The organism is Ruegeria sp. ANG10, assembly GCF_040705255.1.
Taxonomy (GTDB): Bacteria; Pseudomonadota; Alphaproteobacteria; order Rhodobacterales; family Rhodobacteraceae; genus Ruegeria.
The window spans coordinates 55717-166814 of sequence record NZ_JBFCVU010000005.1 but is presented as its reverse complement, the minus strand read 5'-3'; the positions used below and the strand labels follow the sequence as shown (position 1 = coordinate 166814).

Genomic DNA, 111098 nt, shown 5'->3' with positions numbered 1-111098 from the left:
GGGCCACAACGATCAAATCCGCCGAGCGCGACAGTTGTATATGCCCCATCTCGGCCTCGTCCGTCAGATCGAACAAGTCGCGATAGGCTTTCTCTCCGGCCAGAGCCGCCACGGACAGGGGTGTCACGAATTCCTCAGCCGCGCGCGTCAGCACCGGCGTCACTGCCGCGCCGCGTTCCTGTAGGCGCCGGATCAGGTCCAACGACTTATAGGCCGCGATCCCACCGCCGATAATCAGCAGAATGCGTTTCGATGCCAACATGTTGAACCCTTCCTGTCCCGGTCGGCCCCGACATTAGGCAAGGGGGCCTGACAGTTCCAGCGGTTAATTCTGCTTTTGAAACGCCAGACACGGGTCTTCGCGTTCAACGCTGGGGCTGTCGATCACCGCGTCGAAGGTGCCGTTTACCACGCCATCCTCGGATTGACCCAGCACAAAGACTTTCAGTCCCGGGCGCAGTCGGGACAAAAACGTGGGAATGCCCCGATCCTTACGGGCATGGCCATTCCCGGTGATCACCGCAACCGGGCCGCCAGTTTCATCGGTGGCGCGCAAGATGGCGCGCGTCAGCACAGCGTCGCGCAAGCGCTGAATGGCCACCAGTTGCGGCAAAGCACTTTCTGGGATCGCATCGCAATGGGCGGCCAGTTGATCGGCCTCGCGCGCGGCCTGTTCGTCGGCTGGCAAAGGCACGGTCAGCCCGTAACGCGCTGCATCTGCGCCCAAAGCGGTGGCCGCGCCTCGCTCCATCGCGGCTCGGGCAGCGGCCCGTGGAACCATGGCCCCATAAACCGGCGCATCCGAGGCCTGAAAGACCGGGTAATACATGCTGAGCGGCGGCCAGCCCGATTCAAGCCATTCCAGAATACGCGCAAGCTCTTCGGGGTTGGATACAGCCTTATCCGCCAGTCGTTGCGCACCTTCCTCGGTCACCATCTCCCACACAACAGCCGAGGGGTTGATGGCCTTCAATGCTTCGGCCTGAATGACATGGTGTTGCGGGTTGTCGTGAATCTCGCCCAAAATGACCACGTCCGCCGAGGTCATCGCGGCCAGAACTTCATCGGGAATCAGATCTTCGGCTTGACCGGGCGCGGCCATAACCATCACTGCACAAACAAGAATCGCAAGCTGTTTCATGCGATGAAGTGTTGCACCTCGCGCGACTGGGCTTCAAGGTTCTTACGCATTTTAACGAAAGCCGCAGCCTCAAGCTGACGCACGCGTTCCTTGGACAGGCCAAGCTCTTGCCCCAGGCTTTCCAACGTGCGGGCCGGATCGCGCAGCTTGCGTTCGCGCACGATAAAGCGTTCGCGGTCGTTCAACGCTTGCATCGCCGTCACCAACCATTCACGCAGCTGTTCGGTATCGTGGGTGTTTTCGACCGTCTCGGCAGCTTGCTCGCGTTCATCCTCTAGCGCGTCGATCCATTCCCGACCGTCTTCATCGGTCGATTGCACCGCGTTCAGTGAGAAATCCGAGCCCGAAAGGCGCCCTTCCATCATCTCAACATCACGCAAGGGCACGCCTATTTCAGCTGCAATCATCTGATGCAATTGATGACGGTCCAGATCCATCCCTTCGGTTGCGGCCTCGCGTTCCAAACGCGCCTGAACGCGGCGCATGTTGAAAAACAGCGATTTCTGCGATGAGGTCGACCCAGTGCGTACCATCGACCAGTTGCGCATCACGTAGTCCTGAATGCTCGCCTTGATCCACCAGACCGCGTAAGTCGAAAACCGCACGCCTCGGTCGGGATCAAATTTGTCGGCTGCTTTCATAAGGCCCAATCCGGCCTCTTGAATAAGGTCATTCATCGGCGCGCCGTATCGTTTGAACTTGGCCGCCATCGAAATCGCCAGCCGCATATAGGCCGTGATCAACCGATGCAGCGCTTGTTCGTCGCGATCGTCACGCCACGCATAGGCCAGCTTTAATTCAGTTTCTGCGTCCAGCAATTCGGCTTTCATCGCCTGCCGGGACATCGAAAAATCGGTTCCATTATCCAGTGCCATGGAAATCTCCCCTTTTCACAGGCGCGGGCCGGGCTTGCCTTACCGACCTAGGGTCGATACGCAGAACAAAACCGGGTGGATCACCAGAAAGGTAATAATAGTGTATCCGGATTTAACCTTTGTGTTGGGTGGCGCGGCCTCTGGTAAATCCGTTTTTGCCGAGCAACTTGTTGTTTCATCGGGAAAAAACCGCGTTTATCTCGCCACATCACAAGTGTTTGATGATGAGATGCGCGACAAGGTTCAGCGCCATATCGCCCAACGTGGCGCAGGATGGACAACTGTCGAGGCCCCCTTTGATCTTGGCCCGGCCCTGTCCGATTTGACCCCCGATCATATCTGTCTGATCGACTGCGCCACCATGTGGCTGACCAATCATCTGTTGGCTGAAAACGATCTGGAACAGGCCCAATCCGCACTGTTGCAGGCCCTGCAATCGTGCCACGCACCGGTTGTCATCGTCTCGAACGAGGTCGGCCATGGCATCGTCCCGGACAACGCTCTGTCCCGCCGGTTCCGCGAAACACAGGGACGGTTGAACATTGCGCTGGCGGCACAAGCCGATCTGGCCGTGCAGGTCACCGCAGGGCTTCCGCTGGTGATGAAAGGACAATTGCCGTGACCCGGCTGCATCTTGTCCGCCATGGGCCAACCCATGCAAAAACCATGGTCGGGTGGTCCGACCTGCCTGCCGACCTCAGCGATCGTGCCGCTATCGCGCGGTTGCACGACCACCTACCGGACAAGGCGCTGGTGGTATCATCCGACTTGATGCGGGCTGCCGATACGGCATCGGCCATTCAGGGCAAACGCCAGCGCCTGCCGCACCACAGCGACCTGCGCGAGATTCACTTCGGCGCATGGGAATTGCGCAACTTCAAAGAGATCGAGGCCGAAGACCCCGATCTCGCCTTTGCCTATTGGGACAATCCCGGCGACGTACGCCCGCCCAATGGTGAAAGCTGGAACGAGGTTCGTGCCCGCGTCGATGCCGTGATCGACCAGTTGATTGACGATCACTCGGGCCACGACCTGATCATCGTGGCCCATTTCGGCGTGATCCTGACACAGGTGCAGCGCGCCCTCGGCGTTGACGCACAAGAAGCGTTCAGCCATCGCATCGACAACCTCTCGGTCACCGACATCACCCGTCATGGCGATCGCTGGTCGGTTGGGCGGATCAATCACTGTCCGTGATCACACCCCGCACAAATCACTGATTTACTGAACGATCGCGGCGCGCCATCGTAGTCGTATGACCTATGATTTATTTATCGGAGACCGCCTGTTTTCCAGCTGGTCCATGCGCGGCTGGCTGATGCTGGAAAAGTTCGGCCTTCCCTACCGAAACCACATGATCGGTCTCTATTCCGGCACCATGGCCGAGGATATGAAACCGCTGGCCCCGGCGCGCCTCGTCCCTGCCCTGCGCCTGCCGGATGGGACCGTAGTGGGCGAAAGCTTTGCCATGGCCGAGACCTTGGCCGAACGTCATCCTGAGGCCGGAATGTGGCCCGAAGACCCTGCCGCCCGCGCAACCGCCCGGTGGCTGTGCGCCGAAATGACGGCCGGGTTCGCGGCTTTGCGCGGAGAATGCCCGATGCAGCTGTTGCATTGCTGGCAGGGATTTGACCCATCGCCTGAAACGCTGGTTGATCTGGACCGGATCGAAACCCTCTGGGCACATGCCCGCACTATATCCGGCACAGAATCCGGGCCGCTTTTCGGCAGCTATTCTATGGTGGATGTATTTTACACCCCCGTGGCTGCACGGATCATTGGCTATGGTTTGCCGGTATCTGAAGCCAACCGAAAGTATTGCCTGGAATTGCTGTCCGACCCCGCAGCACGGCAATGGCGCGCGATGGGGTTGACCGTGACCTATGATCCCTTCCCCTACGCATTGGACCTGCTGTCAGAGGCCTGGCCCATCGGTGCGCAAGCCGATGCCCGGTCGGTGGACAACGGACCATCGATCAACGACGCCTGCCCCTATTCCCGCAAAGCGGTCACCCATTTTCTGGAACTGGACGGGCAGCGCTGGGGATTCTGCAATCGGTTCTGCCGCGACAAAACGGTCGCGGACCCCGGTGCGTGGCCAAAATTCTTGGCGATGACCGGCTCCGTTAACCATTCGTAAACCGCGCCCATGGCAGCAACGACCTGTTAACCAAATAGGTCGTTCATGGTCGCCCGTTCTCATACCGTTGCTTTCCAAGGGGTCGATGCCCGCCCGGTCGAGGTGCAATGCGCCGTCTCGCCGGGCCTGCCCGCTTTTTCCATTGTCGGTCTGCCCGACAAGGCCGTGTCCGAGGCCCGCGACCGCATCCGCAGCGCGCTAAGTTCGATGGCTATCGCGCTACCGTCGAAACGGATCACCATCAACCTATCCCCCGCTGACCTGCCCAAAGAAGGCAGTCATTTCGACCTGCCCATCGCCGTCGCGCTGCTTTCGGCCTTGGAAATCATCCCGTCCGACGCCGCCGAAGGCGCGGTTTCGCTGGGCGAGCTGTCGCTAGACGGCTCGCTGGTTCCGGTCGTCGGCGCGCTGCCTGCCGCCATGACCGCCGCAGCCGAGGACCGTACGCTGCTGTGTCCCCGTGCCTCCAGCGCCGAGGCCGCTTGGGTGGATGCCACACAGGTTATTGGCGCGGGGTCACTCGGCGATGTCGTACGCCATTTTTCGGGCCAGTCGCCCTTGCCTGCGGCCCAACCCGGCGAAGTGAACCTGGCCCCCAGTGCCCGCGATCTGCGTGATGTGAAAGGGCAGGAACGGGCCAAACGCGCGCTCGAGATTGCCGCCGCAGGTCGCCACCACCTGATCATGATCGGCTCGCCTGGATCGGGCAAATCCATGCTCGCCGCACGCCTGCCCGGTATTCTGCCGCCTCTGACCCCAATCGAGGCATTGGAAACTTCGATGATCCAATCCCTGTGCGGCTTGCTGGACGAAGGCGGCATCAGCCGCAGCCGCCCGTTTCGCGAACCCCACCATACAGCCTCGATGGCGGCTATTGTTGGGGGTGGCAAGGGCGCCAAACCGGGCGAGATTTCCTTGGCCCATAACGGCGTACTGTTCATGGACGAATTCCCCGAATTCCCGCGCACCGTGCTGGAAACCCTGCGCCAACCCATTGAGACGGGCGAGGTCATGGTCGCGCGCGCAAATGCCCATGTGAAATACCCCTGCCGGTTCATGTTGGTGGCCGCAGCCAACCCCTGCAAATGTGGATATCTAACCGATCCCGCCCGCGCCTGTTCTCGCGCGCCTGTCTGCGGAGAGGACTATCTGGGCCGCATATCAGGCCCGCTGATGGATCGGTTTGATCTGCGGATCGAGGTGCCTCCGGTCGGGTTCACCGATCTGGACCTGCCGCCCTCAGGTGACAGTTCGGCGACTGTTGCGGCGCGCGTCGACCAGGCCCGCGCCATTCAGGCCGAGCGGTTCCGAGACACGCCCGCCACCCGACAGAATGCCGATGTTGAAGGTTCGATACTGGAAGAGATTGCCGCGCCGGATGCCGAAGGCAAAGAGTTGCTGTTGAAAGCCGCTGAACGGTTCGGCCTGTCGGCGCGCGCCTTTCACCGTATTTTGCGGGTGGCGCGCACAATTGCCGATCTGGACGGCGCGCCAGATGTTCGGCGTCCGCACGTGGCCGAGGCGCTGAGCTTTCGCATCAGCGCAAAGGTCGCGTCTTAAAGTTTGGCTTCAATCGCCTGCCAGATCTTCTCGGCGATGTTCACACCATCGAATCGCTCAAGCTCCTGAATGCCGGTGGGCGAGGTCACGTTGATTTCGGTCAGATAGTCTCCGATCACGTCGATCCCTACGAAAATCTGGCCTTTTTCTTTCAGCAACGGGCCAATCGCCGCGCAAATCTCCCGGTCACGCTCGGACAAGCCGATCTTTTCGGGCCGCCCCCCTACATGCATGTTTGACCGCGTCTCACCCTTCGCCGGAACACGATTGATCGCGCCCACGGCTTCGCCATCCACAAGGATCACGCGCTTGTCGCCGTTGCTGACATCGGGCAGGAATTTCTGCACGATCAGCGGCTCGCGCGAGAAGCCTGTAAACAGCTCGTGCAGAGAGGTCAGGTTGCGGTCATTCGCATCCAGCCGGAACACGCCCGCGCCACCGTTGCCATAGAGCGGCTTCAAAATGACATCGCCGTGCTTTTCCTTGAACGCCTTGATGGTTTGCAGATCGCGCGCAATCGTCGTCGGCGGGGTCAGGTCGGGGAAATCCAGAACCAGCAGCTTTTCGGGATAATTCCGCACCCAGAACGGGTCATTGACCACCAATACCTGCCCTTTCAGGCGATCCAGCAGGTGGGTCGATGTGATATAGTGCATATCAAACGGAGGGTCCTGACGCAGCCAGATCACGTCGAACTCCGCCAAATCCACCTCGCGTTCCGGACCCAGCTCGGCCGGGTTGCCTGCCACACGCTGCACTTTCATGTCCTGACCGCGTGCGGTGATCCGCCCCTCCTGATAGGCCAATTGATCCGGGCTGTAGAAAAACAGCGTATGCCCGCGCGCCTGTGCTTCCTCGGCCAGACGGAATGAGCTGTCTGCGTTGGTATCCACGGCCCCGATCGGGTCCATCTGAAAGGCGATTTTCATGGCGTGTCCCTCAGTTTCACGCCAGATACATGGCCCAGCGCGCCCGAGGGTTCAATGGGTGTCAGGCCTGACCAAACGCGTTTTCGATGATTTGAACAGCCCCCGAGGCATCCACCAGTGCTGCGTCAAACCGAACATTTGTCAGCTGCCCGCCCGGTTCCGTTTCCAGAAATTGCGCTGCCGAGGTGAAAATCCGGTCAATCTGCCGCTGGCTAATCCGCGCCGCGGCCATGTCGAAACTGGTGCTTTTCTTGACCTCGATGAACACAAGCCCGTCATTGCCCCGAGCAATCAGATCAATCTCACCGCCCGCACCGCGCCAGCGATGATGCGCGATTGTGAAACCTCGGCGTTCATAATCGGCTGCGACCTGCAACTCTGCCGCCTGTCCGGCATGGTAGGAAACCGAACTTCGGACAGATCGCGCGGTCATATCATCCCTTTCCCAGTTTCAACGCCTTTTGATAAATCGGGCGGCGCGGCAGTTTGTACATCTGCGACACCAAATCCGCCGCATCACGCACCGAATGGGTTTCCAGGGCGCGCGTCAAAGCCTCTTCTATGTCGGATTCGTTAACAGTTTCCGAATGACCCCGGTCCACCAACAGAACAACTTCACCTTTGACCGTCTGCCCCTGCAGGGCAGTGGCCAGTTCCCCCAGAGATCCGCGCCGGACCTCTTCGAACTTTTTCGTCAACTCACGGCACATCGCGGCCTGGCGATCTTCACCCAACACCTCGGCCAAATCCGACAAGCAAGCCGCCACACGCTTGGGCGACTCGTAAAACACCAGCGTGCCGGGAATGTCGCGCAACGCCTCGATCCGCGTCCGGCGCGCACCGGTTGCGTTGGGCAAAAAGCCTGCGAAAAAGAACGCGTCCGTCGGCAATCCTGCCAGCGTCAACGCCATTAAAGCCGCCGACGGCCCCGGCGCGCAGGTCACCATATGCCCGGCCTCGGCCGCCTGCCGCCCCAGATCATAACCCGGATCGGCAATCAGCGGCATTCCGGCCTCGGACGCGTAAGCAACCGATTTCCCTTCGGCCAGAGCGTCCAGAATGTTGCCGCGCGCCCCCGCGCCGCTATGGTCGTGATAGGCCAGAATGCGCCGCCCCTCGAGAGGAACGCCATGAATCTCCATCAACCGGCGCAGGCTGCGCGTGTCTTCGGCGGCAATCACATCGGCCGAGGCCAGCACGTCCAGCGCCCTGAGCGTGATATCGCGCGCTGTTCCAATCGGAGTGGCAACAAAATACAGGCCGGTGCCCAATCTGACTTTTTGGAAATTCAAAGCTGGACCCTCACAGCGTGACGTTTATTATCGCGACCCAATAGATTGGCGGCATCTCAAGCCGCCGGGACAGGGAGTTTTCATTCAGATGTTTACCGTTTGCAAGCCCGTTCGCAAACTGGCGCGCACCGCCGCCGTACTGGCAACTGCCGCATTTCTGGCCGCCTGCGACGTCAGCACCATCGGCGGAGGTCCGTCGATCAACACATCCGACCCCGTGCCTGTTGCCCTCTTGGTCCCTGCCGGATCGGGGCAGGCCGGTGATGCGGCGCTGGCACGCAGCTTGGAAAACGCAGCCCGGCTGGCCATGTCGGATCTGCAGAATGTTCAGATCGATCTGCGCGTTTATGACACGCGGGGCAGTTCGAATACGGCTGCGGCGGTTGCGCAGCAAGCGGTGGCAGACGGGGCGAAGATCATCCTAGGTCCGGTCTATGCGCAGGCTGCAAACTCTGCAGGCATTGCGGCGCTGAGCAGCAACGTCAACGTGTTGTCCTTCTCGAACAACACCAGCATTGCAGGCGGCAATGTGTTCGTGCTTGGACCAACTTTCGACAATACAGCCAACCGCCTTGTCAGTTTTGCTGGGTCGCAAGGCAAATCGAACATGGTCATCGTTCACAGCAACGATGCTGCGGGCCAGTTGGGTCAAACCGCCATTGCCAATGCGCTAGCTGGCAGCCGCGTTAACAATGCAGGATCGGTGGGGTATGACCGCTCGCAGCAGGGCGTCATCAATTCGGTTCCCTCGGTTAAAGCAACCGTAGATGCGTCTGGTGCGGATTCGCTGTTCTTGACGGCAACCACAGCCGGCGCGCTGCCGCTTTTCACTCAGCTGCTGCCCGAAGCGGGTGTTTCCACAACAAACACGCAATTTATCGGTCTGACACGCTGGGACATCCCACCGCAAACACTGGACTTGCCGGGTGTGCAAGGTGGCTGGTTTGCGCTGCCGGATCCATCGAAAGCGCAGGCATACCGGCAGCGGTATAACAATACCTATGGCGAGGCCCCGCACCCGATCAGCGGATTGGCCTATGACGGCATCGCCGCTATCGCCGCACTTGTCAGTCAGGGCAAATCCAACGCGCTGACCGCTTCGGCGCTGACGCAAAACGCCGGTTTCCAGGGCGTCGGTGGTATCTTCCGCCTGCGACCGAACGGCACGAATGAACGCGGTCTGGCTGTCGCCACGATCCAGAATAAACAGGTAGTAGTGATTGACCCTGCCCCACAAAGCTTCACAGGCGCCGGTTTCTGAGAAAACGGGTTTGACGCTCACCCCCAGGGGTGAGTTGATCTGCCCGGCGGATGAAATTTTCGACAGCGCCGCCGTCATGGCACAGCTGTCGGAGGCCTTTGACAAGACCTCGGACAATGCTGCGCGGCGCAATGAGACCGTGCGTATTCTGCGTGACGCCCAGAAAGCCGGGCGTCAGGCCATTGCCGATGCCTTCGCCGAACGCCCGTTTGATGCGCGGCCGCTGACCCATTCCTACACCTATCTGACTGACGGGCTGGTTTGCACCGCGATGAAGGTTTCAAGCGAGGATTTGCACCCCCTGGCCACGCCGACGCAGGGAGAACGGATCGCAGTGCTGGCGGTAGGCGGTTACGGGCGCGGAGAAATGGCACCGTCCTCTGATGTCGATCTACTGTTCCTGACCCCCTATAAGATCACCGCATGGGCCGAGAGCGTGATCGAATCCATGCTGTATATCCTGTGGGATTTGCGGCTGAAGGTTGGCCACGCATCCCGCACGATCAGGGATTGCCTGCGGCTTGGGGCCGAGGATTTCACCATCCGTACCTCGATGCTGGAACAACGCTATCTGGCGGGGGACAACAAGCTGGCCGCTGAGCTGGACAACCGCCTGAAGGCTGACTTGTTCAAAGGCAGCGAGCGAGAGTTCATCGAAGCCAAACTGCAAGAACGCGATGAGCGTCACCAAAAACAGGGTGAGCGCTATATGGTCGAGCCCAATGTCAAAGAAGGCAAAGGCGGGCTGCGCGATCTGCAATCGCTCTACTGGATCGCGAAATACATCTATGGAGTTCAGGATGTGGCCGAACTGGTGCCGCTGGGCCTGTTCACGCCCGAGGAATTCAAAACCTTCGTAAAAGCCGAGGATTTTCTGTGGGCGGTGCGTTCGCATCTGCACCTGATTACCAGACGCCCGACCGAGCAACTGACCTTTGACCTGCAGGTCGAGGTGGCCGACCGGATGGGTTATGAGGACCGAGCCGGGCGCCGCGCGGTCGAAGTGTTCATGCAGCGCTATTTCCGTGAGGCCACTTATGTGGGTGAACTGACGCGTATCTTTCTGACCAAGCTGGAAGCCTCGCATATGAAGGGTGAGGCCCTGCTGGAACGCATCTTCCGTCGCCGACCAAGGGTCAAGGCGGGCTACAAGATGGTACACGGCCGCCTGGACGTGGCCGACCCCGAGAATTTCCTGACCGACAAGCTGAATCTGCTGCGTCTGTTCGAAGAAGGCCTGCGCACCGGTATGCTGATTCACCCGGATGCAATGCGATTGGTGACAGCAAACCTGAACTTGATCGACGAAGATATGCGCGAGAACCGCGAGGCGCAGCGCATCTTTCTGGATCTGATGCTGAAACACGGCAACCCCGAACGCGCCCTGCGGCGGATGAACGAATTGGGGGTGCTGTCCGCCTTTCTGCCCGAGTTCGAGCACATCGTGGCGATGATGCAATTCAACATGTATCACAGCTACACCGTGGACGAACACACCATCCAATGTATCGTCAACCTTGCCCAGATCGAACGGGGCGAATTGATTGAACCGCTGCCGCTGGTGTCGTCCATTTTGAAGGGCGGTGTGAACCGGAAGGTGCTGTATGTCGCGTTGTTGCTGCATGACATCGCCAAAGGAAGACCCGAGGATCACTCGATCCTCGGCGCACAGATCGCGCGCAAGGTCGCACCCCGGCTGGGGTTGAACAAGGCGGATTCGGAAACCGTGGAATGGCTGGTGCGCTATCACCTGCTAATGTCGGACATGGCGCAAAAGCGCGACATCTCGGACCCGCGCACGGTGCGCGATTTCGCCAAGGCGGTGAAAACGGTCAAGCGACTGGATTTGCTGACGGTTCTGACGGTCTGCGACATTCGCGGGGTCGGGCCGAACACGTGGAACAACTGGAAAGCCACCCTTTTGCGCGCCCTGCACGCCGAAACCAAGCGCGCGCTTGAAACCGGGATGGAGGACCTCAACCGCGCCAATCGCGGGACCGAGGCCAAAAAGGCCCTGCGCAACGCGTTGTCGGATTGGTCCAAGGCGGACCTCAAGACCGAAACCGGGCGGCATTACCCGCCTTATTGGCAGGGTCTGAACCTGCCTACTCAAATAGAATTTGCCGAGATGCTGCGGGCGCTGGAACGTGGCGGCGACCCAGGTGAGATGGAAATTCGCTTGCATCCGGACGAAGACCGCGACGCCACCCGTGCCTGTTTCGCGATGGGCGACCATCCCGGCATCTTTGCACGGATCGCCGGTGCGCTAGCGCTGGTCGGGGCCAACGTGGTGGATGCGCGCAGCTACACCACCAAAGACGGGTTTGTGACCGATGCGTTCTGGATTCAGGACGCCGAAGGCCACCCGTTCGAGGCCAGCCGCCTGCCGCGTCTGAACCAGATGATCCAAAAAACGCTCAGAGGTGAGGTCGTAGCCCGCGACGCGCTGAAATCCCGCGACAAGATCAAGAAACGGGAACGGGCCTTCAACGTGCCGACCCATATCACCTTCGATAATGACGGGTCCGAGATTTACACGATCATCGAGGTCGATACCCGCGACCGTCCCGGTCTGCTGTATGACCTGACCCGAACGCTGGCCGCGGCGAATGTCTATATCGCCAACGCAGTGATCGCGACCTATGGCGAACAGGTGGTCGACACCTTTTACGTCAAGGACATGTTTGGCCTGAAATACCATGCGGAAGGCAAACAGCGCACGCTTGAAACCAAACTGCGCAAGGCCATCACCGAAGGCGCTGAGCGCGCGGCCTCATGAAGCAGATCCGGTTGTTTTCAGGCCTGTTCACGGTCGGGTTCTGGACGCTGGCCAGCCGGATTCTGGGCTTTTTGCGGGAAATCCTGCTGACGGCTTATATCGGCCCGGGTCCGGTGATGGATGCTTTTGTCGCGGCCTTCCGTCTGCCAAATATGTTCCGCCGTTTCTTTGCCGAGGGCGCGTTCAACGCGGCCTTTGTGCCGATGTTTTCCAAGCGGTTGGAAGGCGAAGAAAACGCCCAAGGCTTTGCGCAGGACGCTTTCAATTTGTTGGCCGTGGCGGTGCTGGCGCTGGTCGGGCTGGCAATGGTGTTCATGCCCGCGCTGGTCTGGATCACGGCCGAGGGCTTTTATGGCGACGAACGGTTCGATCTGGCCGTGGATTATGGCTATGTAGTGTTTCCCTACATCCTGTTCATGTCACTGGCGGCGCTGTTCTCGGGCGTTTTGAACGCCACGGGCCGTTTTGCCGCCGCCGCCGCCGCACCCGTATTGCTGAACATCTTCGCCTGCACGGCCCTGGTTGCCGCAGCCGCAGCCGGGGGCGAAGTGATCCGCTGGCTGATCACTGTCATCCCTTTGGCCGGGATCGCGCAACTGGCGCTGGTCTGGGTTGCGACCGAACGCGCGGGCATTCGCATCCGCCCCAGCCTGCCAAAACTCAGCCCCGAGATGCGCCGCATGGTGCGCATCGCCGTTCCGGCGGCACTGGCAATGGGCGTCACTCAGATCAATCTGGTGGTGGGGCAGTTGGTGGCCTCAAAAACCGAAAAGGCGATCAGCTGGCTGTTCGCAGCCGACCGGCTGTATCAACTGCCGCTGGGCGTGGTGGGCATCGCAGTCGGCATCGTGCTGTTGCCCGATCTGTCACGCCGCCTTCGCGCCGGAGACAAGGACGGCGCACGCAACGCATTTTCCCGCGCGGGTGAGTTCACGCTGTTGCTGACCATCCCGTCGACCGTGGCCTTTGTGATCCTTCCAAACCCGATGGTCTCGGTCCTGTTCGAACGGGGCCAATTCAGCGCCGAGGACACCGCCGCCACCGCGCTGGCAGTGGCAATATACGGCATCGGCCTGCCTGCCTTTATGCTGCAAAAGCTGCTGCAACCGCTGTATTTCGCGCGTGAGGATACGCGGTCCCCGTTCCGCTATGCCGTGGTTGCGATGATCGTGAATGCCGGGCTGGCCTTTGGCCTTTATCCGTTGGTGGGTTGGATCGCACCGGCGATTGCGGCGTCGGCTGCCGGTTGGGCCATGGTCGGTCTGCTGATCCTCGGCGCGCGACGCATGGGTGAAGAGGCGCGGTTCGACGACCGCTTCAAACACCGGGCATGGCGCATCGTGGCCGCGTCGCTGGGGATGGGGGTCGTTCTATACGCCGCCATTCACCTGTTCGGCTGGGCGTTCGAGCTGTCCGGCTGGCGTTACCTGGCGCTGATCATCCTGATCAAAGTTGCCGCGGCCACCTATTTCTTTCTGGGCCACCTGTTTGGCGCTTTCGAGGTTTCGGAGTTCCGCAAAGCCTTGCGTCGGTCGTGATCAGTCGCGGCGAATGCGCCGCACGATCCGCGCCCAACCACCCGGGACAAGCAGGAACGAAAGGCCGAAGCCCGTTGCGAACCCACCCAGATCGGCCACCCAATCAGACGTGCCGCCGAACAGCAGGCCAAACACCAGTTGAATCCCCATCAGGGCCGCGATCAAACCAAAGGCGCGGTGTTGGTTTTCCCCGACCAGTGACAGCTTGCGCCACAGCAGCCACGTGAACGCGCCGATCAGGCCATAGACAGGCGGGAACCCTCCGACCAGCGGATAGTTGGGGGCCAGCAGCAGCGCATAGGCCAGTGCCCCGCCCACGCCAGACAGCACGAAGATCACCAGCATCTGAAACCCACCAAAGACCTCGGCCACCATCTTGCCCATAGCCAGCAGGAAGACGCAGACAAATACGGCCTGCGTGAAGCTGCCCGACACGAATGGATAGGTCACGAAACGCATGACATGTTCGAACGGCCAGCGCCCGTTCTCGACCATCCAATCGAAGATATCGGGCGAAAACGAATAGCTTTGCAACGCATCCAGCCGCCAGCCCACCGCCGACGGACCGCCGATCAGCCCGCGTGTTCCCAGGGTAAAGGCCAGCTCTACCCCCATGATGAACAGCACCAAAGCCACCACAACGGGCGGCAAAGGGTTCACGGCGGGTGTATAATTCTCACTGCTCATTGGGCTGGCCTTTCGCGGCGGTTGACGTCCCTTGGCCTCATGGGTAAGCGACGGGGGCTGATTTTTCCAGACGGGAGTTCCCTTCGATGACCGAGACCCAGTTCACACCACGCGTGTTTTCCGGCATCCAGCCGTCGGGAAACCTGCATCTTGGCAACTATCTGGGTGCGCTCAAGCGGTTTGTGGATATGCAGCAGCCGGATATGGAGACCATCTATTGCATGGTCGATCTGCACGCGATAACCGTCTGGCAAGACCCCAAGGAACTGGCGCATTCGACACGTGAACTGTGTGCGGGCTTTATTGCTGCCGGTCTAGACCCGGATAAATCGATCCTGTTCAACCAAAGCCAAGTGCCTGAGCATGCGCAACTGGCGTGGATCTTCAACTGCGTCGCCCGCATGGGTTGGATGCAGCGGATGACCCAGTGGAAGGACAAGGCCGGTAAGAACCAGCAAAACGCCTCGTTGGGTCTGTTCGCCTATCCGTCGCTGATGGCAGCCGACATTCTGACCTATCACGCAACGCATGTGCCGGTTGGTGACGACCAAAAACAGCACCTGGAATTGACCCGCGATATCGCGATCAAGTTTAACCATGATTACGGCGTCGATTTCTTTCCGATCACCGAACCGGTGATCGAAGGGGCCGCAACCCGTGTCATGAGCCTGCGCGACGGGTCCAAAAAGATGTCCAAGTCCGACCCATCGGACATGAGCCGCATCAACATGACCGACGACGCCGACACGATTGCCAAAAAGATTCGCAAAGCCAAAACCGACCCGGATGCCTTGCCATCCGAAATTGACGGCCTTGAGGACCGCCCCGAAGCCCGCAATCTAGTGAACATCTATGCCGCGCTCAGCGATCAGACGGTCGAGCAGGTTTTGGCAGATGTTGGCGGCAAACAGTTCGGTGAATTCAAACCGATGCTGGCGGAACTGGCGGTGGAAAAACTGTCGCCTATCTCGTCCGAAATGGCCCGGCTGATGGGCGAAGAAGCCGAGATTGACCGGATACTGGGCAAAGGTGCGGAAAAGGCCCGAGCGATTGCCGCGCCGATCCTGCAGCAGACCTACGAAATTGTGGGCATGGTCAGCTCAAAACAAGGCTGATTGCGCTGGACGTTACCGCAGCGCCTTCCTAGGTTTGCGCAAAGCTTGGGAGGGCATCATGGCAGTCGGTAAGAACATCCGCACCTATTTCGAGGGTCAGTGGCATGACGGGGATGCCCCGATCATGCGTGCCGCCGATCACGGTGCTTGGCTGGGATCGTCAGTCTTCGACGGTGCCCGGTATTTCGACGGCATGGCCCCGGATCTTGAGGCACATTGTGCCCGCGTGAACCGCTCGGCCAAGGCACTGATGCTGACCCCGTTCGTCTCAACCCAGCAGATGGTAGAGATCATCCGCGAGGGATTGGCCTCTTACGGGCCAGACGCGGCCGTTTATATCCGCCCGATGTATTGGGGCATCGACGGCGACGCGACCGCGATTGTCCCACAGGAAAACAGCACCGGTTTTGCCATCTGCTTAGAAGAGATCCCGATGGCGCCCGAGACCGCCTCGGTCACGCTGGGCACCACAAAGTTCCGCCGCCCGGTTCTGGAATCGGCGGTGGTGAATGCCAAAGCCGGGTGCCTCTACCCCAACAATGCGCGCATGCTGCAAGAGGTTCGCGCCAAGGGGTTCTCGAATGCGCTGGTCGCGGACGCTCTGGGCCACGTGGCCGAGACCGCAACCGCCAACATCTTCATGGTCCGTGACGGAGAGGTGTTTACCCCAACCCCCAACGGCACCTTCCTGGCTGGCATCACCCGCGCGCGCCACATTGAAAACCTGCGCGCCGACGGAACGCTCGTTCACGAAGCCATCCTTGGCTTTGACGATTTCCACAGGGCGGATGAGGTCTTTATGACCGGCAACATGAACAAGATCACCCCGGTCACCGCGCTGGAGGATACGCAATATCAAATCGGCCCCATAGCCCGCCGTGCGCGCGAGCTGTATTGGGACTGGGCACTAAGCACCCGCTAACCAGCCGCTTATTGCCAGCACGCAAATGGTCGGGCATGATCGCCTGAAATATACGAGGACACTTCATGCGCAAATTCTTGGTCGTTCTGGATGACAGTCGCGAATGCCTGAACGCAATGCGTTTTGCCGCTATGCGCGCAGCCCACACTGGCGGCGGCGTTACAATCCTGTCGGTCATTCCGCCGGATGAGTTCAACCACTGGATCGGCGTGGCCGAGGTAATGCGCGAGGAAGCACGCGAGCGTATTCACGCCCATTACGAGGTGTTCGCCAAGTGGATGCGCGACAAGCAAAACATCGACCCCGAACTGGCCATCCGCGAAGGTGAACCGGTCGCCGAGATCATCGAACATGTGCAATCAGACCCCGAGATCGGGGTGCTGGTGCTGGGCGCGGGCGTCGAAAAGAAAGGCCCCGGGCCGCTGGTGACGCAATTGACCAAGAATTCGGGCAACCTGCCAATCCCGATCACCATCGTGCCCGGTGACCTGAGCAAGGAAAAGCTGGAAGAAATCACCTAAAAGGACCCCCATGCAGCGCAGCATCCAGTTCTGGTTCGAATTCGCATCCACATACTCTTACCTAAGCGCGATGCGAATCGAGGATCTGGCTGCGCAGAACGGGGTGTCAGTTGAATGGCATCCCTTTTTGCTTGGTCCGATTTTCGCCGCGCAGGGCTGGGACAATTCCCCGTTCAATATCTATCCCGCCAAAGGGCGCTATATGTGGCGCGATATGGAGAGGTTGTCGGCCCGACGGGGGTTGCGATTTGCCCGGCCTGACCCCTTCCCCCAAAATGGTCTGAAGGCCGCGCGGCTAGTGATGACGATTGAAGCCCACCCTCAACGGGCTGCCTTTGTTCGGGCTGTCTATGCCGCCGAATTCGTTGATGGCCTCAATATCTCGGACGACAAGGTGCTGATCGACTGCCTGTCCCAAGCCAGCCTGCCCCCAGAAACTCTGGCCCGCTGTCAAGACCCGGATATCAAGGCGGCCCTGATCCAACAGACTCAGACCGCACAGGACAATGGGATTTTCGGGGCGCCAAGCTTTCTAGTGGGGGATGAACTGTTCTGGGGCGATGACCGGCTGGATGAGGCGATGCAACTGGCGGCTGAAATTTAGAATGGTTCCAAATCTTGACTTCCCCGGCCCGGACCCGCATATCAGGTACAACTGAAACGGAGCCGTGACATGTTCATCCAGACCGAATCCACGCCGAACCCTGCAACGCTGAAATTCCTGCCCGGTCAGCCGGTGCTGGAAGCAGGCACTGCAGACTTCCCTTCGGCAGAAGCCGGGGAAAAATCGCCCTTGGCGAAACGGATTTTTGCAGTGGCTGGTGTCACCGGCGTGTTCTTTGGCAATGACTTCGTCACCGTGACCAAATCGGATGACGTTCAGTGGGATCACATCAAACCGGCCATTCTGGGCGCTGTGATGGAGCATTTTCAGTCCGGTCAGCCGGTATTGGGTGAAGATGCCGTTGATGGGTCAGGTCACGCAGAACATTTCGGCGAAGACGTCGAAGTGGTCAATCAAATCAAAGACCTGCTGGATACGCGTGTGCGCCCGGCGGTGGCGCAGGATGGTGGCGACATCACCTTTCACGGGTTCGACCGGGGCGTTGTTTACCTGCACATGCAGGGGGCCTGCGCGGGCTGCCCATCCTCAACCCTGACGCTGAAAATGGGGATCGAGAACCTGTTGCGCCATTATATCCCAGAAGTGACCGAGGTTCGCCCCGTTGCCGTCTGACCCGATCATTCTGGCATTTGACACATCGGCCGCGCATTGCGCGGCCGCTTTGCTACGTGGCGACACGATTGTCGCTTCACACGTTGAGCCCATGTCACGCGGGCAGGCAGAACGGTTGATGCCGCTGCTGGAAGAGATTCTGGCCAAGGCTGATTGCACGTGGCGCGATCTGACCGCCATTGGAGTCGGGATCGGGCCGGGGAATTTTACCGGCATCCGTATCTCGGTCTCGGCAGCGCGGGGATTGGCGTTGGGGCTTGGTATCCCGGCTGTTGGAGTTACCGGATTTGATGCCTTGTCTGAAATCGGGGACGGGATTCCCGCGATCCGCGCGCCCCGCGAGCAAGTCTATGTTGCGCTGCCCGGTCAGGACCCGGCACTGATGGCGCAGGAACAGGCAGAATCACTTGGAAATCTGATTCTGAATGATGACGCCGAGTTGCTGGTCAACGCGCTTGCCCGGCTTACAGCGCAAAGATGGTCCACCACGACCCAGCCCCCAGCCCCGTTATATGTGCGCCCGGCTGATGCGGCCCCGTCAAAGGACTCACCACCGGTTCTGCTGGACGGATGATCCCGCAAGAATTGGCTCATACCCATGCGGCAGCCTTCACGCAATCGCGCCCTTGGACGGAATCAGAATTTGCTGATATTCTGACCAATCGGTTCACGCATGTCATTGGTAACGCTGACTGTTTTGCCCTGTTTCAGGTCATCGCAGGTGAAGCTGAACTGCTGACAATCGCCACTCATCCCAACCAACAGCGCCAAGGTCTGGCCCTGCGCTGCATGCAGGACTGGCACGCAAAAGCCATAGCTTTGGGCGCAACCCGCGCCTTTCTAGACGTTGCGGCAGATAATCACCCGGCCATTGCGTTGTACCAGCGCTGTGGATACACAACCTGCGGCCTGCGCAAGGGTTACTATATGCGCGAAAAAGCTGAGAAAATCGACGCCGTTGTTATGACCTGCGCCCTGACCTGACCGACGCCTCCTAATTTTTTCGACCATTTGGTCAAGAATCAGTTGACCGACCCGGTTGCAAACGCCCTTAATTCCCGCCATCACAACAGTTATGCTCGCTCACAGTGGGTAATCGGGGCTATCTTGACCTCGACCAACAATAACAAACGGGAGTATGAAATGACCCTGATGAAATCCTTGATGAGCGCTGCCGCCGCCATCGCCTTGACTGCGGGTGCGGCCTTGGCCGAACCGGCCCTGATCTTCGATCTGGGCGGCAAGTTCGACAAATCGTTCAACGAAGCCGCGCATAACGGTGCGTCGCGTTGGGCCGAGGAAACCGGTGGCACCTACCGTGAGATCGAACTGCAATCCGAAGCGCAGCGCGAACAGGCCCTGCGCCGTTTCGCCGAAGCAGGCCTGAGCCCGATCATCACCATGGGCTTCGCGATGGCCGATCCGCTCAGCACGGTCGTTGCTGATTACCCCGACACGAAATTTGTCGTCGTTGATGTAAACTGGCTGGACGCCCCGAACTTGCGTCAGGTTGGCTTTGCCGAACATGAAGGCTCTTACCTGGTAGGCATGATGGCCGCCATGGCATCGGAATCGGGCACAATTGGCTTTATCGGCGGCATGGATGTCCCCTTGATCCGTCATTTTGGATGTGGTTACGCCCAAGGTGCCAAGGCTGTGAACCCGGATATCAACGTGGTCGCAAACATGACCGGCACCACCCCGGCCGCATGGAACGACCCGGTCAAAGGGTCCGAACTGACCAAGGCACAGATCAGCCAAGGCGCTGACGTGGTCTATGCTGCTGCAGGCGGCACCGGCGTTGGCGTTCTGCAAACCGCAGCCGACGAAGGCATCCTGTCGATCGGCGTGGACAGCAACCAGAACCACCTGCACCCCGGCAAGGTCCTGACCTCGATGCTGAAACGCGTGGATGTGGCCGTTTATGACGCCATGAGTGCAGGCAATGACATTGAGACCGGTGTATTCGCCATGGGTCTGGCCGAAGAAGGTGTTGGCGTTGCAATGGACGAAAACAACGCTGATCTGGTTTCGGATGAGATGAAAGCAGCCGTTGACAAAGCCCGTCAGGACATCATCGACGGTAATGTCACGGTCGTCAGCTATTACGAGAACGACAGCTGCCCGGCACTGCAGTTCTGATATCGCTTGGGGCGGGGGTTGATCCTCCGCCTCATCCCCACTTGGCCGCACTGTTCGCGGCCTTTTCGGCAATTGAGGACACGACATGACAGTCCCCGCCATTGAGCTCAAAGGGATTTCCAAAGCCTTTGGGCCGGTTCAGGCCAACAAGGACATTTCCATCAGCGTCGCCCCCGGCACGATCCACGGGATCATCGGTGAAAACGGTGCGGGCAAATCCACGCTGATGAGCATTCTTTACGGTTTCTACAAAGCCGACAAAGGTGAGATCTGGATCAACGGGACCAAGACCGACATCCCTGATAGCCAAGCGGCGATTGCGGCAGGCATCGGGATGGTGTTCCAGCATTTCAAGCTGGTTGAGAATTTCACGGTTCTGGAAAACATCGTTCTGGGTGCCGAAGATGGCGGGCTGTTGGCCCCGTCTTTGTCCAAGGCCCGAAAAGAACTGAAAGAGCTGGAAGAAGAATACGAGCTGTTTGTTGACCCCGACAAACGCATCGATGAGATCGGCGTGGGGATGCAGCAGCGGGTCGAAATCCTCAAAGCATTGTATCGCAAGGCCGAAATCCTGATCCTGGACGAACCCACCGGCGTTCTGACCCCGGCCGAGGCCGATCAGCTGTTCCGCATTCTCGACCGTCTGCGGGCCGAAGGAAAGACAATCATCGTGATCACCCACAAGCTGCGCGAGATCATGGAAAACACCGATACAGTCTCGGTGATGCGGCGTGGGCAGATGACGGCGACAGTCAAAACGGCCGAGACCAGCCCAGAAGAACTGGCCGAGCTGATGGTAGGCCGCAAAGTTCTGCTGCAGGTCGACAAGGTTCCTGCAAAACCCGGTAAACCCATTCTTGAGGTCGAAAACCTGCGCGTCTTCGATTCAGCCGGCGTTGAGCGGGTCAAGGGTATCGACTTGACGGTCCGCGCGGGTGAGATCGTCGGTATCGCCGGTGTTGCGGGTAATGGCCAGTCGGAACTGCTTGAGGTTTTGGGCGGGATGCGGCCTGGCAAAGGGTCGATCAAGCTGAATGGTGAACCGCTGGCGCTTAGTGGGCATGGGTCTGACGGTCAGGCGCGGCGTGCGCAGCACATCGCTCACGTCCCCGAGGATCGTCAGCGCGAGGGCCTGATCATGGATTTCCACGCGTGGGAAAACGTGGCGTTCGGCTATCACCGCGACCCCGCCTATAAGCGCGGTCTGTTCATGGACAATGCCGCCCTGCGCGCGGATACCGAGCGCAAGATTGAAAAGTTCGATGTGCGCCCGCCCAATGGCTGGCTGACCGCCAAAAGCTTTTCAGGCGGCAACCAACAGAAAATCGTCGTCGCGCGCGAGATCGAGCGGAACCCCGACCTGTTGCTGGTCGGCCAACCGACACGCGGTGTGGATATCGGCGCGATCGAATTCATTCACAAACAAATCGTCGCCCTGCGCGATCAGGGCAAGGCGATCCTGCTAGTCTCGGTCGAGCTGGAGGAGATCTTCTCGCTGTCTGACCGGATCGCGGTGATGTTCGACGGACATATCATGGGCGAACGCCTGCCCCATGAGACTGATGAAAAAGAACTGGGCCTGCTGATGGCCGGTGTTGCGGAAGAGGCCGCGTGAAGCATGGATAAAATGCCCAAATGGGCCGATGTCGTTCTGATCCCGCTGATCAGCCTGATACTGGCCGCTATCCTTTCCGCGCTGGTTATTCTAGCCATTGGTGAAAACCCGGTTGAAGCGGTGAATCTGATGGTCACCGGCGCGCTGGGGTCGACCTATGGCTGGGGCTATACGCTCTATTACGCGACCAATTTCATGTTTACCGGGTTGGCGGTGGCCGTGGCGTTCCACGCCCGGCTGTTCAACATCGGCGGCGAAGGACAGGCCATGCTGGGCGGGCTTGGCGTTGCCGTCGTGTGCCTTTACATTGATTGGCCACATTGGAGCATCGCCCTTTTGGCCGCTTGTGCGGCGTCGATGCTGTTCGGGGCGGCATGGGCTGCAATCCCGGCTTATCTGCAAGCCAAACGCGGCAGCCATATCGTGATCACCACGATCATGTTCAACTTTATCGCGGCGGCCTTCCTGAACTATATGCTGGTCAACGTGATGCGCCCACAGGGCTCGCAAGATCCGGCGACGGCGCGATTCCCCGAAGCGGTGCATCTGCCCACTTTCCAGTCGATGTTCTCGACCGCTGAAAACGCGGTGTTCAAAGGTGCACCGGCCAATATCTCGTTCTTTGTCGCAATACTGGCCTGTTTCGTGGTCTGGGCGCTGATCTGGCGGACGCGGCTAGGTTACGAAATCCGTGCCTATGGTCATTCCGAAACCGGTGCTGTCTATGCCGGTATCTCTCCCGTACGCATCACCATCGTTGCCATGCTGATCTCGGGCGCGCTGGCTGGGTTGATGGCCACCAACAACGTGATGGGTGAGGCTGAACGGCTAGTGCTCAACTCGACCGAGGGCGCGGGCTTCATCGGTATCGCCGTGGCGCTGATGGGCCGGTCGCACCCGTTCGGAGTGTTCGTGGCCGCCCTTCTGTTTGGGTTCCTATACCAGGGCGGCGCCGAACTGGCGCTGTGGACCTCGATCCCACGCGAGCTGATCGTGGTTATCCAGGCGCTGGTGATCCTGTTTACCGGGGCACTGGACAACATGGTGCGCATGCCGCTTGAAAAGCTGTTCCTGGGTCTGCGAAAGGGGGCCGAGTGATGGATATTTTCGTAACACTTATTCAGGTTCTAGATTCAACGATCCGCCTGGCAACACCGCTGTTGTTGGCCTGTCTGGCCGGGCTGTATTCGGAACGCGCGGGTATTTTCGACATCGGGCTGGAAGGTAAGATGCTGATGGCGGCCTTCTTTTCGGCCGCAGTTGCCGCAGTAACGGGCTCGGTCTGGCTAGGGTTGCTGGCCGGTATCGCATCCTCGCTGGTTTTATCCGGATTGCACGGGCTGGCCTCGATCACCTTCAGGGGCAATCAGCTGATTTCTGGTGTGGCGATCAATTTCCTTGCATCCGGCCTTACCGTGCTGATCGCGCAAAGCTGGTTCAAACAGGGCGGGCGCACGCCTTCTCTCTTTGGCGGTGGACGGTTCGAATCTGCAGAGTTTCCTTATGCAATCGGCCCTGAAGATGCTGAACTGGCGGGGAAACCGGTTTCTGAACTGATGTCTGACACCAATTCGTTTCACATGGTGTACTCCGAACTACTCTCGGGTCATTCGATACTGGTCTATGTGGCGTTTCTGATGGTGCCACTGACGTGGTGGATTCTGTACCGCACCCGGTTCGGCCTGCGTCTGCGCGCGGTGGGTGAAAACCCGGCTGCAGTAGATACCGCCGGTGTCTCGGTTGTCGGCCTGAGATTTGCAGCCGTTGCCATCTGCGGCGTGCTGTGTGGGATCGCCGGGGCCTATCTGGCCACGGCCCTACAGGCTGGGTTCGTCAAGGAAATGACCGCCGGTCGCGGGTTCATCGCTTTGGCTGCACTGATCTTTGCGAAATGGCGGCCTTGGCATGCGATGTGGGCTTGCCTGCTGTTCGGTCTGTTGCAGGCGATTGCACTGCGGTTCCAGAACATCGACCTGGGCGGGGTGGTTATCCCGGTACAGGCCATGGACGCCCTGCCCTATATCCTGACGGTGGTTATTCTGGCCGGGTTCGTGGGCAAAGCCATCCCGCCGCGCGCGGGTGGCGAACCCTATGTGAAAGAGCGCTGATAAGTCCAGTTTAAGACTCATTTCAGTCCTGTTCGCTGCAGAGCGGCATGCAGAGTTGATTTTGCATGCCGCAACCGCTCTAAGGGGGTATGTGTTTGTTTCCTGTGATAGCCGAGATCGGATTCGTTCCTGTCAGGGTGGCAAACGCACAAAAACGTCTCGGTTCCGGGGTCCGTTTTTCAATTCAGCCAGATCGGCTTGTCGGTCACGCAGCCCGCGCGATCGACAGGTTGGTATTCGCCATACGGCCGCATTGCGCGCGCAGTATTAAAGCCTCATCCCTGTGGTATGAGACGGGCCGGATCACTTTGTGTGACGCGTCTGACCTCATCCGGTAAATACACATGCAGATCTACCTTCCAATCGCCGAAGTCTCCGTCAACGCCTTTTTGCTGCTGGGGCTGGGTGGGATGGTTGGCATCCTGTCGGGCATGTTCGGTGTAGGCGGCGGGTTTCTGATGACGCCGCTGCTGTTCTTCATCGGCATCCCTCCCGCTGTCGCCGTCGCAACCGAAGCCAACCAGATCGTCGCCTCGTCCTTTTCCGGTGTGCTGGCGCACTTCCGACGAAAGACCGTAGATCTAAGGATGGGCACGGTCTTATTGATCGGGGGCTTAATGGGTGCGGCCCTTGGGGTGGTGGTGTTCAACTATCTCAAAAGCCTGGGCCAGGTCGATCTGCTTGTCACGCTATGCTACGTCGTCTTCCTTGGCGTCGTTGGTGGATTGATGTTCATCGAAAGCTTGCGGGCACTGCGCAAGGCCAAAAAGGGCGGCGGCGCACCAGCAAAACGGCGCCAGCGTGGCTGGGTTCATGCGATGCCGTTCAAAATGCGTTTTCGCACTTCGGGCCTGTATATCTCGGTCATTCCCCCAATTCTGGTCGGGCTTTGCGTTGGTGTGCTGGCGGCCATTATGGGTGTTGGCGGTGGCTTTATCATGGTGCCTGCGATGATCTATCTGCTGGGCATGCCCACCAAAGTGGTGGTTGGAACATCGCTGTTTCAGATCATCTTTGTGACCGGTTTTACCACCATGCTGCACGCAACCACGAACTATACGGTTGATGTTGTTCTGGCCGTTCTGCTGCTGGTCGGCGGTGTCGTGGGCGCGCAGATTGGCACGGTGATTGGCGCGAAAATGCCCGCCGAGCAGTTGCGCGTGCTGCTGGCAGCCCTGGTTCTGGTGGTCTGCGGCAAGCTGGCATTGGACCTGCTGATCGAACCGTCCGAGCTGTATTCGCTTGGCAGCAACGGGGGGCACTGATCATGCTGAAACGCCTGATTGCCCTGCTGGTTTTCTGCTGCTCGCCAGCCCTTGCGCAAGAAGAGCAGGTGGTGCTGGGTCTCAGCCAGGACCGGGTCGCCATTACCGCGACATTCGATGGTTCTGAAATCCTGATCTTCGGTGCCGTCAAACGAGAAGCACCGATCCCAGCCGGCCCACCGCTTGAAGTGATCGTGACCGTGGCCGGACCCTCTGGCCCGGTGACAGTCCGACGCAAGGAACGCAAACTGGGCATCTGGGTCAACACTGACAGCGTTCTGGTCGACCTTGCGCCAAGTTTCTACGCCGTCGCCACAAGCGGGCCGCTGGATAATATCCTTTTGGACACCGAGGACTTGCGATACCGGATTTCAATCGAACGCGCCATTCGATCGGTCGGGGCGGCCATGCATATCCGAGGCGCGCAGAATTTTGCAGATGCCGTGGTGCGCATTCGCGAGGATGAGGGGCTATATTCCATCCGCGAAAACACAGTGGCCGTGGATGAGCAAACCCTGTTCCGCACCTCAATTGCAATGCCCGCCGACCTGACCGAGGGTGCCTATGCCGCCCGGATTTTCCTGACTCGCGGCAAAGAGGTGATCTCGGAATTCGAGACAACCATCGACGTGCGCAAAGTGGGGCTGGAGCGGTTTTTGTACAACATGTCCCGACAGCAACCTGTGTGGTACGGGCTGATGTCACTGGTCATTGCGATTGCAGCGGGCTGGGGGGCGTCGACTGCGTTCCGATTGCTGCGCGAGAACTGACCCTTAGCCGCGCCCGATATAAGGCATCGTTGTTGCCATCACGGTCATGAACTGCACATTCGCCTCGGGCGGCAGGGTCGCCATATGCAGCACTGAACGTGCTGCATCTTCAACCGCCATGGTCGGGTCGGGCGTCTGACCGGCCTCAACCGCTGCATCCACCAGCCCCTGTACCATCTGCGTGCGCGCGTTGCCGATGTCGATCTGACCGCAAGCAATTCCGAGGTCCCGTCCGTCCAGCGACAGACTGCGGGTCAGGCCGGTGATGGCATGTTTCGTGGTCGTGTAATGCACCGAGTTCGGACGCGGCACATATGCGGCAATCGAGCCGTTATTGATGATGCGCCCACCCTGCGGCGATTGATGTCGCATGATCCGAAATGCCTCGCGCGCGCATAGGAACATGCCGTTCAGATTGACGTTGACGGTTTGATACCAATCCTCAAGTGCGATCTCGTCGATGGTTCCGCCGGGCGCAAAGATGCCCGCATTGTTGAACAGCACATCCAACCGGCCAGCCTTTTCCTGGAAAGTGTCGAAGGCTGTGTTAACCGCATCCGCACTTGTCACGTCCGCAACCAGCGGAATAGCGTTTGATCGGCCTGTGGCCATCTCGTGCAACGTGTCGGCGCTGCGGGCCAACAAGCCCACCGTCCAGCCTTCGTTCAGAAACAGTTCCGCCGTGGCACGTCCAATGCCCGAGCTTGCGCCGGTTACGATGATGGATGTCATGTCTCTTCAGCCTCCAATGTCAGTGACGCTGCCGGAACCGCGCGCAGGTCGTCCACGCGCAGCGGATGGGTGGGTTTGGCCAGGCGGTTTCGGACCACCCAGATCAACCTCTGTTGTGCTCGGGTAATGGCAACATAGGCCAGCCGTTTCCACAGCGGTTGGCCGGCCTCAGTCCGGCCCATACGGGCGGCAGCGTAAATGTCCGGCGCAAAGACTTGCACCGTGTCCCATTGTGAACCCTGCGCCTTGTGAATGGTCACCGCCGCGCCATGTAGAAAGGTCGCACCCATGCGGGCGGCATATGGGATAAATGGCTCTTCCTCATCCGGTTTTTCGATTTTGACGATTGAGGCCGCACTGACCTGCGGGTCTTCGGCACCCATCACATGCAGGCGTGAGAATCCCGGCTTGCGCCCCGGCCCCAGATAGATGACCTGAGCGCCCTTGATCAGCCCGCGCGCCTCAAGATCCAACCGTTTCTTTCGGTGTTTCAATGGCAGTTCGATACCGTCACAAATCAGAGGTTCACCTTCCAACAGTTCTGCATCCGGCGCGCCATGGACATTCCGGAACGCTTGGATCAACCGAATGCGCGTGGCGTTACGCCAGACCAGAACCGGACTGCGGGCCATCAGATCAACCTCGACCCGCTGACCCCAGACCACACGGTCATCCTGACGCGCGGTTTGTTCTATAAGACGTTCGAAATCCTCGAACCCCATTTGAGGGTCGGCCAGCGCATGGGCCAGATCCAGAATAGGGTTGTCTGCCTCTTGCCGGTGGACCCGGTGCAGGATTTGTTTTCGTGGTTCCGGCAAAGCCTCAAACACCATGCTGCCCGATTGGTTGACGGGGGCGAGCTGCGCAGGGTCACCAAATAGCAGCAGGGTCGGAAAAATCTCTTGCAGGTCCTCGAATTGCCGGTCGTCCAGCATCGAGGCCTCATCGACGAACCCGATGTCCAATGGCTCGTCCCGACGTTTCCAACCGGTGATGAAATCGGACCCGCGCAATCCGGCGGCGGCCAAGGCACCGGGGATCGATTTATTGTTTGCATAAAACGCCGCTGCTCGGTCCAACGCCTCGTCCGTCAGACCTTCGATCTCAGGGCGTTCGTCATTGCCGGCCAGCCATTCGGCGATGCGTTCATATTCCGGGTCATAGACGGGGGTATAGAGAATGCGGTGAATGGTCGTTGCAGGCACCCCGCGCAGACGCAACACGCTGGCGGCCTTGTTGGTGGGGGCCAGTATCGCAAGGCTTCGTTTATCCCGCGCCTTACGGCTTTCGAAATCACCCGACACGATCTGAACGCCAGTGTCGGCCAAGGCCTTGTACAGCTCGGCCAGCAACAGGGTCTTGCCTGAACCGGCTTTGCCGATCACCGCCATCACACCGGATTTGCCATTGCCCGGTAATTTCAGCAGGGCGTCGTCATCCAGGTCAACACCGGCTGATCGCAGCATTTCTGAGATGCTGTCATAGGCGGCGGCCTGGTCGTCAGAGAAGGTCACGGGGGGCAAAGACATGGCGCGACCCTACAGGGCCGCGCCAGCTATCACCAGAGAGGGATTGGGCTTTTCACCCGGTCAGGCCGACAGTGAAAAGCGGTGTTGCCGTCCGATCCCGAATGCCGTCTTGAACCACAGCCGAGACAGCTCTCGCGGGATGCCCGCGCGTTCTGCCACGCGGTTGCAATCATCGGCTGAATAGGGCCACAGCCCAACCGAAATCTGATCACGCCCATGTCCTTCAGTCCCCAGAACCATCGGGGAAGATCCGATCAGGCGGTAAATCCGAATCATGCGGGCATCGAAGACCCCAGCGATATGGGTCAGGCCGAACCCTTCCATCATCTCGCCCCCGCTCAGCATGATGGCGCCTGCCGTGTGCGGGCTGGCCGTGCGCGACAGGCAGAACCTTGTGACCTCCCAAATCAGCGGGCTGCAGACTGGTTGGTCGCCGGTCAGATGACCAAACACCTCGTTCACCATGACCGGGCCGGTGGTCGGCAACACGCGCATCGAGCCACCATGACTGCCGTCTTCTTCTTCCCAGATGACATAGAGCGGATTCAGATCGTCATACCGATCCCGCTCTTCCCCTTTTTCGTTGACGTGTACATCCCAACCCAACCGGGTTTTGAACTGATCCGCGCGATCCCGGAACATCCCTTCGGCCAGATCCGGAAACTTGTGCAGCTCATCCGCATACAAATAGCGCAACATGACTTTTTTCCCCTTGTCGTCCTGTGCAGGAACGAAGGGGGTACAAAGTCATAGTTAATTTCCCGTTCTGAGGGCGCGCGCCTCTTAAACCACTATTAATCCTCGGCTGAGCGCTGTGGCGATGGCGTGAGTGGTGTTCTGCGCCCCAAGCTTGGCCCGGGCGCCTTCGATATAGACCCGTAGCGTATGCTCAGAGATAGACAGCGAATGGGCTACCTGTGCCCTGCTGTAACCCAGCGCCAGCAAGGTCATCGCGTCGACTTCGCGTGGCGACAGACTGCGGGCAGAGTCGGGCTGTCGATCAACTTCGAATTCCAGCGCTTTGCGGTTGAAATAATGCGCAATCAGGATCAGCTCTCGACCATGACGCTCGATGAAACGCTGCCAGGTTTCATCATCACAGGTATGGTTAACCGTAAACAAGGCGAATTGCCCGTTCGGCCCCCGGATCGGGATAGAATAGCCTTGATTGCCGACACCGTGGATTTGTGCGTCTTGCAGAAAGGCCTTGGCCACTTTGCTGGACCAATCCAGCGTTTTCCAATCGACCGGGTGGAACCGCTGAAAGCACCCCAAAATGACCGGGTCTATGCGGTGATAGCTCTTTTCTAGATATCGTTCGGCCCAGGCATCGGGATAGGTCGTGTAGCCGTACTGATCCCCGGCACCATCGACCCAGTGATAAATAAGGTGTTCGACTTTCAGCCTGTCACGCAATCGGATGGCGACGTCACTTAATTCATCAAGCGTGCTGGTGTTTTCCAAGTCCTCCAGGACTTGGCTCATATCGAGTATTTTTCCCATCCGACGGCGTCCGTACCTCAGCCTTCATGGACGCGATCTCGGCCGCGGCGATCAGCTTGGTGTCGTCCAGCTGTTCGGCCAGCGCGATCAAACCATTCTCAACGGCGAAGGCGTTGAGGTCCGACAACACGTCCAGTATCCACTCATTCTGCGCCATCAGGGTCTCTCCGAAACGGTTAACGAAGGGTTAACACAACCATAACATGTGCAGTATTTTTTTGCCTATTCGCTGCTTTCTACTCCCCCAAAACAGTGGGGTTAATATCTATAACCCCTTAAAATGAATAAGCTTATCCTTGAAAAAGTGACGCCCGCGAACCGTTAACACGATTCGCGGGTACCATTACCTGATTTTGGTGCGGCTCAACCGCGAGCGTCCAAAACCTCTTCCAGAGTGCGCATTCCGGTCTGCGGAGCTTGAACCAGAACCGACATGTTGCCCGGCTTATGCTCGTTGCGCATCATCTTCATGTGCGCTTCGGGCAGCTCTTTCCACGAGAACACCTCGGACATGCAAGGATCCAGGCGACGCTCGACCATCAGCTGGTTCGCAGCAGCCGCTTGTTTCAGATGCGCAAAGTGCGAACCCTGCAGACGCTTCTGGTGCATCCACATATAGCGCACGTCGAAGGTCAGGTTATAACCGGTGGTACCAGCGCAGATCACAACCATGCCACCCTTTTTCACCACAAAGGTCGAGACCGGGAAGGTGCTTTCGCCGGGGTGTTCAAACACCATGTCGACATTGTTGCCTTTGCCGGTGATGTCCCAGATGGCCTTGCCGAACTTGCGTGCTTCTTTGAACCAATCGGCATATTCCGGTGTGTTCACTGTGGGCAGTTGACCCCAGCAGTTAAAGTCTTTGCGGTTCAGAACGCCCTTGGCACCCAAACCCATTACAAAGTCACGCTTGCTTTCGTCCGAGATCACACCAATTGCGTTCGCACCCGCAGTGTTGATCAGCTGGATCGCATAAGAACCCAGGCCACCCGACGCGCCCCAGACCAGAACGTTCTGGCCCGGCTTCAGATCGTGTGGCTCGTGACCGAACAGCATCCGGTATGCGGTGGCCAGTGTCAGCGTGTAGCAGGCGCTTTCTTCCCAAGTCAGGTGCTTGGGGCGCGGCATCAGCTGCTGTGCCTGAACATTAGTGAACTGAGCGAACGACCCATCCGGCGTCTCATATCCCCAGATCCGCTGGCTGTCCGAATACATCGGATCGCCGCCGTTACAGGCTTCGTCGTCACCGTCATCCTGGTTGCAGTGGATCACGACTTCGTCGCCCACTTTCCAACGCTTGACCTTGTCGCCTACGGCCCAAACGATGCCCGATGCATCCGAACCGGCGATGTGGAACGGCTGTCCGTGACCATCAAACGGGCTGATCGGTTTACCCAGCGACGCCCATACGCCGTTGTAGTTCACGCCTGCCGCCATCACCAGGACCAGAACCTCGTGGCTGTCCAGCTTGGGGACATCGACCACTTCCAACTGCATGGCCGTGTCCGGCTCGCCATGGCGTTCCTTGCGGATCGCCCATGCATACATTTGTTTCGGGACGTACCCCATCGGAGGGATTTCACCCATCTCATAGAGGTCTTTTTCCGGTGCCTCGTACGACGCGATGCCGCTATCGGTGTCCAGAGCCATGTTGGCCTCCTTTTCTATAATCCTTGCCGCAACGCAGAATCGGCGGCTTTACCCGATGAGTATTTTCCATCGAGCAATATTGCAACCCATTTTGAGTTCATTTTGTAATTTTATGACCCAGCGGGTGCAGAAATTTCTTTTGCAGTCGCAGAAATCACTTGCCCTGCATCCAGTGGCGCCGAGGCAGCATAGTAGTTCAACAGGTCAACCCTTTGACCTGACGACGATAAATTCCCGCCCTCGCGATTCAGAATGCGGCGATCCACCAATTGCTGGATACTAGCCTCGATTGCACTTCGCTCCAATGGTGTAGAGCTTCCGTTGCGTCGCAACAGCTGGTCTATCAGCGCCACCGCGTCTGTTTCGGCGATTTCGCCCTTTTCACGCACCAACCAGCACGCAGCAGGCCCCGGAACCAGCGGAATCGCTTTGCCAATGCCTGCCATCAGGTCCCGCGCCAGATCGGTCATCAGGTTGGCGTCGTGGTCCGCCCGGAACGCCCGCAACGAAACTGGCTGTCCGTACCGCACCGAGGCCACGCCGAATCGCTGATAGCGACCTACCAGCCGTCGGCCGACCTGTTTGAAAATCCACCAGGCGATGACCCCGATCCTGGCCCGAAACCTGCGTTCAGTTCCCAGCGCCGCTTTGGTTAGGATTGTATCCTCTAGCACGCGGTCATAATTCAGAGCGACCGGTACAAATACAACATCCCTCCCGTCGGGGGTGGTGGCATCAATGATGTATTTGAGCAGCCCCAGCTTTGGTCGCCCCAGCGCCCCGGTCAGGCTAAGACCGCCCTCGGGGAACATGGCCTGTGTCACGCCCGCCTCGGTCGCGTGGCGCACATAGCAGGCCAGCACCTGACGATACAACTCACTGCCTGATTTTCGCCGGATAAAGTAAGCGCCCATCGCACGGATCAAACGGCTAAGCGGCCAAACGCGCGCCCATTCGCCCACGGCATAGGACAGCGCCGATTGTTGCGCCGCCAGATAGGTCACCAGCACGTAATCCATATTGCTGCGGTGGTTCATGACGAAAACAACCGTGGCTTCCGGGTCAATATTTCCCAGGGCCTTCTCATCCACATAGCTAAGCCGCACGTTATAAAACGCGTTGCTCAGCATGCGCGTCAAACGGATGGCGATGCTGAAATAGGCCACCGCGGAAAAGGACGGAACAATCTCGCGCGCATATCGACGGGCGGTTTCAAAGGCCACGGCCTCGGGAACACGTTCTTCACGCGCGAAATTCTGAACCGCCTGCCCGACCTGAGGGTCATAAATCAGACGCTGAATCATATCGTGCCGATGCGCCAGCTTGAACGGTTGGATCGGCCGCTGCAGGCGTGTGTTCAAACGCTTGACCGCGCGTTCCAGTCGACGGCGAAAAAACCAGCGCACCGAAGGAAACAGAAAATGTGAGGCCAGAGTGACCGCGGCAAACACCACGATCAGCAAAAACAGCCAAAGCGGAAGTTCCACGGTCTGAGTCATTCTCGCACCCTGCCACCAAACCGGGCCACCTACAATCTGAAGAACCTGAAATGCCGCGACGCAGCGAATTGACATATCCCAAAAATTGCGCTTTAGAGGCCAGTGACGTAATTTTCTTGCCCACCCGCAACACGAGGCCCAGCTATGACGCAGACGCAGAAAGATCGCCCCTGGCTCATCCGAACCTATGCCGGTCATTCCACCGCCAAGGCCTCAAACGCGCTGTATCGCGGGAATTTGGCGAAGGGACAGACCGGGCTTTCCGTGGCTTTCGACCTGCCGACACAGACCGGTTACGACAGCGATCACACTTTGGCGCGCGGCGAGGTCGGCAAGGTTGGCGTTCCGATCAGCCATCTGGGCGACATGCGGGTTTTGTTCGATCAGATTCCTCTGGAACAGATGAACACCTCGATGACGATCAACGCCACCGCCCCTTGGTTGCTGGCGCTTTATATCGCTGTGGCCGAGGAACAGGGCGCGGACGTGTCCAAGCTGCAAGGCACCGTGCAGAACGACCTGATCAAGGAATACCTGAGCCGCGGCACCTATGTCTGCCCGCCAAAACCGTCGCTGAAGATGATCGCGGACGTGGCCGAGTATTGCTATACCAACGTGCCAAAATGGAACCCGATGAATGTGTGTTCCTATCACTTGCAAGAGGCCGGCGCGACACCCGAACAAGAGCTGGCCTATGCACTGGCCACGGCCATCGCCGTACTGGATGAGCTGCGCCCCCGCGTCCCAGCCGAGGATTTCCCGGCGCTTTGCGGTCGCATTTCGTTCTTTGTGAACGCGGGCATCCGCTTTGTCACCGAAATGTGCAAGATGCGGGCTTTCGTGGATCTTTGGGACGAAATTCTGCAACAGCGCTATGGTGTCGAGAATTCAAAATACCGTCGATTCCGCTATGGCGTTCAGGTGAACTCGCTGGGCCTGACCGAGCAGCAGCCCGAAAACAACGTCTATCGCATCCTGATCGAAATGCTGGCTGTGACCCTGTCGAAAAAGGCCCGGGCCCGCGCTGTGCAACTGCCCGCATGGAACGAGGCGTTGGGCTTGCCACGCCCGTGGGATCAGCAATGGTCGATGCGGATGCAGCAAATCCTGGCCTATGAAACCGACTTGCTGGAATATGGTGACCTGTTTGACGGCAACCCCGCCGTGGACGCCAAGGTTGAAGAGCTGAAAGCAGGCGCGCGGGCCGAGTTGGGCAACCTCGAATCCATGGGCGGCGCGGTGGCGTCGATCGAATACATGAAATCCCGTCTGGTCGATTCCAACGCCGAACGTCTGAACCGGATCGAACGGAATGAAACCGTTGTGGTCGGTGTGAACAAGTGGACACAGGGAGAACCCTCACCGCTGGAGACCGAAGACGGCGGTATCATGGTCGTCGACCCGGCCGTCGAACAAGAACAGATCAACCGCCTGAATGAATGGCGCGCAGATCGTGACGACGCAGCCGTCACGGCGGCTTTGGCCGCACTACGCGAGGCGGCGCGATCCGGCACCAACGTGATGGAGCCGTCAATCGCCGCCGCCAAGGCAGGTGTCACCACCGGCGAGTGGGCCGAGGAAATGCGCAAGGTCTACGGCACCTACCGTGGCCCAACCGGGGTGTCCGGCTCGGTGTCGAACAAGACCGAAGGGCTGGAGGATCTGCGCGCTGCTGTTGATGCGGTCAGTGACAAACTGGGGCGCCGCCTAAAATTCCTGATAGGCAAGCCGGGATTGGACGGCCATTCAAACGGAGCCGAGCAAATCGCCTTCCGCGCGCGCGATTGCGGCATCGACATCAGCTATGAAGGCATCCGCCTGACGCCCGAGGAAATCGTCACCGCAGCCATTGAGGACAAGGCCCATGTCATCGGTCTGTCGATTCTGTCCGGCAGCCACATCCCATTGGTGCAGGATGTCATGACCCGCCTGCGTGAATCCGGGCTGGACGATGTCCCCGTCGTGGTCGGCGGGATCATTCCCGATGATGATGCAGCGAAACTCAAGGCAATGGGCGTTGCCAAAATCTATACGCCAAAGAACTTTGAGTTGAATGTGATCATGGGCGATATCGTAACTCTGGTCGATCCGCAAAATATCGCGGCTGAATAATTCAGCCCTTTTTGGGAAACCTCTGTTTCTATTCCCCTTCACGAGGGGATAGATAAATTCCGGATTTGGAATTACGGTGGGCTATTGCGTCCACGTATGACGAATTGCGGAATGGAGAAAAAAATGGCGATCAGCCTAGACAAAATGTCGCGAAAAGAACTGCTTGAATTGCGCGATCATGTGGAAATCGCGCTTAAAAATGCGGAAAAGCGTGATCGCAAAGAGGCTTTGAAAGCGGCCGAAAAAGCCGCCGCTGAGTTCGGATTTTCACTTTCAGACCTATCTGGCAATGGCTCAAAGCTACCTAAAATCCCGAAAGCCAACGCAAAATACAAAAATCCATCCAACCCTGAACAAACCTGGTCGGGCCGTGGCCGTAAACCGCAATGGGTTCATGACGCTTTAAAAGCCGGGGCAGATATTTCGGATTTGGAAATCTGACAGGAATTGAGTGAAAAATGACAATTCATATTGGCGCGGAAAAAGGTGAAATTGCTGAAACAGTTTTTATGCCCGGTGATCCCTATCGGGCGAAATGGGCGGCAGAGACCTTTTTGCAGGATGCCAGGTTGGTCAATAATGTGCGGGGCATGCTGGGTTTCACCGGAACCTGGAAAGGAAACCCGGTTTCAATTCAGGGCAGCGGCATGGGCATGCCGTCTTTGTCCATTTATGCCAATGAACTGATCCGCGATTATGGTGCCAAAACCCTGATCCGCATCGGATCGTGCGGCGGGATGCAGGACAGCGTCAATATCCGCGATGTGATATTGGCGATGACGTCGACCACCCTCAGCACGCCATCACGCGGCATTCTGAAAGAACTGAACTTTGCCCCCTGCGCCGACTGGGGTTTGCTACAGGCGGCGGCTCAGGCGGCGGCTGCGAAAGGAACGCCTACGCATATCGGCGGGATTTATTCGTCGGACGTGTTTTATGACGAACGACCTGATCTGAACGAACAGATGGTGCGGCACGGCATTCTGGGGGTCGAAATGGAGGCCGCCGAATTGTATATCCTCGCCGCGCGTCACAATTGCCGCGCGCTGGCGGTTCTGACCGTGTCCGATCACCTGCTGACGGGTGAGGCTCTGCCGTCGTCCGAACGCGAAAGCAGCTTTGGGGATATGGTGGAAATCGCGCTGCAAGCAGCGTTTCCAGACGCGGCATAGCCACAGACAGGGCGAAAGATCGCCCTGCTGTCCTATTTCCCTTTCAGGCAACTGGTCGGTGTATCCGCGCCTTCATGCTGTGCCCCGCAGTAGGCGCAAACCCAGACGCCTTCCTTGCGGTGCTGCCGCCATCGGCAATCGCGCGTCAACGACGACGTCCGTGATCGCCAGATAAAATAGGCGAAAACTCCGGCCGCCAATGCTAACAACAGAATGGGCATGTCTATGCATTGCCCAATCCAAGGATAAATTCAAGCGTCAAGCGGCGTTTGCGTATTCGAACAATTCAGGCTCATGAACCTCAGCCACCGGCGCAGGTTCCGGCGTGTAATAAGCCCAAGCCTGTTCCAACAGTTCCAGAGCTTCGGCAGCGTTCGTTTTAGAGTTTTGGTCTTGCATCGGAGCGATCCCGTTTCGGTTATTTCACTCCTCCCCTGTCGAGAGGTTAAACAGTCCAACAACTGATTTCATCATATCTTTTTTGCAATCTCGGTATGAAAAAACTGCACATAAGGCTGACACTTGCATCTGCCAGCCTTACTCTTTTTTACCAATTACGCGGTCATGCAAGAATTCGCCTTAGCGGCTTGTTCTTCGCTGACGCCATTACCGGGAACGAACACCTCAGTCTGTTTTCCATCCTGAAGAGTGTATTGAGTGGTAAAGGAACCCTCAATTCCCGCCTGTTTTGCGCAGTCTACCTGTTTAAAAGCAAGCTCCGCCCGGTCGCTGCCCGATCCACCACACGCTGAAAGGACGGTGATCGCAGAAATAGACAGGGCCTTTAGTAGTGTTTGGGTCATTGATGTACTCCGATATTTCAATACCCGCATAACACGAAAAAACCCGGAATGTTTCCATCCCGGGTTTTGTCTTTTTTTGTAACTGTGATCAAACGGACCGGTCGACCATCATCTTCTTAATCTCAGCAATTGCCTTGGCCGGGTTCAGGCCCTTGGGGCAGGTCTTGGCGCAGTTCATGATTGTATGGCAGCGATACAGCTTGAAGGGATCTTCCAGCTCGTCCAGACGCTCACCCGTGGCTTCATCGCGGCTGTCGATGATCCAACGATAGGCATGCAGCAACGCGGCGGGCCCAAGGTAACGATCGCCGTTCCACCAGTAACTCGGGCACGAAGTCGAACAGCTGGCGCACATCACACATTCATACAAACCATCCAGCTTTTTGCGGTCTTCGATCGACTGCTTCCACTCTTTCGCGGGGCGGTTGGTCTTGGTTTCCAACCACGGCATGATCGAAGCATGCTGGGCATAGAAATGTGTCAGATCGGGGATCAAGTCCTTGACCACCGGCATATGCGGCAGCGGATAGATTTTCACGTCACCCTTGACCTCATCCATACCGTAGATACAGGCCAGCGTGTTGATCCCGTCGATATTCATCGCGCAGGAACCGCAAATGCCTTCGCGGCACGACCGGCGGAAGGTCAGGGTCGGGTCAATCTCATTTTTGATCTTGATCAGCGCATCCAGAATCATCGGCCCGCAGCTGTCCATATCGACGAAATAAGTGTCGAGCTGAGGGTTTTTGCCATCATCCGGGTTCCAGCGATAGATCTGGAACTTACGCACATTGGTTGCGCCTTCAGGTTTGGGCCAGGTTTTGCCCGTCGTGATGCGCGAATTCTTGGGGAGGGTTAGTTGTACCATAAGTTCCTCTCCTTAGAACGTCCGCGCCTTGGGCGCGATTTTCTTGAGGCTGATGCCACCTTCTTCTTCGGTGGTCAGCGGATCGGCAATAACCGGGCGATAGCTGAGGTCAACCTTGGTGCCCTCGACGCGCGATACAGTGTGGACCCGCCAGTTTTCGTCGTCACGCTCGGTGAAGTCTTCGTGCGCGTGGGCGCCGCGGGATTCCTTACGCGCTTCGGCACCAACAATGGTGGCTAGCGCGCTTGGCATCAGGTTGGTCAGCTCCAGCGATTCCATCAGGTCACTGTTCCAGACCAGCGAGCGGTCGCTAACTTTCAGATCGTCCATCTTAGCGGCGATTGCTGTCATCTTCTCGACGCCTTCAGCCATGGTCTTGGCGGTCCGGAACACGGCGGCATCTTCCTGCATGGTCCGCTGCATCTCAAGCCGCAGATCTGCGGTTGCGATCGCACCGCTCGCGTTGCGCACGGCATCAAACCGGTCAAAGGCCTTATCAACCGACGCTTGGTTCAGCACCGGGTTCGAGGCCTTGGCGTCAACAACTTCACCCGCACGGATCGCTGCCGCACGACCAAACACCACAAGGTCGATCAGCGAGTTCGAACCCAGACGGTTCGCTCCATGGACCGAGGCACAACCTGCTTCACCCACGGCCATCAGGCCCGGCACAACAGCGGTTGGGTTGTCTGCAGTTGGGTTCAGAACCTCACCCCAATAGTTGGTCGGAATGCCGCCCATATTATAGTGCACGGTCGGCAGAACCGGGATCGGTTCCTTGGTCACGTCCACACCGGCAAACACACGCGCCGATTCCGAGATGCCCGGCAGTCGTTCGGCCAGCGCTTCGGCAGGTAGGTGGCTGAGGTTCAGGTGAATGTGATCGCCACCATCACCATGGCCACGGCCTTCGCGGATTTCCATAGTCATCGAGCGCGAGACGTAGTCACGTGGCGCAAGGTCCTTGTATTGAGGCGCATAACGCTCCATGAACCGTTCACCTTCCGAGTTGGTCAGGTAACCACCCTCGCCCCGTGCGCCTTCGGTGATCAGGCAGCCCGAACCGTAGATGCCGGTCGGGTGGAACTGAACGAACTCCATATCCTGCAGCGCCAAACCCGCACGAGCCACCATGCCGCCACCGTCACCGGTGCAGGTATGGGCCGACGTGGCGCTGAAATAGGCGCGGCCATAGCCGCCGGTCGCCAGCACCACCATCTTGGCGTTGAAGACGTGCATCGTCCCGTCGTCCAGCTTCCAGCAGACGACACCCTGACATTGCCCGTCCTCGGACATGATCAGGTCGATGGCGAAATATTCGATGTAGAACTCGGCGTTGTTCTTCAGTGACTGACCATACAGCGTGTGAAGGATCGCGTGGCCAGTCCGGTCGGCGGCAGCACAGGTACGCTGCACCGCAGGGCCTTCGCCGAACTCGGTAGTGTGACCACCGAACGGGCGCTGATAGATCTTGCCTTCCTCGGTCCGGCTGAAGGGCACGCCGTAATGCTCCAGCTCATACACCGCTTTGGGTGCTTCACGGGCCAGATATTCCATCGCGTCGGTGTCACCCAACCAGTCCGAACCCTTGACGGTATCGTACATGTGCCACTGCCAGTGGTCCGGTCCCATGTTAGACAGAGATGCCGCGATGCCGCCCTGCGCCGCAACCGTGTGCGAGCGTGTCGGGAACACTTTGGTGACGCATGCAGTGCGTAGGCCCTGTTCGGCCATGCCCAGCGTCGCCCGCAGACCTGCACCACCTGCGCCTACGACAACGACGTCGTATTCGTGGGTTTCATATTCATATGCTGCTGTCATTGTTCTTGTTCCTTACCGCGCATCACAGGGCGAGCTTGACCAGAGCGAACAGCCCGGCCGCGATCAGCGTGTAGCCCAGGGCCCACATTGCAACGAGCGAGACTTTCTCGAGAACACCATGGACATAATCTTCGATGGTTTCCTGCGCCTCATACATCAGCTGTTGCATGCCCACGACCAAAGTCAGAGCGGTCACAATTGCCGGGAATGGGCGGCTGAAATAGGCGACGACCTCTTCGTATGTGCCGCCGATACCGGCCCCGAAGGTGAAGATGAAGATCGGAACCAGCACGGTCAGGATCATCGCCCGGACCATGGTGCGCCAATGTGTTTGTGTGCCGGATTTCCCTGCGCCCAGACCCTGCGCGCGTTTACGGTCAGTCAGATATCGCATGTGCCGCCCCCTTAAACCGCAATCACAGTGATAATGGTCAGGATGGTCGCACCGACGAACATGCCCAGACCCAGTTTCTCAGAGACCTCAACATCAAGGCAGTAGCCGAAATCCCAAAAGACGTGACGCAGACGACCCAGCGTGTGATACCAAAGACCCCATGTCGCGGCGGTGAGGACAATATCTCCGAACCAGCTGCGCAGAAATCCGTCGATCCCGGCAAACGCGGCCTCCGAGCTGGAAGCGGCCAACAGCCACCAGACAACAAGAATTGCAACGGCGAATACCCCAAGCCCGGTTAGTCGAACCATGATCGACGACAGGGACGTCATCTGGGGGCGATAGATCATAATATGTGGCGAGAGCGGGCGGTTGCCCCGATTGACATCGGCCATGTCGGCTCCTCTTTCGTTGGCTACCGGTCGTTTTACCGGATTTTGCCCTTCTGTCACGTGCTGCATGCGCAAAAATGGGTAAAATAGGTTCAAAATTGCAGAATTCATCAATTTGTGATCACGCAAAATAATACTGTGATCACGAAAACCCTTCCAAGCCTTGAATGTTAGCGTTTTCAGGGAACAAGCATTGTGATCACGAATCTGCTACTGCCGCTCCAAAGCCGCTGATTGCTGTGTAACTTCGCGCAACAGCTTCTTTCGAATCCGCTCGGGATAATCGGCAAACCCCGCTGCCGACACCACAAAAGCACCCTCGCCGACAATGACATTTTCAAAGAAATAGGCGGTCAGATCCGGTTCGCTTTCCTCGATCGCAATTGCGTTTACCGTCACCCCGCGCGTGCGCAGCGCCCTGTGCGTCTCGGTTGGTTCGACACCCTCGTTCGACACCCCATCGCCCGAAATGTCTATCAGATGCCGTTTGCAATCCGCCACCGCATCGAAGCTGGACATGGTCATCTCAAGCGCTTCACCGATTGCGGTTGAAAAGTTGCGCCAGACTCTGGCGTCATCGGCAACTTGATCGGCAAACCGTTCAAGCGTCTCAAAGCTATCGATCCGGGTCCACGGGATCGTCACCTTTTGACGCGAGGACCCGGTCCACTGCACCAGCATCAACTGCGCCTGCCCCCGCACCAGCGCCTCGGACACCAGGGGGTCACGCAGCCCGGCGGCCAGCCCATCCATCTGAATCCGGTATTCCGTCGTATCGACCGACCCGGATACGTCTACTGCCAACGCCAACGCCAGATCGCACGCTACAGCGGGGGGCGTCAGAAACAGGCAAGCGGCAAGTGATCGAAGCAGGACCATGATCGCAGCCTAGCATGATTGGCGCAGGCTGCGATCAAATGAATGTGGGGCGTGCTCAGATTGGCATCAGCGTCCAGTAATCAAGGTCCAACAAGACGTTCGGTTGATACCGACCGTCTTCGTTTTTCAACGCAAACGGCTCGCCACCCTTTGTCGCAACCAGCCGCAGACGGATGGCGCCCACGCCGGGAACACCCGTTTCGGCCTTGTCCAGAACCTCGGACCAGGCCTTGATTGTATCGCCTGCGAAGCAGGGGTTGGCATGGGCACCGCCGTTCAGACCGACAATCATCTGCGCATTGGCCAGGCCGTTGAACGACAATGTCCGCGCCATCGAAATCACGTGGCCACCATAAATCAAACGACCATCGGGCCGGAAGGTCAGGTCGAAATGCACCTTGGCTGTGTTTTGCCACAGCCGGGTGGCCAACATATGCTCGGCCTCTTCCACCGTCACGCCATCGACATGATCAATGGTTTCGCCGATCTCATAATCGCCCCAACGATGCGCCTCGCCCGATTGGGCAAAATCGTAATTCGAGAAATCCAGCCCCGCGGGCACTACCAGATCTTTTGGCTCAAGTACCTTTTTCAGATTCGGCACAACGGCTTCGGGCGCAGGCGCGTCAAGGTTCGATTTGCGCACCATCACCCAGCGGACATATTCGATGACAACCTCATCGCGCTGATTCAGGCCACGCGTGCGCACCCAGACCACGCCAGTCTTGCCGTTCGAATTCTGCTTGACCCCGATCACCTCGGATTCAGAGCGCAACGTATCGCCGGGATAGACCGGCAACAGCCAACGCCCCTCGGCATAGCCCAGATTGGCCACCGCGTTCAGCGAAATATCTGGCACGGTCTTGCCAAACACCACGTGGAAAGCAGCCAGATCGTCAATCGGGCTTTGCCGTAAGCCGCAGTTCCGGGCAAATTCATCCGACGAATAAAGCGCGTGCCGCGCCGGGTAGAGCGCATGATACAGCGCCCGCTCTCCGTCGGTTACGGTACGCGGCACGGCGTGATGCAGCACCTGACCAACAGAGTAGTCCTCGAAAAAACGGCCCGGATTTGTCTTTGCCATTATTGCTGTCCCAGTTTCATATCGGATGAATAGTCGGCCTCGACCTCTTTGGTCACGGCCTGCGCACACCGCATCATGCGGCTGTTTTCGTCATAGGCGTAGGACGGGTCGCCATACAGCTCCCACCCTTTTGCCAAGGCGTCTGACACTTTGTGGCAGAAGGCGGATGTGTCTTCCTCGGTCAGCAGGCGATAGAGTTTTGCCATGATGTCATTTCCTTAAGAGGGGAACGGAGACGGACCAACCAGCCCGTGGATATAGCCGATCACACCCAGCAACACGATCGAGGCAACAAAGAACATCGCGTCCTTGCCATAGGTTCCGGGTTCGCTGGGCGTCCAATCGGGCTCGGACTTGTTGATCACAATGACCTCGACAATAGCCCAGGCCAACAGCCCGCCGAACAAAATGATAGAGGCCAAATCGCCGTTAACCAGCAAATGCGCAAAGGCCCACAGCTTGAACCCGCCCAGCATCGGATGGCGAAGCTTGTTCAACAGGCGACCCTTGGAGCCTGCGGGGCTCATCATATAAATCGCGACCAACACCAGTAGGTTGTTTATGTGGATCATGAAGGTCGGTGGCGCCCAGACGAAAACGGTATCGGTCATGCGATAGCCGAAGATCATCAGCAGGATTGCCACGACCAGCGCCAGCGCAACCGCGCCTTTGCCCGCGTTGCCCATCGCCACGCGCTGCGCCGGCATGACGCGTTGAAATAGATGAGCGGCCCACCACAGCGCCACCCCAAGGATCAGAAGAACAAAGCCCATTGCTGGCTTACCCCGCTTGCAAAGCTGAAATCGCCTTTGCTTTTGCCAGAATTTCGCGGGCTGTTACAGCATGCAGGTTTTCAACGATCTTCCCATCCACGACGGCAACACCCTGTCCCTGCGCCTCGGTCTCTTCAAACGCTGCAATCTGACGGCGGGCCAAATCTATCTCGGCCTCTGACGGCGCGAAGGCTGCATTGGTGATGTTGACCTGCGCCGGGTGGATCAGCGTCTTGCCGTCAAAACCCATGTCGCGGCCCTGCTCGCATTCTGCTGCCAAGCCATCCTCATCCTTGAATGCGTTATATACACCATCCACGATGATCAGCCCTTCGGCCTTGGCGGCCAGCACACACAGGCCCAGCGATGTCATCAACGGCAGTCGGTCTGGACGGAACCGGGTTTGCAGATCTTTGGCCAAATCGTTGGTGCCCATGACAAAGCCTGCCATCAACGGATGCGCCGCGATTTCAGCAGCGTTCAACATCCCTTGCGGAGTTTCCATCATCGCCCAGATCGGCAAGTCGCCGGTGACCGCGGCCAGCGCGTCCACGTCAGCGGCCGAACCCACCTTGGGCAACAACACGACATCCGCGTCCATCTCGCGTACGGCTTCGGCGTCGGCACGGCCCCATTCGGTATCCAGCCCGTTGATACGCACGATCTTGACCCGTTCGCCATAGCCGCCCTCAGCAAGCGCAGCCTTTAGCGTGTCCCGCGCATTGGCCTTTTCGTCGGCAGCAACCGCGTCCTCTAGGTCAAAGATGATCGCGTCCACCGGCAGGGTACGGGCCTTATCCAGCGCCCGATCACGCGAGCCAGGAATATAGAGTACGGAACGATAGGGGCGCTGACGGGGGTCCATTGGCCTCTCCCTTTGAAAGAATGTTGCGCGGAATGGGGCATTTTTTGTCGGAAAGTTCAAGGGCAAAATCGCCGCGCTGCAGCATTCACGACGCAACGTGCGGAGCTTTAACCGGATTTCTTCCCGCCGGACGCACCCTGATTGCGATGGAATCGAAAGGGGTGACTGATGAAAACGACGCTGTTCAAGATGACGATGGGCCTTGGGATCATGGTTCTGGCCGCACAACAGGTGCAGGCCCGCACCTGTGCCCCGCGCGAGGACATAATGAAGCGCCTGACCGAGACCTACGGCGAAACACGCCGCAGTATCGGCGTCGCGCGGCAAGGGACCGTGATGGAAGTTTACGCTTCGGACCAAAGCGGAAGCTGGACGATCACGGTGACATTGCCGGACGGGATAACTTGCCTGGTCGCCTCGGGCCAGGCCTATGAAGATATGGTCGAGGCGCTGCCGCCCAACGTTTAGGTCAGCGCGTCCCAAATCAGCTTGCTGCCGGTCAATGTCAGCAGCACATAGGCAATGCCAAAGAACAGGCGTTCGGACAGCATAAAATGCGCCCGGACACCCAGCCAAGCGCCCAGGATCGCAAAGGGCGTCAGCAGCAGGTCAACCCATGCGGTGTGCCAGGTGAACAGCCCCAGATAGGCATAGGGCACAAATTTCGCGATATTGATGACCCAAAAAACCAGTACGGTTGAGGCTTGGAACTGAGTCTTTGTCAGACGCTGCGATAGCAGGTAAACCGCAGCTGGCGGGCCTCCGGCATGGCTGACGAAACTTGTGAACCCGGCGATCAGACCTGCTAACAGCCCTGCAGGCGGCGGCAGGCGATTGGCAAAGCCGCGCACCCAGCCCTTGGTCTGAGAAATATGCCAGACCACAAATCCAACTGAAATCCCGCCAATCAGTAACCGCAGCAGGTCGTCATTCGTGGCTCGGTACAACCACGCCCCCAGCGCCACGCCCGGCACAGCCCCCAACATCAACAAGCGCGAATCCGGCCAACTCCAGCGTTTCCAGTAGGGGCCAAGGGTGGCCACATCGATCACCATCAGAATCGGCAACATCAGCGCAAGCGCCTGCCCGGGTTCAAGTATCAAGGCCAGAATCGACGAGGACGCAAACGCCACCCCCGACCCGAACCCACCCTTTGAGATACCGGCAAAGACCACCGCAGGGATCGCCACGGCAAAAAACATCAGGTTCAGTTCGAACATGTGGCGTCCTGCAAATTGGCCTGTCTAAAAGGCCGTTTAGCGCAATCAACTGCCATTGCGCAAATGGTATGCGGTTGCATGCCGCGCCCAAGGGCACTTGCGCGAAACCCATTTAACGACTAGCAAAACCGCGATTTCAAAACCGACCGGAGATAATCCAAATGGCCAGACCCAAGATCGCGCTGATCGGCGCAGGTCAGATCGGCGGCACGCTCGCCCACCTCGCAGCAATGAAAGAACTGGGCGACGTTGTCCTGTTCGACATCGCCGAAGGCACCCCTGAAGGCAAGGCGCTGGACATCGCCGAATCCGGCCCGTCCGAAGGCTTTGACGCCAAGCTGAAGGGCACTCAGTCCTACGAAGATATCGCTGGCGCGGACGTCTGCATCGTGACCGCTGGCGTCCCCCGCAAACCGGGCATGAGCCGCGACGACCTGTTGGGCATCAACCTGAAGGTCATGAAATCGGTCGGCGAAGGCATCGCCGCCAACGCACCCGACGCGTTTGTTATCTGCATCACCAACCCGCTGGACGCGATGGTCTGGGCGCTGCGTGAATTCTCGGGCCTGCCGCACAACAAAGTCTGCGGTATGGCGGGCGTTCTGGATTCGGGGCGCTTTGCACATTTCCTGGCCGAAGAGTTCAACGTCTCGATGAAGGACGTCACCGCGTTCGTTCTGGGTGGCCACGGCGACACCATGGTGCCATCGGTCCGATACTCGACCGTTGCCGGTATCCCGCTGCCTGATCTGGTCGAAATGGGCTGGACCACGCAAGACAAGCTGGACGCGATCGTGCAGCGCACCCGTGACGGCGGTGCCGAAATCGTCGGCCTGCTGAAAACCGGTTCGGCCTTCTATGCCCCTGCCACGTCGGCAATTGAGATGGCCGAAGCCTATCTGAAAGACCAAAAGCGTGTTCTGCCCTGCGCCGCCTATTGCGATGGTGAGCTGGGCGTCAGCGGTCTGTACGTGGGCGTACCCACCGTGATCGGCGCGGGCGGCATTGAAAGGATCGTCGACATCAACTTGAACGAAGAAGAGCAGGCTGGTTTCGACAATTCGGTCAACGCGGTGAAGGGCCTGATCGAGGCGTGCAAGGGCATCGACAGCTCGCTGGCCTGATCCCTTCTGTGAGAATTCTGAAAGCCGGTCCTTTTCAGGTCCGGCTTTTCTTTTGCCCGTTTGCCCAAGTCCGAATGGAGCTACCGAAAATGTTGGCGCAAACGTTTTAAATTTTGTTTTTGAATGTGTTTTTGGCAGGTTTGGTTTCAGATTCGAATCAAGTAACTGCCCGTGAAAGAATTGTGATCACACCCCAAAAAACTGTGATCACAAATAACAAAAATCTACGCTAAAAAGCTCTTCGTCGTCAAAAAAGCCTTTATATTTGCGCTCTACAGCCCTCTATAACGGGGTAATCGTAGTCAGACGGGACAGTGTTGATGAACATTCACGAATATCAGGCCAAAGCTCTTCTTCGTAGCTATGGCGCTCCGGTCTCCGAAGGTCGCGCGGTTCTGCGCGCCGAGGAAGCCAAAACCGCAGCTGGTGAACTGGACGGCCCGCTTTGGGTTGTCAAAGCGCAAATCCACGCAGGTGGCCGCGGCAAAGGCAGCTTCAAAGAGGCCGATGCCGGTGAAAAAGGCGGTGTGCGTCTGACCAAATCGGTGGAAGAAGCCGCCGAAGAAGCGAAAAAGATGCTGGGCCGCACGCTGGTTACGCATCAGACCGGCCCGGCGGGCAAACAGGTTAACCGCATCTATATCGAAGCCGGTTCCGGCATCGAGCGTGAACTGTACCTGGCCCTGCTGGTGGATCGCCAGACCAGCCGCATTTCCTTCGTCTGTTCGACCGAAGGTGGCATGGACATCGAAGAAGTGGCCGCTGCCACGCCCGAAAAAATCCTGTCCTTCTCGGTTGACCCGGCGACCGGTTATCAGCCCTACCACGGCCGCCGCATCGCGTTCTCGCTGGGTCTGGAAGGCGCGCAAGTCAAGCAATGCGTCAAGCTGATGAACCAGCTCTATAACGCCTTCGTCGAGAAGGACATGGAGATGCTGGAGATTAACCCGCTGATCGTGTCCGACAGCGGCGACCTGAAAGTGCTGGACGCCAAGGTCGGTTTTGACGGCAACGCGGTCTACCGCCACCCGGACATCGCCGAACTGCGCGACACGACCGAGGAAGACCCCAAGGAACTGGAAGCCTCGAAATACGACCTAAACTACATTGCGCTGGATGGTGAGATCGGCTGCATGGTGAACGGTGCCGGTCTGGCGATGGCGACGATGGACATCATCAAGCTCTATGGGGCTGAGCCTGCCAACTTCCTCGACGTCGGTGGTGGTGCGACCAAAGAGAAAGTGACTGAGGCGTTCAAGATCATCACCTCGGACCCGCAGGTCAAAGGTATTCTGGTCAACATCTTCGGCGGCATCATGCGCTGCGACGTGATTGCTGAGGGCGTTGTCGCCGCGGTGAAAGAGGTCGGCCTGCAGGTTCCGCTGGTCGTGCGTCTGGAAGGCACGAATGTCGAGAAAGGCAAAGAGATCATCAACACCTCTGGCCTGGACGTGATCGCAGCGGACAACCTGAAAGACGGTGCCGAGAAGATCGTGAAAGCGGTTAAGGGATAAGCTGTGAAGTTTAGTTCAATAGCTGTTGCGTTGGCGTGTGCCGTGGCCTTGTCAGGTTGCGGTGCGCCCTCAACGGATAGATTTGCGGCGAAGTCTTTTGCATTCGCAGAGACAAACCAACCTGTTCAGGTGTTCTCGGAGGCTTGCCTAAAGACGCTTCCGAATTTCGACACGTTCTCAAGCGCGGTTCAAAAACAAGGTTTGGCGCCTACGTCTCCAATGGCTGGCAACCCCGCATTCATGGCCCCGGGCGAGAAGTTTTTGGCTACAAGTGTGATCGAAGAAGGTGACAAGTCGACATGCGCAGTAGTCTTTCTTGGTGCCGAAAACAGTAAGGAAATCGGGGATCTCTTCCTTCAGGAGGCTTCAATACGAACTGGAGGCGAGCCCCAGGATCGTCTTCCCAGAGGTCAGTATAACTACGTATACCATCTCAAGAATGGCAGCGTATTGGTGTACGAAGCCAAAAATAAGCGCGACCACGTTCGCCATTTTGTCTTCGTGACAAAACCCGTCTCCCGAAAGGAAGCCGCAAGTTACGTCTACAACTGACGCATAAGTGAATAGCGGGGCTGTCTCTGCTTTCAGAAACAATTTCAGCAGAAAGTTCTGCTTAAAAAAGGAGAACGCCAAATGGCAGTCCTCATCGACGAAAATACCAAAGTGATCTGTCAGGGCTTTACCGGCTCGCAGGGCACGTTCCACTCTGAGCAGGCCATTGCCTATGGCACCAAGATGGTCGGCGGCGTGACCCCCGGCAAAGGCGGGATGACGCATCTTGACCTGCCCGTGTTCAACTCGGTCCACGAGGCCAAGCATGTGACCGAAGCCAATGCCTCGGTGATCTATGTTCCGCCGCCGTTTGCAGCGGACTCGATCCTCGAAGCGATTGACGCCGAGATGGAAGTGATTGTCTGCATCACCGAAGGCATCCCGGTTCTGGACATGATGAAGGTAAAGCGCGCCCTGGAAGGCTCAAGCTCGCGCCTGATCGGCCCGAACTGCCCCGGTGTCATCACGCCCGATGCCTGCAAGATCGGCATCATGCCGGGCCACATCCACAAGCGCGGCTCGGTCGGCGTTGTGTCGCGTTCAGGCACCCTGACCTATGAGGCCGTCAAGCAGACCACCGATGTGGGTCTAGGCCAGTCCACCTGCGTGGGCATCGGCGGCGACCCGATCAAAGGCACCGAGCATATCGACGTGCTGGAATGGTTCCTGGCCGACGACGAAACCGAGTCGATCATCATGATCGGTGAGATCGGTGGCTCGGCCGAAGAAGAAGCCGCACAGTTCCTGGCGGATGAGGCCAAGAAGGGCCGCAAGAAGCCGACCGCAGGTTTCATCGCAGGCCGCACAGCCCCTCCGGGCCGCCGCATGGGCCACGCCGGCGCGATTGTCGCCGGCGGCAAAGGTGGTGCCGAAGACAAGATCGAAGCCATGCGCTCGGCCGGTATCGTCGTGGCCGAAAGCCCCGCCCAGCTGGGTGAGGCTGTGCTGGAAGCGATTGGGTAAGTGATCGCTTGCCGGGCATACGCTCTGAGGGCTGCGCCCGGAAAGAGGGTGGGCGAAAAACGCCCGCCCTTCTCGCCTTTGACGAATCTTTGGTTCCTGCTTTTGGCGGCAACTTCTGCATTCTCTGCATCAGGGCAAGCCGAAGCAAAAGATTGTAGCGTTCTTATCGGCTGGACAAGAGAGGGACAACTCATCCGGGACAAGACTTGCGAGACTCACTACATCGCCAAAGAAAGAGGGTTTTCCGAGCTCAAATTGTCCAGAAGCCAGAAGTACCAGTTTCGCTTTCGAGCAAGTAAAGACTCCACCAATGATGTGATCGTGAACCGCGTGGGTTATGTATGCGGATTGGTCGGCAGCGACAGCGCTGTTTTCACTGCCAACCGAGGTAAACGGAACTCTCTTATCGTATCTTTTTCCTGTGGTGGAATAGTTGGGTGAGCAACCAGATATGACCTTCTCTGACGCCGTCCGCACCTGTTTCTCCAAGTTCTTCACCTTCTCGGGTCGTGCTTCGCGGCCCGAATACTGGTTCTTTTTCCTGTTCATCGTGATCTGGAGCTTTATCGCCGGGATCATCGACGCACAGTTCTTCACGCAGGTTGCGGTAAGCGAAACCGAAACGTCCAAATCTGTCACCGCCACGTCTTCGGCACCGGTGCAAAGTATCGTCAGCCTGATCGTGTTCATCCCCCATCTGGCGGTCGCTTGGCGGCGGATGCATGATACCGGGCGCAGTGGTCTATACGCATTGCTGCCGATCCTGCTGATCCTCGGGGCCTTTGCGGTTTTGATCTTTGGCATCGGTCTTGCGTCGCATTTTCAGCATGGCGGCAGTCTGGACATCCTGTTCACCCGCGCCACGCTGCTGATCGTCATTCCGACGCTGATCGTTCTGTTTGTGTCGCCCCTACTGGTGTTGTGGTGGCTGACCCGCCCAAGCCAGCCTGGAGACAATAAATACGGCCCCAATCCAATTGAGGTGCCCCAGTGAACGGACTTGGAATGCATAAAAAGTCGCGGCCATCGTCTTCCGGAAAGGACCGCTGAAATGGTTCTGGTGTGCCATAAGCATAAATTCATCTACCTCAAGACCACGAAGACGGCTGGCACGTCGACGGAAAAGGTCCTGCAACCGCTTTGCGAAAAGCCGGGTCTGGGGGAACTGGAAAACGGCAAGGTCAGGATCTCAAAATACGGGATCGTCGGGGCACGGGGGCCTGGGCGGCGTGAACCGCATCCGGATTGGCAGTTCTGGCGCAGGCACAAATACCCATGGCGCAACCACATGCCGGCTTGGGAAGTCAAAGAGAACCTTGGGGCCGAAACATTCGACGAGTACACCAAGATCGCAAATGTCCGCGATCCCTTTGACCGGGCGGTGTCTCAGTTTCACTTCATGAAATACCAGCAGAACCTGCCCTCGGAAGATCCGAAAACGGAATTTGAGCAGTTCAAATCGTTCATCTTGTCGGGAACCTGGTCCATCGATTGGAAGATTGTCTCGATCGACAACATTTTGATCGTGGATCGCTTTATTCGAAAGGAACATCTAGTTGCCGACCTGAACGGTGTTTTCGCTGATTTTGGCTTGCCGGAAAACAGTTTTAACCTGGGGCATGACAAATCGATGAAAGAACGACGAAAAGGAATACCTGTGCCAGAGTATTATGACTCCGAAACGATCGATACTGTCCGACGAAACATGGCCTGGGTGTTTGACAAGCTGGGCTACCCCGACAGCCCGCAACACTGAGACCAAAACCGAAACCGCCAGCCCATTCGAGGTTCGCACATGACCGAACATACGCCCAATTCCGCATTTCACGCCTCAAGCTTTATGCAGGGGCACAATGCTGAGTATCTGGAACAGCTTTATGCCCAGTACACCAAGAATCCCGGCGCGGTGGATGCCGCCTGGGCCGAGTTCTTCAAGGCCATGGGTGACGCCACGCCGGACGTGCAGCGTGAGGCCGAGGGGCCATCCTGGGCGCGCACCGACTGGCCACCGATGCCAGCCGATGACCTAACTGGCGCGCTAACCGGCGAATGGGCCGAGATCGACGCCAAGGCAGCGGGTAAAAAGATCAAGGAAAAGGCTGCGGACAAGGGCGTTGCCGTCAGCGACGATCAGATCAAGCGCGCAGTGCTGGACAGCCTGCGGGCGCTGATGCTGATCCGGGCCTACCGTATCCGGGGCCATCTGGCCGCCAACCTGGACCCGCTGGGCATGCGCACGGCCAGTACACACCCCGAGCTGGACCCCAAAACCTACGGCTTCACCGAGGCCGACATGGACCGGCCTATCTTTATCGACAACGTGCTTGGCCTGCAGATGGCAAGCATGCGCCAAATCGTTGAGATCGTGAAACGCACCTATTGCGGCACTTTTGCGCTGCAATACATGCATATCTCTGATCCCGAACAGGCCGCTTGGCTGAAAGAACGGATCGAAGGCTATGGCAAGGAAATCGCCTTCACCAAGGAAGGCCGCAAGGCGATCCTGAACAAGATGGTCGAGGCCGAAGGTTTCGAGAAATTCCTGCACGTCAAATACATGGGTACCAAGCGCTTTGGTCTGGACGGCGGTGAGGCCCTGATCCCGGCGATGGAGCAGATCATCAAACGCGGTGGTGCTTTGGGCGTTCGGGACATCGTCATCGGCATGCCGCACCGGGGCCGTCTAAACATTCTGGCCAACGTGATGCGCAAACCCTATCGCGCGATCTTCAACGAATTCCAGGGCGGCAGCTTCAAGCCCGAGGATGTGGATGGTTCGGGCGACGTGAAGTATCACCTCGGCGCCTCCAGTGACCGTGAGTTTGATGGCAACTCGGTCCACCTGTCCCTGACCGCCAACCCCTCGCACCTTGAGGCAGTGAACCCGGTGGTGCTGGGCAAGGTCCGCGCCAAGCAAGACCAGTTGAAAGACGATGACCGCACCACGGTGATGGGCATCCTGCTGCACGGTGATGCAGCGTTTGCCGGTCAGGGTGTTGTGGCCGAAGGCTTTGGCCTGTCGGGCCTGCGCGGGCACAAGACCGGCGGCACCATGCATATCGTGGTCAACAACCAGATCGGGTTCACCACCGCTCCGCACTTCTCACGCTCCAGCCCATATCCCACGGATATCGCGCTGATGGTTGAGGCACCGATCTTCCACGTGAACGGCGACGACCCCGAGGCCGTGACACATGCGGCGAAGGTGGCAACCGAGTTCCGTCAGAAGTTCCACAAGGACGTGGTCATCGACATCTTCTGTTACCGCCGGTTTGGTCACAACGAGGGCGACGAGCCCATGTTCACCAACCCGATCATGTACAAGAAGATCAAAACCCACAAGACCACGCTGTCGCTGTACACCGAACGTCTGGTCAAGGACGGCCTGATCCCCGAGGGCGAGATTGAAGACATGAAGGCGGCCTTCCAGGCCCATCTCAATGATGAGTTCGAGGCTGGAAAAGACTATAAACCCAACAAGGCTGACTGGCTGGACGGGCGCTGGTCGCATCTGGACAAGAACAAAGAAGAATATGTCCGCGGCGAAACCGCGATCACGCCGGACACTCTGGTCGAGATTGGCAAGGCCCTGACGCATGCACCCGCCGACGTTGCCCTGCACAAGACCGTCGGGCGGTTGCTGGATCACAAGAAGAACATGTTCGACAGCGGCAAGGGCTTTGACTGGGCCACGGGCGAAGCATTGGCCTTTGGCTCGTTGCTGACCGAAGGGTTCCCGGTGCGCCTGTCCGGTCAGGACGCGACACGCGGCACCTTTAGTCAACGTCACTCGGGCTTTGTGCATCAGGAAAGCGAAGAGCGGTATTACCCGCTGAACAACATCCGTGCAGGCCAGTCGAAATACGAAGTGATCGACTCGATGCTCAGCGAATACGCTGTACTGGGTTTCGAATACGGGTTTTCATTGGCCGAACCGAACGCACTGACCCTGTGGGAAGCGCAGTTCGGTGACTTTGCCAACGGCGCGCAGATCATGTTCGATCAGTTCATCAGCTCGGGCGAAAGCAAATGGCTGCGCATGTCCGGTCTGGTCTGCCTGCTGCCGCACGGGTTCGAAGGGCAAGGGCCCGAACACTCGTCCGCGCGGCTTGAGCGGTTCCTGCAGATGTGTGGCCAGGATAACTGGATCGTGGCGAATTGTACGACGCCCGCGAACTACTTCCACATCCTGCGCCGTCAGCTGCACCGCACCTTCCGCAAACCGCTGATCCTGGTGACGCCGAAATCGCTGCTGCGCCACAAGCTGGCGGTCAGCACTGCCGACGAATTCACCACAGGCTCAAGCTTCCACCGGGTGCTGTGGGATGATGCACAACACGGCAATTCGGACACCAAGCTGGTCAAGGATGACAAGATCAAGCGGGTCGTGATGTGTTCCGGCAAGGTTTATTATGACCTGCTGGAAGAACGCGACGCCCGTGGCATCGACGACGTCTATCTGATGCGGATCGAGCAGTTCTACCCCTTCCCCGCCCACTCGCTGATCAATGAGCTTGAGCGTTTCAAAGGGGCCGAGATGGTTTGGTGTCAGGAAGAACCCAAGAACCAGGGCGCCTGGACCTTTATCGAACCCAATATCGAATGGGTGCTGACCCGCATCGGTGCCAAACACACACGGCCGCGCTATGTCGGTCGCGCAACCTCGGCTTCGCCCGCGACGGGTCTGGCCAGCCAACACAAAGCTCAACAAGAGGCGCTTGTGAACGAAGCGCTGAGCCTCGAAGGAAAGTAAACGATGACCATTGAAGTTCGTGTACCTACGCTAGGCGAATCCGTCACCGAAGCCACGGTTGCCACCTGGTTCAAGAAACCCGGTGATGCTGTGGCCGTGGACGAGATGCTCTGTGAGCTTGAAACCGACAAGGTAACGGTCGAGGTTCCGGCCCCCGCCGCCGGTGTGATGGGCGAAATCGTCGCCGCCGAAGGTGAAACCGTGGGCGTTGACGCTTTGCTGGCCACCATCACCGCGGGCGAAGGTGCCGCGCCAGCCCCCGCCGCCGCCCCTGCCCCCGCTGCCGCACCCGCTCCGGCTGGGGGTGGTGGTAGCATTGATGTGATGGTGCCCACTCTGGGTGAGTCCGTGACCGAGGCCACCGTTTCGACGTGGTTCAAACAGGTTGGCGACGCCGTGGCGCAAGACGAAATGCTGTGCGAATTGGAAACCGATAAGGTCTCGGTTGAGGTTCCGGCACCGGCTGCTGGTGTTCTGGCGGAAATCGTAGCGCCCGAAGGCGCCACCGTGGACGCCTCGGCCAAGCTGGCCGTGATTTCGGGTTCGGGTGCCGTAGCCGCCCCGGCCGCAACCCCAGCCGCCGCAGCAGCGCCTGCGGCAGCCACTGCAGGAAAAGACGTGGCCAATGCGCCCTCGGCTGAAAAAGCAATGGCTGAGGCCGGATTGTCTGCCGATCAAGTCACCGGTACGGGCCGCGATGGCCGCATCATGAAAGAAGATGTAGCTCGGGCCGCCGCTGCCCCCGCACCGGCTCCTGCCCCCGCGCCTGCACCCGCACCGCGCGCGCCTGTCGCCGCTGGTGATGCCGCGCGCGAGGAACGGGTCAAGATGACCCGCCTGCGCCAGACCATCGCCAAGCGTCTGAAAGACAGCCAGAACACCGCAGCCATGCTGACCACCTATAACGAGGTGGACATGACCGAGGTGATGGCCCTGCGCAACCAGTACAAGGACCAGTTCGAAAAGAAGCACGGCGTGCGTCTGGGCTTTATGTCCTTCTTCACCAAGGCCTGCTGCCACGCGCTGAAAGAAGTGCCCGAGGTGAATGCGGAAATCGACGGCACCGACATCGTCTACAAGAACTTTGTCCACATGGGCGTTGCCGCCGGAACGCCGACCGGCCTTGTGGTTCCGGTCATCCGTGACGCGGATTCGATGTCCTTTGCCGAGATCGAAAAAGCCATCGCCGAAAAGGGCAAGCGCGCCCGCGACGGCAAACTGTCGATGGAAGAGATGCAGGGCGGCACCTTCACCATCTCAAACGGCGGTGTCTATGGCTCGCTGATGTCCTCGCCGATCCTGAACCCGCCGCAATCGGGTATCCTGGGCATGCACAAGATTCAGGACCGCCCAATGGCGATCAACGGTCAGGTTGTGATCCGTCCGATGATGTATCTGGCCCTGTCCTATGACCACCGGATCGTTGACGGCAAAGGCGCCGTGACCTTCCTTGTTCGTGTGAAAGAGGCGCTGGAAGATCCGCGCCGCCTGTTGATGGATCTGTAATCATGGCAACTCATGTATTGTGGCAGGCCGATGTGGCCGATTTCGATGCCTGGTTGAAAGTGTTTCGTGAGGATACGCCAATGCGCAAGGCCGCGGGTATCCGCGACTTGCACGTCTGGCGTGACCCGGATCAGGCCGACCATGCCATCGCCATGTTCGAGGTTACGAACCTGGACAAGGCTCGCGCCTTTTTCGGGTCGGAAGAATTGGCGATGCACCATGAACGGGGCGGCATCGCCCATATCACGATCAAGCTGCTGGAACCGGTTTGAAGTAAGCACAGCATGATCCAATCACTTTGGATCATGCGGCCACCGGCCAATCCGGTCGACTTAGGAGAGTAAAATGGCAAATTATGATGTCATCGTAATCGGCGCCGGACCCGGCGGCTATGTCTGCGCCATCCGTTGCGCCCAGCTGGGCCTGAAAACCGCTGTTGTTGAAGGGCGTGAAACCCTGGGCGGCACCTGCCTGAACGTCGGCTGTATCCCGTCCAAGGCGCTGTTGCATGCCAGCCATCAGCTGCACGAGGCCGAGCATAACTTTGCCAAGATGGGCCTGAAAGGCAAAAGCCCCTCGGTCGATTGGAAACAGATGCTTGCCTATAAGGACGATGTGATCGAAAGCAACACCAAGGGCGTCGAGTTTCTGTTCAAAAAGAACAAGATCGATTGGCTGAAGGGCTGGGGCTCGATCCCAGCGGCCGGTCAGGTCAAGGTGGGCGACGAGGTTCACACCGCCAAGAACATCATCATCGCTTCGGGGTCCGAAGCGTCGTCGCTGCCCGGTGTTGAGGTTGATGAAAAGGTAGTCGTGACCTCTACAGGCGCGCTGACATTGAACAAGATTCCCAAGAAAATGGTCGTGATCGGTGCCGGTGTAATCGGGCTGGAACTGGGTTCGGTCTATCAGCGTCTGGGCGCTGAGGTGACGGTGATCGAATTCCTCGATGTGATTACTCCGGGTATGGACCCCGAGGTGCAGAAGACGTTCCAGCGCATTCTCAAAAAGCAGGGCCTGAAATTTGTTATGGGTGCTGCGGTGCAAAAGACCGAAGCGACCAAGACCAAGGCCAAAGTCACCTATAAGCTGCGCAAGGATGACAGCGAACATGTGATCGACGCCGACACCGTGCTGGTCGCCACCGGACGCCAGCCATTCTCGGACGGGTTGGGTCTTGAGGCACTGGGTGTTGAGATGACACAACGCGGCCAGATTAAGGTGGGCGCGGACTGGCAGACCAATGTGCCGGGCATCTACGCCATTGGTGATGTCACCGAAGGCCCGATGCTGGCTCATAAGGCCGAAGACGAAGGTATGGCCGCAGCCGAGCAGGTCGCGGGCAAGCATGGCCACGTGAACTATGGCGTCATTCCCGGCGTGATCTACACCTGGCCCGAAGTGGCCAATGTGGGCGAAACCGAAGAAACGCTGAAAGCGCAAGGCCGAAACTATAAGGTCGGCAAGTTCATGTTCATGGGCAACGGTCGCGCCAAGGCGAACTTTGCCGCCGATGGCTTTGTGAAGATTCTGGCCGACAAGGACACGGACCGCATTCTGGGCTGCCACATTATCGGCCCGGCAGCAGGTGATCTGATCCACGAGGTCTGCGTGGCGATGGAATTCGGGGCGTCAGCCGAGGATCTGGCCCTGACCTGCCACGCCCACCCGACCTATTCGGAAGCGGTGCGCGAAGCAGCGCTGGCTTGTGGCGACGGTCCGATCCACTCGTAAGACAGCACTGAATCAACCGGAGTTAGCGAGGCTCTGCCTCGCGCTCCGAGATATTTTTGGCCAGATGAAAAGGCGGATCCCTCGTTCATCTGGCCATTAAATATCTCGGGGGAGTTGCGGCTTGCCGCAGCGGGGGCAGAGCCCCCATTTACCACATCGTTTTTGCAGCGCGTGCGCCCCATTCTGAATCGTAGCGTTCACCGCCCTCTTCACCTTGGCTTGCCTCAGCCAGAATCTCACCAATGCTGGGCAGCTCGGCGGAATTGTCGCCCGAGGTCCAAATTTCAGCGCGCATCAAGGCACGGGCGCATTGTGTGTAGATCTCGGCGATTTCGATAACGATGACCGTAGCTGGCTGTTTGCCGTGTTTCTCAAACCTGGCGCGCAGGTCTGCGTCTGCAGTCAGTCGGGCCGTTCCATTCACACGCACCACGTTGTTGGAACCCGATACCATAAACATCAAGGCCACACGCGGATCACGCACAATATTGCGCAAGGAATCCAATCTGTTATTGCCGCGCCAATCCGGAAGGGCCAGCGTATTTGGATCAAGCTCTAACACCGCCGGACCATCATCGCCGCGGGGGCTGCCATCCACACCTTCAGGACCCACGGTACTGAGGATACAAAGCCGCGAGGTCATGATCCACTTGCGATAAAGCGGCGTCAGGCTGTGTACCACTTTTCGCAAAGAGGCTGCTCCGGGCGGACTGTGGTAGATCTCTTCAAGTGTCTCGGTATCCTTAATGAACTCCATCCGGATCAAACCCCACTTCTTTCATCAATGCATTGGATCGCGTTTCAATCACGTCTTCCAATCGACCAAGAAACGAATTGCGTGCAACGCCCGGCTCGATCGGATCAAGAAAGTCCACAATCGCCAAACCCGGCTTGCGCAGAACACCGGTGCGCGGCCAGAAAACTCCGGCGTTTGTCGCCACCGGCACACAGGGAAAGCCCAATCCCTCATAAAGAACCGCTGTGCCCACTTTGTAAGGTTTCTGCACCCCCGGCGCAACGCGCGTACCCTGCGGGTAGATCACCAGCTGGCCAGGTTCGGTGAACTCTTTGGCGACGTCTTTGACCATCTTGGCCACGGCCGCGCCCTTTTTACCGCGATCAACCGGGATACAGCCCAGACGCCGTGCATACATGCCGATGACAGGGGTCCACAGCAGTTCTTTCTTCATGATGAATTTGCCGTGGGGAATTGCGTCGAAAATTATGATGATGTCGAGAAAGGACTGGTGCTTGGCGCCAATCACTACCTCGTCCACCGGCACTGTGCCGCGTACCTCGGATCGAATGCCGACCATCCAGCGCGCCAGCCAAAGGGTCGTGCGAGCATAGGTCTTGCAAGCCCGCAGCGCGCCGCGCTTGTTGAATAAGGCAAAAGGGGCAAACACGATACCCAGGATCAGCATCCAGACATAGATCACGATCATGAAGATCAAAGAGCGCACCCATTGAAACGCTGAGGCCATCACGAAAGCTCCTTCAATTTGCGGCTGGCGGCGGTCCAGGTTGCTAGAAAAGCAACCGTCGCGCCTAGCACTGGGATCAGTGCAGGCAGCAACCAGCCTGCCCCCTTAAAGCCCAGACCGGTCAGAAACCCGCCCTCGTCCGAGGCTTCGGGCAGCAAAAGCACCCCGGTCATGCCCAGCAGTACCCCGACAACAGCGCCAAAGAATGCCCGGTAGGTAAAGCGCCGGACAAAGGCGCGGGCGATAAAGCGATCCCGGGCACCAACCAGTCGCAGCACCTCGATGATCTGCGCATTGGCCGCAAGCGAAGCATTAGCCGCAAGCGTAATCATGGCTGCGGTCGCGCCACCGATCAGCAGGATCGAGACCCAACCGAGCCGGCGCAGTGACATCGCCGCATCAACCAGCGGTTCGCGCCATCGGGTATGGTCGTCCAGCACAGCGCCCGGCACCTCGGCCCCCAGCCGCAACCGCAGTCCGGTTGCATCCAGACCCGGATCGCCTTCGATGATCTCGATCAGTTGCGGAACGGGCAGTGTGTCCAGCGGCAGGTCAGAACCAAACCATGGCGACAACAGCGCGGCCTGCTCCTCGGTCGTCAGCGCCCGGGCCGAGGCAACACCGGGAGTTTGCGCCAGCACGGTCAACGCAGCCTCGGTCTGGGCGGCAAGCTGGTCGGCGGGGGCATTGATCCGCAAGGTGGCCGCCCCGGCCAGTTCGGTTGCCCAACGGTCGGCCAATCGCCCGGACGCCAGCGACAGAGCCAGTGCAAATACGGCCAGAAAAGCCATCGCGCCCGATACGAACAAGGTCAGATGCGCGGTGTAACCAGTGGGCGGCACCACCCGATCAGCGCGCGCATCCCGTTTCAGCAAGTTTCGGATCATACCCCTGCTCATAGGTCTGCCCCCGCAAGTTGAACCTGCCGTTGCGAAATACGTAACACACGCGCCTGCACCTGACTTTTGGCGGCGCGGATCAGGCTCAGATCATGGGTGGCGATCAGCACGGTTTTGCCCATCTTGTTCAGCTCGACCAACAGGCGCAGCAGACGTTGCGACATCTCCCAGTCCACATTGCCAGTGGGCTCATCTGCCAGAACAACATCGGGCGACAGGATCACCGCCCGGGCCAGCGCGGCGCGCTGACGTTCACCACCCGACAGCTCAGGCGGAAGCGCGCCCAGCCGAGTGCCAAGACCCACCCAGGTCAGCAAATCAGTCAGATCGTCCCGCAACGCAGATTCCGAACGCCCCGACACCATCAGCGGCAGCGAGACATTTTCAGCCACCGTCATATGATCCAGAAACCGGCAATCCTGATGCACAACACCAACCCGGCGACGCAGCAAAGCCATCTGGTCGCGATCCAGCTGGGCCACGTCCTGTTCAAACGCGCTCAACCGTCCAGACGTGGGCAGCAGCGCACCGTAGCACAGTTTAAGCAAAGTGGTCTTGCCCGCGCCCGACGGGCCGGTCAGAAAGTGGAACGAACCCGGCTGCAGTCGCAGGGACACGTTGCTCAGCAATTCACCTCCACCATAGGTGTAGCTGACATTTTCCAGCTCGATCACAGGGGCCCCCGTTCTAATTGCTGCTCTTCTTGCCCGAGCGTGGTTGTGGTTTCAATGCCTGCACCGGGGCGAATTGGTGACATTTATGCTGCCAAACCGAAAACACCCTTTGCGGTCAGGTCTTAACGGAATAACATCCCTAAAAAAACTATTATCAGGTCGAGGTATCGACCAGGAGGCAGCATGCGTCTTACGTGTCCGAATTGCAGTGCCCAATATGAGGTGCCAGACGAGGTCATCCCGGAAGAGGGCCGCGACGTTCAGTGTTCAAATTGCGAGAACACCTGGTTCCAGGCCAAATACCCGGACCAACCCGCGCCCGCAGCGGTCACGCCCATTTCAGAAGAGCCTGCGGCCGAGGAAACCGCGGCAGACCCGACCCCCACACCGGTGGATGAAGCGTTTGCCGCTGAACCGCAGGCTGAACCTAAATCTGAACCCACGCCTGAACCCGCGCCTGAACCCGAAGCAGCACCAGAACCTGAAGCGCCCCCCGAGCCGGAAAAACCCGAAGCAACCGGAAATATCGACCCCGCTGTTGCCGGCATCCTGCAAGAGGAAGCCGCCCGAGAGGCTGAGCTGCGTGCCCAGGAAGGCGGCAGCATAGAAACTCAGCCCGATTTGGCACTGGACACTCCTCCGGAACCTGACCCCGAACACGCCATCAAGGAACTGACGGCCACGGAAACCGCAGAAGACGCGGGCCAGAAAGATGACCTGCCCGATGTCGAGGCGATCAATTCCAGCTTGCGCAGCGACGACATCATGGGCGCAGAAGACGAGCCCGCGCCGCGCAAATCTGGCGGTTTCGTGCGCGGGTTTGCATTGATCCTGATTGTCGGCATCATTCTGTTGCTGGTCTATGGTAATGCCCAAAAAATCAGCGAGGCTGTGCCGCAGGCCGAACCGATCCTGACCCCATATGTGTCACTTGTGGATCAGGCGCGTCTGTGGCTCGAAGCACAGACTTCGGGAACAGCACAGAACTGACCTGATTGAAAGACCGACCTAGAACCGCTCTAACAGCCGCTTGAGGTATTCCAACTCGATCTGAGGACGATCCGTTTCGCCGGTGCGGCGACGGATTTCGTCCAGCAATTCGCGGGCGCGACGATAGACATCCTCGCCCTGCAACAGGCTGTCATCGGTTGAGATCGAACCATTTGAACCCGGGTTGCGGCCCAGCGGATCACGGCTGTTGGCCTGCATATCGCCCTCTTGCGATCCCTGACCCGGTTGGTTCTGCTGGTTCTGGGCCAATGCTTCACCCAGTGACCGCATGCCTTCGCGCAGGGCTTCCATCGCCTCGGACTGGTTGTCGATTGCATCAGCCAGATCATCATTGCGCAGCGCATTTTCGGCCTCGTCCATAGCTCGCCCAGCACGGCCCAGCGCATCGCGCGCGGCATCGCCCTCGGGCGTGCCCGCACCGGGTAGATTCTGTTGCTGGCGACCCAATTCATCGCGCAAAGCCTGTTGGCGATCAGCCAGCGATCCTTGCCCCTGCTGGCCGTCGCCCTGTTGATCCGAGCCGCGACCTCCCTGACCTTCGTGGCTTTGTCCCCGGCCCTGACCGCCATTGCGGCCTTCGTTGCCCTGGCTTTCACCAGCCTGCGCGCCGGGGTTGAACTGTTCCTGCAAATCGCGGAAAGCCTGATCGCTGAGGCCTTGCTGTTCGCGCAGGGTTTCGGCCAACCCTTCCATCGCCTGCTGGCCTTCGGATTGCTGGCCCTGACCCTGGCCTTGAGTGACGCGCATATTTTCCATCATCCGCTGAAACTCTTCCAGCGCTTGTTGAGCCTCAGCCATGCGGCCCTGTTCCATCAGCTCCTGAATACGGTCCATCATCCGCTGCAGATCGTCCTGCGTCATCTGCAGGGTTTCACCATTCTCGCCTTGTTGGTTTTCGTCAAACTCACCGTTTTCCTGCGCCAGACGCTGCAGTTGGCGCATGTAATCCTGCGTTGCCTCGCGCAGTTCTTGCATCAGCTCAGCGATTTCCTCATCGGTGGCGCCGTTCTTCATCGCCTCGGTCAGGCGTTCCTGTGCCCGGCGCATACGTTCCAGCGCATCGGCAAGCGTACCGTCTTCGATGATGATCGCCAGATCCCACAGGGCCTGAGCAATCTCTTCCTGTTGTTCCAGCGTCAGCCCATAGTCATCGAACATTTCCAACCGCCGCAGAGTCACGCGCAAGCGCAGATACGCGGTGTCGGATCGAAAGAACCCTTCGGGCAAATGCGAGACCGCGCGCAGAATCTGGGATACCCGGGGCGCGTTGTCCCTGGCCCACAGCAAATCACGCCGCTGTTCGATCACCGCAGCGGCTAGCGGATCAAAGAAACGCCGCGCCGGCAATTTGGTCTGATACGGTTCAGAGTGGCCTTCCTGATCGGCCGCATCCCGCGCCGTCAATGTAATCTTGACCGGCAAATGCGCCCAAGGGTGCTGCGAGAAATCCTCGATCAGATCTTCGGTAAAATCAATCCGGTCTCCGGTAATCGGCATCGGAAGTTCCACGGTGATCACTTCGCGCGGTTCAGGTACAGCGACCAGACCATAGCTGCGGTTGACTTCAGCCAGATCCAGCGCGATCACGGCTGATCCGGAAACCACGCCAAAATCGTCCACAGCAGTGAACGGCAGTTTCATGCGTCCGCCAGCCTCGGTCTCGGCCTCGTCGGCGATCGCAATCTTCGGCGACGTATCCGCAATGATGTTCACGGCCCAGTTCCGCCCTGCCGGACCATCAATCGTCAATTGGCCTGAACGGGTGGCAAGAAAATCCTGTTCCACCTCAGATGCGTCTACGGCGCCCAGGGGCGATGTCGACTCGGTCAAGCTATGGTCGCCGACCTCGCCATAAAAACGCAGGGTGATGCGGCTGCCTTGTGGAACAGATAGTGTCGGGTCCGATTGATCCGCCAAGTAAAGCGTCGGCAAGCCGGTATAGCGTGGCGGTTCCACCCATCCTTCCCAGCTGGGCCCCTGCCCAGCCGTGGCCGCGCCCGGCGTCATCTCGGCCACTGAACCGATGCGCCAGAACGATCCGAACAAAACCGCAATCACCAGCGCCAGCAAGGCAGAGTAACGCAACGCATAAGGATCGCGCTCAGCCAGCCGCAAATCTGGTTTGACCGGCTCAGCCTGTGCTGCGCGTTGTGCCATACGGGATTGGTGCGCCTGCCACAGCGCGACTGAATCGGCATCCATCGCCCCAATGGCCTGATCGTCCATCAGTGCCTGAATCGGACGCCCCGGCAGTGAGGCATCCACCCGCATCAACGCTTCGCCCCGTTTGGGCAGATGGAATCGCCTGATACCCCAGACTAGCGCCACCAGCAGGCCAACCACTGCGATTGCACCCACGGCCCAGACCATTTCGACCTGGACGTGATCCTGCAATCCCAGCATCAACACAGCCAAAATCGCCATGAAAATTGAGAAAAACGGCCAGAATGCGCGCAAAACCTGCTCGGCCAGCATCCCTGCGTGCGTCAGCCACAGGGAAAGTCTTGGAATCGGCAGGTTATGTCTTGCGGTCAAGGCAGGCCTCCTGAGCGGGCCCGCGCGGTTATCGCGTCAAAGCCACTCGGGTATGGTATCGCGGTTTATGATTTCGTCAAAGCTTGGCCGTTCACGAATAACTGCAAATTGATCCCCATGCACCAGAACCTCGGGGATCAGAGGGCGCGTGTTATATTCGCTCGCCATCACCGCGCCATAGGCTCCGGCGCTGCGAAAGGCCACCAGATCACCCGGCGCAAGCGGTGGCATATTGCGCTGTTTGGCGAAAGTATCGCCGGTCTCGCAGACCGGGCCGACAATATCATAAGGCTGTTGTTCAACGCCCGGCGCCGGTTCTTGCACGGCAACGATATCGTGATGCGCCTCGTACATGGCGGGGCGGATCAGGTCATTCATGGCCCCGTCGAGGATCAAGAAATCGCGCCCCTCACCGGATTTCACATAGATCACCTTACTGATCATCAAACCGGCATTACCCGCGATCAGACGACCAGGTTCGATCTCGATCTCACAATCCAGATGGCCCAGCGTTTTCTTGATCAACGCACCATATTCCACCGGCAGCGGTGGTGCGTCATTGGCGCGTGTATAGGGAATGCCCAAACCCCCACCCAGATCGAGACGGCGGATATTATGGCCTTCGGCGCGCAGCTGCTCAGTCAACTCTGCAACCTTGGTATAGGCCAGCTCAAACGGCTCCAGCTCGGTCAATTGCGAGCCTATATGGACATCGATGCCGATAACCTCAAGCCCGGGCAGGGACGCGGCATGAGCGTACACCTCGGATGCGCGGGCGATGGGAATGCCAAACTTGTTCTCGGACTTGCCGGTTGCGATCTTGGCGTGGGTTTTGGCATCAACATCCGGGTTCACCCGAACAGTGATCGGCGCAACCACACCCAGCTCCAGCGCAACAGCGTTGATCACTTCCATCTCGGGCTCGGATTCGACGTTGAACTGACGGATGCCGCCGGTCAGCGCGGTGCGGATTTCATCCGCTGTTTTGCCAACACCTGAGAATACTATCTTATCACCCGGCACACCCGCCGCCTTGGCGCGCAGGTATTCCCCGCCCGAGACCACATCCATCCCCGCGCCCGCCTGCGCCAGCGTCTTCAGGATCGCCTGATTGCTGGCGGCTTTCATCGCATAGCAGACAAGGTGGTCGGTCCCGTCCAGCGCATCATCAAACAGCTGGAAATGCCGCAGCAATGTCGCGGTGGAATAGACGTAAAACGGCGTTCCGACCGCGGCAGCGATTTCGGAGATTGGGGCATCCTCGGCGTAAAGCGCGCCGTCGCGGTAGAGAAAGTGATCCATGACTGCGCGCTTAGACCAAAACTGCCCGGCGGATCAATGGATTCCGCACATCCGGCGGTTTTCGGTCAGTTGGTGACAGAAACGCCGACCCGCCCATAGCCCGAAATCGAGACGCCAGAACTTCCCGAATTCGCCTCGGGTTCAGGGCGAGAGTTGTGCGAAGGCTCGCAGGCCGCAAGTACGGCAATAGTCAGGATCAGGCCGAAAATTTTCATGATGTCATCTTGGTTCAGGATATTCGGCACCAGGCCGATCATACGTGTGAACATGGGCGCCGCGCGGGCAAAATGCAATTACCTCAGGGGATTAAACCCCAAGAAAAACGCCCAACCCACCGCGCCGAAAGCCGACACCGCCCCCAACATAAGTTCCGCTGCTTCCGACGCCTACATTGGCGCTCATCGTGGGTTGGATCGGCTCGCCATCTGCGCCACAGGCGGCCAGGGCAAACCCGGCCGCAATCAGCAGGACAACACGGAGAATTTGCATCATACCAACGCCTTCCATCGCTTGATCTGGGCCCGCACCTGATCCGGTGCGGTACCGCCATAAGACTGGCGCGAGTTTACCGAATTTTGGACGGTAAGGACAGAATAGACGTCATCGGTGATATCCGCATGGACCGATTGCATGTCCTCCAGCCTCAGGTCAGGCAGGTCGCAGCCTTTGCTTTCGGCCATGGCCACCAGCGATCCGGTCACATGGTGAGCGTCGCGGAACGGCAGGCCCAATACACGAACCAGCCAGTCGGCAAGGTCGGTCGCCGTGGAAAAGCCCGATCCTGCTGCTGCGGCGAGGCTATCGCGGTTGGCAGTCATGTCCTTGACCATGCCTTCCATCGCCGCCAGCGCCAGCATCCAGTTGTCAGCGGCATCAAAGACCTGCTCTTTGTCTTCTTGCATGTCCTTGGAATAGGCCAGCGGCAGGCCTTTCATCACCATCATCAGCGCGGTATTCGCGCCGTAAATGCGGCCCACTTTGGCGCGGATCAGCTCTGCCGCATCGGGGTTCTTCTTCTGCGGCATGATTGACGACCCGGTCGAGAAGCGATCAGACAGGGTGACAAACCGGAACTGAGCCGAGGACCAGATCACCAGTTCTTCGGCAAAGCGCGATAGGTGAACGGCGCAGATCGAGGCAGTCGACAGGAATTCCAGCGCAAAGTCGCGGTCGCTGACGGCGTCCAGCGAGTTGGCGGCAGGCCGGTCAAAGCCCAGCGCCTCGGCCGTCATCTGGCGGTCGATAGGAAACGACGTTCCAGCCAGCGCAGCCGCCCCCAGCGGGGATTCGTTCATACGCGCACGCGCATTGCGGACGCGGCTCAGATCACGGCCAAACATCTCAACATAGGCCATCATGTGGTGGCCCCATGTCACCGGCTGCGCGGTTTGCAGATGGGTAAAGCCCGGCATGACCCAATCGGCCCCGGCCTCGGCCTGTGCCAAAAGCGCGCGGATCAGGGCCAACAGGCCCGATTCCGCCGCATCCAACTGATCGCGCACCCACAGTTTGAAATCAGTCGCAACCTGGTCATTCCGGCTGCGGCCTGTGTGCAAACGACCTGCGGGCTCTCCGATCACCTCTTTCAGACGCGCTTCGACATTCATGTGGATGTCTTCCAGTGCGGTCGAGAACTGAAATTCCCCGTTCTGAATTTCTGACAAAACGGTGAGCAGCCCTTCCCGAATAGCCTGCGCATCACTATCAGTTATTACGCCTGTGGCAGCCAGCATGGCGGCATGGGCGCGCGAGCCTGCGATGTCCTGGGCTGCCATCCGCTGATCGAACCCGATCGAGGCATTGATTGCCTCCATGATCGCGTCTGGACCGGCGGCAAAGCGGCCGCCCCACATCTGGTTCGAGGATTGATCGGTCATGTAAGAAAACCCGGAGTTGATATGCGCCTATTTCGTCTGATCCCCCTTTATATGGCCCTTGCGCTGGGTGCAAACGCCGCTTTGGCGACAGATGCCGAAACGCTTGGCCCGCTGCGTGATGGAACACTGAAACGCCTGATCCTGCACAAAGAGCCCAAGCCCGCAAAAACAATCGAGTTTCAGCTGGAAGATGATGGCGGAGTTGGAACGCTTGAGGATTACGCCGGCAAATATGTTCTGGTGAACTTCTGGGCCACGTGGTGTGCGCCCTGCCGCAAAGAGATGCCGCAGATTGCCGAGCTGCAAGAAGAGTTCGGCGGTGACAAGTTTGAGGTTCTGACCCTTGCCACCGGTCGCAACTCACCCGCCGGGATCAAGAAGTTCTTCGAGGAAAACGGCATCAACAACCTGCCGCGCCATCAGGACCCCGGTTCAACGGCCGCGCGTGAGTTTGGCGTTGTGGCATTGCCAATCACGGTCATCCTGAACCCCGAAGGCCAGGAAATCGCCCGACTGATCGGCGACGCGGAATGGAATTCCGACAGCGCCAAGGCGATTATCGCGACGCTGGTGGGCGCTGAAAGCTAAGCAAAACACATAAGAAAATTGCGAATCGTGTTATTCTCCCAACTATGAGTTTTGGGGGAATAGCTTTGAATTCTATTGCCATCCTGGCCGCGGCAGCCAGTGTTCTGTGCATTTCGGCGGCTGCCGCAGACGCCAAAGACATCAAAAAGAAGCAGCAATTCATGGATGCTGTCATCGGCAAGAAACTTGTGCGCAAAAGGTACTGGTTTATCGTCGCGGCAGACGGCACGATTTACGGGGATACCGCCCAAAAAGGTAAAATCAAAGGTGCCTGGGTCTGGAACAAAAGGTACTACTGTCGAAATCTCTTTATCGGGCCCACGCAACTTCCTGTGGATTGTCAGAAAGTCGCAATCGACGGAGACCAAGTAATTTTTACGCGCAGGAAAGGAAAAGGTAAAGCCGTGCCTATGACCATTTCCGACTAGGCCGAAAACACTGCATTCATATGTGCTAGAATAGAAACGGTCCTTTTGGGCCGGATTTTCTAATTGCTACCAGTGAAAAGGAGGCAACAATGAAACCAGTGGTTCTGTTGATCGGTCGCTTGCCGAATGTCATCGGCGACGTGGCCCGGCGTCTGGATCACATGCCGATCCAATGGCTGGGCGCACATGATCAGGATGAGGTCCGGCGACAATTGGACGCCGAACCCCGGATCGTTTGTGCGATCATGGGTGCAGGTCTGGATGACAAGATCCGCGGCGAGTTGGTCGGCATTATCGCGGCGCGCAGGCCGGATATCTGCATACATCTGAAAGACAGGGCCTCGGGGCCCGACGGGCTGGTGCCCTTTGTCGAACGCGTGGTGCAGCACGAGATTCTGGATACGCTCGAGGCAGGCTGACGCGACGCTACCTTTGACAGCATCATGGCCGCTCTGCACTCTGGCGGGCGGGAGGAAAGAATGCCGCTTGAAATACTTCTGGTTCTGGTGGTCGGAGGCATCGTCGGCATCACCGTTCTGCTACACCTGTCAGGCCGGTCACGCGTGCGCGAACTGACCACCCAGACTGCGCGTTCGGAATGGCTGCGCCATGCGCCGGACGACGTAATCATTGATATTACAATCTCACATGACAAGCGGTCCGCCCTGATCCGAACCGAGACGGGAAACGGGCTGTTGTGGTCCTTTGGTGCCGATACGGTGGCGCGTCACCTTCTGGATTTCGACTGGATCGACCACCCCGAGGGCTTCGAAATTCAATTTCATGACTTCGGCACGCCCAAAGCCCTCATCCGGCTTGACGATTTCGAACGCCCGCACTGGCAAAACCTGATGGACCCCGCATGACAGACCAAGTGAGCTTTCCCGACGCCGTGCAATGGGCGGTGCCTTTCTTCATCGCCGCCATTCTGGCCGAGTTTCTGTGGATCGCTTTCAAAGGCAGGGGCGGGCGGTATGAGACGCGGGATGCGGTTACTTCACTGATCATGGGGGCGGGAAATATCACCTCGGGGTTGCTGCTTGGATTCATCGCATATGGCTTTTTCATGTGGTTGTGGCAGATCACACCGCTGAACCTGGGCACCTCGATTCCGGTGATCATCCTGTGCTTTGTACTGGATGATTTACGCTATTACTGGGTGCATCGCTTCGGCCACCGCATCCGCTGGGTCTGGGCCAGCCATGTAAACCACCACAGCTCTCAGCATTACAACCTGACCACGGCGCTGCGGCAAACCTGGACTTATACGTTTACATTCATGATGGTGGTGCGTGCGCCGCTGATCCTGCTGGGCTTCCACCCGGCGATGGTGCTGTTCTGCGGCGGTTTGAACCTGATCTATCAGTTCTGGATTCACACCGAGGCGATTGGAAAGATGCCCCGCTGGTTCGAGGCGGTGATGAACACCCCTAGCCACCACCGCGCCCATCATGGACGGAACGCGCGCTATCTGGATTGCAACTATGCTGGGGTTTTCATCATCTGGGACAAACTGTTTGGAACGTTTGTGCCCGAACAGACGGACGACCGCGTCGATTACGGGCTGGTCCACAACATCGGCACGTTCAACCCGCTGCGCGTGGCCTTTCACGAATGGGTCAGTATCTGGCGCGACGCAACCCAGCCAGGGCTGACGCTGCGCGAGCGGCTGGCCTATTGCTTTGCCCCACCGGGTTACAGCCATGATGGCAGCCGCGAAAGCTCGGAACAGATCAAAGCCCGGCATCTGGCGCGCCATCCCGAAGATCACGGAACGCCCGGTTTTGAACAGTTCGAGATCCAAACGCCCAATCCACAGGCAAAACAGGCTTAAATCCGCCTGTTCGACTCTCTGTTTCCTTGAAAACGGGATTTCACATTCCATATTCAGCGGATGTGACCCGTAGCCAGTAACCGGAGGCCGCCATGACCCGTTTGACGACAGTATCGACCACTCTTGGTTTGATCGGTCTGGCCTTGGCCATGTTGACGGCACTGACGGGTGGCCCCTCAACCGTCGTTGCATTGGGCTTTGTCATGCTTGCATTGGGCTTCATGGGGGCCGTCGTCGGCGCCGCCGCTGTACTTGGGCGGGTTTGGGAATCCGCGCGCTGACACCCGACAATCTGGCCCCTCTTAACCGCAGATTCATACCTTTGCCTTGAAATAAGGCCCTGACAGGCGACGTGAAGGGGCTTGGCAAGGACATGCGGGACAGAAAACAGGCAGATGTGCCCGAGGGTGCCGAAAGCCCGCTGAACGCGGCCGTCACATTCCGTGACGAATCCTCAGTTCAGATGGCGACCGAGGCGGTGAAGCACAAACAATGCAAACTGGCCTTTCAGCCGGTCATGCAGGCGCATCAACCGTTCGGTGTAGCGTTCTACGAAGGGTTCATTCGGGTGCTGGACGAAACCGGGCGGGTTATTCCTGCACGGGATTTCATGCCGCAATTGGAAAACACCCCGATCGGGCGGGATCTGGATTGTGTCGCTTTGGAAATGGGGTTGAGGACACTGATCAAAAACCCAGATATCCGCCTGTCAATCAACATGTCCGCACGTTCGATCGGCTATGCGCGGTATTCTCGGGTGTTAGATCGGTTTCTCAAGAAAGATGCCAATTTGGGCGAACGGTTGATCCTGGAAATTTCGGAAAGTTCGGCCATGACTGTGCCCGAGTTGGTGATCGATTTCATGGACCGGCTGCAACCGCGCGGCGTGGCGTTTGCATTGGACGATTTCGGTGCCAGCAATTTCAGTTTCCGCCACTTTCGCGAGTTTTTGTTTGATGCCGCCAAGATCGACGGTCAGTTCGTCCGCGGAGTTTCCGAAAACCCGGACAATCAAGCGTTGGTCCGGGCGCTGGTCGCCGTGGCCCGGGAATTTGAAATTCTTGTGACCGCCGAATCGGTCGAAACCAGGGGTGATGCCGAATTCCTTGTGGCCAACGGCGTGGACTGCTTGCAGGGGTTTTTGTTCGGCGCGCCCACCGTGTCGGCCCCTTGGAAAGATAAAAACCTCAAGAAAACCGGTAGTTAAAGATCTAAAATCCATTTCCAATTTACCTGAGACAAGCTGACCGTTGCTGCAATTGCAGCGTTACGCTATTCCATGGGCAGTTGGAGCGGGGGATCATGAGGCGCTCTGGATCTTAGAGGCCGGACCTCTGCGATCTGCGTCATCACGGTTCCCACAGGACCTTGATGGTAAAGGATTGTCTATATGACTAACGTAGTAATCGCATCTGCAGCCCGTACCGGTGTCGGCAGTTTTGGCGGCTCGTTTGCAAACACACCCGCGCATGACCTGGGCACTGCCGTTCTCGAAGCAGTCGTAGAACGTGCCGGAGTTGACAAGGGTGAAGTCAGCGAAACCATCATGGGCCAGGTACTAACGGCTGCACAGGGCCAGAACCCGGCGCGTCAGGCCCATATCAACGCCGGTCTACCGCAGGAAAGCGCAGCTTGGGGCATCAACCAGGTGTGTGGCTCGGGTCTGCGCGCGGTTGCGTTGGGCGCACAGCACATCCAACTGGGCGATGCCGAGATCGTGGCTGCCGGCGGTCAGGAAAACATGACCCTTTCACCCCATGCCGCCGCGCTGCGCGCCGGTCACAAGATGGGCGACATGAAATATATCGACACGATGATCCGCGATGGTCTGTGGGATGCCTTCAACGGCTATCACATGGGCCAAACCGCTGAAAACGTTGCTGAAAAATGGCAGATCAGCCGTGACATGCAGGACGAATTCGCCGTTGCCTCGCAGAACAAGGCCGAAGCGGCGCAAAAGGCTGGTAAATTCGCCGACGAAATCACGCCCTTCACCATCAAGACCCGCAAGGGCGACATCGTGATGGACAAGGATGAATACATCCGCCACGGCGCAACCATGGAAGCCATGGGCAAGCTGCGCCCGGCCTTCACCAAGGATGGCTCGGTCACCGCAGCCAATGCCTCGGGCCTGAACGACGGTGCCGCCGCAACCCTGCTGATGTCAGCCGAAAACGCCGAAAAGCGCGGGATCGAGCCTCTGGCCCGCATCGCCTCTTACGCCACGGCGGGTCTGGACCCGGCGATCATGGGCGTTGGTCCGATCTTTGCCTCGCGCAAAGCGCTGGAAAAAGCGGGCTGGTCGGTTGACGACCTGGATCTGGTTGAAGCCAACGAAGCCTTTGCTGCGCAGGCTTGTGCCGTGAACAAGGACATGGGTTGGGACCCATCCATCGTGAACGTCAACGGTGGCGCAATCGCCATCGGCCACCCGATCGGCGCATCGGGCTGCCGCGTTCTGAACACCCTGCTGTTCGAAATGAAGCGCCGCGACGCGAAAAAGGGTCTGGCGACCCTGTGCATCGGTGGCGGCATGGGTGTCGCCCTGTGTGTGGAGCGCGACTAAGTGCTTTGACAACTAAATGGAAAAGGGCGTCTACTGGGCGCCCTTTTTTGTTACATTCCGGCCCTATCCCTTGGATGCGACAATATCGCCGAACAGAAAGATCAAAACGAAGACGAAACGATATTGCGCAACAATCTCTCTCAGAGTAACAGAATTACCAAGTCAGACTTAATTGGAGGATTCCTCAATGGCACGTACAGCACTCGTCACCGGCGGTTCCCGCGGCATCGGCGCATCAATTTCCAAGGCGCTCAAGGCCGAAGGCTACAATGTTGCAGCCACCTATGCCGGCAATGACGAAGCCGCCGCAAAATTCACCGAGGAAACCGGCATCGCCACCTACAAGTGGAACGTGGCCGACTATGATGAATCAAAAGCGGGCATTGAAAAGGTCGAAGCCGAAGTTGGCCCAATCGACATCGTGGTCGCCAATGCAGGCATCACCCGCGATGCCCCGTTCCACAAAATGACCCCTGAGCAGTGGCATCAGGTGATCGACACCAACCTGACCGGCGTTTTCAACACCGTCCACCCGGTATGGTCCGGCATGCGCGAGCGCAAGTTCGGCCGTGTGATCGTCATCAGCTCGATCAACGGTCAGAAAGGTCAGTTCGCGCAGGTGAACTATGCCGCAACCAAAGCGGGTGATCTGGGCATCGTCAAATCGCTGGCGCAGGAAGGTGCGCGTGCTGGTATCACCGCGAACGCCATCTGCCCCGGCTACATCGCAACCGAGATGGTGATGGCGGTTCCCGAGAAGGTTCGTGAATCCATCATCGGTCAAATCCCGGCTGGTCGACTGGGCGAGCCCGAGGAAATCGCGCGCTGTGTGGCATTTCTGGCGTCGGACGATTCTCAGTTCATCAATGGCTCGACAATTTCGGCCAACGGTGCGCAGTTCTTCGTCTGATCTGCAGACCCACGAACAATTCAGGCCGGTCCTTTTGGATCGGCCTTTTTCGTTCTGAAACCGACAGTTAAAGAATTGCACGTCTTCCCGGTGGTTGTATCCTTTCAAAGCAGATCGGTGAAAAAGGTCACGTCCCCATGACAAAAACTCAGGCAACAGCGATCGGGTTTGTGGCTGTGCTGCTGTGGTCTTTGCTGGCCCTGTTCACAGTCGGTTCGACCCCGACCCCACCGCTTTTGCTGAACGCCATCTGTTTTTCTATCGGCGGCACGCTGGGCCTGATCTGGACATGGGCCAACGGCGGTTCGCGCCAATTACGGGCGGTGCCCTGGACAACGTATCTGTTCGGTGCCACGGGTCTGTTCGGCTATCACGCGCTGTATTTTTCGGCCCTGCGCATGGCTCCGGCAGCTGAGGCTGGGTTGATCGCCTATCTCTGGCCCCTGCTGATCGTGCTGTTTTCCGGGCTATTGCCGGGCGAGCATCTGCGTATCGGTCATCTGTTTGGGGCCTGTCTGGGCTTTGCCGGAGCTGCGGTCATCATCGCAGGGGGCGGTAGCGCAGGGTTTCAGACCGCGCATCTACCGGGGTATGGGCTCGCGCTGCTGTGCGCGCTGACATGGTCGGGATATTCGGTACTGTCGCGCCGATTGGGGGACACGCCGACCAGTTCGGTCGCCGTGTTCTGCATCGCGGCGGCCATCGCCTCGGGCGCGCTGCATCTGGCCGTTGAAGAAACCATCTGGCCCGACAGCGCCTTTGGCTGGGCTTCGGTCGTGGCACTGGGTCTGGGGCCAGTGGGGTTGGCGTTTTATGTATGGGATATCGGGGTAAAGCAGGGCGACATACAAATCCTCGGCACGGCCTCATACGCGGCACCGCTGTTGTCTACGCTGGCTTTGGTTTTGGCCGGGATCGCCGCCCCGTCCTGGGGTCTGGCGATCGCGGCCGTGTTGATCACTGGCGGCGCGGCCATCGCCGCGCGAGCGAGCTTGCGTCGCTAGTTCGACAGGCGCTCGATCTCTTCTTTTAGCCTAAGCTTCTGCTTTTTGAGTTGTGCAATATGGAGATCGTCGATGCCAGGCGAGCGTTGGGCTTGTTCAACTTCAAGACCGAGTGTTTCGTGCTTCTTCTTCAGTTCGGTCAGGTGTGCGCTCACGCTCATGGCGATACTCCTCTGTTGGTGTCTGAGTTTCACGTAAGAAGTTGACCACATCGTTTCCACCCTGTCACGCTGCATACGCACAGATTCTGTAATAAATCCGACAAATTCGGCTGGTTACTGCCTATTGACCGGACAACCCCGGCAGGGCGGCCGCATCGCGCAGCACCACCGAAACCTGCGGTGTGTAGCTTTCGCCGTCTTTTTCATGGCGAGCCCCCGCATGCAAAATCAACGGCGCATGCAACCGAAACGCGGCTTTTCCGCCCTTTTTGGCACGTAAAATCACCAATTCGGCAGCCCGACCCGCGCGTGCCGCCAAAGGCAACACCTCGACCGAGCCCAGGCGCCCCGTGCAACCCGCAAGCATATCCGGCAAACGGTCGGCCTTTTGGATCATGTGCAAATAGCCGCGCGGCGCGAGACGTTTGGCCGCAGTGTCGAACCAAATATCCAGTGGTGTGCCCTCACCCAGCGCGATTGCCCGTCCGTCATCCTCAGCGGCACTGTGCGCTCCGGCGCGGTAGTAGGGCGGGTTGGCGATGACATGGTCAAACTGGCGCTGTTTCAGATCGGCAGGCAGGGCGGCAAGATCAGCCTCGACCACCTCGAACGACGCGGCGTTTTCGGCTGCGTTGCGACGGGCCAGCGCGGCATAGCTGGCCTGCAATTCCACCCCGACCCCTTGCAATCCCGGCACACGCGCCAGAAGGCACAGGATCGCGGCCCCTGCCCCGCAGCCCAGTTCCAACACGGTGTGACCACGTGTCGCCGGAACCGAGGCAGCCAGCAAGACCGGGTCCACGCCCGCACGATATCCCGAACGCGGTTGCCACAGGCGCACACGACCGTTCAAAAAATCGTTACAGGTCAGATCATTATCTGGCAAATGGCTCATCGGCCCAGCGGGATCTCGTTATCGCGCATCACCCGTTCAGCCCGCGTCAGGTCATCAGCCCGTACCATCAGACGACGGGGGAAGATTCCGATGCCGCCTTCGAGGATGCTCATATTTACGTCCATCTGAAAGCAGTCTATATCCTCACCCTCAAGAAGGGCCGAAGCAAAGGCCAGGATCGTCGGATCGGTGCTGCGCAAAAGTTCTTTCATAGGGATGGATGTAAGGGCAAGGTAAGTCGAAAGTCGAGCCTTGTATCAGGAGTGTGATGGAAATCGACGCGATCACAAAACCGCATGAGCGGCTGGCGGAACTTCTGACCGGCGAAATGGCTGCGGTGAATGAGCTGATCCGCACGCGCATGGCCTCTGATCACGCGCCGCGCATCCCCGAGGTGACAGCCCATCTGGTCGAGGCCGGCGGCAAACGTCTGCGCCCGATGCTAACCCTGGCGGCTGCGCGTCTGTTCGGTTACGCGGGCGACCACCATGTGCGGCTGGCCGCGACGGTTGAGTTCATCCACACCGCGACCCTGCTGCATGACGATGTGGTGGACGAAAGCGCCCAGCGGCGTGGCCGCCCAACGGCGAACCTGCTGTGGGACAACAAATCCAGCGTTCTGGTCGGTGATTACCTGTTTTCCCGTAGCTTCCAGTTGATGGTTGAGACCGGATCGCTGCGTGTTCTGGATATTCTGGCCAATGCCTCGGCCACCATTGCCGAAGGTGAAGTGCTGCAGATGACCGCCGCCACCGATCTGGGCACGGATGAGGCGATTTACCTGCAGGTTGTGCGCGGCAAAACCGCCGCCCTGTTCTCGGCCGCGACCGAAGTTGGCGGTGTGATCGCCGGAGCGTCCGAGGAACAGGTCAAGGCGCTGTACGACTATGGCGACGCCTTGGGTATTGCCTTCCAGATCGCTGATGATCTGCTGGATTATCAAGGTGATAGCAAGGCAACTGGCAAAAATGTCGGCGACGATTTCCGCGAGCGCAAGTTGACCCTGCCGGTGATCAAGGCCGTGGCGCAAGCCACCCCCGATGAACATGCCTTTTGGGAACGCACGATTGGCCGGGGTCGTCAGGAAGAGAGTGACCTGGACCACGCGCTGAGCCTGATGGGAAAATACGGCACGCTCGACGCCACCCGGTCAGATGCGTTCGACTGGGCTGCCAAGGCCAAGGATGCGCTGGCGCCCCTGCCTGATCATGAGATTCGCACGCTGCTGCGCGATCTGGCCGATTACGTGGTCTCGCGCCTCAATTAAGCTGCACCGCACGGCACCACCAATCGGGATGTGCAGCGCCGATTTCGTACGCTGCGAAATGCGCGTCTTTCATTGTGGGATAGAGAGCGAAACAGGTGGAACCTGACCCCGACATGCGGGTCAGCAGGACCCGCGTAGTCAGTCGCAATGAATCTAGCGCGAACTCGATTTCGCGGGCGACACCCATTGCGGGGATTTCCAGATCATTCCGCTGGTCTTGCAACCATTCGGCGCAATCCGCGGCAGTCTTGAATTCCGGGATATCAATCGGCATGGGCGGGTTGTCACGCCGGGTCAACGCCTTGAACACCGAAGATGTGGGCACCGGAATACCCGGGTTGACCAGAACTGCCGGCAAATTTGCAAGGGACACGGACGTTAGCCTATCGCCAATTCCCTGCATCCGTGTCGCTTGGGCGGCCATGCAAACAGGTACATCAGCGCCCAGAGAAACAGGCAGGCCCTCTGGTATGTCGACCCCCTGACCAGACAACGCCCAAAGGGTCGCGGCGGCGTCAGACGAACCGCCGCCAATCCCGCCACCATGCGGCAGCACCTTGTTCAGATCGATATGCCCCGTCCACCCTGCGGCTTGGGCCGCTTTCCAGACCAGGTTTCGGCTGTCCGTCGGTACACCCGCCGCGTGTTCTCCGCTGACCGAGATCGACAATTCCGGGCCCGGCGTGAACTGCAAACTGTCACCGACATCGGCAAACACGACCAGCGAATCCAACAGGTGATACCCGTCGGCGCGCTGGCCGGTCACATGCAGAGTCAGGTTGATCTTGGCGGGCGCGAAGGCCTTAGTTGCCATTGGCGACCTTCAACGGTTCCGCCCCTTCTTCGGCCAGAACCTCGTCGAGGCCAATCTCCAGCTTGCGACGGATACGGTCGGGATCAGCCTCGGCATCATTGTCTTCGGGATCAATGAAGGACAGGGCACGTTTCCACTGGAACTCAGCCTCGCGCGCGCGGCCCACAGCCCAATAAACATCGCCCAGATGATCATTCACCACTGGATCAACCGCCATCAGCTCGACCGCGCGCTCCATATGTTCGACCGCCTCATCATAGCGGCCCAGGCGGAACAGAACCCATCCAAGGCTGTCGACGATGTAACCACTGTCGGGGCGCGCCGCGACTGCACGTTCAATCATATCCAGCGCCTCGTCCAGCTTTTCGCGCCGTTCGACCAGAGAATAACCCAGATAGTTCAAAACCTGCGGCTGATCCGGGTTCAACTCTAGCGCGCGGCGGAAATCGGCCTCGGCCTGATCCCATTGCTTGAGCCGTTCGTGCGAGATGCCTCGGGCATAGTGCAAAAACCAGTTCCCACCCTCGGTCAGTTCGATAGCACGATCATAAGACGCGACAGCGCTGGTGTATTCTTCTTGCTGGCGTTGCAGATCGGCCAGCGCCACATGAACGCTGGGCAGGTTTGGGTTCTGGCTGGCCAGCGTCTGCAACACCTCGGCAGCAGCATCCTTTTTGTCCGACCGGCTAAGCACCTCGGCCCGGCCAAGTTCAGCAGCGTGATAATCACTGCTGCTGGCGGGCACCTGGCGATAGGCTTCCACGGCCAGATCATATTGCTCCAGCACGTCCAGCAATTCGGCACTCAGCAAGATCGCATCCACATGTCCGGGACGCAGGAACGCAGCCGTGCGCACATAAAGCAGGACATAGTTCTGCGCCGCCTCATTGCTCAGCGCTGCGCCGACGGAAAAGAAAACCTCGGCCATGCCATCTTGCGCGGATTGGACATGGGTGAACGGCAGGGTGTCACCATTTGTCAGACGCGCCACGTAACCTTCGATCGACGGGTCGCTGCCGGCCGCAAATACCTCACCCAGAAATTGCTGTGCCTCTTCATTGCGGTCCAGTTGCGACAGAACCTCGGCCCGGGCCAAAGCGGCCCGTCGCGAAAAGCGGGCAACCGCACCGTTATGGGCCGTGAATACTTCTTCGGCACCTTCAAAATCGCCAACCGAGGCCAGCGCCAGCGCCTTGTGGTACAGTGCAAAGTCGCGCAAGCCATCCTGGGTTGCGACCTCGTCAAACTGCTCCATCGCGCGGGTCATGGCCCCTTGGCCAATATATGCCCACCCCTGTACCAAACCGTCCACCAAAGGCCCCACACCTTGCGTTTCCGGATCACGGGCCAGCAATTCATCCAGTTTGCCGTCGGCCACCAGATTGGCGGTGATCACCATCCTTGCTGCCTGACTGGGCAGACCGGCATCCTCAATCATCTGCGCAACAGGCAGCGCGCGTGCTACATCGCCCAGCGCCAGCCTTGCGACAACTACGCTTTCCAACAATGCTGCATTTTCAGGATCGGCTTTCAGGGCCTGCGCATAGTATTTTTCAGCGGCTGAATAGTCGTTCTGATAGATGGCCTGACGGCCAGCCAGATAGGCACCGGACCCCGGATCCGCCACAGCTGGAAGCACAATCGACGAGGTGAAGAGCGCAGCCATTGCGGCGCGACGAACCAGAGAAATCACCAAAATCCTGCCTTGCTATTCTTGTCTGCACAACAAGCTAGGGCTTTGGCTGGCAAGAGGCAATGGCAGAGCCTTCACGACCCTGCCAGTGCCCGGTTTTTTGCTTACATATTTGGATAGTTTGGCCCATCGCCACCCTGCGGCGTGGTCCAGGTGATGTTCTTGCTGGGGTCCTTGATGTCGCAGGTCTTGCAGTGGACGCAGTTCTGGAAGTTGATGACAAAGCGTGGATTGCCTTCATCCTCGACCATCTCATACACACCCGCCGGGCAATAGCGCTGCGCCGGTTCGTCGTATTTGGGTAGGTTGACTTTGACCGGGATGTCCGGGTCCGCCAGTTTCAGGTGGCAGGGTTGGCTTTCCTCGTGATTGGTCATCGCAAACGAGACGTTGGTCAGGCGGTCAAACGACAGCGTGCCATCGGGTTTGGGATAGTCGATGGGCTTGTGCTTGCTGGCCTCTTCGGTCGAATCCGCGTCGTTCTTGCCATGGCCCACTGTGCCCAGCAGCGAAAAGCCCAGCGTGTTGGTCCACATATCCATACCGCCTAGCATCAGGCTGGCAGTCAGGCCCCATTTCGACCAGATCGGCTTGACATTTCGCACCTTTTTCAGATCGCTGCCGATCGGGCCGTTGCGCACATCGGTCTCGTAATCGGTCAGTTCATCGCCCGAGCGTTCTGCCTTGATGGCGTCAAAGGCGGCTTCGGCCGCGGCTTTGCCCGACAGCATCGCGTTGTGATTGCCCTTGATGCGCGGCACGTTGACCATACCCGCCGAACAACCCAGCAGCGCCACCCCGGGCGCGACCAGTTTCGGCATCGACTGATAGCCGCCTTCGGTGATCGCACGGGCACCGTAGGCCACGCGCTTGCCGCCCTTCAGCAGCTCGGCCACCATCGGGTGATGCTTGAAGCGCTGGAATTCCATATATGGGTACAGATGCGGATTTTTATAGTTCAGGTGAACCACAAACCCGACATAGACCTGATTGTTTTCAAGGTGATAGATAAAGGAACCGCCGCCCGCGTTGCTGCCCAGAGGCCAGCCCATCGTATGCGTGACGGTGCCTTCCTTGTGCTTGGCGGGGTCGATCTCCCAGATCTCTTTCATGCCGACGCCGTATTTCTGCACCTCTTTGCCGGCCTGCAGGTCATATTTGGCAATGACCTCTTTGGACAGTGAGCCGCGCACGCCTTCGGACAGGAAGACATATTTGCCGTGCAGTTCCATCCCCGGTTCGGTGTTGGGACCGTATGAGCCGTCGGGTTCCAGGCCAAACACACCGGCCACGACGCCTTTGACCTCGCCATTATCGCCGTAAACCAGCTCCGAGCACGCCATGCCGGGGAAGATTTCCACGCCCAGTTCCTCGGCCTGTTCCGCCATCCAGCGGCAGACATTCCCCATCGAGACGATGTAGTTGCCGTGGTTGTTCATCAGCGGCGGCATCGGGAAGTTGGGAATACGGATCTTACCCGCCTCGCCCAGCATGTAGAAATTGTCTTCGGTCACCGGCGTGTTCAACGGCGCGCCTTTTTCTTTCCAGTCGGGGATCAGCGCATCCAGACCACAGGGGTCTAATACCGCGCCCGATAGGATATGCGCGCCCACTTCCGAGCCTTTTTCCAGAACAACGACGTTCAGGTCCGCGTCCAGCTGTTTCAGACGGATGGCCGCTGAAAGGCCCGCCGGGCCTGCGCCCACGATAACCACATCGTATTCCATCGCTTCGCGTTCAATCTCGGCCATCGCGGGCTCCTTAGCTAACTTTCCGAATTGGCGCTTTCTACATGCTGTCGGCGCAATATTGTTTCACGGCTGATTACATGGTTGCTAAGACCTTGGTCAATCAAAACACGGCGTAACATTGCTGCAATGCGGCAGTTATGTGTCGGGAGAGTCCCCCATAAGGTACCTGGGACCGCTACCATGCGACTTGGCGCGGTCATCCGGGTTGTAAAGAGCACATTTCGGCAGGCTCAAACAGCCACAACCGATGCAACCATCAAGATTGTCACGCAAGCGCATCAAGGTAGCGATTCGCTGATCCAGACGATCCCGCAGTCTGACGCTGATTTTCCGCCAATCCTGCGGTGTCGGTGTGCGGCTTCCGGGCAGGCCGGACAACACGTCCCGAATCTCGGGCAATGTCAGGCCGAATTGTTGGGCAATCATGATGAAGCTCAACCGCCGGATATCCGCACGTTGATACCGTCGCTGACCGCCTGCATTGCGCCAGGGCGCGATCAGCCCCTGCGCCTCGTAATACCGGATGGCCGACACGGCCAACCCCGTGCGCCGGGCCAATGCGCCAATTGCCAGTCCTTCGGATGCCGCCATTTCGACCTCAAAAATTTCCTTGACCTAAAGTTAGGTTTAGAAATTAGAGTGAGTCGTGACAAGCCTCAATTCGCAAAGGAGACCCCCATGATGGCGACGCTTGAACACACCAATTTCACCGTACGCGACCCGCAGGCATCGGCCGCATGGATGCACAAGGTGTTTGGCTGGAAAACCCGCTGGGAAGGCCCGGCCATTGCGGGCGGTTACACGGTGCATGTGGGCAGCAAGCATACCTATCTGGCACTTTACGCGTCCAGCGATCCGCAGCCATCCGGCGAAAGCAGCTATGACATCATTGGCGGGCTGAACCATGTGGGTGTTTTGGTCGAAGATATCGACGCCACCGAGCAACAAGTGATCAAAGCCGGCTTCACGCCCAAGTCCCATGCGGATTATGAGCCCGGAAAACGGTTCTACTTTGACGACGACAATGGCATCGAATTCGAAGTGATTAGTTACAACTAGGGTGTTCAGGGAAACATCTTACAAATTCGTTATCGCCAATATCCCAAGAGCGCGAAGTGCGGCAGGGTATTGGCGATTCAAACTTTTCCCGAACATCATAGGCCGTAATCCGCCCGCTGCGGGGCCAAGACCTCTTGCAATTCACGCCTCATTTGGGTCAGGTATTTGCCAACCCATCAATTCGCCCCGACGCTGGTTCCATGCGGCGGGGCGCATCAATTTATGCGTGGACGACAAGACCATGGAAAAAATTCCGATGACGCCTTCGGGCAATGCCGCGCTTGCGGCAGAGCTAAAGAACCTGAAATCCGTTGAGCGCCCTGCGATCATCGAGGCCATCGCTACGGCCCGTGAACTGGGCGACCTGAAGGAAAACGCCGAATATCACTCGGCCCGTGAAAAACAGGGCTTTATAGAAGGCCGCATCAAAGAGCTGGAGGGCATTCTGTCGCTGGCCGATGTGATCGACCCCGCCAAGCTGTCCGGTGCGATCAAATTCGGTGCCAAGGTCACATTGGTCGATGAGGACACTGACGAGGAAAAGACCTGGCAGATCGTGGGTGAGTATGAGGCCAATATCGAAAACGGATTGCTCAACATCAAATCCCCCATTGCCCGCGCCCTGATCGGCAAGGACGAAGGTGACAGTGTCGAGGTCCGCACCCCAGGCGGCGTGCGGTCTTACGAAGTCCTGAGTATCGAGTACGCCTGACCGGAGCGTCCCTGATGTCCGAGCCCACGCCAGAGCAGGAAGCCGAGCGGCCAACGTCGTTGGGTATTTACGACAAGCCCTCGCGTCCGTCCGTAACCGAGATAGAAATCGCGGCCATCGTGCTTAGCGTGATTTGGCTGGTGGTTTCGGTGGTGTTTCTGGTGCTGCCCGACGACGTCGAGGGCGGCGGGTTCGTGGTGACCTTGCTGGCGGTGTTCATGCCGGTAGCAATGATCTGGGTTGCGGCCACGGCGATGCGCGCCAGCCGCGTCATGCGCGAAGAAAGCGAGCGTCTGCAGACTGCGATTGATGCGATCCGGCAGACCTATGTCCTCCAGCAACAGCGGGCCGCCATTTCCCACGAACCGGCCGTCAGCAAGAAGCTGGACGAAATCGCTGAATCCGCAAAAAAGACCGAAAGTACACTGGCCACGTTTTCGACCAAACGCAGCGAACCCGCGCGGGCGGTTGCGTCAATCGGAACCGGCGACCAAACCTCGTTAGAGCTGGGCACGCAGGCCGAGGACATCGCGCCGCCACTCAGCACCGAAATTTTCATCCGGGCGCTGAATTTCCCCGAAACGCAGGACGACGCCGAAGGGTTCGACGCCCTGCGTCTGGCGTTGAAGGATCGCAAGACCGCCCAACTGGTGCAGGCTTCGCAGGACGTTTTGACGCTACTCAGCCAGGAAGGCATCTATATGGATGACCTGCGCCCCGACATGTCCCGCCCCGAGATCTGGCGGCAATTCGCGCAGGGTGCCCGTGGTCGCTCGGTGGCGGCTTTGGGCGGCATTCGGGATCGGTCGTCGCTGGCGCTGACGGCGGCGCGAATGAAACAGGACCCGATCTTTCGCGATGCAGCACATCATTTTCTGCGCCGCTTTGACCACATGATCGTGGCTTTTGAGCCTGAGGCCAGCGATGCCGACCTGACCGCATTGGGTGAGACCCGAACGGCGCGGGCTTTCATGTTACTGGGACGTGTGGCCGGAACCTTCGACTAAAGCCCGAAACTGCCATAGGGAATGAACCGGACTAGATCGCCCGGTTTGATATGGCGCGCGCCGTCTTCGATTTCGACCAGCCCTTCGGCCCAGCTGAGCCCGCTGATCCGGCCCGACCCTTCCGAGGCAAACACCTCGACCCGGCCATCGCGCACTCGGGCGCGCAGATATTCGCGGCGGCCCGGTTTCTTGCGTTTTTCAAAGGCGGCGGGCAGGTCGAACCCCTGTGGATCCTGCCAGCCCTCACCCGCCATCAGACCCAAAGCCGGGCGCGCAAAGATCAGGGTGCAGACCTTGGCTGCCACCGGATTACCCGGCAGGCCAAAGACCGGCGTGCCTTCCCACAATCCCAGAGCCAGCGGCCGCCCCGGTTTCAGCGCAATCCGCCATTCCTGCATCGCGCCTGCTTCTCGCAACAGAGCCGAGACGTGATCCTCATCCCCGGCTGACGCGCCACCGCTGGTCAGGATCACATCCGCCTGTTCCGCCGCCGCGTTCAGGCGATCGCGCAAATCTTCCCGGTCATCAGAAACCCGCCTCATATCCACCGGCTGAAACCCCATGCGGTCGATCAGTGACAGCAGCATCGGGCGATTGGCGTCGAATATCTGGCCTGGCCCGGCATTGTCTCCGGGTTCGATCAGTTCATCCCCAGTCGACAGCACCGCCACACGCAGCGTCTTGCGCACGGGAATTTCTGCAATCCCGGTGGCCGACAACAGTGCCAGATCAGCTGGTGTCAACCTGCGCCCGGCGGGCAGAACCAGATCGCCCTCGGCCACATCTTCACCGGCGCGGCGGGTATTGGCACCGTGTTTCAACGGACCGTGAAAAGCGATGTGGCCATCTTTTACGGTCACATCCTCTTCCAGAATGACCGTGTCCACGCCCGCAGGCAGTGCCGCTCCGGTCAGCACGCGCAGCGCATGGCCATGCGGCACAGTGCCATCAAACGGGATACCTGCAGCAGCGCGGCCTGGATGCAATGGCATCACCTGCGCACCCTCGGGCTTCGCACCCGCAAACCCAAAGCCGTCAACGGCCGTATTCGGCTGCGGCGGGTTCGAGCGCTTGGCGATGATATCCGCTGCTAGAATGCGCCCCATAGCCTGCGGAAGCGCAATTGTTTCAACCGGCACAACCACCGTCAATCGCTGGCGCAGCAGGGCCAACGCATCCTCCACTGGTGTCCAGTTCACCCCGGCAGGCAAGGCAAAACAATCGTTGCGCAGGGGAGGAGGTTCAATATCCGGCTTGTCTTGTGGCACTCCCAAAATCCAGCCCTCCTCTGCTGCGCTGACGTTTAGATGGCCCACCAATTTCTCGGGCGGCATTCCGGCCAGCGACAGGGCAACCTGTTCAACCTGCCAGGCATCCTTGATCCGGTCTTCTGGCCCGGTCCCCAAGGTAAGCGAGGGCCAGATTTCCACAAAGGCGACAGGGGTGTCCAGCGCCTCGAACGGCCAGACCGAGACTTGACCCGCAAAAGCGCGGCGCAAACGGCTTAAAACCGGCAGGCCAGTCATGACCTGACCACCCACGGCACCAGTCCCGCCCATCTGCCAGCAGGTAAAGCTGCCCTTGGCTTCGGGGTTCAGTTCGACGCAACGGCGGTCGGGAAAGGGATTGTGATAGTCTGCCTTGTTTTTGGGCAGACCGTCGATGTCCCGCTGCAGGCCATTGAACCAGAACGGACCCTTGCCTCCAAAGCAGCGGTTGATCTCTCCGGCCAGATCGAACCGGTTGTTGGATTTTGGCGAATCCTCGATCCGGCTCTCGAACCAGTCCCACAACCGCAACGGATCATCAGATCCAGTCAGTGCACGGGCGAACCCTTTGGGATAGCCAAAGGGGAAATCGAACCCCAGACACAGCCGCCGTCCTGAGGCAATCTCACCAGCAATCAGGTTGTGCAGCCACTGCTCGGCAATCTTGCGGTTTCTAAGGTATGTCGGTTCTTCCGCCCTGCCCCTACGCACCACACAGGCCCAGATGGCATCCTTGCGTGGGCGGAGGCCGGTATCATTGCCACCGGACCAGTCGACCATGGCAAAACTATCGAAACCGGTCACAAACCAACCTCTTGTAGAATGAAGTCGGCGATGGAGGCAGTATCATTCAGGTCAAAGACCGGCACAGCCACATCGAGCGGCGTGTCGCTTGCGACGGCGCGGATGGTGGCGTTTTCCGGGGCCATCAACGGGTTCGCGGCCACAGCCCGATAGGCTTCGACCTTGGGGTGGGCTTCGCGCTTGAACCCCTCGATCAACACCAGATCAACCGGAGACAGTCGCGCCAACAGCGCGTCCAAAGAGGGCTCGGGCACGCCGCGCAGCTCTTGCATGATCGCGACGCGCTGACCCGAGGCCAGCAGAACCTCGGACGCGCCTGCAACGCGATGACGATAGCTGTCAGTGCCCGGCTGATCGACATCGACATTGTGATGGGCATGTTTCAGGGTCGAGACGGTAAAGCCGCGCCCGGTGATCTCGGCCACCAATCGCTCCATCAGCCCGGTTTTGCCCGCGTTTTTCCAGCCGGTGACGCCGTAGACCTTCATGCCTGCTCCAGCAGTTTTTCCGCCCGCGCCAGATCGTCGGGCGTGTTGACGTTGAAGAACGGATCGAAGGGATCGACCGGGAACAACGCTTCGCGCCCGTCATGTTTGTCGGTCCACAGCACGACTTTGCGCAGCCCATCGTTCAGTGCATCCCGCAGATCGTCGCGCAATGCCACGGGCCAGAGGCCAAAGGTCGGGTGCCGATTGACCCGTTTTCCACCGCCGGATTTCAACGCCTCATCCCCGGTGCGCGGTGTGGTGGCCAGCACCAGCGGATGCGTCTGACCTTGGGCAGCGTCGGTCAGACGTACCACCAGATCGCGCGGGAAAAACGGAGTATCGGCGGCGGTGGTGACAATACAGTCAGCCCCTTGCGTGGCCGCCCAATCCAGCCCGGCCAGAACGCCAGCCAGGGGACCCGCGAACCCTTCGATCGTATCGGGCAGAATAGGCAGGTTCAGATAAGCGAATCGTTCAGGATCACCATTGGCATTCAGCGCCAGGCCACCCACCTGCGGGGCAAGCCTGTCCATCACATGGGACAGTAGGCTCTGCCCGCCAACCTGCAACAAGCCCTTATCGCCTCCGCCCATTCGGGTGGCGAGGCCACCTGCGAGGATCACACCTAAAGGGTTGCTCATTTCCGCACCTTGCAATTTCACCTGCCCGCACAATCTTTCGCGACTTTGTAGATCGAACTCAATTCAATTGAAACGCGGTTGGGTACAGATGATGCAGGACAAACAGCCACAGGATCAACGTTCCCACCGACAGAAAGGACGTGGCCGAGACGATGTGCGCTGCAAGCTGGGGTTCCTGATCGTAGTGCTTGGCCAAAAGAAATATGTTCTTTGCCGTAGGCACAGCGGATGAGACAGTGGCTGCGATTGTCCATAACGGGTCGAGCCCGATAAGGTGCGCCGCCAATAACACGAGCCCGGGCGCAACGATCAATTTCACGAGTGTCAAAGACAGGATCAATGGCCCGGTCTGAACAATCGTTCGCACACTAGTCGTGAACCCGATCGCAAACAGCGCGACGGCAGCCAGCGCCTGACTGAGCAATTCCAGATAATCCGAAACCGCATCTGAAAACCCAATACCGGTGAAGGAATACGCAACACCCAGAAGTGTTGCCGCGATAATCGGGTTCTTCAGGACATTCACGAGAATCTTGTAAATTGGGGTCTTGGTGCTTGCTTTATGGCCAGCCGAACTCTCAAGAACCGTGGTCATTACAAGAAGCAATATCGCCACCACAAGGTTCGCCAAAACAGCTGGCAACGCACCCTCAGACCCAAAGATTGCGTGAAGAATGGGCAGCGCAACCAACGCGGTATTCGATGCAACACCTGCGAATGCCGCAACGGTCGCTGACCCGACCTGAAAGCCCACCACAGTTTTCAGGCAAACGAACAAAACGACGAAGAGAAGTATCAACGTTCCGCCATAGGAGAGGTAAAAACCGTAGTTCAGAAGGTTCTCAAATTTCTCCTGTCCGATCAGATAGAACATGATGGCAGGGATCAGGACATAGACTGCAAATTGAACAAGCGCGTCAGATGTGTCTTCGCCCAAAAGTTTCGTCCACGAAAACACATATCCGGTCAAGATCACCGCAAAGACCGGTGCAATGAGGTTGATTAGCTCCATAGCGCTCTCGGGTTTCTTTTGCTGACTTTGTGCCTCTGCACGCTAGGCTAGTATATATCCCACAGAATTTGCAGAGTTTTTTTAAGGTCAACTTTTCAGCGTGCCAGCTTCGGATCCGAAGCCTTCTTCATTTACGCCTTTTGCAAATTCTCGGAGCATCGACCAGAGGTTGGGTTACGTTCCTTCCCCAAGTTCTGGCCATTTTTGGAACTTTTCCAGAGGCAGAAGGGTCATGAGACCGATGCACAGACCAAGGAGGATGTAACAAATTCGGGTAGAAAATCCTGTCAAATCGGCCATGTCCTGAGCGAGACTTAGGAAAGCAGGCAAAAGAACCAGCGCAGTCAGTGGGGCAATGAAAAAGCAGAAATAACGCCGAAACCTGCGGGCCGATTTTCTGATATCCTCTGGCACCTCGGCGGCATTGGGTAAACCACGCCACAAAACGCGATGAAGCGCAGTATTTTGCTGTCGCCACATCAAACCCCAGGATTGCCAGCCCAACCGAATGGGCGCCCGCACGTCAAACGTACCAAGGTACTCCTTTGGCATCCAGCCCATCTGTTGGCGCGCGTGGCTGTCCAATTGCGCCATTCCTTCAATGACAGCGCGTTTACTGCGCGTGTAACGCCAGCACGCAAAAACCAAGAGCGGAAGCAGACTGATCGTTAAAATAAAGAGAGCGAATGTGGATAATACAAATAGAGTGTCCAATATCATCCCGCACTCTTCCGCCGATGTTTCTTATCTTCAACGGCCACACTTGCCGGATCCACGTCGCGCATCAGCCGATCCTCGCCCGACAGGCACACGAACCGCTGCCCGCGCATGCGACCGATCAGGGTCAGTCCGACCTCGCGGGCAATCTCGACCCCCCAGGCGGTGAAACCGGACCGTGAGGCCAGCACCGGAATACCCATCATCGCCGTTTTGATTACCATTTCGGATGTCAGACGGCCGGTGGTGTATAGGATCTTATCGTCTGCCGCCTCACCTTCGGACAGCATCCAGCCCGCGATTTTGTCGACCGCGTTGTGGCGGCCAACATCTTCCATATAGACCAACGGGCGGTCTTCGCGGCACAGGACCGTGCCGTGGATCGCACCTGCCTCAAGATACAGCGACGGAGTGCGGTTGATCTTGGCGGCTAGATCATAGAGCCACGAGGTCCTCACCTGAACCTGCGGCAGGCGCACATCCTCGAGACCTTCCATCATGTCGCCGAACACGGTGCCAACCGCGCAGCCGCTGGTGCGGGTCTTTTTCTTCAGCTTGTCCTCATAGGACGTCTCGCGCGCGGTGCGGACAATCACGGTTTCCAGATCGTCGTCATAATCGACCCGCGTGATCTGATCATCATCCAGCAACATGCCCTGATTGCGCAGGAACCCCAGCGCCAGATATTCCGGATAGTCGCCAATGGTCATCGCGGTCACGATTTCCTGCGAATTGAGGAAAATCGTCAGGGGGCGTTCCTCAACCACCGAGATCTGGCTGACCTCACCGTTCTGATCCACGCCTTCAACTGCGCGGGTCAGGCGGGCCGCACCGGGATCAGGGGCGATGATGTAATCCGAGACATCCAGTTCCTTGGCCAATTGCAACCCTTTCCCAAGACCGCTACTGCTGCGATTATCACCATAGGATTTAGCCATGGCAGACACCACATCCAAGTCATACTATTGGAAGGGTTTTCGCGACGGGACCCCGTTCATTTTCGTCGCTATCCCCTTTGGCACCTTGTTCGGTGTTTTTGCAACTGAAACCGGGCTGACCATTGTTCAGACGATGGCGTTTACGGCCACCGTTTTCGCCGGGGCCGCGCAGTTCGCGGCCCTGCAATTGCTGCAGGACAATGCGCCAACCGTAATCATTCTGGCCTCGGCCCTGGCCGTGAACCTGCGGATGGCGATGTATTCAGCCTCGCTGACGCCTTATCTGGGGGCTGCACCGCTGTGGCAGCGCGCCATCGGTGCCTATCTGGTCGTGGATCAATCCTATGCCAGTTGCATGGTCCGGTTCGAGAAAGAGCCCCACATGACCGTGCCCCAGCGAATGGCCTATTTCTTTGGCTCGGTCTCACCCATCACGCCCTTGTGGATACTGGCCACCTATCTGGGTGCGGTGCTGGGTACGCGGATACCCGAAAGCTGGGCGCTGGATTTCGCCTTGCCGATTACCTTTCTGGCCATGATCGGACCGATGATGCGCACGCTGCCTCATGTTGTGGCGGCTTTGGTCGCCATCACTGTTTCGCTGCTGACAGTTGCTGTGCCCTATAATCTGGGCCTGCTGGTGGCCGGATGCACCGGTATGATGGCCGGGGCACAGGCGGAATTGTGGCTTGACCGCAGAAAGGTCACGTCATGAACGCGGTCGATCCCGTCACCATGTGGATCATTATCGTCGGGCTGGCACTGGGCAGCTATGGCCTGCGGTTCGTGTTCCTCGGCCTAGTCGGAGATCGCCCGATGCCGCCTTGGCTGCTGCGTCATTTACGCTATACCGCCGTGGCGATCCTGCCTGCCCTGATCGCGCCGCTGGTGGTCTGGCCGACCGCAACCAGCGGCCAGCCGGACATCCCGCGCATGGCGGCAGCCGCTGTCGCGTTGCTGGCCGGATTGATCACGAAAAACGTGCTTGCCGCGATCTTTTCCGGGGCCGCGACCCTTTACGCGCTGCTGTACCTATTGGGCTAGCGCACCGCTCTGCTGGTTCAGCAGGGCATTGTTCGCCGCCAGACCCTTTTGCAGGTCGGCATCGTCATTTTCGCGATACTCGGTGGTGGACACCCCCGGTATCTGGCCGAATTGCTCGGACAGCTTCACCGGATAGAACGTGGTTCCGATCTGTTCGAACCCTGGCACCTGCTGCAACAATCGAGAGGTCGAGTTGGCGCAGTACGCACTGGACACCGGCCCCATCTGCTTGGCCAGTTGCAGGGCCATCTCGGCCTGTTGCGGGGTGACCTCGATGGTTTGAATGCGTGCAAAATGCGTCTCGCGTGCGTGGCTGCTGCGATAGGCACGCTCGACATTCGGCGTGATGCCGTACAGCACGTCGTTCTTGATCGGCACAACATCCGCGCGGAATGAACCTGCGGGGTCAAAAATGACCCGTTCACTACCGCTGATCATCAACGAGGTATGCGCCCCCGAACCGGTCCGGGTGTTGATCATTGTATAAAGCGTCAGCGTCGACGGGCCCGGGTCACGGTAAGACCGTGCCACAACCTCTGACTGATCTGCCTGAGGGCGCTGCGACCCGGTGCAGCTTGCAACAGTTGCCGCCAGAAGGCAGGCAAACAAAATCCTGATCACGGTCGACCCCGATTTGGATTAAGAGGCAAAGACCGCCAGGAACAGGCAAAAAAAGGCGATGACGATCACACACCATGTGGTGGCCTTGATGAACCCGTTGAAGGTTTTGGTTTGGACGGTGATGTCCATTTCGCCGTGCTTGTATTCAGCCATGACTCAGAGATTCCTAATTCGCGTGTTTGAAATGTTGGATAATCGAAAAACCAGTGCCTGTCACCACGTCATTCGCGCGCAGGGGTCACAGAGTGAAACACGGAACATCCCGGATACCCAAAGCCCCAGCGCCAGGGCAGGCCTGAACAGGGCCCACCGCCCAATCGTACTGCCGCATACATCGCCTCGGCTGTAACGGAATGGGCCGCGCGAATCTGGTCGGGCGTCATGTCATAGCGGGTGGCATAGCCTTCGGCATGGTCTTCGCCGTGCTGTTTAACGCAGGTGCGCAGCGCGTCATCCGCCGAAAGGCGTGCATCAAAGCTTTCCTCGGCTTGCGATGCGCCGCCTGCGTTGTGATAGGCGCGGTCATGGGTCACGCAGCAGTATTCCCACGGCGGGTGCGCCTCATACAGCGCACTGAATTTGGGGAAGGTTTCGGCCACAAAGCGCCAACTGGCCGACAGGCCACCGGAACAGCCATCCGTTTCAAACGGAATGGGGTCGGCATCGCCACGTTGTGCAATCAGCGCGCGATGCGCGGGCATCTCAACGTTGCGCATGAAGTCCTGTGCCGTTGCCGGGGCGGCCAACAATGCCAGCAAGGCCACCAGCTTATGGGCTTTCATCGCGCATCGCCTCTGTGTCGATGGACATGCCAAAAGTGGTCGCCATCCACAGTAACAACCGCTCGGCCGGGCCCATTTCGGCCCGCACCCGCAGCACCTCGTTCGCCATTGCGGGGCGGTCGGTGATCAGCCCATCCACCCCCATCGAGGCCATGGCCGACATCTGCAACGGGTCATTCACCGTCCAGACATAAATGTCCTTGCCCGCCTCATGGACCGAGCGCACCAGACCCGGCGTGGCCATCGCCGCGTTGACGGCAAGGAAATCGCCTTCAAGCCCTGTCAGGTCGCCCACTGCAGTTGCCGCCAGAACGCCGGCCCGCCAATCGGGGCGGATGGATTTCATCTTTTGAACAGCGGGATATTTCAGCGACATGGTAGCGATGTCGTCCTGCATTCCCAACTCTTCGACAAGGGCCACCACGCGGTTCTCAAGATCGACATCGTGGCCGTAATATTTCAGCTCGATAATTACCTTGGCTTTACCTTTTGCGGCCTCAAGCACCTCACGCAGGGTCGGGGTGCGTTCATCGGCGTATTCAGGGCCGAACCAGCTGCCGATGTCGATCTGGGCCACATCCTCCATCGTCGCATCCCAAACCTTGAGGTTCACACCCGCCAGTTTCATGAAATCACTGTCATGGGCAACGATGACCACATCATCCGCCGTTTCCTGCACGTCGATTTCAACCCAGTCCGCGCCGTCCTCGATGGCCTTCAACACCGCCGCCATGGTGTTTTCCGGCCGCACCGCCGCCGCACCGCGATGGCCGATGACCTCGGCCCGGTCCGGCGCTTGCACACGTTCCAGCAAATGCTGACCAAACCACAACCCGATCAACACGGCCACAACGGCCGCGCCGACGGTTGCAAACAGCGGAATACGCAGACTGCCGGGTTCAGGATGCGGTGGCTCGTCCGTCTTGATCTCAAAAAAACCATCCAGCAACACCGCCAACGCGCCCAACGCAGTCGCCGCCAGCACCAATCCGGCCAATGACCAAACCCCTGCCACCAGCAGGCTGTAAAGCAAGGCCAGGCGCAGATGGCTGGCGCCTTGGAGGGGGACGATGTTGAACAGGATACCCGCGACCCAGGCAATAAGCGCGGCGATGATCAGGCGCAGGATCAGCCATATCGCCAGCTCGATCTTGAGGCGTCCACGTTTGCCCTCCATCCGATTGGCGCTGATGTTAAATGCATGCCCAGGATGAACATTTTCAAACAGGACCAGATGCAGCGACAGCGCCCAGGCCGAGAGCCTGCGGATCAGCATCCAGGCCATGATCAGAACCACCGCTCCGATCAATACCACCGCCACCCAGAACGAGGGCGGATGGAAGGTCAGGTAATAGTTGATGTCATATTCGGTCAGCGTCCACCACGCGATCAACGCGGCAACCACAGCAAAAGGCAGCACCAGCAGCAGAACGCGCAGCACGAACCGCACGGCAAATCCAAATAGTGCCGGAAGGCGCGACAGGATCAGGCCGATGGCGGAACTGCCCGCGCGCCATGGATCGGATTCGCCCATCCGCAACGATGCGGCCATGACCGAGAAAACGAACACTTCGGCCAGCAGAAACAGGCTCAGCACGGCAACTGCAGCGATGAACCCGGCGGGTGACAGGATAAAGGCGGCGATTGCCTGATCGGTCAGCGCGGTTTGATTCGACAGCGACACGGCGAGGTTCACGGTAATCGCCACGCCCGGCGCAATCAGCGCCACCAGCAGCAGGCGCACGGCGATATAGATTGGCACGAACACGCGGCGGCGTGCCCATGCGCGTCTGTAGGCGGTTGTAACGGCTGAGAAACTGGTCACGTGGCCCCCTTGAATGTTGCACTCATTCAAGGCTGCGCAGACGTGAATTGCAAGTCAGGCGATCAGCTTTCTTCCAGATCCTTGGCCAGCCGGAACCCGATGCGATTGGCGGGTTTGTCCTCGACCGATTTGGGCAGGGCCCGCAGCATCACATTCAGTTGGCTGACATGCTGCACCAGCTGGGTTCGCGCCCCAGTCGCGTCCGAGCCGTAAAAAGTGATGATATCGGGATCAAAATAGCCCATACCTTCGATCCGCATCACACCGGCATCGCCACCGGTGAAACCCATAGCGACCTCTTGATCGCCGGTCAGCGTTTGTTCGAAGTTCTGAATATACAGGATCAGCCGCTCATAAGCCCATTGCGCCGGGCTTTTGGTCTCGACCGGTTTTTGCAGCTGTCCGGGCAGATCTTTGGCACCTGATTTCGCGTCTGGGTTGGCGTGTACCTCATAGCAACGGGGCAAAGCTGCCGCTTCTGCTGCCTCGGCCGATGTTTCGATCTGGTCCTGCATAGCTTTACCCTTTGCGCTGAAACTCCCACGCCCCGTCCGCGCGGCGCGTCCGGTTGACAGTTCCAATGTGGTAAAGATGGTTCAGATGTGCAACCGCTTCGACCAGCGCCAGCCCGTACTCGCCCGCCCCGATCTGACGTTTGAACAAGGGGATGAAACAGTCGGCCGCGGTTTTGGGTTGGTCCAGATAGTCCTGCAACCGGTCCAGCGCGCCGTGGTGGTTATCAATCAGTTGCTTCATGCGCAGTGGTAAACCGGTAAAGGGCAGCTTGTGCCCACCCAGCGCCAGATGATCAGGCCGCGCCAAGCCCTGCAGACGCTCACATGCCTCCAGCCACTCGGCCACGGGATCAGCCAAAGGTTCGGTGACATAGACCCCCAGATTGGGGCTGATCGAGCTAAGGATCTGATCCCCGCTGATCACCAGATTGTCATCGCGGCTCCAGAACGTGGCGTGCTCAGGGGCGTGGCCGTTGCCCATATGCACGTCCCAGTCACGCCCGCCCATGCGGATGACGCTGCCCTGCTTGATCCGGGTAAAGCCCAGAGGCATTGGATAGACCGTGTCGCAATAGTTGAACGGACGCTCGGTCATCCGCTTGGCCAGAACATCTGCGTCCATGCCCGCGCTACGGTAATAGTCCAGCGTTTCCTGCGGCCAGCTTTCCTGTACGTCCAGTTGTAGCATGCGCGAAAACAGCCATGCGGTCCGCGATGCCACCAGTTCCACGCCATGTTCCGATTGAAACCAGCCTGCATTGCCCACGTGGTCTGGATGGTGATGGGTCACCACCACCCGGTTGATCGGCTTGCCGCCCAGCGGACCCGCCATCAAGGTATCCCAAATCCGGCGGGTCTTGTTCGAAGACATGCCCGTGTCGATCAACGTCCAGCCATCGCCATCGTCCAGCGCATAGATGTTGACGTGATCCAGCGCCATGGGCAACGGCAGGCGCATCCATAGCACCCCTTCGGCAACCTCGATCGCCTCGCCCTGCGCTGGAGGCTCGGGCCAAGGATAGCGGATCGCCAAAGGTGTATCCCCGTCCATTACACCGCCAGCTCCTCAGGGGTGAGCGCATAAACATCCTCGGCCCCGTTCTGCGCCTGCGTCAGCAGACCGGCATATTCCGGCAGCAATGCGTTGATGTAGTACCGCGCCAGCTTAAAGCGCGGACCGTTTGGTTCAGCCAGCGCCGCCTTCAGGTGGTAATGTGCGCCCAGAACGCGGGCGAAGGCGTGCAGATAAGGCACGGCACCGGCAAACCGAGCGTTCATGTCCGATTGCGCCACGATCCATTCGGTGGCCTCACGCAAACTTTCGGTCGCCTCCCAAACGGGACCCGCCAGATCCGGCAGGCTGGCACGAGCCTGTTCGGCGTGATCCTCGATCTCGTCCAACAAGCGCGAGGCTGCCTCACCACCATCGATCATCTTGCGCGCCACAAGGTCCATCGCCTGAATGCCGTTGGTGCCCTCATAAATCGCGGTCACGCGGACATCGCGGTAATATTGGGCTGCACCGGTTTCTTCGATGAACCCCATGCCGCCGTGAACCTGAACGCCGGTTTCCGAGACGCGCATTCCCGTTTCGGTCCCGAAGGCCTTGCAGATCGGGGTCAGCAGCGCGGCGCGTGCGGACCATTCGGCGTCACCGGTGGCCGTGGCCATATCAATAGCGGCCGCATTGGCTAGCATGATGGCGCGCGCGGCAAAGGTATCGGCGCGCATGCTCATCAGCATCCGGCGCACGTCCGCATGGTCGATGATGGTGCCCGAGGGCGTCTTGCCCTGCTTGCGGTCCAGCGCATAGGCCAGCGCGTGCTGGTAGGCACCCTCGGCAGCCCCAACACCCTGACCACCAACACCCAGGCGGGCATTGTTCATCATGGTGAACATCGCAGCCATACCGCCATGTTCCTTGCCCACAAGCCAACCCTTGGCCCCGTCATATTGCATCACACAGGTCGGTGAACCATGCAGGCCCATCTTATGTTCCAGCGACACCACTTTCAGATCGTTGGCCACGCCGGGATTGCCGTTGTCATCGGGCAGGTATTTGGGCACCAGAAACAGAGAAATCCCCTTGGTTCCGGGCACCCCATCCGGCAGGCGTGCCAGCACCAGATGGCAGACATTCTCGGTAAAGTCGTTGTCACCCCACGAGATGAAAATCTTCTGTCCGCTTACCGCATAGGTCCCATCGCCATTGGCCTCGGCCTTCGAGGTCAGCGCCCCCACGTCCGATCCGGCCTGCGCTTCGGTCAGGTTCATGGTGCCCGACCATTCGCCCGTCATCATCTTGGGCAGGTACAGCGATTTCAACTCGTCGCTGGCGTGATGCTCCAGCGCTTCGATCTGGCCTTGTGTCATCAACGGCGCCAGTTGCAGCGACAGGCACGCAGCCGACATCATCTCATTTACCGCGGTGGTCAGGGCCATCGGCAGGCCCATACCGCCAAATTCTGGATCGCCGCTCATCCCGATCCAACCGCCTTCGGCAATTGCCTTCCACCCATCAATGTAACCGGGCGATGTACGCAGCACGCCGTTTTCCAACCGCGATGGCTCCAGATCACCGGGGCGTTGCAGCGGGGCCATTACCTCTTCGCACATCTTGCCGGCCTCAGACAGGATCGCCCCAACCACATCTTCGCTGGCTTCCGAAAACTTCTCGGTCGCCGCGATTTGATCGAATCCGACGACGTGGCGGAACAACAATTCATAGTCGGAAATGGGCGCGCGGTATGGCATGTCTTCCCCCGGATCTGTTTGGTCGGTATTTGGCGGGTGGGGTTGGAAATTGCAATGCCCACCTTTATGCATCCTTGATTGGTCGGAAACGTAACTGGCCTTGTTCTGCAAGCAATCAAAACGCGGCGTCACAAGATATGAACCCTAACGGCACTTTGGATTTAGCCGCTGATCCGGGCGGAATCGCACAGGCGGCTGACCTGCTGCGGCAAGGCTTGTTGGTCGCCTTCGCCACTGAAACTGTCTATGGGTTGGGCGGCGACGCCCGCAATACCGAAGCCGTGGCCAGCATTTATGCCGCCAAGGGGCGACCCAGCTTTAATCCACTGATTGCACATGTGGCCTCTGCCGAGGCAGCGCAGCGATATGTCGAATGGTCCAAAAGGGCCGAGACGCTGGCTGCCGCGTTCTGGCCCGGCCCCCTGACAATGGTTCTTCCTCTGCGTGAGGGGCACGGGATTTCACCGCTGGTCACAGCCGGGCTGGAGACGCTGGCGGTTCGGGTGCCCGCGCATGGCACCGCCCGGGCGCTGTTGTCGGCCTTTGACGGACCGGTGGCAGCACCGTCTGCCAACCCCTCGGGTCAGATTAGCCCCACAACCGCCGAACATGTTCGGGCCGGTTTGGATGGGCGTATCGCGGCCATTCTGGATGACGGCCCCTGCGGTGTTGGTCTGGAATCCACCATCGTCGGACTGTCCGGAGAGCCCGCATTGCTGCGCCCCGGCGGTGTGGCGCTGGAACAGATCGAAGTTGTTCTGAACACGCAACTGCACCTGCATCAGACCACGGATGTACTGACCGCACCGGGGCAGTTGCAATCGCACTACGCCCCCGACGCGCCAGTACGCCTGAACGCGGCCAGCACGCAGGGTGACGAGGTTTTGCTGGGGTTTGGCCCCGTTCAATGTGATCTGAACCTTTCAGAGACCGGCGATCTGACCGAAGCCGCCGCTAACCTGTTCTCGGCCTTACACAGGCTGAACACCACAGGCCACCCGATTGCGGTGTCACCGATCCCTGATCATGGGTTGGGCGCGGCCATCAATGACCGCCTGCGCCGCGCCGCCGCGCCGCGCGACAGCGGATCAGGCGCGCCCAGCGCTGGCCGACAGGGTCAGCGGGTCAACACCCAGCGTGGCTAGCGCGGCCTCCCATTTCTCATCATCGGGAACGTCGAACACCAGTTTCGAGGTCGCCTCGGTGGTCAGCCAACCGTTCATAGCAATCTCATCCTCAAGCTGGTCGGGACCCCAACCGGAATATCCCAGCGCCAGCATCGAGTTCAAAGGCCCCCGCCCCGAGGCCAGATCCTCGAGCACATCCAATGTCGCCGTCATGCTGAAATCATCCGAAATTTGCATGGAATGCAGGTTGGCATCGTAATCCGCGCTGTGCAGGACAAAACCGCGCGACATCTCGACCGGGCCGCCGAAATGAACCAGACGTTCCCCCACGACGGGGATGCTGCAGGCGATGTTCAGCTGGCTCAGCAGGGTTTTGATCCGCAAATCCGACGGTTTGTTGATGATCAAGCCCATGGCCCCGTCCTCGCCATGGCTGCAGATATACACCACCGAGTGATCGAAACGTGGATCACCCATTCCAGGCATCGCGATCAACAGTTTTCCGGTCAGATCCATGGATTTAAAACTCTTGCTTCGTCTTCCTTCAACAATGACCCCGGCACGTGGGGGTTGGCAAGGGATCAGGTCACATTTCGCCAGATTTCATTGCAGTGACCGGAACGTGACTTGGAATCGCCAGCAAGACCACGCATCTATAGGGTATGAAGCGTTATCTTAAATCAACCGCGGCCGCCCTGACCGCCTGTTTTGCCCTGACCGCCCCCGCCCATGCGCAGGTTGAGGACGACGTGGTGCAACTGGATGTGCTTGATGGTGGGCGTACGGCCAATGGCAGCTATCTGGGGGCGCTGCGGCTGACGCTGAAGGACGGCTGGAAAACCTATTGGCGCGCACCCGGTGACGCTGGTATCCCGCCGCAGTTTGATTGGAACCGCTCGCAAAATGTGGGCGATGTGGCGATAACCTGGCCTGCGCCCCACGTATTTGTGCAGAACGGTCTGCAATCGCTGGGCTATGCCGATCAACTGGTGCTGCCTGTTGAAATTACTCCACGCGACCCCGCCAAACCCGTACGGTTGCGTGGGGAAATGGATTTGGGCGTCTGCAAGGATGTCTGCATCCCCGAGACTTTGGATTTCGACCATACGCTGGACGCTGACGCCGGGCGCAACCCAGCCATTGCCGCAGCACTGGCCCAACGCCCCTATTCCGCAAAAGAGGCGCAGGTGAGTGCCGCCAGCTGCCATCTGACCCCCACATCAGACGGTATGCGGATCGAAGCCCGCGTAACCATGCCCTCGGCCGGAGGGCGCGAGGTTGCGGTGATCGAACCCGGAAACCCCACGCTTTGGGCCTCGGAACCCGAAACGACACGGCAGGGCGGCACCCTGGTGGCCACATCCGAGGTGATCAGCGCCTCGGGCGGACCATTTGCGCTGGACCGATCCGATATACGGATCACGGTGCTGGGCGCCAATCACGCCGTCGACATTCAAGGATGCAGCGCGGGCTGAGCTATGGGGAACACTCCAAAGATTGGTGCGCTGGCCGTTGTGGTGCATGAAACCCGCGTACTGCTGGTGCAACGCAGCAAACAGCCGGATGCAGGGCTCTGGGGGTTTCCCGGCGGGCATGTGGAATGGGGCGAAACGGTGATGCAAGCCGCGCAAAGGGAGTTGCGCGAGGAAACCTCGGTCATCGCGGAACCGCTGTGTTATCTTGACAATCTGGATCTGCTGCGCCGCGACGAACAGGGCGCTGTGCAGTCGCATTACCTGCTTGTCGGGGTGGCCTGTGATTACCTCTCAGGTTCTCCGACAGCCGGGGATGATGCGCTGGACGCTCGCTGGTTTCCGATCGACCAAATCAGGCAGGGTGAACTACCCATGAGTGAACGGGTCATCGACCTGTTGGAAACCGCCCTGCGCGCGCGTTAAGCCGTCCGCCCCCTAAGTCGCACATAGACCAGACCGGACAGCACGACACTAAGCGCCAAGATCGGCAGCGCCCCGGCGACAAAGGCCCCCAGCCCCATTTGCAAGGCCGCGACGCCCTCTTCCCCAGGATAGAGCCCAGACAACAAACCAACTGGCGCGCCTGCGATCGCAGGCCAAACCATCGTCACACCGAACCACAACAACAGGACAAGTCCGGTTGCGCTTACCGCGCTCTGCACTACGCGATCCGGTGCCCGCAAGGCCCGGCGCAACGCGGTCATCGGGCGCGACAGGTCGTTCAAAATGGCCAGCAACGCCGGCACCAGCAACAACACCAGAAACATCCCGAAACCCAGCCCGTACACCAACGTGATTACTGAAGGTTTGAGGAATTGCGCCTGTTGCGAACCTTCATAAAGCAACGGCGTCAACCCCAACACCGTAGTCAGCGTCGTCAACATCACAGGTCTGAGTCGATCTGCTGTACCCTCGACGATCGACGGCACCAACCCACGCTCTTGCTGATAGGCGTCAATAGTCGTGACCAGAACGATCGAGTCGTTGATGATGATCCCCGTCATTCCCAGTAGGCCGATTACGGTAAACATGCTCAGCGGCACATCCCAGATATAGTGTCCCCAGATCGCGCCCACCAATCCAAACGGAATGATCGCCATCACCACCAAAGGCCGCGTCCAGCTGGCAAAAACCCAGGCCAGCACAAGGTAAATCCCAGTCAGGCACAGGATCAGGCCGGTGCGCGCCTCGGTCAGGAATTCATCTTCTTGCTCGCTCAGACCCGTCAACCGCCATTCGACCTGCCGTTCGGCGGCGATATTGGGAAGAATCTTGTCGTTCAGCGCCCGGGCAATTTCCGCCGCACGGGCCGGATCATCCTCGGAGATGTCACCCCCCACCGTAATCACCCGCAGGCCGTTATTGCGCCGCACCGTCGAAAAGCCCGACTTGCGCTCGACCGAGACGATATCGGCGAGCGGCACATAAACGCCATCCGGCGTGCGCATAAGGGTGCGTTCTAGAAAATCGGCGGTCAGTTCACCTTCGGGCAATTCGACACGGATTTCGGCGCTGCGCGGACCATCGGGGAAGGTCGCGGCCTCGATCCCGTTCAGACGATCCCGCAACACACGACTCAGCGTTTCCATACGAAAACCCAGCGCCTGCCCTATGGGGGTCAGATCCAGAATGAAATCTTCCTTGTCATAGGCCAGGTCGTCCTGCAGCGCCGAAACCTCGGGGTATTTCGCCAATTCGGCCCGCAGATCTTCGGACGCTGCTTTGAGCGTGCTCACGTCGGCGCCATAGAACTGCACCTCGATTGAATCCCCGCCGGGCCCGGATCGCCAGCCGCGGAAGGTCAGCATCTCAACCTTGGGATGACGCGGTACAAAATCCTGTAACTCGCCCACGAACTCAAAACTGGAATAGGGGCGCAGGTCGGCGTCGATCAGTTCGATTGAAATCCCGCCCAGCAGGTCCTGATCCTTGCCTTCTGCAGCGGGCGGGTTGAACCAGCCGGCATTTCCGCCCACCTCGGCCAACACATAATCGATTGGATTGCGACCATGGCGTTCTTCGTAGATCTGTCCCAACTCTTCGGCAGCACGCTGGATTTCGCGCATCATCGCCAGCGTATCTTCGCGGGTCGCACCTTCGGCCATGATAAAGTTGCCGGTGACCGAGCCGCGCTCGGGTGCGTTGAAAAAGCGCCAGTTCACGTCACCTTTAATGAATAGCGCAATCTGGCTGGCCAGGATCACCACCATCACTGCCACAACCACATAGCGCGCCCAGATCACCCAGGCGATCAGCGGGCGGAACAGGTTATCGCGCACCCAACGAAAACCGCGATTGACCACGCGGTTGGGTAGGTCATACCAATGTTCTTTAGCCGAATGCGCGATGGCATGAGCCATATGGTTGGGCAGGATCAGGAAACATTCGATCAACGAAGCGATCAGTACCGCAATCACAGTGAACGGGATGTCATAGATCAGTTCCCCAAACCGGCCGCCGATTGCAGTCAGACCGAAAAAGGCGATCACGGTGGTCAGGGTGGCGGCAAAGACCGGCATCGCCATACGCCGCGCGGCCCGTTCGGCGGCCACCACCGGTGCCTCGCCCAGACGGCGGGCACGGAAATCGGCGTGTTCGCCAACCACAATGGCGTCATCGACCACGATGCCCAGCGTGATGATCAGCCCGAACAGCGAAATCATGTTGATCGACAGCCCGCCGATATACATGAACGCAATAGCCGCTGACATCGCCACCGGGATACCCGCCGCGACCCAAAAGGCGATACGCGCATTCAGGAACAGAAACAGCAGGCACACCACCAGGCCCAACCCCATCAGCCCATTGTCGACCAGAATATCAAGACGATCAGTGATCGCCTGCGCACGGGTGCGGATCAGCTCGATCGTCACGCCTTCGGGCAGGCTGGCCTGCAGTTCGGCCACCACATCCTCGACCGAGTGCTGAATCTGGATAGCATCCCCCAGGTTCGAACGGTCGATGCGCACCGACATGGCCGGGTTTTCGCCAACAAAATAACTGCGATTGCGATTGACGCCTTCCACCCGGATATCCGCAACATCCCCGATATATAGTTTTGAGCCATCGGCAAAATTGCGCAGCGCAATGCCCTCAAGCTCTTCGGGGGTGCGCTTTTCGGTGCCGGTGCGGATACGCGCATTGGCGCCGGTGACATCGCCTGCGGGGCTGGCCATCGCTTCGGCGGCAATGGCCTGCGCAATCTCGGACAGGGTGATGTCATTGGCGATCAATTGCGCCGTTGGCACTTCGACTACCACGCGCGGCGCGGCAAGGCCGCGAATCGTGGTGCGAGTCACGCCAGCGGCAAACAGGCGATTGATCATCTCGTCGGTGAACTTGGCCAGTTGATCCGGGTCAACGGGGCCGGTCACGACCACATCCGTCACACGATCCCGCCACGCACCACGCCGGATCGAGGGCTCTTCGGCGTCATCAGGCAGGTTGGTTACACTGTCGACGGCGGTCCTGACCTCATCAACAGCGCGCGACATGTCCCAGTTCGGCTCGAACTCCAGCCGGATATTGGCGCGTCCCTCGCGCGAGGTCGAAATTGCGCTGGCAACCCCTTCGACCGCCAGCAGAGCGGGTTCCAGCAGCTGGACGATGCCATTGTCCACATCCTCGGGACCCGCACCTTCCCATTCGACATTGACATCGACACGTTCAAGGATGACGTCCGGGAAGAATTGCGCCCGCATCGACGGGATCGCCGCCGCGCCCAGCACCAGCATCACCAACAACAGCAGGTTGGCCACAGTCCGATGGCGGGTGAAGTAACTGAGGATACCGCCCGCCGCGCCGGGGATGTCGCGCATCATGGCGCTTACCCTCCTGCCCGAGTCTCGATGCTGCGCACCAATGAGGCCGGGACATGGCTCTCGCTTAATTGTCCCAGAACACGAGCCTTGACGTCGTTCGGCATCTGATCGCTGGCCTCGACCCGCGCCACCAGTTGGGCGCGCTGTTCATCCGAAAGTTCAACCATGTCCGGTTCCGCCCCGGCATTGGCCTCGATCCGCAGTGGCCGCACCCGGACCCCGCCGCCCAAAAGCGGCGTCCGGCCAACAACAACCTCGCGCCCGACCAGGCCATCACCGCGCAACAACACTTCATCGCCTTGGCGGCGGATCAGTTGCACAGGCAGCGCCTCGAGCCTGTCATCGGGGCCCAGCACCAGCACCGTGCCCGCCGCATCAAGAACCGACGAGGGCAATCGCACCACATTGTCCAGCGGCTGTTCCTGTACCGTGACCGTGACGAAATCTCCGGGCTTGAAACCGGGCGCGTCGTCCAGACGGGCATAGATCAGACGGCCAGTCTGCCCCTCACCCGCTGATCCGCTGTCGCGGCTGATGCGCCCCGTGGCGATCAGATCGGTTCCTGTTACCTCAAGCGATACGGTGACCGGCGCCTCGATCAGATTACCCTGGGTATCCAGTAGGCGCACAAACTGCGCGGTCGAGACGCGGAATGCGACCTCAAGCGCGTTGGGATCGACCAATTCCGCCAGCTTTTCATTCGCCGCAACCAACCGGCCCTCGACCAGGGTCACATCCGTCAGCGTCCCGGCAAACCGTGCGCGGACCGTCATGTCGTCCAGATCGCGTTCAGCGGCCTCAAGCGCGATACGGGCGCGGGCCAGCAATGTGGTTGCCTGATCGACCCGCGATTCCGCCTGCGCCAGCGCGATACGACGCGCCAGAACAGCCTGCTGTGCAGCAGCTTCGGCCAGTTCGGCCTCTTCCGCGGCGGCCGGGGTTCCCACCCCGCGGCTTTGCAAATCCTTCTGGCGCTGCATGGCACGCCCACGCAAGGCCGCCTGCGCCTCGGCCGAGTTCAACTCATCCTGCGCCAAAAGCAGTGAGCGTTCGGCATCGCGTTCCTCGAACTGAGCATCCAACAGGTCGGACTTGGCGCGGTCCAGCGCCGATTGTGCGTCAGCTGGGTCCAGTTCGACCAGAACCTCACCAGTGGTGACGACGCCGCCATCCTCGAAATCCTCAGCCAACAATATTACGCGCCCGCCCAATGCTGCGCGCAACTCCAGGCGGCGGCGGCTTTGCACCTCGCCAAAGGCTTCGAGATAAGGGGTTACCGTCTCTAACTCGGCCGGTTGCACGCTGACGGCAAAAATGCGTTCGCGCGCTTCAGGCGGCTCACTGTCGCGGTTCAGGGCCTCTTGCACCGCGCTGACAATCAGCTGTACCGCGACAAATACCAAGGCCAGCGTTAAAAACGCCAGAAAGACACCAACAAGGCTTTGCCTTAAAAATCGCATCTATCACTTACCCCGGTCGCATCAGGCTACCATATGCAAAACGTAGCCGGGCACGGAAAAATGCCAAGCCACAAAGCGGTTACAATCGGTTATACGTGCAACCAGTCTACTTCCGTCGAAGATGTTCGTCCAATCTGGGCATTATTTCCACGAAATTGCAGGGGCGATGCCGGTAATCGAACTGTTTTTCCAAAATACCGTCCCAGGCGTCCTTGCAGGCACCGGGACTGCCCGGCAGTGCAAACAGATAGGTGCCCTCGGCTACGCCACCCGTGGCGCGGGACTGCACCGCCGAAGTGCCGATCTTTTCCATTGAAATGAGGGTGAAAACGGTGCCGAACGCCTCAATTTCCTTTTCATAGACGTCCCGGTGCGCCTCAACCGTCACATCGCGGCCCGTCAGACCGGTGCCACCGGTCGAGATCACCACGTCAATGTCCGGGTCACCGGCCCACAGTCGCAACTGTGCCGCGATCTCGCCGCGCTCATCGCGGATGATCTTACGGTCGGCCACCGAATGACCCGCGCGTTCGATCCGGTCGACCAGTGTCTGACCCGAGCGGTCATCCTCCAGCGATCGCGTATCCGAGACGGTCAGAACGGCAATCCGAACCGGAATGAATTTCGAATTTTCATCAATGCGCGACATGTGACGTCAGGCCCTTTCCATGATGGCAAGCCGGATGGCGAGGGCAGCGAAAATTCCCCCGGTCACCCAGCCCATGATACGTGAGGCGCGCGGATTCGAGATCAGAATCTTCCCCGCGCCCCCGGCAAATACGCCCACCAGCCCATTCACCACAAACCCGCCCAGCGCGATGATGACGCCCAAAATCAGGAACTGCGGCAGGATCGGCCCTAAGGCGGGGTTCACGAATTGCGGGATAAAGGCCAATACGAACAGGATGACCTTGGGATTTGTCAGGTTCACCACCAACCCGTCGCGAAAGGCGTGGCTTGTCGGTTTCGCGGGTATATCGGCAGAGACCGCCCCGTTGCGGATCGCACCCCAAGCTAAATAAAGCAGATAGGCGACACCCATCCAGCGGATTACATCGAACAGCCACGGCATCGTTGCTACGGCGGCCCCCAACCCAAGCCCCGCTACAAGAACATGAACCATCGATCCGACGGAAATCCCCGCGCTTGCGACGAAAGCCGGTTTGGCACCTGACCGCAAACCTTGCCCAAAGCAAAACAACATGTCTGCGCCGGGGGTGAAATTCAGCGCCAAAGCTGCTGGAATGAAAGCCAGCAGAGTGACCGTTTCGATCATATGGTGACCTCAAACCAGTTTACTGTGGGGCCCAGATTGGCGATCTGCGTGCGGCCCAGGTTGCCGCGATAGCCCCAGCTGTCATGGATGTGTCCACACAGCGCAAGTTGCGGCTGCAAGCGTTCCACTGCGTCGCGCACGGCCACGGACCCCACCGCATCGCCCTGGGACGTGACATCGCCGTACCCTTTGGGCGGGGAATGCGCGATCAGGATATCCGCCGCGTCACAGCGGTCCAACAATTCAGCGGCCTCGGCATCGGTCAGGTCACAGGACCAGTCGCCAAAAGGTGTAACCGGCACGCCATACCCCAGCCCGAACAGGCGCAGGCCGTCCAATGTCATGCCGGTGCCGTGCAGCACATGGCCACCTTCCGGCGCGGCCTCAACCAGTTCCTGCACGCTTTCGGCATTGCCGGGCACCATCACGAACGGCGCGGTGATGCCGGACAGCATCGCCATCGCCTGGTCCAACCCCTGTCGCGCGTTGCAGAAATCCCCAGCCCCGATCACCAAATCGGCCTCGGCGCTGGCCGCGACAACCCCGGCCGCGCGGTTACGCGCCATATGCAGATCGGAAAAGGCCAGAATGCGCATCACTTGCCCTCCAGCCGGGCTTTCAGCTCTAGCAGATCAGCCCAGGCTTGGCGTTTCATCTGAGGCTGGCGCAGCAGGTAGGCGGGGTGGAACATCGGAATGACCGGCAAATCCAGCGCCTGTGCCCATTGCCCGCGCAACCGGGTTATACCGCGCTTACCCAGCACTGCCTGACAGCTGATATTGCCCATAATCACCAGAACCTCGGGCTTGGCCAGCGCCACGTGCCGTTCCAGAAACGGTTTCATCATCCCGATCTCTTCGGGTTTTGGGTCACGGTTCTGCGGCGGACGCCAGGGCAGTACGTTCGTGATATAGGCATTCTGGGTGCGATCCAGATCAATCGCCGCCAACATCCGGTCCAGCAATTGCCCGGCGCGGCCGACAAAGGGCTTGCCCTCACGGTCCTCTTCCCGGCCCGGCGCTTCGCCGATGATCATCACCCGCGCGCCCGGCGTGCCATCTGCAAAGACCAACTGCCGCGCGCCACGCTTAAGCTCGCAATGCTCAAATGCCTCCATCGCCGCACGCAATTGTTCCAGCGATCCTGCGCCTCGAGCTGCTGCATTCGCAACGGAAACCGGGTCCACCTGCTTGGGCTTTTCCGGGGTGGCCTGGGCCACGGCGGGTTTTTTGGCCTTGGGCGCAGTGTCGGGCAACGCAAAACGGTCAACCGGCGCATCGCCGATTGCGTCCGTTGCGCCCAGTTCGATCTGCCATTCCAGCAGAGCCCGCGCCGTATGATAGTCCAAAGCCGATTCCATACCCCTCAATCTAACCAGCTTTTGAACGAGGGAAAGCGAATAGGCCTTGATCGGGCGGTCCGTCGCACCGACCATGAGGGTATTCATGTTCGTACTTTTGCGATTCCTTATGATTTCTTTGCTGCTGACCATGCTCAGCGGCCCTGCTTTTGCGCAGCTTTTCGACCGCAACGGCCAATGCCGCGCCGGTCAGTTCAAATGCGGCACAAGGTGCTGTTCCGGCGGCCAGAGGTGCAGCTTTGATGGCCACTGCATTCCCCTGGGCGGCACCTATTGCGGCGGTGGGCGCACTTGCGGACCGTTCGAGCGCTGCGTTGCCGGGGGCACGCGATGCGCGCCCGCGGGGGCGAATAAATGCACTTCGCGCGCGGATTGCCCGGGCGGTTCAATTTGCAATGCGCGCCGCGAATGCGAACGCATCACGCCGGACTTTGACCCCAACACAGCGATCGAAGGCCTGCCCACCCTTTGCGAAGACGGTCTGACCTGTGGCGCGGGATCGGTCTGCATACCCGGCGGCGGATGCACGCGCCCCGGATGGTTTTTGTGCGAGGAAACCGACTCACAATGCCGCCCCGGATTCAAATGTTCCGAACATCAGGGATGCGTGCCGATCAAGGCCATCGACTGCGGCTATGGCAAATGGTGCAAACCCGGCGAACAATGCCTGCCCGAGGGTGGATGCGAGAAACTGCCCGAAGGAACCGATCCTTAGGTTGCCTAGGCGCGCGGACCTTCCTATAAGCGGCCCGATTGTCAGACAGGAGCCCGCCCATGCGTTTCGCCCATCGTCACCTTCTTGGCATCGAGCATCTGTCGCAATCCGATATCACCGCCATTCTTGATCTGGCCGAGACCTATGTCGACCTAAACCGGCAATCGACCAAGCATTCCGACGTTTTGTCGGGGCTGACGCAGATCAACATGTTCTTCGAAAACTCGACCCGCACGCAGGCCAGCTTTGAACTGGCAGGCAAGCGGCTGGGTGCGGATGTGATGAACATGGCAATGCAGGCCAGTTCGATTAAAAAGGGCGAGACCCTGATCGACACCGCAATGACGTTGAACGCAATGCATCCCGATCTGCTGGTGGTCCGGCATCCGCATTCCGGCGCGGTCGATTTGCTGGCGCAAAAGGTCAACTGTGCGGTGTTGAACGCGGGCGATGGTAAGCACGAACACCCGACGCAAGCCCTGCTGGATGCATTGACGATCCGTCGCGCCAAGGGCCGCCTGCACCGGCTGAACATCGCCATTTGCGGCGATGTCGCGCATTCCCGCGTGGCGCGGTCGAACCTGATCCTGCTGGGCAAGATGGAAAACCGCATCCGTCTGATCGGCCCGCCCACTTTGGTGCCCGACCACTTTGCCGAATTTGGTGCCGAGATCTATGACGACATGAATGAGGGTCTTAGGGACGTCGATGTAGTGATGATGCTTCGCCTTCAAAAGGAACGGATGGATGGTGGCTTTATTCCGTCCGAGCGTGAGTATTACCACCGCTATGGGCTGGACGCTGCCAAGCTGGCGCTGGCCAAATCCGACGCCATCGTTATGCATCCCGGTCCGATGAACCGAGGGGTCGAGATTGACGGGACCCTGGCCGACGACATCAACCGCTCGGTCATTCAGGAACAGGTCGAAATGGGGGTCGCCGTCCGCATGGCTGCGATGGAACTGTTGGCCCGCAACCTGCGCGAGGTGGCATGAGCGATCTGACCGTTGCCCCCCATGAACGCGGCGTGATCCGCCTGTTCGCGCTGAACATGCGCCCGGAAGAGGCCAAATTTCTGCGTGAACCCGGTGCCGCCGATCAAATTCTGGGCGTTGCGGGGTTGGACCCTGAACAGATCGACGTCTTTGCGGTCTCAGACCTCGAAGACCTGGGGCTCTATGGTTATCTGAACGAGGGCTGCGGCGTGTCCGCCGATCAGCTGGATCGCAACGCGCTTGAAGCCATAACGGGTTGGGTCATGGTGATCCGCAGCGCCGCCTTTGGCGATCGCGCCGCCACTCTGATCCCCGACAAACGGTTGCGCCTGATCGGGCTGTTCACCGAAGAGGCCACCAACTGGACCGGCGGTCCGATCGAAACTGAAAGCGCAAAACCGTTCTCGGCCCCTCGACCCGCGTCCCAAAACGACCAACCCCGCCGTATCGGTTCGGCCGTTCTGGCATTAGTGATCCTTTTGGCCGTCGGAGGCATCCTGTGGCTGATCCTATGACCTTCTCGCCCGACAAAGGCACCTATATTCGCACCAACGCGTGGCTGGCCGCCGTGGCCATGGCGGGTGCGATGATCGTGCTGTGGCTGATCGGAAACCCTTATCCCTGGACCGGCGCGCCTGCCGGTCTGGCCGCCGTCGGCATCCGCGCGTGGTACATGGCCTCGGAAGAACTGGTCGCCACCTGGACGATGACGGACACCACCCTCACCGGCCCCGGCCCACGCAAGGTGGCCCTGAACCAGATCAAGGCGGTCAACACCATGGGCAGTTTTGTCCAGATCGTCACCAAGGGCGGCGACAAACACCTGATCAAATATCAGGCGGATTCCGCCGCCACCAAAGCCGCAATCGAAAGGGCACTGGCATGAGCAACCTGACCTTCACCAACGCCCGCCTGATCGACCCGGAAACCGGCACGGACAGCCTTGGCTGGCTGCAGGTGGGCAACGGCCAGATTACCGCGCGCGGTGACGGCGACGCACCGTCCACGGATACGCCGATCATCGATTGCGGCGGGCACTGCCTTGCCCCTGGCATCGTCGATATCGGCGTCAAGGTCTGCGAACCGGGCGAGCGGCACAAGGAAAGCTATAAATCCGCCGGTCTGGCAGCAGCGGCCGGGGGTGTGACCACCATTGTCACCCGCCCAGATACCAGCCCGGCCATCGACACGCCCGAAAGCCTTGAATTTGTCACCCGCCGCGCGCAGGCGGATACGCCGGTCAACGTTTTGCCCATGGCTGCCCTGACCAAGGGGCGCGAAGGGCGCGAAATGACCGAGATCGGCTTTTTGCAAGATGCGGGCGCGGTTGCGTTCACCGATTGTGACCACGTTGTGACCAATACCAAAGTTTTCTCGCGCGCACTTACCTATGCACGGTCTTGCGGCGCGCTGGTTATAGCGCATCCACAGGAACCCGTCCTGAGCGCCGGAGCCGCCGCGACCAGCGGTAAATTCGCCACCTTGCGCGGTTTGCCCGCCGTCACACCCATGGCAGAACGCATGGGGCTGGACCGCGACATCGCCCTGTTGGAAATGACCGGTGCGGCCTATCACGCAGACCAGATCACCACCGCCCGCGCCCTGCCCGCACTGGAGCGCGCCAAGCGCAACGGGCTGGACATTACTGCG

The 111098-nt window shown here is 59.0% G+C and carries 121 protein-coding genes and 1 pseudogene (2 of these 122 only partly in view); 60 read left to right on the top strand and 62 right to left on the bottom strand.

Annotated features, from left to right (window positions below; all coding sequences use genetic code 11):
* The 3 genes from coaBC to AB1A64_RS12925 all read right to left on the bottom strand — a co-directional run.
* Window positions 1-262: the beginning of a bifunctional phosphopantothenoylcysteine decarboxylase/phosphopantothenate--cysteine ligase CoaBC gene (coaBC, locus tag AB1A64_RS12935; protein WP_366551784.1), read on the bottom strand. The gene continues 935 nt to the left of window position 1, outside the view; 262 of the gene's 1197 nt are visible here — the first part of the coding sequence; its start codon is at window positions 260-262; its stop codon lies off the left edge, out of view.
* Window positions 263-325: 63 nt separating this feature from the next.
* Entirely contained in the window at window positions 326-1141 is an 816-nt protein-coding gene (locus AB1A64_RS12930) for a ChaN family lipoprotein (protein ID WP_366551783.1), read from the bottom strand.
* The gene (locus AB1A64_RS12925) at window positions 1138-2016 is read right to left on the bottom strand and encodes an RNA polymerase factor sigma-32 (RefSeq protein ID WP_366551782.1); all 879 of its coding nucleotides are present in this window, start codon (window positions 2014-2016) and stop codon (window positions 1138-1140) included. Before AB1A64_RS12925 ends, AB1A64_RS12930 begins: the two co-directional genes overlap by 4 nt.
* Window positions 2017-2116: 100 nt before the next feature.
* Here AB1A64_RS12925 and cobU point away from each other — a divergent pair, with 100 nt between their 5' ends.
* The 4 genes from cobU to AB1A64_RS12905 are packed head-to-tail and all read left to right on the top strand — an operon-like array spanning window position 2117 to window position 5716.
* Window positions 2117-2638 (top strand): bifunctional adenosylcobinamide kinase/adenosylcobinamide-phosphate guanylyltransferase, encoded by a 522-nt coding sequence (gene cobU, locus AB1A64_RS12920; RefSeq protein WP_366551781.1) that lies wholly within the window; start codon window positions 2117-2119, stop codon window positions 2636-2638.
* Window positions 2635-3213 (top strand): histidine phosphatase family protein, encoded by a 579-nt coding sequence (locus tag AB1A64_RS12915; protein ID WP_366551780.1) that lies wholly within the window; start codon window positions 2635-2637, stop codon window positions 3211-3213. The genes cobU and AB1A64_RS12915 overlap by 4 nt, the downstream gene beginning before the upstream one ends.
* Window positions 3214-3271: 58 nt before the next feature.
* Window positions 3272-4156 (top strand): glutathione S-transferase, encoded by an 885-nt coding sequence (locus AB1A64_RS12910; protein ID WP_366551779.1) that lies wholly within the window; start codon window positions 3272-3274, stop codon window positions 4154-4156.
* Between the two features lie 45 nt (window positions 4157-4201).
* Window positions 4202-5716, top strand: a complete 1515-nt coding sequence (locus AB1A64_RS12905) for a YifB family Mg chelatase-like AAA ATPase (RefSeq protein WP_366551778.1) — start codon at window positions 4202-4204, stop codon at window positions 5714-5716.
* Here AB1A64_RS12905 and gshB read toward each other — a convergent pair.
* From gshB to rsmI, 3 genes are all read right to left on the bottom strand, one after another.
* A complete protein-coding gene (gshB, locus tag AB1A64_RS12900) occupies window positions 5713-6645 on the bottom strand; it encodes a glutathione synthase (RefSeq protein ID WP_366551777.1) in 933 nt (310 codons plus the stop codon). The two genes, AB1A64_RS12905 and gshB, sit on opposite strands and share 4 nt — an antisense overlap.
* A gap of 61 nt (window positions 6646-6706) precedes the next feature.
* Window positions 6707-7078: a YraN family protein gene (locus AB1A64_RS12895; RefSeq protein WP_366551776.1), complete on the bottom strand. Its 372-nt coding sequence runs from the start codon at window positions 7076-7078 to the stop codon at window positions 6707-6709.
* Window position 7079: 1 nt separating this feature from the next.
* Window positions 7080-7937, bottom strand: coding sequence for a 16S rRNA (cytidine(1402)-2'-O)-methyltransferase (rsmI, locus tag AB1A64_RS12890; protein ID WP_366551775.1), 858 nt, complete (start codon window positions 7935-7937; stop codon window positions 7080-7082).
* 88 nt (window positions 7938-8025) lie between these two features.
* Here rsmI and AB1A64_RS12885 point away from each other — a divergent pair, with 88 nt between their 5' ends.
* The 3 genes from AB1A64_RS12885 to murJ are packed head-to-tail and all read left to right on the top strand — an operon-like array spanning window position 8026 to window position 13515.
* A complete protein-coding gene (locus AB1A64_RS12885) occupies window positions 8026-9198 on the top strand; it encodes a penicillin-binding protein activator (RefSeq protein ID WP_366551774.1) in 1173 nt (390 codons plus the stop codon).
* A 10-nt stretch (window positions 9199-9208) separates the two neighbouring features.
* On the top strand, window positions 9209-11977 hold the full coding sequence (locus AB1A64_RS12880) for a [protein-PII] uridylyltransferase (protein WP_366551773.1): 2769 nt from the start codon (window positions 9209-9211) through the stop codon (window positions 11975-11977).
* Entirely contained in the window at window positions 11974-13515 is a 1542-nt protein-coding gene (gene murJ, locus AB1A64_RS12875) for a murein biosynthesis integral membrane protein MurJ (RefSeq protein WP_366551772.1), read from the top strand. Before AB1A64_RS12880 ends, murJ begins: the two co-directional genes overlap by 4 nt.
* Here the strand turns inward: murJ and AB1A64_RS12870 are convergent, their stop codons facing one another.
* Window positions 13516-14202, bottom strand: a complete 687-nt coding sequence (locus tag AB1A64_RS12870) for a rhomboid family intramembrane serine protease (RefSeq protein WP_366551771.1) — start codon at window positions 14200-14202, stop codon at window positions 13516-13518.
* 86 nt (window positions 14203-14288) lie between these two features.
* On the opposite strand from AB1A64_RS12870, the gene trpS reads away from it, so the two are divergent.
* From trpS to AB1A64_RS12805, 13 genes are all read left to right on the top strand, one after another.
* Window positions 14289-15317: a tryptophan--tRNA ligase gene (gene trpS, locus AB1A64_RS12865; protein WP_366551770.1), complete on the top strand. Its 1029-nt coding sequence runs from the start codon at window positions 14289-14291 to the stop codon at window positions 15315-15317.
* 58 nt (window positions 15318-15375) lie between these two features.
* A complete protein-coding gene (locus AB1A64_RS12860) occupies window positions 15376-16239 on the top strand; it encodes a branched-chain amino acid aminotransferase (protein WP_366551769.1) in 864 nt (287 codons plus the stop codon).
* Window positions 16240-16304: 65 nt separating this feature from the next.
* Window positions 16305-16760 (top strand): universal stress protein, encoded by a 456-nt coding sequence (locus AB1A64_RS12855; protein WP_170350587.1) that lies wholly within the window; start codon window positions 16305-16307, stop codon window positions 16758-16760.
* Between the two features lie 10 nt (window positions 16761-16770).
* Window positions 16771-17364 carry a 2-hydroxychromene-2-carboxylate isomerase gene (locus AB1A64_RS12850; RefSeq protein ID WP_366551768.1) on the top strand — a complete coding sequence of 198 codons (594 nt, stop codon included), beginning with the start codon at window positions 16771-16773 and terminating at the stop codon, window positions 17362-17364.
* A gap of 69 nt (window positions 17365-17433) precedes the next feature.
* Window positions 17434-17997 carry a NifU family protein gene (locus AB1A64_RS12845; RefSeq protein ID WP_366551767.1) on the top strand — a complete coding sequence of 188 codons (564 nt, stop codon included), beginning with the start codon at window positions 17434-17436 and terminating at the stop codon, window positions 17995-17997.
* Window positions 17987-18571: a tRNA (adenosine(37)-N6)-threonylcarbamoyltransferase complex dimerization subunit type 1 TsaB gene (gene tsaB / locus AB1A64_RS12840; RefSeq protein WP_366551766.1), complete on the top strand. Its 585-nt coding sequence runs from the start codon at window positions 17987-17989 to the stop codon at window positions 18569-18571. The genes AB1A64_RS12845 and tsaB overlap by 11 nt, the downstream gene beginning before the upstream one ends.
* Window positions 18568-18981 carry a GNAT family N-acetyltransferase gene (locus AB1A64_RS12835; protein ID WP_366551765.1) on the top strand — a complete coding sequence of 138 codons (414 nt, stop codon included), beginning with the start codon at window positions 18568-18570 and terminating at the stop codon, window positions 18979-18981. Before tsaB ends, AB1A64_RS12835 begins: the two co-directional genes overlap by 4 nt.
* A 159-nt stretch (window positions 18982-19140) precedes the next feature.
* On the top strand, window positions 19141-20139 hold the full coding sequence (locus tag AB1A64_RS12830) for a BMP family ABC transporter substrate-binding protein (RefSeq protein ID WP_366551764.1): 999 nt from the start codon (window positions 19141-19143) through the stop codon (window positions 20137-20139).
* A gap of 85 nt (window positions 20140-20224) precedes the next feature.
* Window positions 20225-21754 (top strand): ABC transporter ATP-binding protein, encoded by a 1530-nt coding sequence (locus tag AB1A64_RS12825; RefSeq protein ID WP_170516766.1) that lies wholly within the window; start codon window positions 20225-20227, stop codon window positions 21752-21754.
* A gap of 3 nt (window positions 21755-21757) precedes the next feature.
* Window positions 21758-22852: an ABC transporter permease gene (locus AB1A64_RS12820; protein ID WP_366551763.1), complete on the top strand. Its 1095-nt coding sequence runs from the start codon at window positions 21758-21760 to the stop codon at window positions 22850-22852.
* Window positions 22852-23862 carry an ABC transporter permease gene (locus AB1A64_RS12815; RefSeq protein WP_366551762.1) on the top strand — a complete coding sequence of 337 codons (1011 nt, stop codon included), beginning with the start codon at window positions 22852-22854 and terminating at the stop codon, window positions 23860-23862. The genes AB1A64_RS12820 and AB1A64_RS12815 overlap by 1 nt, the downstream gene beginning before the upstream one ends.
* Before the next feature lie 344 nt (window positions 23863-24206).
* Window positions 24207-25127 (top strand): sulfite exporter TauE/SafE family protein, encoded by a 921-nt coding sequence (locus AB1A64_RS12810; protein ID WP_366551761.1) that lies wholly within the window; start codon window positions 24207-24209, stop codon window positions 25125-25127.
* A 2-nt stretch (window positions 25128-25129) separates the two neighbouring features.
* The gene (locus AB1A64_RS12805) at window positions 25130-25897 is read left to right on the top strand and encodes a TIGR02186 family protein (RefSeq protein ID WP_366551760.1); all 768 of its coding nucleotides are present in this window, start codon (window positions 25130-25132) and stop codon (window positions 25895-25897) included.
* Window positions 25898-25900: 3 nt separating this feature from the next.
* Here AB1A64_RS12805 and AB1A64_RS12800 read toward each other — a convergent pair whose 3' ends face one another.
* The 7 genes from AB1A64_RS12800 to AB1A64_RS12770 all read right to left on the bottom strand — a co-directional run bounded on the left by AB1A64_RS12800 (window position 25901) and on the right by AB1A64_RS12770 (window position 32810).
* The gene (locus AB1A64_RS12800; protein WP_366551759.1) at window positions 25901-26629 is read right to left on the bottom strand and encodes an SDR family oxidoreductase; all 729 of its coding nucleotides are present in this window, start codon (window positions 26627-26629) and stop codon (window positions 25901-25903) included.
* Window positions 26626-28158, bottom strand: a complete 1533-nt coding sequence (locus AB1A64_RS12795) for an AAA family ATPase (RefSeq protein WP_366551758.1) — start codon at window positions 28156-28158, stop codon at window positions 26626-26628. The genes AB1A64_RS12800 and AB1A64_RS12795 overlap by 4 nt, the downstream gene beginning before the upstream one ends.
* 60 nt (window positions 28159-28218) lie before the next feature.
* On the bottom strand, window positions 28219-28857 hold the full coding sequence (locus AB1A64_RS12790; protein WP_366551757.1) for an acyl-homoserine-lactone synthase: 639 nt from the start codon (window positions 28855-28857) through the stop codon (window positions 28219-28221).
* Window positions 28858-28941: 84 nt separating this feature from the next.
* Window positions 28942-29661 (bottom strand): LuxR family transcriptional regulator, encoded by a 720-nt coding sequence (locus tag AB1A64_RS12785; protein WP_366551756.1) that lies wholly within the window; start codon window positions 29659-29661, stop codon window positions 28942-28944.
* Window positions 29600-29818, bottom strand: coding sequence for a hypothetical protein (locus AB1A64_RS12780; RefSeq protein WP_366551755.1), 219 nt, complete (start codon window positions 29816-29818; stop codon window positions 29600-29602). Before AB1A64_RS12780 ends, AB1A64_RS12785 begins: the two co-directional genes overlap by 62 nt.
* Window positions 29819-30024: 206 nt before the next feature.
* Window positions 30025-31311 (bottom strand): crotonyl-CoA carboxylase/reductase, encoded by a 1287-nt coding sequence (ccrA, locus tag AB1A64_RS12775; protein ID WP_366551754.1) that lies wholly within the window; start codon window positions 31309-31311, stop codon window positions 30025-30027.
* A gap of 110 nt (window positions 31312-31421) precedes the next feature.
* Complete coding sequence (locus AB1A64_RS12770) at window positions 31422-32810, bottom strand: 1-acyl-sn-glycerol-3-phosphate acyltransferase (protein WP_366551753.1); 1389 nt, start codon at window positions 32808-32810, stop codon at window positions 31422-31424.
* A 135-nt stretch (window positions 32811-32945) separates the two neighbouring features.
* On the opposite strand from AB1A64_RS12770, the pseudogene AB1A64_RS12765 reads away from it, so the two are divergent.
* The 3 genes and pseudogenes from AB1A64_RS12765 to deoD form a co-directional block, all read left to right on the top strand.
* Window positions 32946-34922 (top strand): annotated as a pseudogene (locus tag AB1A64_RS12765) (protein meaA); the annotation flags it as partial.
* 123 nt (window positions 34923-35045) lie between these two features.
* Complete coding sequence (locus AB1A64_RS12760) at window positions 35046-35363, top strand: H-NS histone family protein (RefSeq protein WP_366551752.1); 318 nt, start codon at window positions 35046-35048, stop codon at window positions 35361-35363.
* 17 nt (window positions 35364-35380) lie between these two features.
* The gene (gene deoD, locus AB1A64_RS12755; protein WP_366551751.1) at window positions 35381-36094 is read left to right on the top strand and encodes a purine-nucleoside phosphorylase; all 714 of its coding nucleotides are present in this window, start codon (window positions 35381-35383) and stop codon (window positions 36092-36094) included.
* Window positions 36095-36352: 258 nt separating this feature from the next.
* Here the strand turns inward: deoD and AB1A64_RS12750 are convergent, their stop codons facing one another.
* From AB1A64_RS12750 to AB1A64_RS12700, 11 genes are all read right to left on the bottom strand, one after another.
* On the bottom strand, window positions 36353-36493 hold the full coding sequence (locus AB1A64_RS12750; protein ID WP_170516755.1) for a hypothetical protein: 141 nt from the start codon (window positions 36491-36493) through the stop codon (window positions 36353-36355).
* 155 nt (window positions 36494-36648) lie between these two features.
* The gene (locus AB1A64_RS12745; protein ID WP_366551750.1) at window positions 36649-36897 is read right to left on the bottom strand and encodes a hypothetical protein; all 249 of its coding nucleotides are present in this window, start codon (window positions 36895-36897) and stop codon (window positions 36649-36651) included.
* Window positions 36898-36985: 88 nt separating this feature from the next.
* On the bottom strand, window positions 36986-37765 hold the full coding sequence (locus AB1A64_RS12740) for a succinate dehydrogenase iron-sulfur subunit (RefSeq protein WP_366551749.1): 780 nt from the start codon (window positions 37763-37765) through the stop codon (window positions 36986-36988).
* Window positions 37766-37777: 12 nt separating this feature from the next.
* Window positions 37778-39586 (bottom strand): succinate dehydrogenase flavoprotein subunit, encoded by a 1809-nt coding sequence (gene sdhA / locus AB1A64_RS12735; protein WP_366551748.1) that lies wholly within the window; start codon window positions 39584-39586, stop codon window positions 37778-37780.
* 22 nt (window positions 39587-39608) lie between these two features.
* Window positions 39609-39980: a succinate dehydrogenase, hydrophobic membrane anchor protein gene (locus tag AB1A64_RS12730; protein ID WP_170350608.1), complete on the bottom strand. Its 372-nt coding sequence runs from the start codon at window positions 39978-39980 to the stop codon at window positions 39609-39611.
* Between the two features lie 11 nt (window positions 39981-39991).
* Entirely contained in the window at window positions 39992-40375 is a 384-nt protein-coding gene (gene sdhC / locus AB1A64_RS12725) for a succinate dehydrogenase, cytochrome b556 subunit (protein ID WP_366551747.1), read from the bottom strand.
* A gap of 207 nt (window positions 40376-40582) precedes the next feature.
* Window positions 40583-41251: a DUF1194 domain-containing protein gene (locus AB1A64_RS12720; RefSeq protein WP_366551746.1), complete on the bottom strand. Its 669-nt coding sequence runs from the start codon at window positions 41249-41251 to the stop codon at window positions 40583-40585.
* 55 nt (window positions 41252-41306) lie between these two features.
* Window positions 41307-42335, bottom strand: coding sequence for a MaoC family dehydratase (locus tag AB1A64_RS12715; protein ID WP_366551745.1), 1029 nt, complete (start codon window positions 42333-42335; stop codon window positions 41307-41309).
* Window positions 42335-42541: a DUF1737 domain-containing protein gene (locus tag AB1A64_RS12710; protein ID WP_170350615.1), complete on the bottom strand. Its 207-nt coding sequence runs from the start codon at window positions 42539-42541 to the stop codon at window positions 42335-42337. Before AB1A64_RS12710 ends, AB1A64_RS12715 begins: the two co-directional genes overlap by 1 nt.
* Window positions 42542-42553: 12 nt before the next feature.
* Window positions 42554-43108, bottom strand: coding sequence for an NnrU family protein (locus AB1A64_RS12705; protein WP_366551744.1), 555 nt, complete (start codon window positions 43106-43108; stop codon window positions 42554-42556).
* A gap of 7 nt (window positions 43109-43115) precedes the next feature.
* Entirely contained in the window at window positions 43116-43973 is an 858-nt protein-coding gene (locus AB1A64_RS12700) for a CoA ester lyase (RefSeq protein WP_366551743.1), read from the bottom strand.
* A 168-nt stretch (window positions 43974-44141) separates the two neighbouring features.
* On the opposite strand from AB1A64_RS12700, the gene AB1A64_RS12695 reads away from it, so the two are divergent.
* Complete coding sequence (locus tag AB1A64_RS12695; RefSeq protein ID WP_366551742.1) at window positions 44142-44441, top strand: hypothetical protein; 300 nt, start codon at window positions 44142-44144, stop codon at window positions 44439-44441.
* Here AB1A64_RS12695 and AB1A64_RS12690 read toward each other — a convergent pair.
* Window positions 44438-45193, bottom strand: a complete 756-nt coding sequence (locus tag AB1A64_RS12690; protein WP_366551741.1) for a sulfite exporter TauE/SafE family protein — start codon at window positions 45191-45193, stop codon at window positions 44438-44440. The two genes, AB1A64_RS12695 and AB1A64_RS12690, sit on opposite strands and share 4 nt — an antisense overlap.
* Before the next feature lie 161 nt (window positions 45194-45354).
* Here AB1A64_RS12690 and mdh point away from each other — a divergent pair, with 161 nt between their 5' ends.
* From mdh to lpdA, 11 genes are all read left to right on the top strand, one after another.
* Window positions 45355-46317: a malate dehydrogenase gene (gene mdh, locus AB1A64_RS12685; RefSeq protein ID WP_170350623.1), complete on the top strand. Its 963-nt coding sequence runs from the start codon at window positions 45355-45357 to the stop codon at window positions 46315-46317.
* Window positions 46318-46637: 320 nt separating this feature from the next.
* Window positions 46638-47831: an ADP-forming succinate--CoA ligase subunit beta gene (gene sucC, locus AB1A64_RS12680; protein ID WP_366551740.1), complete on the top strand. Its 1194-nt coding sequence runs from the start codon at window positions 46638-46640 to the stop codon at window positions 47829-47831.
* Window positions 47832-47834: 3 nt separating this feature from the next.
* On the top strand, window positions 47835-48383 hold the full coding sequence (locus AB1A64_RS12675; RefSeq protein ID WP_366551739.1) for a hypothetical protein: 549 nt from the start codon (window positions 47835-47837) through the stop codon (window positions 48381-48383).
* Window positions 48384-48464: 81 nt separating this feature from the next.
* A complete protein-coding gene (gene sucD / locus AB1A64_RS12670; RefSeq protein ID WP_170350627.1) occupies window positions 48465-49346 on the top strand; it encodes a succinate--CoA ligase subunit alpha in 882 nt (293 codons plus the stop codon).
* Between the two features lie 48 nt (window positions 49347-49394).
* On the top strand, window positions 49395-49787 hold the full coding sequence (locus AB1A64_RS12665; RefSeq protein ID WP_366551738.1) for a hypothetical protein: 393 nt from the start codon (window positions 49395-49397) through the stop codon (window positions 49785-49787).
* Window positions 49788-49797: 10 nt separating this feature from the next.
* On the top strand, window positions 49798-50340 hold the full coding sequence (locus tag AB1A64_RS12660; protein ID WP_366551737.1) for a DUF805 domain-containing protein: 543 nt from the start codon (window positions 49798-49800) through the stop codon (window positions 50338-50340).
* A gap of 57 nt (window positions 50341-50397) precedes the next feature.
* Window positions 50398-51102, top strand: coding sequence for a sulfotransferase family 2 domain-containing protein (locus AB1A64_RS12655; protein ID WP_366551736.1), 705 nt, complete (start codon window positions 50398-50400; stop codon window positions 51100-51102).
* Between the two features lie 39 nt (window positions 51103-51141).
* On the top strand, window positions 51142-54099 hold the full coding sequence (locus AB1A64_RS12650) for a 2-oxoglutarate dehydrogenase E1 component (protein WP_366551735.1): 2958 nt from the start codon (window positions 51142-51144) through the stop codon (window positions 54097-54099).
* 3 nt (window positions 54100-54102) lie between these two features.
* Complete coding sequence (gene odhB / locus AB1A64_RS12645; protein WP_366551734.1) at window positions 54103-55605, top strand: 2-oxoglutarate dehydrogenase complex dihydrolipoyllysine-residue succinyltransferase; 1503 nt, start codon at window positions 54103-54105, stop codon at window positions 55603-55605.
* 2 nt (window positions 55606-55607) lie between these two features.
* Window positions 55608-55877, top strand: coding sequence for a hypothetical protein (locus AB1A64_RS12640; RefSeq protein WP_170361376.1), 270 nt, complete (start codon window positions 55608-55610; stop codon window positions 55875-55877).
* 73 nt (window positions 55878-55950) lie between these two features.
* Complete coding sequence (gene lpdA / locus AB1A64_RS12635) at window positions 55951-57339, top strand: dihydrolipoyl dehydrogenase (RefSeq protein WP_366551733.1); 1389 nt, start codon at window positions 55951-55953, stop codon at window positions 57337-57339.
* Between the two features lie 148 nt (window positions 57340-57487).
* Here lpdA and AB1A64_RS12630 read toward each other — a convergent pair whose 3' ends face one another.
* Genes AB1A64_RS12630 through AB1A64_RS12615 form a run of 4 tightly spaced genes read right to left on the bottom strand, consistent with a single transcriptional unit; the run spans window position 57488 to window position 60396 of the window.
* On the bottom strand, window positions 57488-58096 hold the full coding sequence (locus AB1A64_RS12630) for a pyridoxamine 5'-phosphate oxidase family protein (protein ID WP_366551732.1): 609 nt from the start codon (window positions 58094-58096) through the stop codon (window positions 57488-57490).
* Window positions 58083-58823, bottom strand: coding sequence for a lysophospholipid acyltransferase family protein (locus AB1A64_RS12625; RefSeq protein ID WP_366551731.1), 741 nt, complete (start codon window positions 58821-58823; stop codon window positions 58083-58085). Before AB1A64_RS12625 ends, AB1A64_RS12630 begins: the two co-directional genes overlap by 14 nt.
* Window positions 58823-59722 (bottom strand): FtsX-like permease family protein, encoded by a 900-nt coding sequence (locus AB1A64_RS12620; RefSeq protein WP_366551730.1) that lies wholly within the window; start codon window positions 59720-59722, stop codon window positions 58823-58825. Before AB1A64_RS12620 ends, AB1A64_RS12625 begins: the two co-directional genes overlap by 1 nt.
* Window positions 59719-60396 carry an ATP-binding cassette domain-containing protein gene (locus tag AB1A64_RS12615; RefSeq protein WP_366551729.1) on the bottom strand — a complete coding sequence of 226 codons (678 nt, stop codon included), beginning with the start codon at window positions 60394-60396 and terminating at the stop codon, window positions 59719-59721. Before AB1A64_RS12615 ends, AB1A64_RS12620 begins: the two co-directional genes overlap by 4 nt.
* A 183-nt stretch (window positions 60397-60579) precedes the next feature.
* On the opposite strand from AB1A64_RS12615, the gene AB1A64_RS12610 reads away from it, so the two are divergent.
* A complete protein-coding gene (locus AB1A64_RS12610) occupies window positions 60580-61386 on the top strand; it encodes a zinc-ribbon domain-containing protein (RefSeq protein WP_366551728.1) in 807 nt (268 codons plus the stop codon).
* Between the two features lie 18 nt (window positions 61387-61404).
* On the opposite strand, the gene AB1A64_RS12605 is transcribed toward AB1A64_RS12610, so the two are convergent.
* The 5 genes from AB1A64_RS12605 to argH all read right to left on the bottom strand — a co-directional run bounded on the left by AB1A64_RS12605 (window position 61405) and on the right by argH (window position 67121).
* On the bottom strand, window positions 61405-63942 hold the full coding sequence (locus tag AB1A64_RS12605) for a TIGR02302 family protein (protein ID WP_366551727.1): 2538 nt from the start codon (window positions 63940-63942) through the stop codon (window positions 61405-61407).
* A gap of 36 nt (window positions 63943-63978) precedes the next feature.
* The gene (lysA, locus tag AB1A64_RS12600) at window positions 63979-65244 is read right to left on the bottom strand and encodes a diaminopimelate decarboxylase (RefSeq protein ID WP_366551726.1); all 1266 of its coding nucleotides are present in this window, start codon (window positions 65242-65244) and stop codon (window positions 63979-63981) included.
* A 65-nt stretch (window positions 65245-65309) separates the two neighbouring features.
* The gene (locus tag AB1A64_RS12595) at window positions 65310-65513 is read right to left on the bottom strand and encodes a hypothetical protein (protein ID WP_366551725.1); all 204 of its coding nucleotides are present in this window, start codon (window positions 65511-65513) and stop codon (window positions 65310-65312) included.
* A 37-nt stretch (window positions 65514-65550) separates the two neighbouring features.
* Window positions 65551-65733 carry an argininosuccinate lyase gene (locus AB1A64_RS12590; protein ID WP_170350765.1) on the bottom strand — a complete coding sequence of 61 codons (183 nt, stop codon included), beginning with the start codon at window positions 65731-65733 and terminating at the stop codon, window positions 65551-65553.
* A complete protein-coding gene (gene argH, locus AB1A64_RS12585; RefSeq protein WP_366551724.1) occupies window positions 65733-67121 on the bottom strand; it encodes an argininosuccinate lyase in 1389 nt (462 codons plus the stop codon). Before argH ends, AB1A64_RS12590 begins: the two co-directional genes overlap by 1 nt.
* Before the next feature lie 21 nt (window positions 67122-67142).
* Between argH and AB1A64_RS12580 the strand changes: the two genes are divergently transcribed.
* The 10 genes from AB1A64_RS12580 to AB1A64_RS12535 all read left to right on the top strand — a co-directional run bounded on the left by AB1A64_RS12580 (window position 67143) and on the right by AB1A64_RS12535 (window position 74451).
* A complete protein-coding gene (locus tag AB1A64_RS12580) occupies window positions 67143-67709 on the top strand; it encodes a TlpA disulfide reductase family protein (protein WP_366551723.1) in 567 nt (188 codons plus the stop codon).
* A gap of 65 nt (window positions 67710-67774) precedes the next feature.
* Window positions 67775-68137, top strand: a complete 363-nt coding sequence (locus AB1A64_RS12575; protein ID WP_366551722.1) for a hypothetical protein — start codon at window positions 67775-67777, stop codon at window positions 68135-68137.
* Between the two features lie 89 nt (window positions 68138-68226).
* Window positions 68227-68556, top strand: a complete 330-nt coding sequence (locus AB1A64_RS12570; protein ID WP_366551721.1) for a hypothetical protein — start codon at window positions 68227-68229, stop codon at window positions 68554-68556.
* Between the two features lie 60 nt (window positions 68557-68616).
* Complete coding sequence (locus AB1A64_RS12565; RefSeq protein ID WP_366551720.1) at window positions 68617-69003, top strand: hypothetical protein; 387 nt, start codon at window positions 68617-68619, stop codon at window positions 69001-69003.
* Window positions 69000-69971 (top strand): sterol desaturase family protein, encoded by a 972-nt coding sequence (locus AB1A64_RS12560; protein WP_366551719.1) that lies wholly within the window; start codon window positions 69000-69002, stop codon window positions 69969-69971. The genes AB1A64_RS12565 and AB1A64_RS12560 overlap by 4 nt, the downstream gene beginning before the upstream one ends.
* Before the next feature lie 92 nt (window positions 69972-70063).
* Complete coding sequence (locus tag AB1A64_RS12555) at window positions 70064-70252, top strand: hypothetical protein (protein WP_366551718.1); 189 nt, start codon at window positions 70064-70066, stop codon at window positions 70250-70252.
* A gap of 92 nt (window positions 70253-70344) precedes the next feature.
* The gene (locus tag AB1A64_RS12550; RefSeq protein WP_366551717.1) at window positions 70345-71178 is read left to right on the top strand and encodes an EAL domain-containing protein; all 834 of its coding nucleotides are present in this window, start codon (window positions 70345-70347) and stop codon (window positions 71176-71178) included.
* 183 nt (window positions 71179-71361) lie between these two features.
* On the top strand, window positions 71362-72537 hold the full coding sequence (locus AB1A64_RS12545; RefSeq protein WP_366551716.1) for an acetyl-CoA C-acetyltransferase: 1176 nt from the start codon (window positions 71362-71364) through the stop codon (window positions 72535-72537).
* Between the two features lie 187 nt (window positions 72538-72724).
* Window positions 72725-73447, top strand: coding sequence for an acetoacetyl-CoA reductase (phbB, locus tag AB1A64_RS12540; protein WP_170350661.1), 723 nt, complete (start codon window positions 72725-72727; stop codon window positions 73445-73447).
* A 137-nt stretch (window positions 73448-73584) separates the two neighbouring features.
* Complete coding sequence (locus tag AB1A64_RS12535) at window positions 73585-74451, top strand: EamA family transporter (RefSeq protein WP_366551715.1); 867 nt, start codon at window positions 73585-73587, stop codon at window positions 74449-74451.
* On the opposite strand, the gene AB1A64_RS12530 is transcribed toward AB1A64_RS12535, so the two are convergent.
* The 3 genes from AB1A64_RS12530 to AB1A64_RS12520 form a co-directional block, all read right to left on the bottom strand.
* Window positions 74448-74612, bottom strand: a complete 165-nt coding sequence (locus tag AB1A64_RS12530) for a DUF465 domain-containing protein (protein ID WP_082643634.1) — start codon at window positions 74610-74612, stop codon at window positions 74448-74450. The genes AB1A64_RS12535 and AB1A64_RS12530 overlap by 4 nt on opposite strands.
* A 121-nt stretch (window positions 74613-74733) precedes the next feature.
* Window positions 74734-75507, bottom strand: coding sequence for a methyltransferase (locus AB1A64_RS12525; RefSeq protein WP_366551714.1), 774 nt, complete (start codon window positions 75505-75507; stop codon window positions 74734-74736).
* Window positions 75504-75719: a DUF2007 domain-containing protein gene (locus AB1A64_RS12520; RefSeq protein ID WP_037316655.1), complete on the bottom strand. Its 216-nt coding sequence runs from the start codon at window positions 75717-75719 to the stop codon at window positions 75504-75506. Before AB1A64_RS12520 ends, AB1A64_RS12525 begins: the two co-directional genes overlap by 4 nt.
* A gap of 56 nt (window positions 75720-75775) precedes the next feature.
* On the opposite strand from AB1A64_RS12520, the gene AB1A64_RS12515 reads away from it, so the two are divergent.
* Window positions 75776-76774, top strand: a complete 999-nt coding sequence (locus AB1A64_RS12515) for a polyprenyl synthetase family protein (protein ID WP_366551713.1) — start codon at window positions 75776-75778, stop codon at window positions 76772-76774.
* Here AB1A64_RS12515 and AB1A64_RS12510 read toward each other — a convergent pair.
* The 4 genes from AB1A64_RS12510 to soxR form a co-directional block, all read right to left on the bottom strand.
* On the bottom strand, window positions 76767-77588 hold the full coding sequence (locus AB1A64_RS12510) for a 4-(cytidine 5'-diphospho)-2-C-methyl-D-erythritol kinase (protein WP_366551712.1): 822 nt from the start codon (window positions 77586-77588) through the stop codon (window positions 76767-76769). The genes AB1A64_RS12515 and AB1A64_RS12510 overlap by 8 nt on opposite strands.
* On the bottom strand, window positions 77578-79254 hold the full coding sequence (locus tag AB1A64_RS12505; RefSeq protein ID WP_366551898.1) for a tetratricopeptide repeat protein: 1677 nt from the start codon (window positions 79252-79254) through the stop codon (window positions 77578-77580). The genes AB1A64_RS12510 and AB1A64_RS12505 overlap by 11 nt, the downstream gene beginning before the upstream one ends.
* Window positions 79255-79385: 131 nt before the next feature.
* Complete coding sequence (locus tag AB1A64_RS12500; protein WP_366551711.1) at window positions 79386-81032, bottom strand: electron transfer flavoprotein-ubiquinone oxidoreductase; 1647 nt, start codon at window positions 81030-81032, stop codon at window positions 79386-79388.
* Between the two features lie 135 nt (window positions 81033-81167).
* On the bottom strand, window positions 81168-81623 hold the full coding sequence (soxR, locus tag AB1A64_RS12495; protein WP_366551710.1) for a redox-sensitive transcriptional activator SoxR: 456 nt from the start codon (window positions 81621-81623) through the stop codon (window positions 81168-81170).
* An 87-nt stretch (window positions 81624-81710) separates the two neighbouring features.
* Here soxR and AB1A64_RS12490 point away from each other — a divergent pair, with 87 nt between their 5' ends.
* The 3 genes from AB1A64_RS12490 (at window position 81711) to AB1A64_RS12480 (ending at window position 83810) form a co-directional block, all read left to right on the top strand.
* A complete protein-coding gene (locus AB1A64_RS12490) occupies window positions 81711-82091 on the top strand; it encodes a VOC family protein (protein ID WP_366551709.1) in 381 nt (126 codons plus the stop codon).
* Window positions 82092-82332: 241 nt separating this feature from the next.
* A complete protein-coding gene (gene greA, locus AB1A64_RS12485; protein WP_366551708.1) occupies window positions 82333-82803 on the top strand; it encodes a transcription elongation factor GreA in 471 nt (156 codons plus the stop codon).
* A gap of 14 nt (window positions 82804-82817) precedes the next feature.
* The gene (locus tag AB1A64_RS12480) at window positions 82818-83810 is read left to right on the top strand and encodes a hypothetical protein (RefSeq protein WP_366551707.1); all 993 of its coding nucleotides are present in this window, start codon (window positions 82818-82820) and stop codon (window positions 83808-83810) included.
* On the opposite strand, the gene glp is transcribed toward AB1A64_RS12480, so the two are convergent.
* From glp to AB1A64_RS12450, 6 genes are all read right to left on the bottom strand, one after another.
* Window positions 83807-85858 carry a gephyrin-like molybdotransferase Glp gene (glp, locus tag AB1A64_RS12475; RefSeq protein ID WP_366551897.1) on the bottom strand — a complete coding sequence of 684 codons (2052 nt, stop codon included), beginning with the start codon at window positions 85856-85858 and terminating at the stop codon, window positions 83807-83809. The genes AB1A64_RS12480 and glp overlap by 4 nt on opposite strands.
* Before the next feature lie 20 nt (window positions 85859-85878).
* Complete coding sequence (gene mobB / locus AB1A64_RS12470; RefSeq protein ID WP_366551706.1) at window positions 85879-86370, bottom strand: molybdopterin-guanine dinucleotide biosynthesis protein B; 492 nt, start codon at window positions 86368-86370, stop codon at window positions 85879-85881.
* Window positions 86367-87011: a molybdenum cofactor guanylyltransferase MobA gene (gene mobA / locus AB1A64_RS12465; RefSeq protein ID WP_366551705.1), complete on the bottom strand. Its 645-nt coding sequence runs from the start codon at window positions 87009-87011 to the stop codon at window positions 86367-86369. Before mobA ends, mobB begins: the two co-directional genes overlap by 4 nt.
* Window positions 87012-87069: 58 nt before the next feature.
* Entirely contained in the window at window positions 87070-88023 is a 954-nt protein-coding gene (locus AB1A64_RS12460) for an AEC family transporter (RefSeq protein ID WP_366551704.1), read from the bottom strand.
* A gap of 174 nt (window positions 88024-88197) precedes the next feature.
* Window positions 88198-88743 (bottom strand): hypothetical protein, encoded by a 546-nt coding sequence (locus tag AB1A64_RS12455; RefSeq protein ID WP_366551703.1) that lies wholly within the window; start codon window positions 88741-88743, stop codon window positions 88198-88200.
* A complete protein-coding gene (locus AB1A64_RS12450; protein ID WP_366551702.1) occupies window positions 88740-89678 on the bottom strand; it encodes a formate dehydrogenase accessory sulfurtransferase FdhD in 939 nt (312 codons plus the stop codon). The genes AB1A64_RS12455 and AB1A64_RS12450 overlap by 4 nt, the downstream gene beginning before the upstream one ends.
* Here AB1A64_RS12450 and AB1A64_RS12445 point away from each other — a divergent pair.
* Window positions 89677-90393, top strand: a complete 717-nt coding sequence (locus AB1A64_RS12445; protein ID WP_366551701.1) for an AzlC family ABC transporter permease — start codon at window positions 89677-89679, stop codon at window positions 90391-90393. The genes AB1A64_RS12450 and AB1A64_RS12445 overlap by 2 nt on opposite strands.
* Window positions 90390-90722 (top strand): AzlD domain-containing protein, encoded by a 333-nt coding sequence (locus AB1A64_RS12440; RefSeq protein WP_366551700.1) that lies wholly within the window; start codon window positions 90390-90392, stop codon window positions 90720-90722. Before AB1A64_RS12445 ends, AB1A64_RS12440 begins: the two co-directional genes overlap by 4 nt.
* Here AB1A64_RS12440 and AB1A64_RS12435 read toward each other — a convergent pair.
* The 7 genes from AB1A64_RS12435 to AB1A64_RS12405 all read right to left on the bottom strand — a co-directional run bounded on the left by AB1A64_RS12435 (window position 90711) and on the right by AB1A64_RS12405 (window position 97219).
* A complete protein-coding gene (locus tag AB1A64_RS12435) occupies window positions 90711-91343 on the bottom strand; it encodes a hypothetical protein (RefSeq protein ID WP_366551699.1) in 633 nt (210 codons plus the stop codon). The genes AB1A64_RS12440 and AB1A64_RS12435 overlap by 12 nt on opposite strands.
* 18 nt (window positions 91344-91361) lie before the next feature.
* The gene (locus AB1A64_RS12430; RefSeq protein ID WP_366551698.1) at window positions 91362-91496 is read right to left on the bottom strand and encodes an aa3-type cytochrome c oxidase subunit IV; all 135 of its coding nucleotides are present in this window, start codon (window positions 91494-91496) and stop codon (window positions 91362-91364) included.
* 68 nt (window positions 91497-91564) lie between these two features.
* Complete coding sequence (locus AB1A64_RS12425; RefSeq protein ID WP_366551697.1) at window positions 91565-92125, bottom strand: hypothetical protein; 561 nt, start codon at window positions 92123-92125, stop codon at window positions 91565-91567.
* Window positions 92112-93950, bottom strand: a complete 1839-nt coding sequence (locus tag AB1A64_RS12420) for a glycerophosphodiester phosphodiesterase (protein ID WP_366551696.1) — start codon at window positions 93948-93950, stop codon at window positions 92112-92114. The genes AB1A64_RS12425 and AB1A64_RS12420 overlap by 14 nt, the downstream gene beginning before the upstream one ends.
* 62 nt (window positions 93951-94012) lie before the next feature.
* Entirely contained in the window at window positions 94013-94465 is a 453-nt protein-coding gene (locus AB1A64_RS12415; protein ID WP_170350687.1) for a DUF6173 family protein, read from the bottom strand.
* A 4-nt stretch (window positions 94466-94469) separates the two neighbouring features.
* Window positions 94470-95516: an MBL fold metallo-hydrolase gene (locus AB1A64_RS12410; RefSeq protein WP_366551695.1), complete on the bottom strand. Its 1047-nt coding sequence runs from the start codon at window positions 95514-95516 to the stop codon at window positions 94470-94472.
* Entirely contained in the window at window positions 95516-97219 is a 1704-nt protein-coding gene (locus AB1A64_RS12405) for an acyl-CoA dehydrogenase (protein ID WP_366551694.1), read from the bottom strand. Before AB1A64_RS12405 ends, AB1A64_RS12410 begins: the two co-directional genes overlap by 1 nt.
* 137 nt (window positions 97220-97356) lie before the next feature.
* Between AB1A64_RS12405 and AB1A64_RS12400 the strand changes: the two genes are divergently transcribed.
* On the top strand, window positions 97357-98364 hold the full coding sequence (locus AB1A64_RS12400) for an L-threonylcarbamoyladenylate synthase (protein ID WP_366551693.1): 1008 nt from the start codon (window positions 97357-97359) through the stop codon (window positions 98362-98364).
* Here the strand turns inward: AB1A64_RS12400 and AB1A64_RS12395 are convergent.
* Window positions 98308-98862, bottom strand: a complete 555-nt coding sequence (locus AB1A64_RS12395) for a YqgE/AlgH family protein (protein ID WP_170516713.1) — start codon at window positions 98860-98862, stop codon at window positions 98308-98310. The two genes, AB1A64_RS12400 and AB1A64_RS12395, sit on opposite strands and share 57 nt — an antisense overlap.
* A gap of 146 nt (window positions 98863-99008) precedes the next feature.
* On the opposite strand from AB1A64_RS12395, the gene AB1A64_RS12390 reads away from it, so the two are divergent.
* The gene (locus AB1A64_RS12390) at window positions 99009-99821 is read left to right on the top strand and encodes a protein-disulfide reductase DsbD domain-containing protein (protein ID WP_366551692.1); all 813 of its coding nucleotides are present in this window, start codon (window positions 99009-99011) and stop codon (window positions 99819-99821) included.
* A 3-nt stretch (window positions 99822-99824) separates the two neighbouring features.
* Window positions 99825-100244, top strand: coding sequence for an NUDIX hydrolase (locus AB1A64_RS12385; RefSeq protein ID WP_366551691.1), 420 nt, complete (start codon window positions 99825-99827; stop codon window positions 100242-100244).
* On the opposite strand, the gene AB1A64_RS12380 is transcribed toward AB1A64_RS12385, so the two are convergent.
* The 6 genes from AB1A64_RS12380 to AB1A64_RS12355 all read right to left on the bottom strand — a co-directional run bounded on the left by AB1A64_RS12380 (window position 100241) and on the right by AB1A64_RS12355 (window position 107738).
* The gene (locus AB1A64_RS12380) at window positions 100241-103642 is read right to left on the bottom strand and encodes an efflux RND transporter permease subunit (protein WP_366551690.1); all 3402 of its coding nucleotides are present in this window, start codon (window positions 103640-103642) and stop codon (window positions 100241-100243) included. The genes AB1A64_RS12385 and AB1A64_RS12380 overlap by 4 nt on opposite strands.
* 5 nt (window positions 103643-103647) lie before the next feature.
* The gene (locus tag AB1A64_RS12375) at window positions 103648-105102 is read right to left on the bottom strand and encodes an HlyD family efflux transporter periplasmic adaptor subunit (RefSeq protein WP_366551689.1); all 1455 of its coding nucleotides are present in this window, start codon (window positions 105100-105102) and stop codon (window positions 103648-103650) included.
* A 106-nt stretch (window positions 105103-105208) separates the two neighbouring features.
* On the bottom strand, window positions 105209-105751 hold the full coding sequence (moaB, locus tag AB1A64_RS12370) for a molybdenum cofactor biosynthesis protein B (protein WP_366551688.1): 543 nt from the start codon (window positions 105749-105751) through the stop codon (window positions 105209-105211).
* Between the two features lie 6 nt (window positions 105752-105757).
* Entirely contained in the window at window positions 105758-106378 is a 621-nt protein-coding gene (locus tag AB1A64_RS12365; RefSeq protein ID WP_366551687.1) for a LysE family translocator, read from the bottom strand.
* On the bottom strand, window positions 106375-106974 hold the full coding sequence (locus AB1A64_RS12360; RefSeq protein WP_366551686.1) for a metallophosphoesterase: 600 nt from the start codon (window positions 106972-106974) through the stop codon (window positions 106375-106377). Before AB1A64_RS12360 ends, AB1A64_RS12365 begins: the two co-directional genes overlap by 4 nt.
* Window positions 106974-107738: a uracil-DNA glycosylase gene (locus AB1A64_RS12355; protein ID WP_366551896.1), complete on the bottom strand. Its 765-nt coding sequence runs from the start codon at window positions 107736-107738 to the stop codon at window positions 106974-106976. The genes AB1A64_RS12360 and AB1A64_RS12355 overlap by 1 nt, the downstream gene beginning before the upstream one ends.
* 85 nt (window positions 107739-107823) lie before the next feature.
* Between AB1A64_RS12355 and AB1A64_RS12350 the strand changes: the two genes are divergently transcribed.
* The 5 genes in view from AB1A64_RS12350 to pyrC are tightly spaced (at most 59 nt apart) and all read left to right on the top strand, a layout consistent with a single transcriptional unit that may run on beyond the window.
* Entirely contained in the window at window positions 107824-108453 is a 630-nt protein-coding gene (locus tag AB1A64_RS12350; protein ID WP_366551685.1) for a scavenger receptor class F, member 2, read from the top strand.
* Window positions 108454-108512: 59 nt separating this feature from the next.
* Window positions 108513-109448 carry an aspartate carbamoyltransferase catalytic subunit gene (locus tag AB1A64_RS12345; protein WP_170377822.1) on the top strand — a complete coding sequence of 312 codons (936 nt, stop codon included), beginning with the start codon at window positions 108513-108515 and terminating at the stop codon, window positions 109446-109448.
* Window positions 109445-109963 (top strand): hypothetical protein, encoded by a 519-nt coding sequence (locus tag AB1A64_RS12340; protein ID WP_366551684.1) that lies wholly within the window; start codon window positions 109445-109447, stop codon window positions 109961-109963. The genes AB1A64_RS12345 and AB1A64_RS12340 overlap by 4 nt, the downstream gene beginning before the upstream one ends.
* Window positions 109960-110334 (top strand): hypothetical protein, encoded by a 375-nt coding sequence (locus AB1A64_RS12335; RefSeq protein ID WP_366551895.1) that lies wholly within the window; start codon window positions 109960-109962, stop codon window positions 110332-110334. The genes AB1A64_RS12340 and AB1A64_RS12335 overlap by 4 nt, the downstream gene beginning before the upstream one ends.
* On the top strand, window positions 110331-111098 hold the 5' portion of the coding sequence (pyrC, locus tag AB1A64_RS12330) for a dihydroorotase (RefSeq protein WP_366551683.1). Its footprint extends 513 nt past the window's final position; only the first 768 of its 1281 coding nucleotides appear in the window; it begins with the start codon at window positions 110331-110333; the stop codon falls past the right edge of the window. The genes AB1A64_RS12335 and pyrC overlap by 4 nt, the downstream gene beginning before the upstream one ends.

Excerpts from the sequence above, each read along its gene's own strand:
- AB1A64_RS12930 (WP_366551783.1), bottom strand. The coding sequence starts at position 1,141 with ATGAAACAGCTTGCGATTCTTGTTTGTGCAGTGATGGTTATGGCCGCG.
- AB1A64_RS12925 (WP_366551782.1), bottom strand. The coding sequence starts at position 2,016 with ATGGCACTGGATAATGGAACCGATTTTTCGATGTCCCGGCAGGCGATG.
- AB1A64_RS12910 (WP_366551779.1), top strand. The coding sequence starts at position 3,272 with ATGACCTATGATTTATTTATCGGAGACCGCCTGTTTTCCAGCTGGTCC.
- AB1A64_RS12905 (WP_366551778.1), top strand. The coding sequence starts at position 4,202 with ATGGTCGCCCGTTCTCATACCGTTGCTTTCCAAGGGGTCGATGCCCGC.
- gshB (WP_366551777.1), bottom strand. The coding sequence starts at position 6,645 with ATGAAAATCGCCTTTCAGATGGACCCGATCGGGGCCGTGGATACCAAC.
- AB1A64_RS12895 (WP_366551776.1), bottom strand. The coding sequence starts at position 7,078 with ATGACCGCGCGATCTGTCCGAAGTTCGGTTTCCTACCATGCCGGACAG.
- AB1A64_RS12885 (WP_366551774.1), top strand. The coding sequence starts at position 8,026 with ATGTTTACCGTTTGCAAGCCCGTTCGCAAACTGGCGCGCACCGCCGCC.
- murJ (WP_366551772.1), top strand. The coding sequence starts at position 11,974 with ATGAAGCAGATCCGGTTGTTTTCAGGCCTGTTCACGGTCGGGTTCTGG.
- AB1A64_RS12870 (WP_366551771.1), bottom strand. The coding sequence starts at position 14,202 with ATGAGCAGTGAGAATTATACACCCGCCGTGAACCCTTTGCCGCCCGTT.
- trpS (WP_366551770.1), top strand. The coding sequence starts at position 14,289 with ATGACCGAGACCCAGTTCACACCACGCGTGTTTTCCGGCATCCAGCCG.
- AB1A64_RS12860 (WP_366551769.1), top strand. The coding sequence starts at position 15,376 with ATGGCAGTCGGTAAGAACATCCGCACCTATTTCGAGGGTCAGTGGCAT.
- AB1A64_RS12855 (WP_170350587.1), top strand. The coding sequence starts at position 16,305 with ATGCGCAAATTCTTGGTCGTTCTGGATGACAGTCGCGAATGCCTGAAC.
- AB1A64_RS12850 (WP_366551768.1), top strand. The coding sequence starts at position 16,771 with ATGCAGCGCAGCATCCAGTTCTGGTTCGAATTCGCATCCACATACTCT.
- AB1A64_RS12845 (WP_366551767.1), top strand. The coding sequence starts at position 17,434 with ATGTTCATCCAGACCGAATCCACGCCGAACCCTGCAACGCTGAAATTC.
- AB1A64_RS12835 (WP_366551765.1), top strand. The coding sequence starts at position 18,568 with ATGATCCCGCAAGAATTGGCTCATACCCATGCGGCAGCCTTCACGCAA.
- AB1A64_RS12830 (WP_366551764.1), top strand. The coding sequence starts at position 19,141 with ATGACCCTGATGAAATCCTTGATGAGCGCTGCCGCCGCCATCGCCTTG.
- AB1A64_RS12825 (WP_170516766.1), top strand. The coding sequence starts at position 20,225 with ATGACAGTCCCCGCCATTGAGCTCAAAGGGATTTCCAAAGCCTTTGGG.
- AB1A64_RS12820 (WP_366551763.1), top strand. The coding sequence starts at position 21,758 with ATGGATAAAATGCCCAAATGGGCCGATGTCGTTCTGATCCCGCTGATC.
- AB1A64_RS12815 (WP_366551762.1), top strand. The coding sequence starts at position 22,852 with ATGGATATTTTCGTAACACTTATTCAGGTTCTAGATTCAACGATCCGC.
- AB1A64_RS12810 (WP_366551761.1), top strand. The coding sequence starts at position 24,207 with ATGCAGATCTACCTTCCAATCGCCGAAGTCTCCGTCAACGCCTTTTTG.
- AB1A64_RS12805 (WP_366551760.1), top strand. The coding sequence starts at position 25,130 with ATGCTGAAACGCCTGATTGCCCTGCTGGTTTTCTGCTGCTCGCCAGCC.
- AB1A64_RS12800 (WP_366551759.1), bottom strand. The coding sequence starts at position 26,629 with ATGACATCCATCATCGTAACCGGCGCAAGCTCGGGCATTGGACGTGCC.
- AB1A64_RS12795 (WP_366551758.1), bottom strand. The coding sequence starts at position 28,158 with ATGTCTTTGCCCCCCGTGACCTTCTCTGACGACCAGGCCGCCGCCTAT.
- AB1A64_RS12790 (WP_366551757.1), bottom strand. The coding sequence starts at position 28,857 with ATGTTGCGCTATTTGTATGCGGATGAGCTGCACAAGTTTCCGGATCTG.
- AB1A64_RS12785 (WP_366551756.1), bottom strand. The coding sequence starts at position 29,661 with ATGGGAAAAATACTCGATATGAGCCAAGTCCTGGAGGACTTGGAAAAC.
- AB1A64_RS12780 (WP_366551755.1), bottom strand. The coding sequence starts at position 29,818 with ATGGCGCAGAATGAGTGGATACTGGACGTGTTGTCGGACCTCAACGCC.
- ccrA (WP_366551754.1), bottom strand. The coding sequence starts at position 31,311 with ATGGCTCTGGACACCGATAGCGGCATCGCGTCGTACGAGGCACCGGAA.
- AB1A64_RS12770 (WP_366551753.1), bottom strand. The coding sequence starts at position 32,810 with ATGACTCAGACCGTGGAACTTCCGCTTTGGCTGTTTTTGCTGATCGTG.
- AB1A64_RS12760 (WP_366551752.1), top strand. The coding sequence starts at position 35,046 with ATGGCGATCAGCCTAGACAAAATGTCGCGAAAAGAACTGCTTGAATTG.
- deoD (WP_366551751.1), top strand. The coding sequence starts at position 35,381 with ATGACAATTCATATTGGCGCGGAAAAAGGTGAAATTGCTGAAACAGTT.
- AB1A64_RS12750 (WP_170516755.1), bottom strand. The coding sequence starts at position 36,493 with ATGCAAGACCAAAACTCTAAAACGAACGCTGCCGAAGCTCTGGAACTG.
- AB1A64_RS12745 (WP_366551750.1), bottom strand. The coding sequence starts at position 36,897 with ATGACCCAAACACTACTAAAGGCCCTGTCTATTTCTGCGATCACCGTC.
- AB1A64_RS12740 (WP_366551749.1), bottom strand. The coding sequence starts at position 37,765 with ATGGTACAACTAACCCTCCCCAAGAATTCGCGCATCACGACGGGCAAA.
- sdhA (WP_366551748.1), bottom strand. The coding sequence starts at position 39,586 with ATGACAGCAGCATATGAATATGAAACCCACGAATACGACGTCGTTGTC.
- AB1A64_RS12730 (WP_170350608.1), bottom strand. The coding sequence starts at position 39,980 with ATGCGATATCTGACTGACCGTAAACGCGCGCAGGGTCTGGGCGCAGGG.
- sdhC (WP_366551747.1), bottom strand. The coding sequence starts at position 40,375 with ATGGCCGATGTCAATCGGGGCAACCGCCCGCTCTCGCCACATATTATG.
- AB1A64_RS12720 (WP_366551746.1), bottom strand. The coding sequence starts at position 41,251 with ATGGTCCTGCTTCGATCACTTGCCGCTTGCCTGTTTCTGACGCCCCCC.
- AB1A64_RS12715 (WP_366551745.1), bottom strand. The coding sequence starts at position 42,335 with ATGGCAAAGACAAATCCGGGCCGTTTTTTCGAGGACTACTCTGTTGGT.
- AB1A64_RS12710 (WP_170350615.1), bottom strand. The coding sequence starts at position 42,541 with ATGGCAAAACTCTATCGCCTGCTGACCGAGGAAGACACATCCGCCTTC.
- AB1A64_RS12705 (WP_366551744.1), bottom strand. The coding sequence starts at position 43,108 with ATGGGCTTTGTTCTTCTGATCCTTGGGGTGGCGCTGTGGTGGGCCGCT.
- AB1A64_RS12700 (WP_366551743.1), bottom strand. The coding sequence starts at position 43,973 with ATGGACCCCCGTCAGCGCCCCTATCGTTCCGTACTCTATATTCCTGGC.
- AB1A64_RS12695 (WP_366551742.1), top strand. The coding sequence starts at position 44,142 with ATGAAAACGACGCTGTTCAAGATGACGATGGGCCTTGGGATCATGGTT.
- AB1A64_RS12690 (WP_366551741.1), bottom strand. The coding sequence starts at position 45,193 with ATGTTCGAACTGAACCTGATGTTTTTTGCCGTGGCGATCCCTGCGGTG.
- mdh (WP_170350623.1), top strand. The coding sequence starts at position 45,355 with ATGGCCAGACCCAAGATCGCGCTGATCGGCGCAGGTCAGATCGGCGGC.
- sucC (WP_366551740.1), top strand. The coding sequence starts at position 46,638 with ATGAACATTCACGAATATCAGGCCAAAGCTCTTCTTCGTAGCTATGGC.
- sucD (WP_170350627.1), top strand. The coding sequence starts at position 48,465 with ATGGCAGTCCTCATCGACGAAAATACCAAAGTGATCTGTCAGGGCTTT.
- AB1A64_RS12660 (WP_366551737.1), top strand. The coding sequence starts at position 49,798 with ATGACCTTCTCTGACGCCGTCCGCACCTGTTTCTCCAAGTTCTTCACC.
- AB1A64_RS12655 (WP_366551736.1), top strand. The coding sequence starts at position 50,398 with ATGGTTCTGGTGTGCCATAAGCATAAATTCATCTACCTCAAGACCACG.
- AB1A64_RS12650 (WP_366551735.1), top strand. The coding sequence starts at position 51,142 with ATGACCGAACATACGCCCAATTCCGCATTTCACGCCTCAAGCTTTATG.
- odhB (WP_366551734.1), top strand. The coding sequence starts at position 54,103 with ATGACCATTGAAGTTCGTGTACCTACGCTAGGCGAATCCGTCACCGAA.
- AB1A64_RS12640 (WP_170361376.1), top strand. The coding sequence starts at position 55,608 with ATGGCAACTCATGTATTGTGGCAGGCCGATGTGGCCGATTTCGATGCC.
- lpdA (WP_366551733.1), top strand. The coding sequence starts at position 55,951 with ATGGCAAATTATGATGTCATCGTAATCGGCGCCGGACCCGGCGGCTAT.
- AB1A64_RS12630 (WP_366551732.1), bottom strand. The coding sequence starts at position 58,096 with ATGGAGTTCATTAAGGATACCGAGACACTTGAAGAGATCTACCACAGT.
- AB1A64_RS12625 (WP_366551731.1), bottom strand. The coding sequence starts at position 58,823 with ATGGCCTCAGCGTTTCAATGGGTGCGCTCTTTGATCTTCATGATCGTG.
- AB1A64_RS12620 (WP_366551730.1), bottom strand. The coding sequence starts at position 59,722 with ATGAGCAGGGGTATGATCCGAAACTTGCTGAAACGGGATGCGCGCGCT.
- AB1A64_RS12610 (WP_366551728.1), top strand. The coding sequence starts at position 60,580 with ATGCGTCTTACGTGTCCGAATTGCAGTGCCCAATATGAGGTGCCAGAC.
- lysA (WP_366551726.1), bottom strand. The coding sequence starts at position 65,244 with ATGGATCACTTTCTCTACCGCGACGGCGCGCTTTACGCCGAGGATGCC.
- AB1A64_RS12595 (WP_366551725.1), bottom strand. The coding sequence starts at position 65,513 with ATGTTCACACGTATGATCGGCCTGGTGCCGAATATCCTGAACCAAGAT.
- AB1A64_RS12590 (WP_170350765.1), bottom strand. The coding sequence starts at position 65,733 with ATGCAAATTCTCCGTGTTGTCCTGCTGATTGCGGCCGGGTTTGCCCTG.
- argH (WP_366551724.1), bottom strand. The coding sequence starts at position 67,121 with ATGACCGATCAATCCTCGAACCAGATGTGGGGCGGCCGCTTTGCCGCC.
- AB1A64_RS12580 (WP_366551723.1), top strand. The coding sequence starts at position 67,143 with ATGCGCCTATTTCGTCTGATCCCCCTTTATATGGCCCTTGCGCTGGGT.
- AB1A64_RS12570 (WP_366551721.1), top strand. The coding sequence starts at position 68,227 with ATGAAACCAGTGGTTCTGTTGATCGGTCGCTTGCCGAATGTCATCGGC.
- AB1A64_RS12565 (WP_366551720.1), top strand. The coding sequence starts at position 68,617 with ATGCCGCTTGAAATACTTCTGGTTCTGGTGGTCGGAGGCATCGTCGGC.
- AB1A64_RS12560 (WP_366551719.1), top strand. The coding sequence starts at position 69,000 with ATGACAGACCAAGTGAGCTTTCCCGACGCCGTGCAATGGGCGGTGCCT.
- AB1A64_RS12555 (WP_366551718.1), top strand. The coding sequence starts at position 70,064 with ATGACCCGTTTGACGACAGTATCGACCACTCTTGGTTTGATCGGTCTG.
- AB1A64_RS12550 (WP_366551717.1), top strand. The coding sequence starts at position 70,345 with ATGCGGGACAGAAAACAGGCAGATGTGCCCGAGGGTGCCGAAAGCCCG.
- AB1A64_RS12545 (WP_366551716.1), top strand. The coding sequence starts at position 71,362 with ATGACTAACGTAGTAATCGCATCTGCAGCCCGTACCGGTGTCGGCAGT.
- phbB (WP_170350661.1), top strand. The coding sequence starts at position 72,725 with ATGGCACGTACAGCACTCGTCACCGGCGGTTCCCGCGGCATCGGCGCA.
- AB1A64_RS12535 (WP_366551715.1), top strand. The coding sequence starts at position 73,585 with ATGACAAAAACTCAGGCAACAGCGATCGGGTTTGTGGCTGTGCTGCTG.
- AB1A64_RS12530 (WP_082643634.1), bottom strand. The coding sequence starts at position 74,612 with ATGAGCGTGAGCGCACACCTGACCGAACTGAAGAAGAAGCACGAAACA.
- AB1A64_RS12525 (WP_366551714.1), bottom strand. The coding sequence starts at position 75,507 with ATGAGCCATTTGCCAGATAATGATCTGACCTGTAACGATTTTTTGAAC.
- AB1A64_RS12520 (WP_037316655.1), bottom strand. The coding sequence starts at position 75,719 with ATGAAAGAACTTTTGCGCAGCACCGATCCGACGATCCTGGCCTTTGCT.
- AB1A64_RS12515 (WP_366551713.1), top strand. The coding sequence starts at position 75,776 with ATGGAAATCGACGCGATCACAAAACCGCATGAGCGGCTGGCGGAACTT.
- AB1A64_RS12510 (WP_366551712.1), bottom strand. The coding sequence starts at position 77,588 with ATGGCAACTAAGGCCTTCGCGCCCGCCAAGATCAACCTGACTCTGCAT.
- AB1A64_RS12505 (WP_366551898.1), bottom strand. The coding sequence starts at position 79,254 with ATGGCTGCGCTCTTCACCTCGTCGATTGTGCTTCCAGCTGTGGCGGAT.
- AB1A64_RS12500 (WP_366551711.1), bottom strand. The coding sequence starts at position 81,032 with ATGGCCGAGATTGAACGCGAAGCGATGGAATACGATGTGGTTATCGTG.
- soxR (WP_366551710.1), bottom strand. The coding sequence starts at position 81,623 with ATGGCGGCATCCGAAGGACTGGCAATTGGCGCATTGGCCCGGCGCACG.
- AB1A64_RS12490 (WP_366551709.1), top strand. The coding sequence starts at position 81,711 with ATGATGGCGACGCTTGAACACACCAATTTCACCGTACGCGACCCGCAG.
- greA (WP_366551708.1), top strand. The coding sequence starts at position 82,333 with ATGGAAAAAATTCCGATGACGCCTTCGGGCAATGCCGCGCTTGCGGCA.
- AB1A64_RS12480 (WP_366551707.1), top strand. The coding sequence starts at position 82,818 with ATGTCCGAGCCCACGCCAGAGCAGGAAGCCGAGCGGCCAACGTCGTTG.
- glp (WP_366551897.1), bottom strand. The coding sequence starts at position 85,858 with ATGGTCGACTGGTCCGGTGGCAATGATACCGGCCTCCGCCCACGCAAG.
- mobB (WP_366551706.1), bottom strand. The coding sequence starts at position 86,370 with ATGAAGGTCTACGGCGTCACCGGCTGGAAAAACGCGGGCAAAACCGGG.
- mobA (WP_366551705.1), bottom strand. The coding sequence starts at position 87,011 with ATGAGCAACCCTTTAGGTGTGATCCTCGCAGGTGGCCTCGCCACCCGA.
- AB1A64_RS12460 (WP_366551704.1), bottom strand. The coding sequence starts at position 88,023 with ATGGAGCTAATCAACCTCATTGCACCGGTCTTTGCGGTGATCTTGACC.
- AB1A64_RS12455 (WP_366551703.1), bottom strand. The coding sequence starts at position 88,743 with ATGATATTGGACACTCTATTTGTATTATCCACATTCGCTCTCTTTATT.
- AB1A64_RS12445 (WP_366551701.1), top strand. The coding sequence starts at position 89,677 with ATGGCAGACACCACATCCAAGTCATACTATTGGAAGGGTTTTCGCGAC.
- AB1A64_RS12450 (WP_366551702.1), bottom strand. The coding sequence starts at position 89,678 with ATGGCTAAATCCTATGGTGATAATCGCAGCAGTAGCGGTCTTGGGAAA.
- AB1A64_RS12440 (WP_366551700.1), top strand. The coding sequence starts at position 90,390 with ATGAACGCGGTCGATCCCGTCACCATGTGGATCATTATCGTCGGGCTG.
- AB1A64_RS12430 (WP_366551698.1), bottom strand. The coding sequence starts at position 91,496 with ATGGCTGAATACAAGCACGGCGAAATGGACATCACCGTCCAAACCAAA.
- AB1A64_RS12425 (WP_366551697.1), bottom strand. The coding sequence starts at position 92,125 with ATGAAAGCCCATAAGCTGGTGGCCTTGCTGGCATTGTTGGCCGCCCCG.
- AB1A64_RS12415 (WP_170350687.1), bottom strand. The coding sequence starts at position 94,465 with ATGCAGGACCAGATCGAAACATCGGCCGAGGCAGCAGAAGCGGCAGCT.
- AB1A64_RS12410 (WP_366551695.1), bottom strand. The coding sequence starts at position 95,516 with ATGGACGGGGATACACCTTTGGCGATCCGCTATCCTTGGCCCGAGCCT.
- AB1A64_RS12405 (WP_366551694.1), bottom strand. The coding sequence starts at position 97,219 with ATGCCATACCGCGCGCCCATTTCCGACTATGAATTGTTGTTCCGCCAC.
- AB1A64_RS12400 (WP_366551693.1), top strand. The coding sequence starts at position 97,357 with ATGAACCCTAACGGCACTTTGGATTTAGCCGCTGATCCGGGCGGAATC.
- AB1A64_RS12395 (WP_170516713.1), bottom strand. The coding sequence starts at position 98,862 with ATGGATCTGACCGGAAAACTGTTGATCGCGATGCCTGGAATGGGTGAT.
- AB1A64_RS12390 (WP_366551692.1), top strand. The coding sequence starts at position 99,009 with ATGAAGCGTTATCTTAAATCAACCGCGGCCGCCCTGACCGCCTGTTTT.
- AB1A64_RS12385 (WP_366551691.1), top strand. The coding sequence starts at position 99,825 with ATGGGGAACACTCCAAAGATTGGTGCGCTGGCCGTTGTGGTGCATGAA.
- AB1A64_RS12380 (WP_366551690.1), bottom strand. The coding sequence starts at position 103,642 with ATGATGCGCGACATCCCCGGCGCGGCGGGCGGTATCCTCAGTTACTTC.
- AB1A64_RS12375 (WP_366551689.1), bottom strand. The coding sequence starts at position 105,102 with ATGCGATTTTTAAGGCAAAGCCTTGTTGGTGTCTTTCTGGCGTTTTTA.
- moaB (WP_366551688.1), bottom strand. The coding sequence starts at position 105,751 with ATGTCGCGCATTGATGAAAATTCGAAATTCATTCCGGTTCGGATTGCC.
- AB1A64_RS12365 (WP_366551687.1), bottom strand. The coding sequence starts at position 106,378 with ATGATCGAAACGGTCACTCTGCTGGCTTTCATTCCAGCAGCTTTGGCG.
- AB1A64_RS12360 (WP_366551686.1), bottom strand. The coding sequence starts at position 106,974 with ATGCGCATTCTGGCCTTTTCCGATCTGCATATGGCGCGTAACCGCGCG.
- AB1A64_RS12355 (WP_366551896.1), bottom strand. The coding sequence starts at position 107,738 with ATGGAATCGGCTTTGGACTATCATACGGCGCGGGCTCTGCTGGAATGG.
- AB1A64_RS12350 (WP_366551685.1), top strand. The coding sequence starts at position 107,824 with ATGTTCGTACTTTTGCGATTCCTTATGATTTCTTTGCTGCTGACCATG.
- AB1A64_RS12345 (WP_170377822.1), top strand. The coding sequence starts at position 108,513 with ATGCGTTTCGCCCATCGTCACCTTCTTGGCATCGAGCATCTGTCGCAA.
- AB1A64_RS12340 (WP_366551684.1), top strand. The coding sequence starts at position 109,445 with ATGAGCGATCTGACCGTTGCCCCCCATGAACGCGGCGTGATCCGCCTG.
- AB1A64_RS12335 (WP_366551895.1), top strand. The coding sequence starts at position 109,960 with ATGACCTTCTCGCCCGACAAAGGCACCTATATTCGCACCAACGCGTGG.